General features: G+C 60.2%; 86 protein-coding genes and 4 tRNA genes (1 of these 90 running past the window's edge). 40 read left to right on the top strand and 50 right to left on the bottom strand.

All coding sequences use genetic code 11. The features are described 5' to 3' along the window. Positions 1-172: 172 nt before the first annotated feature. The 6 genes from msrQ to AC1MDC_RS13485 form a co-directional block, all read right to left on the bottom strand. Positions 173-796, bottom strand: a complete 624-nt coding sequence (gene msrQ / locus AC1MDC_RS13510; RefSeq protein WP_480393130.1) for a protein-methionine-sulfoxide reductase heme-binding subunit MsrQ — start codon at positions 794-796, stop codon at positions 173-175. Next, a complete protein-coding gene (gene msrP / locus AC1MDC_RS13505) occupies positions 796-1,809 on the bottom strand; it encodes a protein-methionine-sulfoxide reductase catalytic subunit MsrP (RefSeq protein ID WP_480393129.1) in 1,014 nt (337 codons plus the stop codon). The genes msrQ and msrP overlap by 1 nt, the downstream gene beginning before the upstream one ends. A gap of 62 nt (positions 1,810-1,871) precedes the next feature. Continuing rightward, complete coding sequence (gene pssA, locus AC1MDC_RS13500; RefSeq protein WP_127799932.1) at positions 1,872-2,729, bottom strand: CDP-diacylglycerol--serine O-phosphatidyltransferase; 858 nt, start codon at positions 2,727-2,729, stop codon at positions 1,872-1,874. 148 nt (positions 2,730-2,877) lie between these two features. Next, positions 2,878-3,894 carry a ketol-acid reductoisomerase gene (ilvC, locus tag AC1MDC_RS13495; RefSeq protein WP_007959661.1) on the bottom strand — a complete coding sequence of 339 codons (1,017 nt, stop codon included), beginning with the start codon at positions 3,892-3,894 and terminating at the stop codon, positions 2,878-2,880. Positions 3,895-3,942: 48 nt separating this feature from the next. Continuing rightward, the gene (ilvN, locus tag AC1MDC_RS13490; protein WP_003205610.1) at positions 3,943-4,434 is read right to left on the bottom strand and encodes an acetolactate synthase small subunit; all 492 of its coding nucleotides are present in this window, start codon (positions 4,432-4,434) and stop codon (positions 3,943-3,945) included. A gap of 2 nt (positions 4,435-4,436) precedes the next feature. Continuing rightward, the gene (locus AC1MDC_RS13485) at positions 4,437-6,161 is read right to left on the bottom strand and encodes an acetolactate synthase 3 large subunit (RefSeq protein WP_480393128.1); all 1,725 of its coding nucleotides are present in this window, start codon (positions 6,159-6,161) and stop codon (positions 4,437-4,439) included. A 400-nt stretch (positions 6,162-6,561) separates the two neighbouring features. On the opposite strand from AC1MDC_RS13485, the gene AC1MDC_RS13480 reads away from it, so the two are divergent. Further along, positions 6,562-6,978 (top strand): DUF4124 domain-containing protein, encoded by a 417-nt coding sequence (locus tag AC1MDC_RS13480; RefSeq protein ID WP_085697481.1) that lies wholly within the window; start codon positions 6,562-6,564, stop codon positions 6,976-6,978. A gap of 18 nt (positions 6,979-6,996) precedes the next feature. Here AC1MDC_RS13480 and AC1MDC_RS13475 read toward each other — a convergent pair whose 3' ends face one another. From AC1MDC_RS13475 to mrcB, 3 genes are read right to left on the bottom strand one after another with little or no spacing between them, the layout of a single operon-like run. Further along, positions 6,997-7,332 (bottom strand): YqcC family protein, encoded by a 336-nt coding sequence (locus AC1MDC_RS13475; RefSeq protein ID WP_085703192.1) that lies wholly within the window; start codon positions 7,330-7,332, stop codon positions 6,997-6,999. Further along, positions 7,332-8,078 (bottom strand): tetratricopeptide repeat protein, encoded by a 747-nt coding sequence (locus tag AC1MDC_RS13470; protein WP_085697483.1) that lies wholly within the window; start codon positions 8,076-8,078, stop codon positions 7,332-7,334. Before AC1MDC_RS13470 ends, AC1MDC_RS13475 begins: the two co-directional genes overlap by 1 nt. Positions 8,079-8,094: 16 nt before the next feature. Then, positions 8,095-10,419, bottom strand: coding sequence for a penicillin-binding protein 1B (gene mrcB, locus AC1MDC_RS13465; RefSeq protein ID WP_266200745.1), 2,325 nt, complete (start codon positions 10,417-10,419; stop codon positions 8,095-8,097). 118 nt (positions 10,420-10,537) lie between these two features. Between mrcB and AC1MDC_RS13460 the strand changes: the two genes are divergently transcribed. From AC1MDC_RS13460 to AC1MDC_RS13445, 4 genes are all read left to right on the top strand, one after another. Further along, positions 10,538-12,094 carry a bifunctional aminoglycoside phosphotransferase/ATP-binding protein gene (locus AC1MDC_RS13460; protein WP_480393127.1) on the top strand — a complete coding sequence of 519 codons (1,557 nt, stop codon included), beginning with the start codon at positions 10,538-10,540 and terminating at the stop codon, positions 12,092-12,094. A 91-nt stretch (positions 12,095-12,185) separates the two neighbouring features. Beyond that, entirely contained in the window at positions 12,186-12,530 is a 345-nt protein-coding gene (locus AC1MDC_RS13455; RefSeq protein WP_007959639.1) for a pentapeptide repeat-containing protein, read from the top strand. 220 nt (positions 12,531-12,750) lie between these two features. Next, complete coding sequence (locus AC1MDC_RS13450) at positions 12,751-13,023, top strand: TfoX/Sxy family protein (RefSeq protein ID WP_085697486.1); 273 nt, start codon at positions 12,751-12,753, stop codon at positions 13,021-13,023. 15 nt (positions 13,024-13,038) lie between these two features. Next, entirely contained in the window at positions 13,039-13,875 is an 837-nt protein-coding gene (locus AC1MDC_RS13445) for a Crp/Fnr family transcriptional regulator (RefSeq protein WP_480393126.1), read from the top strand. Between the two features lie 174 nt (positions 13,876-14,049). Here AC1MDC_RS13445 and AC1MDC_RS13440 read toward each other — a convergent pair whose 3' ends face one another. From AC1MDC_RS13440 to AC1MDC_RS13425, 4 genes are read right to left on the bottom strand one after another with little or no spacing between them, the layout of a single operon-like run. After that, on the bottom strand, positions 14,050-14,901 hold the full coding sequence (locus AC1MDC_RS13440; protein WP_480393125.1) for a ChaN family lipoprotein: 852 nt from the start codon (positions 14,899-14,901) through the stop codon (positions 14,050-14,052). 21 nt (positions 14,902-14,922) lie between these two features. Then, positions 14,923-15,690, bottom strand: coding sequence for a heme ABC transporter ATP-binding protein (locus tag AC1MDC_RS13435; RefSeq protein ID WP_480393124.1), 768 nt, complete (start codon positions 15,688-15,690; stop codon positions 14,923-14,925). Further along, positions 15,690-16,673 carry a FecCD family ABC transporter permease gene (locus AC1MDC_RS13430; protein WP_176247740.1) on the bottom strand — a complete coding sequence of 328 codons (984 nt, stop codon included), beginning with the start codon at positions 16,671-16,673 and terminating at the stop codon, positions 15,690-15,692. Before AC1MDC_RS13430 ends, AC1MDC_RS13435 begins: the two co-directional genes overlap by 1 nt. 50 nt (positions 16,674-16,723) lie before the next feature. After that, positions 16,724-17,596, bottom strand: a complete 873-nt coding sequence (locus AC1MDC_RS13425) for a heme/hemin ABC transporter substrate-binding protein (protein ID WP_266200738.1) — start codon at positions 17,594-17,596, stop codon at positions 16,724-16,726. A 162-nt stretch (positions 17,597-17,758) separates the two neighbouring features. Here AC1MDC_RS13425 and AC1MDC_RS13420 point away from each other — a divergent pair, with 162 nt between their 5' ends. Then, positions 17,759-18,076: a Rieske (2Fe-2S) protein gene (locus tag AC1MDC_RS13420; protein ID WP_085703186.1), complete on the top strand. Its 318-nt coding sequence runs from the start codon at positions 17,759-17,761 to the stop codon at positions 18,074-18,076. On the opposite strand, the gene sfsA is transcribed toward AC1MDC_RS13420, so the two are convergent. Further along, on the bottom strand, positions 18,073-18,786 hold the full coding sequence (sfsA, locus tag AC1MDC_RS13415; RefSeq protein ID WP_480393123.1) for a DNA/RNA nuclease SfsA: 714 nt from the start codon (positions 18,784-18,786) through the stop codon (positions 18,073-18,075). The two genes, AC1MDC_RS13420 and sfsA, sit on opposite strands and share 4 nt — an antisense overlap. Further along, positions 18,786-19,958, bottom strand: coding sequence for a pyridoxal phosphate-dependent aminotransferase (locus AC1MDC_RS13410; RefSeq protein ID WP_227233558.1), 1,173 nt, complete (start codon positions 19,956-19,958; stop codon positions 18,786-18,788). The genes sfsA and AC1MDC_RS13410 overlap by 1 nt, the downstream gene beginning before the upstream one ends. Before the next feature lie 334 nt (positions 19,959-20,292). Here AC1MDC_RS13410 and dksA point away from each other — a divergent pair, with 334 nt between their 5' ends. The 14 genes from dksA to AC1MDC_RS13340 all read left to right on the top strand — a co-directional run bounded on the left by dksA (position 20,293) and on the right by AC1MDC_RS13340 (position 39,693). Next, positions 20,293-20,736, top strand: a complete 444-nt coding sequence (gene dksA, locus AC1MDC_RS13405) for an RNA polymerase-binding protein DksA (protein ID WP_085697495.1) — start codon at positions 20,293-20,295, stop codon at positions 20,734-20,736. Positions 20,737-20,819: 83 nt separating this feature from the next. After that, entirely contained in the window at positions 20,820-21,716 is an 897-nt protein-coding gene (gluQRS, locus tag AC1MDC_RS13400; protein WP_480393122.1) for a tRNA glutamyl-Q(34) synthetase GluQRS, read from the top strand. A gap of 77 nt (positions 21,717-21,793) precedes the next feature. Continuing rightward, positions 21,794-21,970: a hypothetical protein gene (locus tag AC1MDC_RS13395; protein ID WP_003176118.1), complete on the top strand. Its 177-nt coding sequence runs from the start codon at positions 21,794-21,796 to the stop codon at positions 21,968-21,970. Continuing rightward, entirely contained in the window at positions 21,954-24,908 is a 2,955-nt protein-coding gene (locus AC1MDC_RS13390) for a sensor histidine kinase (protein WP_480393121.1), read from the top strand. The genes AC1MDC_RS13395 and AC1MDC_RS13390 overlap by 17 nt, the downstream gene beginning before the upstream one ends. Positions 24,909-24,930: 22 nt before the next feature. Beyond that, entirely contained in the window at positions 24,931-26,364 is a 1,434-nt protein-coding gene (locus AC1MDC_RS13385) for a sigma-54-dependent transcriptional regulator (protein ID WP_085697497.1), read from the top strand. A gap of 733 nt (positions 26,365-27,097) precedes the next feature. Continuing rightward, positions 27,098-28,498 (top strand): polynucleotide adenylyltransferase PcnB, encoded by a 1,401-nt coding sequence (locus AC1MDC_RS13380; protein ID WP_085697498.1) that lies wholly within the window; start codon positions 27,098-27,100, stop codon positions 28,496-28,498. 3 nt (positions 28,499-28,501) lie between these two features. Continuing rightward, the gene (gene folK / locus AC1MDC_RS13375) at positions 28,502-28,987 is read left to right on the top strand and encodes a 2-amino-4-hydroxy-6-hydroxymethyldihydropteridine diphosphokinase (RefSeq protein ID WP_480393120.1); all 486 of its coding nucleotides are present in this window, start codon (positions 28,502-28,504) and stop codon (positions 28,985-28,987) included. 378 nt (positions 28,988-29,365) lie between these two features. Then, entirely contained in the window at positions 29,366-30,166 is an 801-nt protein-coding gene (panB, locus tag AC1MDC_RS13370) for a 3-methyl-2-oxobutanoate hydroxymethyltransferase (protein WP_085697500.1), read from the top strand. Further along, on the top strand, positions 30,163-31,023 hold the full coding sequence (gene panC / locus AC1MDC_RS13365) for a pantoate--beta-alanine ligase (protein ID WP_480393119.1): 861 nt from the start codon (positions 30,163-30,165) through the stop codon (positions 31,021-31,023). Before panB ends, panC begins: the two co-directional genes overlap by 4 nt. Before the next feature lie 358 nt (positions 31,024-31,381). After that, a complete protein-coding gene (gene pgi / locus AC1MDC_RS13360) occupies positions 31,382-33,046 on the top strand; it encodes a glucose-6-phosphate isomerase (RefSeq protein ID WP_085612637.1) in 1,665 nt (554 codons plus the stop codon). 191 nt (positions 33,047-33,237) lie between these two features. Beyond that, positions 33,238-35,175: an acetate--CoA ligase gene (gene acs, locus AC1MDC_RS13355; protein ID WP_085697501.1), complete on the top strand. Its 1,938-nt coding sequence runs from the start codon at positions 33,238-33,240 to the stop codon at positions 35,173-35,175. Between the two features lie 144 nt (positions 35,176-35,319). Next, complete coding sequence (locus AC1MDC_RS13350; protein ID WP_480393118.1) at positions 35,320-36,336, top strand: class I SAM-dependent rRNA methyltransferase; 1,017 nt, start codon at positions 35,320-35,322, stop codon at positions 36,334-36,336. Between the two features lie 109 nt (positions 36,337-36,445). Beyond that, positions 36,446-39,397 carry a DUF748 domain-containing protein gene (locus AC1MDC_RS13345; RefSeq protein ID WP_480393117.1) on the top strand — a complete coding sequence of 984 codons (2,952 nt, stop codon included), beginning with the start codon at positions 36,446-36,448 and terminating at the stop codon, positions 39,395-39,397. Beyond that, positions 39,397-39,693: a DUF2845 domain-containing protein gene (locus tag AC1MDC_RS13340; protein WP_085697504.1), complete on the top strand. Its 297-nt coding sequence runs from the start codon at positions 39,397-39,399 to the stop codon at positions 39,691-39,693. Before AC1MDC_RS13345 ends, AC1MDC_RS13340 begins: the two co-directional genes overlap by 1 nt. Before the next feature lie 165 nt (positions 39,694-39,858). Here AC1MDC_RS13340 and AC1MDC_RS13335 read toward each other — a convergent pair whose 3' ends face one another. Further along, positions 39,859-40,215 carry a BON domain-containing protein gene (locus AC1MDC_RS13335; protein ID WP_085697505.1) on the bottom strand — a complete coding sequence of 119 codons (357 nt, stop codon included), beginning with the start codon at positions 40,213-40,215 and terminating at the stop codon, positions 39,859-39,861. A 305-nt stretch (positions 40,216-40,520) separates the two neighbouring features. Continuing rightward, positions 40,521-40,937 carry a pilin gene (locus tag AC1MDC_RS13330; protein WP_011335978.1) on the bottom strand — a complete coding sequence of 139 codons (417 nt, stop codon included), beginning with the start codon at positions 40,935-40,937 and terminating at the stop codon, positions 40,521-40,523. Between the two features lie 226 nt (positions 40,938-41,163). Between AC1MDC_RS13330 and pilB the strand changes: the two genes are divergently transcribed. Genes pilB through yacG form a run of 5 tightly spaced genes read left to right on the top strand, consistent with a single transcriptional unit; the run spans position 41,164 to position 45,775 of the window. Next, on the top strand, positions 41,164-42,864 hold the full coding sequence (gene pilB, locus AC1MDC_RS13325; protein ID WP_480393116.1) for a type IV-A pilus assembly ATPase PilB: 1,701 nt from the start codon (positions 41,164-41,166) through the stop codon (positions 42,862-42,864). A gap of 2 nt (positions 42,865-42,866) precedes the next feature. Next, entirely contained in the window at positions 42,867-44,084 is a 1,218-nt protein-coding gene (locus AC1MDC_RS13320) for a type II secretion system F family protein (protein WP_480393115.1), read from the top strand. A 1-nt stretch (position 44,085) separates the two neighbouring features. After that, a complete protein-coding gene (locus AC1MDC_RS13315; protein ID WP_480393114.1) occupies positions 44,086-44,958 on the top strand; it encodes a prepilin peptidase in 873 nt (290 codons plus the stop codon). Then, positions 44,955-45,578: a dephospho-CoA kinase gene (gene coaE / locus AC1MDC_RS13310; protein WP_085697510.1), complete on the top strand. Its 624-nt coding sequence runs from the start codon at positions 44,955-44,957 to the stop codon at positions 45,576-45,578. Before AC1MDC_RS13315 ends, coaE begins: the two co-directional genes overlap by 4 nt. Next, complete coding sequence (gene yacG, locus AC1MDC_RS13305; RefSeq protein WP_085703175.1) at positions 45,575-45,775, top strand: DNA gyrase inhibitor YacG; 201 nt, start codon at positions 45,575-45,577, stop codon at positions 45,773-45,775. Before coaE ends, yacG begins: the two co-directional genes overlap by 4 nt. A gap of 6 nt (positions 45,776-45,781) precedes the next feature. Here yacG and AC1MDC_RS13300 read toward each other — a convergent pair whose 3' ends face one another. From AC1MDC_RS13300 to AC1MDC_RS13290, 3 genes are all read right to left on the bottom strand, one after another. Continuing rightward, entirely contained in the window at positions 45,782-45,997 is a 216-nt protein-coding gene (locus AC1MDC_RS13300; protein ID WP_007959584.1) for a hypothetical protein, read from the bottom strand. A 65-nt stretch (positions 45,998-46,062) separates the two neighbouring features. Further along, on the bottom strand, positions 46,063-46,752 hold the full coding sequence (locus AC1MDC_RS13295; protein ID WP_085703174.1) for an energy-coupling factor ABC transporter permease: 690 nt from the start codon (positions 46,750-46,752) through the stop codon (positions 46,063-46,065). Further along, positions 46,749-47,216: an FAD/FMN-containing dehydrogenase gene (locus AC1MDC_RS13290; RefSeq protein WP_085697513.1), complete on the bottom strand. Its 468-nt coding sequence runs from the start codon at positions 47,214-47,216 to the stop codon at positions 46,749-46,751. Before AC1MDC_RS13290 ends, AC1MDC_RS13295 begins: the two co-directional genes overlap by 4 nt. 130 nt (positions 47,217-47,346) lie before the next feature. Here AC1MDC_RS13290 and AC1MDC_RS13285 point away from each other — a divergent pair, with 130 nt between their 5' ends. The 5 genes from AC1MDC_RS13285 (at position 47,347) to AC1MDC_RS13265 (ending at position 50,703) form a co-directional block, all read left to right on the top strand. Then, a complete protein-coding gene (locus tag AC1MDC_RS13285) occupies positions 47,347-47,973 on the top strand; it encodes a DUF1780 domain-containing protein (protein WP_007959580.1) in 627 nt (208 codons plus the stop codon). Continuing rightward, complete coding sequence (locus tag AC1MDC_RS13280; RefSeq protein WP_085703173.1) at positions 47,970-48,497, top strand: MOSC domain-containing protein; 528 nt, start codon at positions 47,970-47,972, stop codon at positions 48,495-48,497. Before AC1MDC_RS13285 ends, AC1MDC_RS13280 begins: the two co-directional genes overlap by 4 nt. 51 nt (positions 48,498-48,548) lie before the next feature. Further along, complete coding sequence (locus AC1MDC_RS13275) at positions 48,549-48,722, top strand: DUF3094 domain-containing protein (protein ID WP_007909875.1); 174 nt, start codon at positions 48,549-48,551, stop codon at positions 48,720-48,722. 63 nt (positions 48,723-48,785) lie between these two features. Further along, entirely contained in the window at positions 48,786-50,084 is a 1,299-nt protein-coding gene (locus AC1MDC_RS13270; RefSeq protein WP_085697515.1) for an NAD(P)/FAD-dependent oxidoreductase, read from the top strand. 211 nt (positions 50,085-50,295) lie between these two features. Then, the gene (locus AC1MDC_RS13265; protein ID WP_007959573.1) at positions 50,296-50,703 is read left to right on the top strand and encodes an HvfA family oxazolone/thioamide-modified RiPP metallophore; all 408 of its coding nucleotides are present in this window, start codon (positions 50,296-50,298) and stop codon (positions 50,701-50,703) included. A 72-nt stretch (positions 50,704-50,775) separates the two neighbouring features. Here the strand turns inward: AC1MDC_RS13265 and AC1MDC_RS13260 are convergent, their stop codons facing one another. The 8 genes from AC1MDC_RS13260 to rluD all read right to left on the bottom strand — a co-directional run bounded on the left by AC1MDC_RS13260 (position 50,776) and on the right by rluD (position 57,665). After that, positions 50,776-52,401 carry a methyl-accepting chemotaxis protein gene (locus tag AC1MDC_RS13260; protein WP_480393113.1) on the bottom strand — a complete coding sequence of 542 codons (1,626 nt, stop codon included), beginning with the start codon at positions 52,399-52,401 and terminating at the stop codon, positions 50,776-50,778. A 159-nt stretch (positions 52,402-52,560) separates the two neighbouring features. Continuing rightward, positions 52,561-52,637 (bottom strand) — tRNA-Pro (locus tag AC1MDC_RS13255). 97 nt (positions 52,638-52,734) lie between these two features. After that, positions 52,735-52,810: transfer RNA gene (locus AC1MDC_RS13250), tRNA-Lys, on the bottom strand. Positions 52,811-52,815: 5 nt separating this feature from the next. Continuing rightward, positions 52,816-52,892, bottom strand: a tRNA-Pro gene (locus AC1MDC_RS13245). Positions 52,893-52,901: 9 nt separating this feature from the next. Then, positions 52,902-52,977, bottom strand: a tRNA-Asn gene (locus tag AC1MDC_RS13240). Between the two features lie 298 nt (positions 52,978-53,275). Beyond that, positions 53,276-55,840, bottom strand: a complete 2,565-nt coding sequence (gene clpB, locus AC1MDC_RS13235; protein WP_085697517.1) for an ATP-dependent chaperone ClpB — start codon at positions 55,838-55,840, stop codon at positions 53,276-53,278. 131 nt (positions 55,841-55,971) lie between these two features. After that, positions 55,972-56,706, bottom strand: coding sequence for a peptidoglycan editing factor PgeF (gene pgeF, locus AC1MDC_RS13230; RefSeq protein WP_085703170.1), 735 nt, complete (start codon positions 56,704-56,706; stop codon positions 55,972-55,974). Next, entirely contained in the window at positions 56,703-57,665 is a 963-nt protein-coding gene (gene rluD / locus AC1MDC_RS13225; RefSeq protein WP_011335991.1) for a 23S rRNA pseudouridine(1911/1915/1917) synthase RluD, read from the bottom strand. Before rluD ends, pgeF begins: the two co-directional genes overlap by 4 nt. A gap of 152 nt (positions 57,666-57,817) precedes the next feature. On the opposite strand from rluD, the gene AC1MDC_RS13220 reads away from it, so the two are divergent. The 4 genes from AC1MDC_RS13220 (at position 57,818) to AC1MDC_RS13205 (ending at position 62,115) form a co-directional block, all read left to right on the top strand. Further along, positions 57,818-58,834, top strand: a complete 1,017-nt coding sequence (locus AC1MDC_RS13220; protein ID WP_085697519.1) for an outer membrane protein assembly factor BamD — start codon at positions 57,818-57,820, stop codon at positions 58,832-58,834. A gap of 125 nt (positions 58,835-58,959) precedes the next feature. Beyond that, positions 58,960-59,193, top strand: coding sequence for a PP0621 family protein (locus AC1MDC_RS13215; RefSeq protein ID WP_085697520.1), 234 nt, complete (start codon positions 58,960-58,962; stop codon positions 59,191-59,193). After that, positions 59,183-60,772, top strand: a complete 1,590-nt coding sequence (locus tag AC1MDC_RS13210) for an ATP-binding protein (RefSeq protein ID WP_085697521.1) — start codon at positions 59,183-59,185, stop codon at positions 60,770-60,772. The genes AC1MDC_RS13215 and AC1MDC_RS13210 overlap by 11 nt, the downstream gene beginning before the upstream one ends. Next, positions 60,769-62,115: a sigma-54-dependent transcriptional regulator gene (locus tag AC1MDC_RS13205; RefSeq protein ID WP_085697522.1), complete on the top strand. Its 1,347-nt coding sequence runs from the start codon at positions 60,769-60,771 to the stop codon at positions 62,113-62,115. The genes AC1MDC_RS13210 and AC1MDC_RS13205 overlap by 4 nt, the downstream gene beginning before the upstream one ends. A 71-nt stretch (positions 62,116-62,186) precedes the next feature. On the opposite strand, the gene thiO is transcribed toward AC1MDC_RS13205, so the two are convergent. Genes thiO through AC1MDC_RS13170 form a run of 7 tightly spaced genes read right to left on the bottom strand, consistent with a single transcriptional unit; the run spans position 62,187 to position 68,960 of the window. Then, positions 62,187-63,287, bottom strand: a complete 1,101-nt coding sequence (gene thiO / locus AC1MDC_RS13200) for a glycine oxidase ThiO (protein WP_085703166.1) — start codon at positions 63,285-63,287, stop codon at positions 62,187-62,189. A gap of 57 nt (positions 63,288-63,344) precedes the next feature. Beyond that, positions 63,345-63,746, bottom strand: coding sequence for a type IV pilin protein (locus AC1MDC_RS13195; RefSeq protein ID WP_039771691.1), 402 nt, complete (start codon positions 63,744-63,746; stop codon positions 63,345-63,347). A gap of 15 nt (positions 63,747-63,761) precedes the next feature. Beyond that, positions 63,762-66,854 (bottom strand): pilus assembly protein, encoded by a 3,093-nt coding sequence (locus AC1MDC_RS13190; RefSeq protein WP_480393112.1) that lies wholly within the window; start codon positions 66,852-66,854, stop codon positions 63,762-63,764. Further along, positions 66,841-67,320: a pilus assembly PilX family protein gene (locus tag AC1MDC_RS13185; RefSeq protein WP_085697525.1), complete on the bottom strand. Its 480-nt coding sequence runs from the start codon at positions 67,318-67,320 to the stop codon at positions 66,841-66,843. Before AC1MDC_RS13185 ends, AC1MDC_RS13190 begins: the two co-directional genes overlap by 14 nt. Positions 67,321-67,330: 10 nt before the next feature. Beyond that, positions 67,331-68,044 (bottom strand): PilW family protein, encoded by a 714-nt coding sequence (locus AC1MDC_RS13180; protein ID WP_480393111.1) that lies wholly within the window; start codon positions 68,042-68,044, stop codon positions 67,331-67,333. Then, positions 68,041-68,490: a type IV pilus modification protein PilV gene (gene pilV / locus AC1MDC_RS13175; RefSeq protein ID WP_085697527.1), complete on the bottom strand. Its 450-nt coding sequence runs from the start codon at positions 68,488-68,490 to the stop codon at positions 68,041-68,043. The genes AC1MDC_RS13180 and pilV overlap by 4 nt, the downstream gene beginning before the upstream one ends. Continuing rightward, positions 68,487-68,960 carry a GspH/FimT family pseudopilin gene (locus tag AC1MDC_RS13170; protein ID WP_085703162.1) on the bottom strand — a complete coding sequence of 158 codons (474 nt, stop codon included), beginning with the start codon at positions 68,958-68,960 and terminating at the stop codon, positions 68,487-68,489. The genes pilV and AC1MDC_RS13170 overlap by 4 nt, the downstream gene beginning before the upstream one ends. Before the next feature lie 127 nt (positions 68,961-69,087). On the opposite strand from AC1MDC_RS13170, the gene AC1MDC_RS13165 reads away from it, so the two are divergent. Continuing rightward, a complete protein-coding gene (locus AC1MDC_RS13165; protein ID WP_085703161.1) occupies positions 69,088-69,642 on the top strand; it encodes a GspH/FimT family pseudopilin in 555 nt (184 codons plus the stop codon). Here AC1MDC_RS13165 and ispH read toward each other — a convergent pair. From ispH to murJ, 6 genes are all read right to left on the bottom strand, one after another. Next, positions 69,614-70,558 (bottom strand): 4-hydroxy-3-methylbut-2-enyl diphosphate reductase, encoded by a 945-nt coding sequence (gene ispH, locus AC1MDC_RS13160; protein ID WP_007963828.1) that lies wholly within the window; start codon positions 70,556-70,558, stop codon positions 69,614-69,616. The two genes, AC1MDC_RS13165 and ispH, sit on opposite strands and share 29 nt — an antisense overlap. 166 nt (positions 70,559-70,724) lie before the next feature. After that, entirely contained in the window at positions 70,725-71,162 is a 438-nt protein-coding gene (gene fkpB / locus AC1MDC_RS13155; protein WP_236182084.1) for an FKBP-type peptidyl-prolyl cis-trans isomerase, read from the bottom strand. Between the two features lie 7 nt (positions 71,163-71,169). Next, positions 71,170-71,682 (bottom strand): signal peptidase II, encoded by a 513-nt coding sequence (lspA, locus tag AC1MDC_RS13150; RefSeq protein ID WP_085697531.1) that lies wholly within the window; start codon positions 71,680-71,682, stop codon positions 71,170-71,172. Further along, positions 71,675-74,506, bottom strand: coding sequence for an isoleucine--tRNA ligase (gene ileS, locus AC1MDC_RS13145; protein ID WP_480393110.1), 2,832 nt, complete (start codon positions 74,504-74,506; stop codon positions 71,675-71,677). Before ileS ends, lspA begins: the two co-directional genes overlap by 8 nt. A 13-nt stretch (positions 74,507-74,519) precedes the next feature. Continuing rightward, positions 74,520-75,458, bottom strand: coding sequence for a bifunctional riboflavin kinase/FAD synthetase (ribF, locus tag AC1MDC_RS13140; RefSeq protein ID WP_085697533.1), 939 nt, complete (start codon positions 75,456-75,458; stop codon positions 74,520-74,522). A 129-nt stretch (positions 75,459-75,587) separates the two neighbouring features. Next, on the bottom strand, positions 75,588-77,126 hold the full coding sequence (gene murJ, locus AC1MDC_RS13135; protein WP_480393109.1) for a murein biosynthesis integral membrane protein MurJ: 1,539 nt from the start codon (positions 77,124-77,126) through the stop codon (positions 75,588-75,590). A 252-nt stretch (positions 77,127-77,378) separates the two neighbouring features. Here murJ and rpsT point away from each other — a divergent pair, with 252 nt between their 5' ends. After that, positions 77,379-77,651: a 30S ribosomal protein S20 gene (gene rpsT, locus AC1MDC_RS13130; RefSeq protein ID WP_003228351.1), complete on the top strand. Its 273-nt coding sequence runs from the start codon at positions 77,379-77,381 to the stop codon at positions 77,649-77,651. A 123-nt stretch (positions 77,652-77,774) separates the two neighbouring features. Here the strand turns inward: rpsT and AC1MDC_RS13125 are convergent, their stop codons facing one another. The 5 genes from AC1MDC_RS13125 to rplU form a co-directional block, all read right to left on the bottom strand. Then, the gene (locus AC1MDC_RS13125; protein WP_085697535.1) at positions 77,775-78,239 is read right to left on the bottom strand and encodes a CreA family protein; all 465 of its coding nucleotides are present in this window, start codon (positions 78,237-78,239) and stop codon (positions 77,775-77,777) included. 10 nt (positions 78,240-78,249) lie between these two features. Next, entirely contained in the window at positions 78,250-79,368 is a 1,119-nt protein-coding gene (gene proB, locus AC1MDC_RS13120) for a glutamate 5-kinase (RefSeq protein ID WP_045121906.1), read from the bottom strand. Between the two features lie 137 nt (positions 79,369-79,505). Then, positions 79,506-80,729 carry an Obg family GTPase CgtA gene (cgtA, locus tag AC1MDC_RS13115; protein ID WP_085697536.1) on the bottom strand — a complete coding sequence of 408 codons (1,224 nt, stop codon included), beginning with the start codon at positions 80,727-80,729 and terminating at the stop codon, positions 79,506-79,508. Positions 80,730-80,922: 193 nt separating this feature from the next. Then, a complete protein-coding gene (gene rpmA / locus AC1MDC_RS13110) occupies positions 80,923-81,180 on the bottom strand; it encodes a 50S ribosomal protein L27 (protein ID WP_003228360.1) in 258 nt (85 codons plus the stop codon). Positions 81,181-81,214: 34 nt separating this feature from the next. Then, entirely contained in the window at positions 81,215-81,526 is a 312-nt protein-coding gene (gene rplU, locus AC1MDC_RS13105) for a 50S ribosomal protein L21 (RefSeq protein WP_003228361.1), read from the bottom strand. Between the two features lie 241 nt (positions 81,527-81,767). Here rplU and AC1MDC_RS13100 point away from each other — a divergent pair, with 241 nt between their 5' ends. The 3 genes from AC1MDC_RS13100 to AC1MDC_RS13090 all read left to right on the top strand — a co-directional run bounded on the left by AC1MDC_RS13100 (position 81,768) and on the right by AC1MDC_RS13090 (position 83,670). Next, positions 81,768-82,736, top strand: a complete 969-nt coding sequence (locus tag AC1MDC_RS13100) for a polyprenyl synthetase family protein (protein WP_007950962.1) — start codon at positions 81,768-81,770, stop codon at positions 82,734-82,736. A 125-nt stretch (positions 82,737-82,861) separates the two neighbouring features. Then, positions 82,862-83,203: a zinc ribbon domain-containing protein YjdM gene (locus AC1MDC_RS13095; RefSeq protein WP_007950963.1), complete on the top strand. Its 342-nt coding sequence runs from the start codon at positions 82,862-82,864 to the stop codon at positions 83,201-83,203. Positions 83,204-83,412: 209 nt separating this feature from the next. Beyond that, positions 83,413-83,670: a PA4570 family protein gene (locus AC1MDC_RS13090; RefSeq protein ID WP_085697537.1), complete on the top strand. Its 258-nt coding sequence runs from the start codon at positions 83,413-83,415 to the stop codon at positions 83,668-83,670. Between the two features lie 49 nt (positions 83,671-83,719). On the opposite strand, the gene bamJ is transcribed toward AC1MDC_RS13090, so the two are convergent. The 3 genes from bamJ to AC1MDC_RS13075 form a co-directional block, all read right to left on the bottom strand. Continuing rightward, the gene (gene bamJ, locus AC1MDC_RS13085; RefSeq protein WP_480393108.1) at positions 83,720-84,337 is read right to left on the bottom strand and encodes a BamJ family beta-barrel-assembly machinery protein; all 618 of its coding nucleotides are present in this window, start codon (positions 84,335-84,337) and stop codon (positions 83,720-83,722) included. Between the two features lie 126 nt (positions 84,338-84,463). Further along, positions 84,464-84,769, bottom strand: coding sequence for a DUF6482 family protein (locus AC1MDC_RS13080; protein WP_085689722.1), 306 nt, complete (start codon positions 84,767-84,769; stop codon positions 84,464-84,466). 135 nt (positions 84,770-84,904) lie between these two features. Beyond that, positions 84,905-85,393, bottom strand: a complete 489-nt coding sequence (locus AC1MDC_RS13075; protein WP_085689720.1) for a TIGR00645 family protein — start codon at positions 85,391-85,393, stop codon at positions 84,905-84,907. 163 nt (positions 85,394-85,556) lie between these two features. Between AC1MDC_RS13075 and AC1MDC_RS13070 the strand changes: the two genes are divergently transcribed. Further along, positions 85,557-87,386 (top strand): hypothetical protein, encoded by a 1,830-nt coding sequence (locus AC1MDC_RS13070; protein WP_085697538.1) that lies wholly within the window; start codon positions 85,557-85,559, stop codon positions 87,384-87,386. 19 nt (positions 87,387-87,405) lie between these two features. On the opposite strand, the gene AC1MDC_RS13065 is transcribed toward AC1MDC_RS13070, so the two are convergent. Continuing rightward, positions 87,406-87,582: the 3' portion of a PA4575 family protein gene (locus AC1MDC_RS13065; protein WP_007950969.1), read on the bottom strand. The gene runs 153 nt beyond the window's last position; the window shows 177 of its 330 coding nt (coding positions 154-330); its start codon lies beyond the right edge, outside the window — the gene reads right to left on this strand; its stop codon occupies positions 87,406-87,408.

Genomic DNA, 87,582 nt, shown 5'->3' with positions numbered 1-87,582 from the left:
AAATCGCTGAAAGCGCCCAACAAACCGGCATTTCCAACGCCTTCCAGGCTTCGATGAACTGAAGCAACCCACCTTCGAAACCTACTTAACTCATTGAATCTCAAGGAGTTTTCCGTTTCGACTGCGCCGGAAGTGGGGCGAATTATAGAGACTCAGAATCTGCCGTCAACACTTAATTTCGCTTTTCCTGAAAAACCTGCTTTTTACCCATCAAACGAGGGATCCGGCGAGTCAAAGGAGGAATACGCAGTGCCAAAAGGAAAACACCTATCAGGGCATAGATTGCCCACTCCTTAAGGTCAGCACGCACAATCCACAGCATATGCAGCAATCCCAATCCGAGAATCACGTACACCAACCGGTGCAACTTCTTCCAGCGGACACCTAAGCGGCGCTGACTATATCGATTGGAGGTAACAGCCAATACGAGCAACCCCAGAAACCCCAGAGCACCCACAATGATGTATGGACGCTTACGCAGCTCGACACCCAGTTGCGACCAGTCGAAACCGAGAATGAACGCCATATAGCTGAAGAGATGCAGAACCACATAGGCAAAACACCAGAGCCCCAACTGCCGACGCACAGTAATCCATCCGGCCCACCCCGTCAGTTTCTGCAGCGGCGTCATACTCAGCGTGATCAACAGCAATACCAATGTCCCAAGCCCCAATCGATCAACCAGGACTTTTCCCGGATCCGGCCCAAGCAGATCCGCAAAAGCCTGATAGAACCAGAACAGCGGCCAGATCGCCGCAGCCAGGAAAACGCCTACGCGCCAGATCGGATATCGCATCAGTAGTTCTTCCGCAGATCGAGCCCTGTATATAAAGAAGCGACCTCATCCGAGTAGCCGTTGAACATCTGCGTATCACGCACATTCGGCTTGAACAGGCTGTTGGGCAGTCGCCGCTCCCGGGCCTGAGTCCAACGTGGATGGTCGACTGTAGGGTTCACATTCGCATAGAACCCGTACTCATCAGACGCAATGCTCTGCCAGGTTGTCTTCGGCTGCTCACTGACCAGACTGATCCGCACGATGGATTTGACGCTCTTGAAGCCGTACTTCCATGGCACTACCAGACGCAGCGGTGCACCGTTCTGATTCGGCAATTCACGGCCATACATACCCACCGCCAGAATCGCCAACGGATTCATCGCCTCATCCAGACGCAAGCCTTCCACATAAGGCCAGTCGATCAGGGCAAATCCAGAACGCTGTCCGGGCATGGACTTGGGATCCTGCAGGGTTTCGAAGCGAATGTACTTGGCATTGGAGGTAGGCTCTACCTGCTTCAACAGTGCCGAAACAGGGAAACCGATCCAGGGAATCACCATCGACCATGCCTCGACACAACGAAGGCGATAGATGCGCTCCTCCAGCTGGTAAGGCTTCATGAAATCTTCCAGAGCATAACGCCCCGGCTTACCCACCTCCCCGTCCACCACAACACTCCAGGGTTCGGTTTTCAACGAACCGGCATTGGCCGCAGGATCCCCCTTGTCGGTGCCGAACTCATAGAAGTTGTTGTAATGGGTCGCGTCTTTGTAAGGCGTAATCGCCTCATCCTTGACGTTCACCGCCCCCCATTTGACAGAGGGCAGCTTCTCGGCAAACCAGGCGGGCGCCTTTCCGGCTTCGACATCGGCATAGCGGGCAGCCTCTTCGGCACTGGCCCAGCGCGGTAAAGTGCTCATGGCCAAGCCGGCCGCAGTCGCTCCGAGCAATTGTCGACGAGAAAGATAAATGGATTCAGGCGTGACGTCCGACTCATGGCAATCGGACACTTTAGGGACTTTGATCAACATGGCAACTCCGCAGCTTTGGAGGACAGATGCACCATAGACTGCGGAGTATGAGGGAAATTACATCACTCGGTGTGTTTGTGACGACGAAGATGCAACAAGTACTGCACCGGGCCCGAAGCGGCGTAGGCGAGGAACACCAGCAGCAGAATGCGAGGCGGATCGCTGAACACCACGGCAAACACCAGCACCACTGCAAGGATAGCCACGAAAGGCACACGCCCCTTCAGATCCAGCTCCTTGAAGCTGTTGTATTTGATATTGCTGACCATCAGCATGCCGGCGGCCGCTACCATCAACGCAACCAGGAATGACATCTTCGAACCCTGGATCCCGTAATCGCTGAACGCCCAGACAATCCCGGCAACAACACCGGCAGCAGCCGGGCTGGCCAGACCGATGAAGTAGCGTTTGTCGGCGGTCCCCACCTGAGTGTTGAAGCGCGCCAGACGCAATGCCGCACCCGCCACGTAAATGAAGGCAACCATCCAGCCGACCTTGCCCATGTCACCCAGCGCCCAGCCAAAAGCCAGCAAGGCCGGAGCGACGCCGAAGGCAACCATGTCCGACAACGAGTCGTACTCGGCACCAAACGCACTTTGGGTATTGGTCATGCGCGCCACGCGACCATCGAGACCATCGAGCACCATGGCGACGAAAATCGCGATGGCGGCAAAGGCAAAGTATTTGCTCGCATTCGCGGCATCCCCGGCGCTCAATGCAGCCTGGGCACTCATCGAGTTGATGATGGAATAGAACCCTGCGAACAAGTTCGCAGTGGTGAACAGATTCGGCAGAAGATAGATACCACGATGCCGGACTTTACGGCCTTCTGCGTCATGCCCTTCTTCGATGTGCTCATCGATGGGCAGCAGGCTTTCGGCGTCGGAAGCCTGGTTCGGCTCTTCGGGACGTTCGCTCATGGACAGTACCTTGCAACGGATTGGACATTTTCGACAGGCGCCTGGGACGACGGTTCGGCCACAAACGATGCAGCTTTATACCAGAACCGATCGCCCATACGAAAAAACGCGGCCTAGGCCGCGTTTTTTTCATACAAGGATCTACGACTTAGTTTTTGGCTTTGTCGACGATCTTGTTGGCACCGATCCACGGCATCATGGAGCGCAGTTGCTCGCCGATGATCTCGATACCGTGAGCGGCGTTGTTACGACGCTTGGCGGTCATCGAAGGGTAGCCGGTTGCGCCTTCGCTGATGAACATTTTGGCGTATTCGCCGTCCTGAATACGTTTCAGGGCGTTGCGCATGGCCTGACGGGATTCGGCGTTGATCACTTCCGGACCTGTCACGTACTCGCCGTATTCAGCGTTGTTGGAGATCGAGTAGTTCATGTTGGCGATACCGCCTTCATACATGAGGTCAACGATCAGTTTCAGTTCGTGCAGGCACTCGAAGTAGGCCATTTCCGGCGCGTAGCCAGCTTCAACCAGAGTTTCGAAACCGGCTTTTACCAGCTCAACGGTACCGCCGCACAGAACGGCTTGTTCGCCGAACAGGTCGGTTTCAGTCTCGTCCTTGAAAGTAGTTTCGATGATGCCGGTACGACCGCCACCAACACCGGCGGCGTAGGACAGTGCAACATTCTTGGCGTTGCCGGAGGCGTCCTGGTAGATCGCGATCAGGTCAGGGATACCGCCGCCTTTCACGAACTCGGAACGTACGGTGTGGCCCGGGGCTTTCGGCGCGATCATGATCACGTCGAGGTCGGCACGCGGAACAACCTGGTTGTAGTGGATCGCGAAGCCGTGGGAGAAGGCCAGGGTGGCGCCTTTCTTGATGTTCGGCTCGATTTCGTTCTTGTAAAGCTGGGACTGGAACTCGTCCGGGGTCAGGATCATGACCAGGTCGGCACCGGCAACAGCGGCCGCCACGTCGGTCACTTTCAGGCCGTGGGCTTCAGCCTTGGCAACGGTAGCCGAACCTTTACGCAGACCAACAGTAACGTCGACACCGGAGTCTTTCAGGTTGCACGCTTGAGCGTGACCCTGCGAACCGTAACCGATGATGGCAACTTTCTTGCCCTGGATGATCGACAGGTCGCAGTCTTTATCGTAGAAAACTTTCATGAATTTCCCCTTTATATCCAGGCCGCTCAGGCCATTCGCTAATTTGGTTTAGATGCTGAGTACTTTGTCGCCGCGGGCAATACCGGTGACGCCACTGCGGACAGTCTCCAGAATCGATGCGGTGCCGATGGACTGAATGAAGCTGTCGAGCTTGTCGCTGGTACCGGTCAGTTGAACGGTATAAACGCTGGCGCTGACGTCGACGATCTGTCCACGGTAAATATCGGTGGTGCGTTTGATCTCGGCGCGCTGGGCGCCAGTGGCCTTGACCTTGACCAGCATCAGTTCGCGTTCGATGTGAGCGCTTTCCGACAGGTCCACCAGCTTGACCACTTCGATCAGCTTGTTCAGGTTTTTGGTGATCTGCTCGATGATTTCATCGTGGCCGACTGTGGTCAGTGTCAGACGCGACAGGGTCGGGTCTTCGGTTGGCGCCACGGTCAGGCTTTCAATGTTGTAGTTGCGCTGCGAGAACAGGCCGACTACGCGAGACAAAGCACCAGGTTCGTTTTCCAGAAGCAAGGAAATAATGTGCCGCATGATTAGGTACGCTCCGTCTTGCTCAGCCACATATCGCGCATGGAGCCGTCTTTGATCTGCATCGGATAGACGTGCTCGCTGGTGTCGACCGAAATGTCGATCACCACCAGGCGATCTTTCATGGCGAACGCCTCTTCCATCTTCGACTTCAAATCTTTCGATTCGGTGATGCGCACGCCGACGTGGCCATAGGCTTCAGCCAGCTTGACGAAGTCAGGCAAGGATTCCATGTAGGAGTGTGAGTGACGGCTGCCGTAACTCATGTCCTGCCACTGACGAACCATGCCCAGAACACCGTTGTTCAGGATCACGATTTTGACCGGCAAACCGTATTGCAGGCAGGTCGACAGTTCCTGGATGTTCATCTGGATACTGCCTTCACCGGTGACGCACGCAACATCGGTGTCAGGAAAGCTCAGAGCGATACCCATCGCCGCCGGCAGGCCGAAGCCCATCGTGCCCAGGCCACCGGAGTTGATCCAGCGGTTCGGCTTGTTGAACTTGTAGTACTGCGCAGCAAACATCTGGTGCTGGCCCACGTCGGAGGTCACAAAGGCATCGCCCTTGGTCACTTCGCACAGGGTTTCAATCACGGTCTGTGGCTTGATCTTGCTGCCGTCGCCCTTGTCGTAAGGGAACAGGCCACGATCACCACGCCACTCGTCAACCTGCTTCCACCAGCTGGCGACCGCTTCCTTGTTCGGGGTTTCGCCGATTTCCTTGAGGATCGCGACCATTTCGGTCAGGACACTCTCCACCGGACCAACGATCGGCACGTCGGCCTTGATGGTCTTGGAAATCGAAGCCGGGTCGATGTCGATGTGAATGATCTTGGCGTTCGGGCAGAACTTCGGCGCGCCGTTGATCACGCGATCATCGAAACGCGCACCGACCGCCAGGATCACGTCGGCATGGTGCATCGCCAGGTTGGCGGTGTAGCTACCGTGCATGCCGAGCATGCCGATGAACTGACGATCAGTGCCAGGGTAGGCACCCAGCCCCATCAAGGTGTTGGTAACCGGCAGGTTAAGCATTTTTGCCAGTTCGGTCAGCGGCGCGGAGCCGTTGCCGAGGATCACGCCACCGCCGGAGTACAGCACGGGACGTTTGGCCGCCAGGAGCATTTCTGCCGCCTTGCGGATTTGCCCGGAATGACCGCGAACGGCCGGACTGTAGGAGCGCAGTTTGGCTTTCTTCGGGAAGACGTATTCGAACTTCTCGGCCGGGTTGGTCATGTCTTTCGGAATATCGACCACGACCGGGCCCGGACGACCGGATTGCGCCAGGTAGAAGGCTTTCTTCATGACTTCCGGGATTTCCGAAGCGTGCTTGATCATGAAGCTGTGCTTCACGATCGGCCGGGAGATACCGATCATGTCGGTTTCCTGGAACGCATCGGTGCCGACCATGGTGCTTGGCACCTGACCGGAAATGATCACCATTGGAATCGAGTCCATATAGGCGGTGGCGATACCGGTGATGGCGTTCGTGGCGCCTGGACCGGAAGTCACCAATACCACGCCGGCTTTACCGGTGGCACGGGCGTAACCGTCAGCCATATGGGTAGCCGCTTGTTCGTGACGAACCAGGATGTGGGTCACTTCCGGTTCTTTGAACAGGGCATCGTAAACATGAAGAAGAGCACCACCCGGGTACCCGTAGATATATTTGACGCCTTCGTCACGCAAAAAGCGGACGAGCATCTCACCGCCAGATAAAAGCTCCACGTTGTTCACCTCTAAAACGCCAGAATACCGTCCACAAAAAAGCGAACGGGTCTTAATAGGTTTACTTCTCGGCAGAGCATGAGCGACGGTGGTCGCCGACTACGTCAGCACTGACTGAGCAAGTATTGGGATCGTCCCAAGTGTTGCGGGCCTTTCCCACCCAGCGCGAGGTAACGCGTTGCGGGTGTAACAGGTCGACGCGGATATGCGCCTCATGATCTGCCGAGAGGGTCTGCTTCTGGCAGTCCCTGTACAGCGGACTTTGGATTCTTCTGTTTCGCCCTCTCCAAGTCAAGTCGTGAATGTGCTTAATTGTGGGTAAGCACATGAGAACGCAAGAAAAAACCTGGAAACCGCTACTCTGTTAGCTTCAATTGCGCAGTTTTGCCAAGGAATCAGCATGCGAACGCTTCTCCTGACTCTACTAATCAGCGCCAGCCCATGGTGCATGGCCGCTCAAATCTACAAATGGGTCGACGCCCAGGGCATTACCCATTTCGATCAGCAGCCACCACAGGGGCAACCATCCACGGCCCTGGAGACACCCTCCTCACCTCCACCAAAACCGGCGGCGTTATCCGGCAGCGGCGCGGTGGGCGATCAGAAAGCCATCGATGACAAGGTCAAGCAGCAGGTGGCCGAGCAACAAAACCAACTCAGGGCATTTTGCGAACAGGCGCGTACGAACCTCGCGCAACTGCAGAACAATCCGCGCTTGAGGGAGGAAGTGGAGGGGGAATTGCGGCGACTGAGCGACGACCAGCGCCAGCAACGTATTGCGGAGGCACAAAAACAGATTGCGGAAAACTGCCAGTAACGACTGGCAGCTCCCGGTTCAGCGCGAAGCAGTAATCAACAGGTCGAACTCTTTGAGCAACACCTGAAGCTGCCGATCCTTGCCTTGCACGCTGCGCTGAGCAAAAACCATCTCGGCCATTTCCTGAATTCCCGAGGCATTGGGCAATGGCAGATTCTGCTCGAGGATCATCTTCATCCGCGGCAGGAAGATCCATTGCAGCCACTGCTCGAACTCAAGAGTATCGACCGAAAACGGCTCGACGCTGCTCAGGGCTTCGACCGAGGGCTGGACGTCATCCCACCAGCCCTGGGCGCGCAGTTCACGTTCGATCAACAGCAATTGATCGGCGACCTTGGAGAAGCGACTGTCCATCACAGCGACACCTTGGCCTTCTGACGGGCCAGAGTGGCGCCGGCGGAATCACCTTGCTTCTCACGGGCCTGAGCGATCAATTCCCACAGGCTGGCCTGCAAGTCCGGACGACCATTGGCCATGGTCAGTGCACGACGTGCGGTCTGCTCGGCTTGCGGTGCATCGCCCTGGGCCATGCGCACCTGCGCCAGACGGTACAGCACTTGCGGCTCGCGCGGCGCTACACGCTGGGCGCGCTCCAGGCTGGAGGATGCTCCGTTGAGGTCGCCACCGGCCTGCTGCTGTTGCGCTGTGGTCAAAAGTGCGAGTACCGGGCCGTCCAGCTGTTCATCGGCAGACAGACCGCCGCCGCTGCTGGCTGAAGGAATGCCGCTCGGCGTCGAAGGCATGCTGTAGCTGCCGGAGTTGATCGGCGCCGACTCGACCGGCGAAGGGTTATATGGCCCCGGCGTGATACCGCCAGACGCCGGGCCCGGAACGATCGGCGAGGTGCTGATCGGTGTCGACGTCGCTGCGCCGCCCGGCACCATTACCACCACACCGGTATCGCCTTGCGGAATTGCCTGGGTCTGGGCCTGTGCAGGACGTTTCACCGTCGTTTGACGGAAACCGCCATTGGCCGAAATGCGCTCGCTGTTGGACACGGCGGTACCGGCATCCACGACCGGAATCGAACCACGCTGTACGGTGGAACAGCCGCTGAGCAAAGCCACGGCGGTCACCGCTGGAATCAACCACTTGTTCACTTGAAACCCTCTTCGCTTAATTCATCCAGCCCTTGACCCAATCCATCACCGACTCGCCCGATGCCGGGCTTTCGCTCGCGCAGGAGGCGCCGGGTGGCGGTTCGCTGCCGCGAATATACGGCATCTGCACGGCGCCCGGACAGTTGGCATCGGAGCCTTGACCGGTGCGCGAATCAACCCAGGCCTGCACCACGTTATCCGGCTGCGGCATGTCCAACGGCAGCGGATCGGCCTTGCGCATGAAGCTGGTCCAGACCTGCAACGCACCGGTGGCTCCGGTGAACGGGGTCTTGCCGTTGTCGTCGCGGCCGAGCCAGACCACCGCCAGCAGATCCTGGCTGAAACCGGCGAACCAGCTGTCGCGCGAATCGTTACTGGTGCCGGTCTTGCCCGCCAGTGTCAGGGTTCTTGGCAACACGTTATAAACCGAACTGCCGGTACCTTCACGCATGACCCGCTGCATGGCGTTCTGGATCAGGTAGATCGAGGCCGGATCGAAACGCTGCTCGATCTGGAACGGATAACGCTTGAGCGGCTCGCCCTCGGCAGTCAGCACGCTGCGGATCCCGCGCATCGGCGTATTGAAGCCACCGTTGGCCAGGGTCTGGTACATCGTCGCCACTTCGATCGGGGTCATGCCCCCAGCGCCAAGCAGCATCGACGGGAACGCCGGAAACTCGCGGGTCACGCCCAGTCGCGCGAGCGTTTTGAGGACATTCGGAACGCCGACCGCCAGACCCAGACGCGAGGTCGACAGGTTGTAGGAATGCGCCAGCCCCTGGTACAGGAATACCGTGCCGTGGGAGCGACGGTCATAGTTCTGCGGTTTCCAGACCTGACCGTCCGCACCTTTGATTGAAAGCGGGTCGTCCGACAGCCAACTGGTCAGCGTGTACTGGCTCGGTTTCTCCAGTGCCGTCAGATAAACCGCCGGCTTGATCAGCGAGCCGATCGGCCGAACCGCATCCAGTGCCCGGTTGAACCCGGCAAAACTCGCCTGACGGCTGCCGATCATGGCCTGGACTTCACCGGTTTCCGGATTGGTCACGACCATCGCCGCTTCCACGTCGTCGGAACCCTTGCGACCGGACAGACGCTTGAAGGTGTCGTTGACCGACGCTTCAGCTTTCATCTGCAGGATCGGATCGAAACTGGTGAAGATCCGCAGGCCTTCTTCGGTCAAGTCTTCGTCGCGATAGTCTTCACGCAACTGGCGCTTGACCAGATCGATGAAGCCCGGGAAAGAACTGTCCGCCAGCTTGCCGCGCGTGGTCACGCCAAGCGGCATTTTCTTCGCGGCGGCGACCTGTTCGGCGGAAGCGACGCCCTGTTGCTCAAGCACGTCGAGCACCAGATTGCGTCGTTCCAGCGCCCGTTCCGGGTTGCGACGCGGGTTGTAATAGGACGGGCCTTTGACCATGCCAACCAACAGCGCGACCTGGTGCAGCTTCAACTCGGACAAGGGCTGGGCGAAGAAAAACTGGCTGGCCAGACCGAAACCGTGCACCGCACGCTGACCGTCCTGACCGACAAAGACTTCGTTGAGGTAAGCCTCAAGGATTTCCTTTTTGTCGTAATGCAGCTCGAGCAGCATCGCCATCATCGCTTCGGTGAGCTTGCGGGTGAGGCTGCGTTCATTGGTGAGGTAGAAGTTCTTGACCAGTTGCTGGGTCAGCGTACTGCCGCCCTGAGTCATCTTGCCGCCCGAGGTGTTGACCCAAACGGCGCGGGCAATCGATTTCGGCGACACGCCCCAGTGGCTGTAGAAATCCCGGTCTTCGACGGCGACCAGGGTTTCCAGCAGATACGGCGGCACCTGATCGAGCTTGATCAGAATCCGGTCTTCCAGGTTTTTCGGGTAGATGCCGCCGATCATCAGCGGCTCCAGGCGCACCACGGAGAGCTTCGAACCGTTGGTCGCCGAGAGTTCGGCCACGTAATCGCCGGAGAAACGCACGCGCACCGACTGCGGTTTCTCGAGGCCTTCATAGAACTGGAAGCCGCGGGTATTCAGATCAACCGTGTTGCCATTGACCGATGCCGCGCCAGGACCGTTGCTGACGGCTTCGCGGCGATAGCCCAAGGCATCGAGCTCGGTCAGGAAATCGTCCTTGCTCAGCTTCTGTCCGACGAACAGCTCGAGCGGACGCGCGTACACCTTGGCCGGGATGGTCCAGCGCTTGCCGGAGAACTTCTCCTGCACCACGGCATCGAGGTAAACGGCGAAGCCAGCCAGCACAACAAGGCCGACCAGACTGAGTTTAAGGGCCCAGCCCAACCATGGGCGCAGGCCCCGGGAAGCTGGTTTTTTTGGGGTACGGGGGGATCGAGTACGAGTCATGGCGGCGGATTATACGCACTTTATTCATACTCAACAGGAGCGCGCCGAGGTTTGCGTCGGGCTGGCGAGCGGCCATAATGAGCGCCTTGAATTTCCCCCAGTCTCTGAAGGATCGTCCGTGAGCCAGTCCCTGATCGCTGCCCTGCAAAACCCGGCCCTCTACCCGCATCCCGTCGAAGGGTTCCAGGTCATCGAAACCCATATCTCGTGGGTGCTGCTCACCGGTCCCTACGCTTATAAAGTGAAGAAACCGGTGAATTTCGGTTTCCTCGACTTCACCAGCCTCGACTCCCGTGAGCACTTCTGCAGCGAAGAGCTGCGCCTGAACCAGCGCCTGACCGACGACTTGTATCTGGAAGTGATTCCAGTGACCGGCAGCGCCGAAGCCCCGCAACTGGGCGGCGAAGGTCCGGCCATCGAATACGTGCTGAAAATGCGCCAGTTCCCGCAAACCGGCCTGCTCAGCACCCTGCAAGCCAACGGCGAGTTGACCACCGCGCACATCGACGCGATGGCCGAGCAGATCGCCCGCTTCCACCTCAACGCGCCGAAAGTCCCGGCCGAGCACGATGCCGGCACGCCTGACAGCGTGATGGCGCCAGTGCGTCAGAACTTCGAACAGATCCTGCCATTCCTCAGCGACAAGAACGATCTGCTGCAACTCGACGCCCTGCAAGCGTGGGCTGAAAGCAGTTTCGATCGTCTGAAACCGCTGTTCGCCCAACGCAAGGCCGACGGTTTCACTCGCGAGTGCCACGGTGACATTCACTTGGGCAACGCCACGCTGATCGACGGCAAGGTCGTGATCTTCGACTGCATCGAATTCAACGAACCGTTCCGCTTCACCGACGTGTGGGCCGACACCGGCTTCCTGGCGATGGATCTGGAAGACCGTGGCCTGAAATCCTTGGCCCGTCGCTTCGTCAGCCAGTACCTGGAACTGACCGGCGACTACCAAGGCCTGGAAGTGCTGAACTTCTATAAGGCTTACCGCGCCCTGGTGCGTGCGAAAGTCGCACTGTTCAGCATGCCGGCCGATGCGACTCCGGTGCAGCGCGCCACAACCCTTCGCCAATACCGCAACTATGCCAACCTGGCGGAAAGCTACAGCACCATTCCTTCGCGCTTCATGGCAATCACCCATGGCGTTTCCGCTGTCGGCAAAAGCCATGTGGCCATGCGCCTGGTCGAAGCGCTGGGCGCGATCCGTCTGCGTTCCGATGTCGAGCGCAAACGTCTGTTCGGCGAGCAAACGGTTGCAAATGATGTTCAGGCCGGGATCTACAGCGCCGATGCCAGCGCTGCGACTTATGCTCGGCTGCATGAAATCGCCGAAGTGATCCTGCACGCCGGTTTCCCGGTGGTGATCGACGCCACTTACCTCAAGCGCGAACAACGCGACAACGCCGCCAAGGTCGCCGAAGCCACTGGTGCGCCGTTCCTGATCCTCGACTGCAACGCTCCACAGGCAGTGATCGAGAGCTGGTTGGCGATTCGCCAGGCGGACAAGAAAGATCCGTCCGACGCCACCCTCGCCGTGATCGAAGCACAACAGGCGAACCGCGAAGCCCTGACACCGGAAGAAATCCTGCGCAGCAAACGCGTGCAGACCAATGAATCCGGCACTCTGGACACCGTCGTGGCGCAAATCCGCCAGCGCCTGCCAGGTCTGTAAGAAACTATTTCGGCCGTGAAGCCCTTGCTCGCTTCACGGCCGTCAAATAGTGGCACTATACTGGCGTCATAAAACCAACAGGTGATTTGACATGAGCCAGCCGAAACTTCTCGACACCCCGCTTTATGCCTTGCTGCACAAAGACGACATCACAGGTTTCAACAATGAACGCCCGAAAGACGGCCCGATCGACATGGTTGGCGGTGATTTTCGTGGCCTCGACCTGCGTGAACTGAACGCCGATGGTGTGGATTTCCGGGACGCCTACTTCCGTTCCGCCGACCTGCGCGGCATCGACTTTCGCAATGCTTCGCTGGAAGGTGCGAGCCTGGCTCATGCGCAGATCTCCGGTGCTTACTTCCCGCCGGAGCTGAGTGCCGACGAAATCCTGATGTCGATGAATTTCGGTACGCGCCTGCGTTATCGCACTCGCTGAGTCTCGGAACTTCCAAACTCGTCCAGCGCCCCCGCCTTGCGCTGGACTGCGCGCCATTCGTAACTCTCGCTCGTCCTCCCCATCCTGACTCATCAGCAGAAACTGACGTTTCTTAGAAGCGTTTGCGTTGAATCCGACCAAACAACCACGCTTTTCCTACTGATGGCTACACTCCTCAGAAGCTCGCCCACGCACCATTCGGCCGTCGCAAGGAGGCTTGATGAATGATGAACTGCAACACCTGAAGAATCTTGGCAAGACGTCGGCGCAATGGCTGCATGCCGTGGGCATCCATAGCGCCTCGGATCTGCGCCGCCTGGGCGCTGTGGATGCCTACCGGGCCGTGCGCACTCGCGGGTTTCGGGCGTCGAAGGTGTTGTTGTACGCGATCGAAGGGGCGTTGATGGATGTGCACTGGAATGACATCCCCGCCGAACGCAAGGATGCGCTAAACCGGCAGCTGGAAGCCATTTCCTCTCGCCACAAGAACTAACCGGTATCGACCGTCATGTACTTGCTCGGGGAACAATCGGCACAGGCCGACGCATTGATCAACCGCTTGCAGAGCCTGCCTGCGCAATTGCTGGAAGGCCTCGCACCGTGTGGGCCGGCCCTGGAACTGGAAGCCACGGATGACCTATCGGCGCGCTTGCCGGACGACCAGTTGTTTTTGCTGACGGAGGGTGTCATCACCGGCCGACTCAGTGGTCGCGGCTTGTTCTACTGGCACGAAGGAGATTTGATCGGCCTGCAACAGGGGCCGGAATGGGCGGATTGCAGCTTGCGCGCGGAAAACCCGGTGACATTAATGCCTTTTCGCCGAGGCGATTTGTTTCAGCATGTGTACAGCGACTCGTCGCGCTCGGAGCAGTTTCTGCATTACCTGCTCGGGCAAATGGCACTGTTGGCTCACGCCGTTGCCGAGTTCAAGCCACGTGAGTTTCGCAGCACCAATGGTTTCAAGCGAGTCGAGGCCGGGGACGTCCTGATTCGCCAGGGCGACACCGCCGATCATGTGTTCGTAATCATCGAAGGACACGCCGAAGCGTTTGTGAACGGGCACAAGGTAGGTGACGTGCTCAAGGATGAAATATTCGGCGCAATGGCGGTGTTCACTGGCGAGCCGCGCAACGCGACGGTCATTGCCCGGGAGGCGAGCACTGTAATGCTGATTCCCGGCGATCAGTTTCTGAGCATGACCCGCACCAATCCGAAAATTGCCCACAGCCTGATCGAAAGCATGGCGCGGCGTATCGACCAGCTCAACAAACAGCTCACAGCCCAGACCTGCCCCCCATATTCAGAGAGCGTCAACGCCATTGCCGGGACAAAACGACAGAAATGAAAAAACAGCAGTTGACTTGGTAATGAGAATCGCTATGATTATCACAACTGGTCGCGAGATCAGTCGATATTCTGAAAAGCCCTTGGTTCGGACTCTCAGATTATCTCCTCATCAGGCTAATCACGGTTATTTGACCCGGTCTTTACCGGGTCTTTTTTTTTGCCTGTGGAAAAGTCACTGCTTACTGAACTGCTTACGCATTTCGGCGCAATAATCCGGTTTCGGTCTGGCCGGTGTGTACCAGACATAATCAGCCATCGCCGCTGTAACCTGACTGCCCTGCTCCGCCAGCATCAACACCGTGGGCGCTTCGGGCGCGCCCAGATCCAGCACATGCAGCGGCACGCCCACATCCTTGCGCGCGTGAAACGCACCCGCCAATAACAACGCAGGCGCGGGCGCCGCCAACAAACGCGAGGCCATGCGCCGATCCCGTTGTTGCTGAACGGCCAGCATCGCCGGCATTTGTGATGACGGCAGCAAGCCGCAGTGAGAATCGCCAATCTGCTCCAATAGCGCCTCTTTCACCGACTCGGCGTTGCTGCGTTCACCGCTCAAAACCGGAGGATCACGATAGAGCGCGCGAATTTCGATGTTATCGAGATTGGCCGCCAGCAACGGCCAGGATTGCGTCAGGGCGAATCGCACAATCGGTCCGTAGAGATTCCAGTCCCAACCGTCCTGCCAGGCCAATGCAGCAGGAAGATCGGCCGGCGGCGTTGCGGCATGCCGCACTTCATCAACCCGCGACTGTTGATCGGGCGTCAACATTTCCAGCAGGAGACTGCCCTGGGGGCGCGCTTCTTGAAGATTCTGCAGCAACCACAATTGAAGGGCATGGTGATCGGCGCTGTCATGCTGTTCGCCGATAATCATCCGCGCCGATCTGCTGAGCTGCGTCAGTAATTGCTGCGCCGTCAGACTCTCGCCGCTGCGCAAATCACGGATCTCGCCCACGACCGGCGGCGCCGCAACATGCTGGCAACCCGCAAGCCACAACACCGCCAATAGCAAAATCCCGCGCATACCCTCACCTCGATGACGAAATCAACGGGCGATGATCAGCGGATGCCCGCGCTCCGGGTGCGGCTGCACCAATACTTCCAGACCGAAAACCGCCTTCAGCGATTCCGGACGCAACACCTGTTGCGGCGTATCCAGCGCCACCGGGCGCCCGCCCTCCAGCAGCAGGATGCGATCACAATAGCGCGCCGCCAGATTCAGATCATGCAGGATCACCAGCACCGCTGCGCCACGATCGGCAAATTCGCGCACCGCCTGCAGCGTCGTGTGTTGATGTAACGGATCAAGCATCGACGTCGGCTCGTCGAGCAGCAACGTCTGCCCCGCCTGCCCCGGCCACAGTTGCGCCAGCACCCGCGCAAGATGCACCCGCTGACGCTCGCCGCCAGACAGCGCCAGATAACTGCGGCCGCTCAGATGCCCCGCATCGGCCGCCCGCAAAGCGTCAGCGACGATCTCCGCATCGCGCAAACGTCCGCTCTGATAAGGCAGCCGCCCCATGCCGACCACTTCTTCGACACGAAAAGCGAAATCCAGGGTCGATACCTGCGGCAACACCGCCAGCCGCTGGGCGCGCTGAGTGCCGCTCCAATGGCTCAATGCCTCACCGTCCAGCAACACTTCTCCGTCGTGTGCACTCAGCTCACCGCACAACGCGCCGAGCAAGGTACTTTTGCCGGCGCCATTGGGGCCCAGCACACCAAGCACCTCGCCCGGTTCGAGTTGCAGGCTGACGTCGGCCAGAACGGTCTTGCGGCCACGGCGGATATGCAGGTTGTGCGCACGCAACATCAGGCACGCCCTCGCAGTAACAGATAAAGGAAGAACGGCGCACCGATGAACGCCGTGACAATGCCGATCGGCAGTTCCGCCGGCGCCAGCGCCAGCCGCGCCACCAGATCCGCCAACAGCAACAGACTGGCCCCCGCCAGCACCGATGCCGGCAGCAATACCCGGTGATCCGGCCCCGCGAGCAAGCGCACCAGATGCGGCACCACCAATCCGACAAAACCGATCATCCCCGCCGCTGCCACTGCCGCGCCGACACCCAGCGCCGTGCAGAACACCAGCTCGCGCTTGAGCCGTTCGACATCGATCCCCAGATGCCCGGCTTCCGATTCGCCGAGCAGCAACGCATTGAGCGCCTTCGCCCGACGTGGAAGCCAAAGTGCAACACCGGCAGTGATGATCAGCAGCGGCCACAACCGCGCATAGCTCGCGCCGTTAAGGCTGCCCAGGTTCCAGAACGTCAACGTGCGCAATGTCGCGTCGTCGGCCAGATAGGTAAACAGCCCCACCGCCGAACTGGCCAAAGCCGTCAGGGCAATCCCCGCCAGCAACATGGTTGCGACATTGGTCTGCCCGTTGCGGCGGCCGAGTCTATAAACCAGCGCCGTTACCCCGAGCCCGCCAAGAAACGCGCAAACCGACAGCAGATAAGGCCCGAACCATTCGGGCAATCCACCAAAAAACGATCCACCGACAATTGCCACCGCAGCGCCTAGAGCAGCACCACTGGACACGCCAACCAAGCCGGGATCAGCCAGCGGATTGCGAAACAGCCCCTGCATCGCCACCCCGGACAGCGCCAGGACTCCACCAACGGCCAATCCGAGCAATGTACGCGGCAGACGAATCTGCCCGAGAATCAGTTCAGCCTGTTCCAGACCGTCCGGCGCCAGCGGCACCCCGATCAGGCGCAGTGCAGCGCGCAAGGTATCGAACAACGGCAGACTGACCGGCCCCAACGCCAGCGACAGCCAGATCGCCAACAGACACAACAGGATCAGGCCAATGAACAAACCACGGGGTTTGACCAGCGTGGTCATTGGCCGCTCTGGGTCGGGTAGAAACCGTCAGACAGGGTCTTCAGTGCAGCCGGCAAACGCGGCCCGAGCCCGCCTACCAGTAACGTCGGGTCCAGCTCCAGCACGCGTCCGGTCCTGGCCGCACGGCTGGAATTGAGGATCGGATTTTCCTTGAACAGCGCCACTTTCGCCGCCTCGCCAGTCAGCGCACGGTCGGCGAACACCAGCACTTCAGGATCGAGACTGGCAAGGGACTCGACGGAAAACGGCTTGTAACCGGTGTGGGTCGCAAGGTTATGCCCGCCCGCCTGTTGCAGCAGCCAGTCGGCGGCGGTGTCCTTGCCGGCGATCAGCGGTTTGCCGCCGGCATGGCCGAGCACCAACAGCACGCCCGGCGCTTTCTGCTTGGTCTGGGCTTCAGCTACACGAGTCTTTTGCGCATCGAGTTGCTGTTGATAACCTTGCAACAACTGGGCGGCCTGGCTTTCGGCGCCCAACAACTGCCCCAGATGGGTAACGTTTTTCTCCAGCGTCGGCAGATCCGGCTGAGCCGAGAACAACTCCACCTGCACCTTGGCACTGCGAACCTGCGAGATCACTGGCGGCGGGCCCATTTCCTCGGTGCCGATCAGGATGTCCGGGCGCAGGCTGAGAATGCCTTCGGCCGACAGACTGCGCTGGTATCCAATACTCGGCAGCGACTTGAGAGATTGCGGATGCTGGCTGGTGGTGTCGACGCCCACTAACCTGGACTCACCACCCAGCGCACTCACCCACTCCGACAACGCGCCGCCGGCGCTGACCCAACGTTGCGGCAACTCGGCCGCTGCAGCCTGGTGGCTGGCCAAAAGTCCGACACACAGCACGGCAACGCGGGTAGTCAGGCGCATAAACAGCTTCCTTGAAAGGTTTTCCCGGGCATCGTAACGGCAGGCCAAGTATCCTCGGCAGCGGCCACCTCGCGACGGGCGAAGGCGGCCATTTGATAATTGTTTGCATTTGAACGTCAAGCTCGGACATATCCGGACACGAGCCGACACTTGAGGATAGCCATGAAGTTTCTCTGCGCGGGCGCCGATCTGGTTGAGGGCGGCAGCCGCGGTTTCGACATCGACGGGAAAAAACTGTTTGCCGTGCGCCGCGCGGGGCAGGCCTATGTCTACCTCAATCGGTGCCCGCATCGGGGCGTTGGCCTGGAATGGCACCCCGACCAGTTTCTGGATCCGAGCAACAGCCTGATCCAGTGCGCCACCCACGGCGCACTGTTTCTGATCGAGGACGGAGAATGTGTCGCCGGTCCGTGCGCCGGGCAATCGCTGACGACCATCCCCTGCCGTGAAGACGCACAAGGGCTGTGGATCGATGTTTAACCGCCGAGCAGCACGTCCAGGCGCCGGTCGACCACCATTTCTTCATGGCTCAAACGCACGCCGTACGCCAGGACTTCGACTCCGCACGCCACAGCCTCGCGCAGCGCAGCGGCGTAGGCCGAGTCGATTTCCTCGGCCGGTCGCACTGCTTCGATACCGGTGAGATTGACGCAGTACAACTGCACCGCACGAATCCCGTCCCGGGCCAGATGCGCCAGTTCACGCAAATGCTTGGCACCGCGCTCTGTCACCGCATCGGGAAACGCCGCTACCGCCGTGCCGTCGAACCCGAGGGTGACGCTTTTCACTTCCACATACGCCGGGCCCGTCGGGTAGTCGAGGCGAAAGTCGATCCGGCTCTTTTCCTGTCCGTACGCCACTTCGCGCTTGAGCCCGGTGAACCCGTTCAATTCACTGATGACGCCGGCCTGCAAGGCCTCTTCGACCAGTGCATTGGCGCGTCCGGTGTTCACGCAAAACAGCCGGCCTTGCGGGGTTTCACCGACTTCCCAGGTGCCGGGCAGCTTGCGCTTCGGATCACTGGAACGGCTGAACCAGACCTGCCCGCCCTCAACCTGACAATTGAGCATCGAGCCGGTGTTCGGGCAATGAATGGTCAGCAACTCGCCGCCAACGGTTTCGATATCGGCGAGAAAACGCTTGTAACGACGGATCAAGTGGCCTTCTTCGAGAGGAGGATGAAAACGCATCAGCTTTGCCAGCTCTTCAAGCCACGAGCGATGCGTTCCACCGCTTCCTGTAAGCGAGGGAGGTTTTGCGTGTAGGCAAAGCGCACATGATGACCGGCCTGATAGCGACCGAAGTCCAGCCCCGGCGTAAACGCTACATGTTCGGTTTCAAGGAAATGTCGGCAGAAAGCGAAGGCATCGCCGCCGAACTGGCTGATATCGGCATACAAATAGAACGCGCCTTCCGGCTCTACGGCAATGTTGAAACCCAGTTCACGCAATGCCGGCAGCAGGAAGTCGCGACGACGGCCGAATTCGGCGCGGCGCTCTTCAAGAATCGCGATGGTGTCCGGCTCGAAACAGGCCAGCGCCGCATGCTGGGCCATGCTTGGCGCGCTGATGTAGAGGTTCTGCGCGAGCTTTTCCAGCTCACTGACCGCCGCATCTGGCGCCACCAGCCAGCCAAGACGCCATCCGGTCATGCCGAAATACTTGGAGAAACTGTTGAGGACAAATGCGCTGTCGTCCACCTCCAGAACGCTGGCCGCGTCGGTGCCATAAGTCAGGCCGTGATAGATCTCGTCCACCACCAGATGCCCGTGACGCGCCTTGATGGCTGTGGATAACCCGGCCAGTTCATCGCGGGTCAGAATCGTACCGGTCGGATTGGCCGGCGAGGCAACCAGTGCACCGACGCTGTCGTGGTCCCAGTGGCGCGCTACCAGATCCGGCGTCAGTTGATAGCGAACGTCCGGGCCCACCGGTACAAGCTGCGCCGCGCCCTCGACCAGTCGCAGAAAGTGCCGGTTGCAAGGATAGCCCGGGTCGGCCAGCAGCCAGTGTTTGCCCGGATCCACCAGCAACGCGCTGGCCAGCAGCAGCGCGCCGGAACCGCCGGGCGTGATGAGAATCCGGCGAGGATCGATGCTCAGGCCGTAGCGCGTTTGATAGAAGCCGGAAATCGCCTCGCGCAGCTCGGGAATGCCACGGGCCGCGGTGTAGCGGGTTTTGCCCGCCGTCAGGGCTTGTTGCCCGGCGCGGATGATCGGCTCGGCGGTGGTGAAGTCCGGTTCGCCGATTTCCAGGTGGATCACGTCGTGGCCGGCAGCCTGCAGTTCATTGGCCCGCGCCAGCAGCGCCATCACATGGAACGGTTCGATCGCACGACTGCGCGCACTGTAGGGCTGAGCCATTGGCCTTCCTTCAACGAGGGAAAAGAAACGATTCTACCCATCTGCCGGAACGAGCGAGAACCCGCAGCGGTCACAGCCTCAAGAACACTGGACTGTAACGACCCGAGCGTACATTCCAGGATTGACTAAAATCAGTGATTGAGCAGGTCTGCAACATTGCCCGACATGGCTTGGCAAACATTTGCAAGCCCCACCGGCCGCGCGCTCGACATCCGGGAGTAGCGCGGGCCGAATTGATCTGGTAAGTTCGCCCGCTTGCAGCCGCAGGGCCGGCAGGTGTCGGTGATGGAGCAATCCTGCGCAATGGATTACAAGAGTAGAGGCGGTCCATTTCATGCCCACCCAAGCAAAGCAACAGGCAAGTCAGACACTCAGCGGTTTCGAACCCTACGTCCCGGAAGCGGGCGAAGAGTACATGGGCGCTCCAATGCGCGCGCACTTCACCAAGATCCTGACCAAGTGGAAACTGGACTTGATGCAGGAAGTCGACCGCACTGTTGATCACATGAAAGACGAAGCGGCCAACTTTCCTGATCCGGCCGACCGTGCCAGCCAGGAAGAAGAGTTCGCCCTCGAGCTGCGCGCCCGCGATCGCGAGCGCAAACTGATCAAGAAGATCGACAAGACCCTGCAACTGATCGAAGACGAAGAGTACGGCTGGTGCGACTCTTGCGGCATCGAGATCGGCGTCAAGCGCCTTGAGGCCCGTCCGACTGCCGACATGTGCGTCGACTGCAAGAATCTGGCGGAAATCAAGGAAAAGCAGGTCGGCAAATAATCCCGGCCTGAACGAAAAACGGAGCGTGCGAACGCTCCGTTTTTGTTTCTGCTGTTTTTGGACTCTCAAGTAACATCGCCCTCATGACTGCCAACACCTCCCCCGCCTACATTGGCCGCTTCGCCCCGACCCCCAGCGGGCACCTGCACTTCGGTTCGCTGGTTGCCGCCCTGGCCTCTTATCTGGACGCACGCTCGGTGGGCGGCCGCTGGCTGGTGCGCATGGAAGACCTCGATCCGCCCCGCGAAGAGCCGGGCGCGCAAGCGGCGATTCTCAAGGCACTGGAAAGCTATGGCTTCGAATGGGACGGCGAAATGGTCCGCCAGAGCGATCGGCACGAGGCCTACGCTCAAGTGCTCGACAGCCTGTTCAATCACGGCCTGGCCTACGCCTGCACCTGTTCGCGCAAGCAACTGGAGCCGTACCACGGCATTTATCCGGGACTGTGCCGCAACGCCGGCCATGGTCAGGAAGACGCGGCGATTCGCCTGCGCGTGCCGGAGCTGGAATATCACTTCATCGACCGGGTGCAGGGCGAATACCGTCAGCACTTGGGCCGCGACGTGGGGGATTTCGTGATCCGCCGCCGCGACGGTCTTTACGCCTATCAACTGGCGGTGGTACTGGACGACGCCTGGCAGGGCATCACCGACATCGTGCGCGGTGCCGATCTGCTCGACTCCACACCGCGCCAGCTCTATCTGCAGGAATTGCTGGGCCTGCGCCAACCGCGCTATCTGCATCTGCCACTGATTACCCAGCCGGACGGCCACAAGCTCGGCAAGTCCTATCGCTCGCCACCGCTGGTAGCCGATCAGGCCACACCGCTGTTGCTGCGGGCCCTGCGTGCACTGGGGCAAAACCCTGGGCCCGAACTGGCCCACGCCTCGCCGCAGGAACTGTTGAACTGGGGCAGCGCCCACTGGGATGCCTTGAAAATCCCGCGCACACTGACCCTGCCCGAAGCGCAACTGCTGTGACGACACTTGCAGTGGCGCGCCCATCCGTTACCATCGCCGCACGTTTTCGGGCACGCGCATAAAAAAGAGAGGCCGGGATGTACATCTATCGCTTGGTCCTGCTTCTGGTCGTGGGGATCTACCTGTTTTCTCCCGCCATCATGGACTGGTGGATCGACGCTACGGGCGCCTGGTATCGCCCTTATCTGCTCTGGCTGATCCTGATTGTCGTGACCTTCATCCTGCAGAGCCAAAAAGATGCCGATGAGCTTTAGCCTGACCCAGATGCTGCTGATCAGCGCCGCCTACCTGGCCGCGCTGTTCGGCGTGGCGTGGATCAGTGAACGAGGCATGATCCCGCGGGCGATCATTCGCCATCCGTTGACCTACACCCTGTCGCTGGGGGTCTACGCCAGTGCGTGGGCGTTCTATGGCACGGTGGGGCTGGCCTATCAGTACGGCTACGGCTTCCTGTCCAGTTATCTCGGGGTATCCGGCGCGTTTTTGCTGGCGCCGGTGCTGCTGTATCCGATCCTCAAGATCACCCGCACTTATCAACTGTCGTCGCTGGCGGACCTGTTCGCCTTCCGCTTCCGCAGCACCTGGGCCGGTGCGCTGACCACGATTTTCATGCTGATCGGTGTTTTGCCGTTGCTGGCGTTGCAGATCCAGGCCGTGGCCGACTCGATCGGCATCCTCACCGGCGAGCCGGTGCAGAATCGCGTGGCCCTGGCGTTTTGTGCGCTGATCATTCTGTTCACGATTTTCTTCGGCTCCCGGCACATCGCCACCCGTGAAAAGCACGAAGGACTCGTGTTCGCGATTGCTTTCGAATCGGTGATCAAACTGGTGGCCCTTGGCGGCGTCGGCCTCTACGCGCTGTACGGCGTATTCAACGGCCCGCAACAGCTTGAACTGTGGCTGTTGCAGAACCAGACCGCACTCGCCGCCCTGCACACGCCATTGCAGGAAGGCCCGTGGCGCACGTTGCTGTTGGTGTTTTTCGCCTCGGCGATCGTGATGCCGCACATGTATCACATGACCTTCACCGAAAACCTCAACCCGCGCTCGCTGGTCAGCGCGAGCTGGGGCCTGCCGCTGTTCCTGCTGTTGATGAGCCTGGCGGTGCCGCTGATTCTCTGGGCCGGCCTGAAACTCGGCGCCACCACCAATCCGGAATACTTCACCCTCGGCATCGGCATCGCCGCCAACAGCAAATCGCTGGCATTGCTGGCGTATGTCGGCGGTCTGTCGGCGGCCAGCGGCCTGATCATCGTCACCACGCTGGCCCTGTCGGGCATGGCCCTGAACCATCTGGTGCTGCCGCTCTATCAGCCGCCGGCCGAAGGCAATATCTATCGCTGGCTGAAATGGACCCGCCGGGCGCTGATCGTCGCGATCATCATGGCCGGCTTCTGCTTCTACCTGATGCTCGGCGCCGAGCAGGACCTGGCCAACCTCGGCATCGTCGCCTTCGTAGCGACCCTGCAATTCCTGCCGGGTGTACTGTCGGTGCTGTACTGGCCGACCGCCAATCGCCGCGGCTTTATCGCCGGTCTCCTGGCGGGAATTGTGGTGTGGGTCGTGACCATGCTGTTGCCGCTGGTCGGTAATCTGCAGGGTTTCTATATTCCGCTGCTGAACATGATCTACGTGCTGGACGATACGAGCTGGCACATGGCGGCCATCGCCTCGCTGGCGGCCAACGTCCTGATGTTCACGCTGATTTCGCTGTTCACCAATGCCAGCCCGGAAGAGGCCAGCGCTGCCGAAGCCTGTGCTGTGGATAACGTGCGCCGTCCGCAGCGCCGCGAATTGCACGCCGCCTCTCCGCAGGAATTCGCCACGCAACTGGCCAAGCCGCTGGGCGCCAAGGCTGCGCAGAAAGAAGTCGAACAGGCCCTGCGCGACCTTTATCTGCCGTTCGACGAGCGCCGCCCTTACGCCCTGCGCCGCCTGCGCGACCGGATCGAAGCCAACCTCTCCGGCCTGATGGGACCAAGCGTCGCCCAGGACATGGTGGAAACCTTCCTGCCGTACAAGGCCGGCGGAGAAAACTACGTCACCGAAGACATCCACTTCATTGAAAGCCGCCTGGAGGACTACCACTCGCGCCTGACCGGTCTGGCCGCCGAACTCGATGCACTGCGCCGCTACCACCGCCAGACCCTGCAGGAATTGCCAATGGGCGTCTGCTCGCTGGCCAAGGATCAGGAGATCCTGATGTGGAACAAGGCCATGGAAGAATTGACCGGGATTGCCGCGCAACGGGTGGTCGGCTCGCGCCTGAGCACCATCGCCAATCCGTGGAAAGATCTGCTGCAAGGCTTCATTCACCTGCCCGACGAGCACTTGCACAAACAGCATCTGGCCCTCGACGGCCAGACCCGTTGGCTGAACCTGCACAAAGCCGCGATCGACGAACCGCTGGCACCGGGCAACAGCGGCCTGGTACTGCTGGTGGAAGACCTGACCGAAACCCAGATGCTCGAAGACAAGCTGGTGCACTCCGAGCGTCTGGCCAGCATTGGCCGGCTCGCGGCCGGTGTGGCCCACGAAATCGGCAACCCGATCACCGGCATCGCCTGCCTCGCACAAAACCTGCGGGAAGAGCGCGAAGAAGATGGTGAGCTGACGGAAATCAGCGGTCAGATCCTCGAACAGACCAAACGCGTGTCACGCATCGTCCAGTCGCTGATGAGTTTTGCCCATGCCGGCAGTCATCAGCACAGTGACGAGCCCGTCTGTCTGGCGGAAGTGGCTCAGGACGCCATCGGCCTGCTGGCCCTGAACCGGCGCAATTTCGAAGTCCAGTTCTACAACCTGTGCGATCCCGATCACTGGGTCGAAGGCGACCCGCAGCGGCTCGCCCAGGTGCTGATCAATCTGCTCTCCAACGCCCGTGACGCCTCGCCTGCCGGCAGTGCAGTGCGGGTCAAGAGCGAAGCCGGCGAACACACGGTCGATCTGATCGTCGAAGACGAAGGCAGCGGTATTCCGTCGAGCATCATGGACCGATTGTTCGAACCCTTCTTCACCACCAAGGATCCTGGCGAAGGCACCGGTCTGGGCCTTGCACTGGTCTATTCCATCGTTGAAGAGCATTATGGACAAATCACCATCGACAGCCCGGCTGATGTTCAGAGCCAGCGCGGCACCCGTATCCGGGTGACATTGCCGCGCCATGTCGAAGCGACGTCCGCTGTGAACTGAGACCGTCGAGAGTATCGAATCAATGCCGCACATTTTGATCGTCGAAGACGAAACCATTATCCGCTCCGCCTTGCGCCGCCTGCTGGAACGTAACCAGTACCAGGTCAGCGAAGCCGGTTCAGTGCAGGAAGCACAAGAACGCTTCAGTATTCCCACGTTCGATCTGATCGTCAGCGACCTGCGACTGCCGGGCGCTCCGGGCACCGAGCTGATCAAGCTCGGCGAGGGCACGCCGGTTTTGATCATGACCAGCTACGCCAGTCTGCGCTCGGCGGTCGACTCGATGAAGATGGGCGCGGTGGATTACATCGCCAAGCCTTTCGACCACGACGAAATGCTTCAGGCTGTCGCGCGGATCCTGCGTGATCGCCAGTCGGCGCCTGCCGCCGGCGAAGCAGCTCCCGCCAAATCGGCCAATGGCAGCGGTAAATCCGCCATCGACAACAGCAACGGCGAAATCGGCATCATCGGCTCATGTCCGCCGATGCAGGACCTTTACGGCAAGATCCGTAAAGTCGCGCCAACCGATTCCAACGTGCTGATCCAGGGCGAGTCCGGTACCGGTAAAGAACTGGTGGCCCGCGCTCTGCACAACCTGTCGAAACGCGCCAAAGCACCGATGATCTCGGTGAACTGCGCAGCCATTCCGGAAAGCCTGATCGAGTCCGAACTGTTCGGTCACGAAAAAGGCGCGTTCACCGGCGCCAGCGCGGGTCGCGCCGGTCTGGTGGAAGCGGCGGACGGCGGCACGCTGTTCCTCGACGAGATCGGCGAATTGCCACTGGAAGCCCAGGCCCGGTTGCTGCGCGTACTGCAGGAAGGCGAGATTCGCCGGGTGGGCTCGGTTCAGTCGCAGAAAGTCGATGTCCGGTTGATCGCCGCGACCCACCGGGATCTCAAGAGTCTGGCGAAAATCGGCCAGTTCCGCGAAGACTTGTACTACCGCCTCCACGTGATCGCGCTGAAACTGCCCGCCCTGCGCGAGCGCGGCGCCGACGTCAACGAAATCGCCAATGCGTTCCTCGCTCGTCAAAGCGCCCGCATCAACCGCACCGACCTGAAATTTGCCGCCGATGCCGAACAGGCAATCCGGCACTATTCCTGGCCGGGTAACGTGCGGGAGCTGGAAAACGCCGTTGAGCGCGCGGTGATTCTGAGCGAAAGCCCGGAAATCTCTGCCGACCTGCTGGGCATCGACATTGAACTGGGCGATCTGGAGGACGACGAATTCATCGGCCTGCCGGCGCAAACGCCCGGTAACGCCAGCAGCAGCCACGAGCCGACCGAAGACCTGTCGCTGGAAGACTACTTCCAGCACTTCGTGCTCGAACATCAGGACCACATGACCGAGACCGAACTGGCGCGCAAACTGGGCGTCAGCCGCAAATGCCTGTGGGAACGCCGTCAGCGTCTGGGCATTCCACGGCGCAAGACCGGGGTCGCCAGCGAGAGCTGAACGTGACCTGTCGAGTGTGCGGGTTACCGTTGAAGATGTGAAAAAACTGTTACCTCAGTCTTTTCACGTAACAGAAGCCGGGGTTATCGGTAACGAAACCCCGGCTTTTTTTCGCCCTGCGAAAACGGTTATATCGACCTAACCCCTTGTTTTATTGGGGTTCACAAAAGTTGGCACGGCACCTGCTATATGTTTGGTACAAGAACAATAACAAGCAATGCACAAGACAATAAAAATAAGACGAATCGACTCACGCACAATAAAAACAAGACGGCGAGAGGCGCAGCTAACTGATTCTTTTGGAGAGGCGTTGTATTTGGGGCCAGCCCCACGACCAGGCCGAGAACAACAAAAACTGTCTTAAGACAGAGCCTGTACTGGTTGGATCGCAAGATCACTGCAACACAGCGACCAAAGCAATCCGTTTGCTCTTGGCTCCCGATTGGGAGGGTCATGAAGAAAAAGCTTCATGGCGAGGGCACTCAACAAAAACAAAAAGCCCGAATCAATAATAAAAAGAGCACGCAACTACTTCTTGGGGAGCTTCGGCTCCCCTTGTAGTTTCTCTTTCACGGCAAATCCTCCTTCCGATACATCTCCCCCCCCTCTAGCCTGCGGCTTGCAGCGCAAATCGGCAGCGTCCTACACCATCCCTCGACTAAATGCTAGAATCCCGGCCCATCATGCGGTCATTCTCTGGTATGGCCGAACATTCCTTCAAACAGTGCATCCCATGCTGAAGAAGCTGTTCCAGTCATTCCGAACTCCCCTGCGTCGTACGCAACACATCCGTAGCACGCCTGAAGTCCTCAACAGCGGCCAACATTCGCTGCAGAAGGCGCAATTCAGCCGTTATGCGGTCAACATCGTCGAACGTCTGCAGGGCGCCGGCTACCAGGCCTACCTGGTTGGCGGTTGCGTGCGAGACATGCTGCTGGGCATCACGCCCAAAGACTTCGACGTCGCCACCAGCGCCACCCCCGAGCAGGTGCGTGCCGAATTCCGCAATGCGCGAATCATCGGTCGCCGGTTCAAGCTGGTACACATCCATTTCGGTCGCGAAATCATTGAAGTCGCGACCTTCCGCGCCAATCACCCGCAAAACGAAGACGACGAAGACAGCAACCAGTCTTCGCGCAACGAGAGCGGGCGCATTCTGCGTGACAACGTTTACGGCACCCTGGAAGAGGACGCGCAACGCCGCGACTTCACCATCAATGCTCTGTATTACGATCCGGTCAGCGAGCGCATCCTCGACTACGCCAATGGCGTGCACGACATCCGTAACCAGTTGATCCGTCTGATCGGCGATCCGACGCAGCGTTATCAGGAAGACCCGGTGCGGATGCTGCGGGCCGTGCGTTTCGCCGCCAAGCTCAATTTCGGCATCGAGAAGCACACCGTCCAGCCGATCCGCGAACTGGCGCCGATGCTGCGCGAGATCCCGTCGGCCCGCCTGTTCGAGGAAGTACTCAAGCTGTTCCTCTCCGGTCATGGCGCCATCACCTTCGAGATGCTGGTCGACCTGCAACTGTTCGCGCCGTTGTTCCCGGCCAGTGCCGATGCGCTGGAACACAACCCGGAATACACCCACACGCTGATCAGCGAAGCCCTGACCAACACCGACCTGCGGATCAAGCAGAACAAACCGGTGACCCCGGCGTTCCTGTTCGCCGCCCTGTTGTGGCCAGCCCTTCCCGCTCGCGTGTTGCGTCTGCAGGAACGTGGCATGCCACCGATTCCGGCCATGCAGGAAGCCGCTCACGAACTGATCGCCGAACAGTGCCAGCGCATCGCGATCCCAAAACGCTTCACCATGCCGATCCGCGAGATCTGGGACATGCAGGAACGCCTGCCACGCCGCAGCGGCAAACGCGCCGACCTGCTGCTGGACAATCCGCGCTTTCGCGCCGGCTACGATTTCCTGCTGCTGCGTGAGAGCGCCGGTGAGCAGACTGATGGTCTGGGCGACTGGTGGACCGATTATCAGGACGCCAACGACAGCGAACGCCGCGACATGATCCGTGACCTCAGCGGTAAGGGTGATGACGCCAGTGGTGCACCGCGCAAGCGTCGCCGCAGCAGCGGTTCCAAGCGCAAACGCGCCGGCGCACCGAGTGCTACGGGCGAATAAGCGATGGAACGCATCTACATCGGCATGGGCAGCAACCTGGCTGACCCGGCCGAACAACTGCGCAACGCGGTCGACGCGCTGGGGCAATTGCCCGACACCAAACTGGTCGGCGTGTCTGCCTTCTACCAAAGCGACTCGTTGCTGCCGGGCCAACCGCGTTACACCAACGCGGTCGCCGCACTCGACAGCGCGCTCGCCCCGCTGGATCTGCTCGATGCCTTGCAGGCGATCGAAAACGATCAAGGCCGTGAACGCCTGGAACGCTGGGGCCCGCGCACACTGGATCTGGACATTCTGCTGTTCGGTGATCGACTGATCGACGAGCCGCGCCTGAAAGTCCCGCATTACCACATGCAGGCGCGCGCGTTCGTTCTCTATCCCTTGGCCGAACTGGCTGCCGAAGATCTGCGCCTGGCCGATGGCCGCACCCTTGCCGATCTTCTCGCATCATGCCCGTTCGTCGGCCTGGAACGCATTACCTCAAACTGATACCACACCCTGTGGAGCGAGCTTGCTCGCGAAGGCAATCTAACCGTCAATATCTGCATTGGCTGACTGACCGCTTTCGCGAGCAAGCTCGCTCCCACAAGTGTTTTTGTAGGACAAAAAAGCGCGAATCTCCCGGCCCGGCCCGCTGAATCGCATCAGTAACGCAGGTAACACTCCCCTCGTAACAATGCGGTAACACACGCAATTGACTTCCTGAGGCCTCATCACGACTATAGGCGTCCCGCTGCCGCCAACCCGGCATACAAGGGCGCAATCCAGGCCTTATAAGCACGACAAAAGAGCGTGCGCCTGAATAGATGACGAATCACGCGCGTTACTCGCAGTAGTTTCCAGAGCGCCTGAACGAGGATTTCTTACATGCCAGCCATCACCCTGACCACGCTCCAGAGCCTCAAGCAGAAAGGTGAAAAGATCACCATGCTGACCTGCTATGACGCGACCTTCGCCCACGCCTGCAACGAGGCCGGTGTCGAAGTGCTGCTGGTGGGCGACTCCCTCGGCATGGTTCTGCAGGGTCATGACAGCACCCTGCCGGTGACCACCGCAGAAATGGCCTACCACGTTGCCAGCGTCAAACGCGGCAACTCTGATGCACTGATCCTGGCGGACCTGCCGTTCATGGCCAACGCCACCCTCGAGCAAACCATGGCCAACAGCGCTCTGCTGATGCAGGCCGGCGCGCACATGGTCAAGGTCGAAGGCGCCTTGTGGCTGGCGGATTCGATCCGCCTGCTGGCCGAGCGCGGTGTGCCGGTCTGCGCCCACATGGGCCTGACCCCGCAAGCCGTGAACATTCTTGGTGGCTATAAAGTGCAAGGTCGCAACGAGAACCAGGCACGCCAGATGCGCGCCGACGCGATCTCCCTGGAGCAGGCCGGTGCAGCCATGCTGTTGCTCGAATGCGTGCCGAGCGAACTGGCGGCTGAAATCAGCCAGGCGGTGAAGATTCCGGTGATCGGCATTGGTGCCGGCAACGCCACCGACGGTCAGGTGCTGGTACTGCACGACATGCTCGGCCTGTCGATCAGCGGCCGTGTGCCGAAGTTCGTGAAGAACTTCATGCAGGGTCAGGACAGCATCCAGTCCGCGCTGAAGGCTTACGTCAGTGAAGTCAAAGCCACCACTTTCCCCGGAATCGAACACGGATTCTCTGCATGAACACCGTCAAAACCGTACGTGAACTGCGCGCCGCCGTGGCGCGCGCCCGCAGCGAAGGCAAACGCATCGGCTTCGTGCCGACCATGGGCAACCTGCACAGCGGCCATATTGCCCTGATCACCAAGGCCACCCAGCGCGTGGACTTCGTGGTCGCAAGCATTTTCGTCAACCCGCTGCAGTTCGGTGCCGGCGAAGACCTCGACAAGTACCCACGCACCCTGGCGGCGGATCAGGAAAAACTGCTGGAAGCCGGATGCGATCTGCTGTTCGCCCCGACCGTCGAAGAGATGTACCCCGACGGCATGGCCGGTCAGACCCGGGTCAGCGTGCCGCAACTTTCCGAAGGCCTTTGCGGCGCCAGCCGTCCGGGGCACTTCGAAGGCGTGGCGACGGTGGTCAGCAAGCTGTTCAACATGGTCCAGCCGGACCTGGCGATCTTCGGCCAGAAAGACTTCCAGCAACTGGCGGTGATCCGCGCACTCGTGCATGACCTGAACATGCCGATCCAGATCATCGGCGAGCCGACCGTACGCGCCGCCGACGGCCTGGCGCTGTCCTCGCGCAACGGCTTCCTCAGTGAAGAGCAACGCTCCGTGGCGCCGGTGGTCTATCGCACCCTGAGCAGCATTGCCGAGTCGATCAAGCAGGGTGAACGCGACTTCCCTGCCCTGATTCAGGCGCAACGCCAGCAACTGGAAGCCGCCGGCCTGCGTCCGGATTACCTGGAAATCCGCCACGCCCTGACCCTGCGTCCGGCCACGGCGGAAGATCGTGATCTGGTGATTCTGGTTGCAGCATTCCTCGGCACCACCCGGTTGATCGACAACCTGCACCTGAACCTCGATACCCCCGCCTGAATACTGCAACAGCAGCATGTGGGAGCGCGCCTGTTCGCTCCCACATTCGTGCCAACTCCCCTTCCTGATCGCATTGCTGAGCACCTGACCATCGGGCAAACTGCCCGCCGGTCCACTGCGCGCGAACGCAGGAACTTGCTCGCATGACTTGCCGTCCGTCGGCCCCCGTCTGTTATCAATGTTAAAAAAGTACCGAAAACAGGTCAGACAAAGCCAAGACAGATCGCGGCGCTGGGTTTACTGTATTCGCCCTGCGCCAAAGTAATCGTGTCGACGCAGTTGCCCCCTCGCCCAAACCTGGCGGGGAGGTCTTTTCAGTGTTCAAAAGGCCGTTCAAGTAAAAAGGAAAACCGCAGCGATGGCGTACTACCGCACTCCTCATGACGTTACCGCTCTGCCTGCCTGGCAAGCGTTGAAAGATCACCGCCAAGCCATGCAGGATTTCAGCATGCGCGAAGCCTTCAACGCCGATCCGCAGCGCTTCAATCAGTTCACTCTCAGCAGCTGCGGACTGTTTCTCGACTATTCGAAGAATCTGATCAACGCCGAGACCCGTAACCTGCTGGTGGGTCTGGCCAATGAAGTCGATCTCAAGGGCGCGATCAAGGCGCTGTTCGACGGCGAAATCGTCAATTCCTCCGAAGGCCGCCCGGCGCTGCACACCGCCCTGCGTCGCCCGGTCGGCGACAAGCTGTCGGTCAACGGCGTCAACGTGATGCCTGAAGTACACAAGGTGCTGAACCAGATCACCGATCTGGTGGGCCGCATCCACGACGGTCTGTGGCGTGGTTACACCGAGAAGCCGATCACTGACGTTGTGAATATCGGCATCGGTGGCTCGTTCCTCGGCCCCGAGCTGGTCTCCGAAGCCCTGCTGTCCTACGCCCAGAAAGGCGTGCGTTGCCACTATCTGGCGAACATCGACGGCAGCGAGTTCCACGAGCTGACGCAAAAACTGCGCGCCGAGACCACGCTGTTCATCGTGTCGTCGAAGTCGTTCAACACCCTCGAAACCCTGAAAAACGCCCAGGCCGCCCGTGCCTGGTACCTGGCCCAGGGTGGTTCGGAAGCCGAGCTGTATCGCCACTTCATCGCCGTATCGAGCAACAACGCGGCAGCCGTGGCCTTCGGTATCCGCGAAGAAAACATCTTCCCGATGTGGGACTGGGTCGGCGGTCGTTACTCGCTGTGGTCGGCCATCGGCCTGCCAATTGCGCTGGCCATCGGCATGTCCAACTTCAAGGAACTGCTGTCCGGTGCGTACACCATGGACCAGCATTTCCAGAGCGCGCCGTTCGAACAGAACATGCCGGTGCTGCTGGCCCTGCTCGGCGTGTGGTACGGCAACTTCTGGGGCGCGCAAAGCCACGCGATCCTGCCGTACGACCACTACCTGCGTAACATCACCAAGCACTTGCAACAGCTGGACATGGAATCCAACGGCAAGAGCGTGCGTCAGGACGGCACCGCCGTGTCGACCGACACTGGCCCGGTGATCTGGGGTGGCGTCGGCTGCAACGGTCAGCACGCTTACCACCAGTTGCTGCATCAGGGCACCCAACTGATTCCGGCCGACTTCATCGTGCCGATCGTCAGCTTCAACCCGGTCTCCGACCACCATCAGTGGCTGTACGCCAACTGCCTGTCGCAGAGCCAGGCACTGATGCTCGGCAAGACCCTGCCGGAAGCCGAAGCGGAACTGCGCGACAAGGGCATGAGCGAAGACCAGGTGCAGAAACTCGCGCCGCACAAGGTGATCCCGGGCAACCGTCCGAGCAACACCCTGGTGGTCGAGCGCATCAGCCCGCGTCGTCTCGGCGCACTGGTGGCGATGTACGAACACAAAGTCTTCGTGCAAAGCGTGGTCTGGGGCATCAACGCCTTCGACCAGTGGGGCGTGGAGCTGGGCAAGGAACTGGGCAAAGGCGTCTACAACCGCCTGGTCGGCAGCGAGGAAACCGCCGCCGAAGATGCATCCACCCAAGGCCTGATCAACTACTTCCGCGGCCGTCACCGCGGCTGATTTGATCGCTCTGCAGTCACCCTGTGGGAGCGAGCTTGCTCGCGATTGCGGTTATTCACTCAACATCCACGTTGACTGACATTCCGCCTTCGCGAGCAAGCTCGTTCCCACAGTCGTTTGTGGATGACTTGAACCTGTTGGACTCTCGGCGCATCTTTATCCTTGTCGCACAACAAGAATAAGGAACCGTCATGTTCGATATCAGCACGTTCCCCAAAGCCGATGCCGTCCGCCGGGCTGCACAGTTGAGTCAGGACGACTACCAGCGCCTGTACCGCGAATCCATTGAACACCCCGGCACCTTCTGGGCCGAACAGGCCACCCGCTTCCTCGACTGGAGCACACCGTGGCAGACCGTCCAGCGCTATGACCTGAAGACCGGTGAAGCCGCCTGGTTTGCCGGCGGCAAGCTGAACGTCAGCTACAACTGCATCGACCGCCATCTGGAAACGCGCGGCGATCAGACCGCCATCCTCTGGGAAGGCGACGACCCTGCCGAATCGACGCAAATCACCTACAGCAAACTCCATCACCACGTCTGCCGCCTGGCCAACGTGCTGAAAAGCCGTGGCGTGAAGAAAGGCGACCGAGTGTGCATCTACATGCCGATGATCCCCGAAGCGGCCTACGCCATGCTCGCCTGCGCGCGGATCGGCGCGATTCATTCGGTGGTGTTTGGTGGTTTCTCCCCGGACTCCCTGCGCGACCGCATTCTCGATGCCGACTGCCGCACCGTGATCACCGCCGACGAAGGCGTGCGCGGTGGCAAGTTCGTGCCGCTGAAACAGAACGTCGACAAGGCCCTGCAGAGCTGCCCGAATGTCAGCACCGTCGTGGTGGTCGAGCGCACTCAGAACAAAGTTGACTGGGTCGAAGGCCGCGACCTCTGGTATCACCAGGCCGTGCGTGATGTCAGCGACGATTGCCCGCCGGAACCGATGGACGCCGAAGACCCGCTGTTCATCCTCTACACCTCCGGCAGCACCGGCAAACCCAAGGGCGTGCTCCACACCACCGGCGGTTACCTGTTGCAAGCGGCGATGACCTTCAAGTACGTGCTCGACTACCGCGACGGCGAAGTGTTCTGGTGCACCGCCGACGTCGGCTGGGTCACCGGCCACAGTTACATCGTCTACGGCCCGCTGGCCAACGGCGCAACCACGCTGATCTTCGAAGGCGTACCGAGTTACCCGAGCACTTCGCGATTCTGGCAGGTGATCGACAAACACAAGGTCAACATCTTCTACACCGCGCCGACAGCATTGAGGGCGTTGATGCGTGAAGGCGCCGGCCCCTTGCAGGAAACGTCACGCGAAAGCCTCAGATTGCTCGGCAGCGTCGGTGAGCCGATCAACCCGGAAGCGTGGGAATGGTATTTCAACGTGGTCGGCGAACAGCGCTGCCCGATCGTCGATACGTGGTGGCAGACCGAAACCGGCGGCATCATGCTCAGCCCGCTGGTCAGCGCCCAGCGAATCAAACCGGGCTGCGCCACCCAACCGATGTTCGGCGTGCAACCGGTGCTGCTCGATGAACACGGCAAGGAAATCAAGGGCGCCGGCAGCGGCGTATTGGCGATCAAGTCGAGCTGGCCGGCGCAGATCCGCAGCGTCTACGGCGATCCGCAGCGCATGGTCGACACCTACTTCAAGCCCTACCCCGGTTACTACTTCACCGGCGACGGCGCCCGCCGCGACGAGGATGGCGATTACTGGATCACCGGGCGCATCGATGACGTAATCAACGTTTCCGGCCATCGCATCGGCACCGCCGAGGTGGAAAGTGCGCTGGTGCTGCACGACAGCATCGCCGAGGCCGCCGTGGTCGGTTATCCCCACGACGTCAAAGGCCAGGGGATCTACGCGTTCGTTACACCGATGAACGGCACCGAGCCCACCGATGAACTGAAGAAAGAACTGCTGGCCCACGTCAGCAAGGAAATCGGCAGCTTCGCCAAACCGGACCTGATCCAGTGGGCCCCGGCCCTGCCGAAGACCCGCTCGGGCAAGATCATGCGGCGGATCCTGCGCAAGATCGCCTGCAACGAACTCGACAGCCTCGGCGACACCTCGACGCTGGCGGATCCGAGCGTGGTGCAGGGCTTGATCGATAAACGCTTGAACCGGTAAGGGCGCAAAAGCATCGCGAGCAAGCTTGCTCCCACCAGGACTTTTGATCGTCTGCGGGAGCGAGTCTGCTCGCGATGGCTACCCTCGACTGCCTGCCAAACTGCTAAACTCCCGCGCCCCGATTCCCTCCAGCAAGGCGCCCGCATGTCTTCCTTGAACCTGGCGCTGCGCGCCGCACTCGATCAACGCCAGGATCTGCTCGCCGAGCTGCACCGCCAGGGCACCGACTGCTATCGGCTGTTCCACGGCAGCCAGGAAGGCGCCGGCGGCCTGACCATCGATCGCTACGGCCCGCAACTGATGGTGCAAAGTTTCCACCAGACGCTGGCGCGCGAAGACCTGCTGCAACTGCACGCCATGGTCAACCAGACCCTGGGACTGGAAACGCTGCTGGTCTACAACGACCGCTCCCGTGGCAACTCGCGGATCGACCGTGAAGACAGCGTCTACCGCGCCGAAGACGCGGCGCTGGTCGATCTGGTCGGCCACGAATGGGGCCTGAACTATCGTGTACGCGGACGCCATGCCGGGCAGGATCCGCTGCTGTTCCTCGACCTGCGCAACACCCGCGGCTGGGTCAAGGATCACGCCAAGGGCAAAAGCGTGCTCAACCTGTTCGCCTACACCTGCGGCGTCGGTCTCAGCGCTGCGGCCGGCGGCGCGCGCGAGGTGTGCAACCTGGATTTCGCCGAGGGCAATCTGGCGGTCGGCCGCGAGAACGGTCAGCTCAACCCGCACCTGCCGACCATGGAATTCATCCAGTCCGACTACTTCCCGGCGATCCGCCAACTGGCCGGCCTGCCGATCAGCCAGCGTCGCGGGCAGAAACTGCCGAGCTATCAACGCCTGGAACAGCGCCAGTACGATCTGGTGCTCCTCGACCCGCCCGCGTGGGCCAAGAGTGCGTTCGGCACCGTCGACCTGCTGCGTGATTATCAAAGCCTGCTCAAGCCCGCCCTGCTGACCACCGCCGAGAATGGCGTGCTGATCTGCTGCAACAATCTGGCGAAAGTCAGCATGGACGACTGGCGCGAACAAGTGCTGCGCTGCGCTGAAAAAACCGGGCGGCCGGTGCGTGAATGGAGCGTGATGACCCCGGGCCGGGACTTCCCGTCGATGGATCAGCAGCCACCGCTGAAGACCCTGATTCTTCAGCTCTGATTGCTGCGAAGGAAATTTCCCACGGAAAAATCTGAACAATCCTGAGCATGGGCATTTGCTTCGGAACCGGAATCGCGTGCCATACTCCAAGGCACTCCGATTCAGACAGATGAAGCCGCACATGCCCAAAGGATTGATTCGCGCGATTGGCGCCCTGTTGACTGCTCTGGCCCTCTACAGCCTGCTGGGATTCCTGATTTTGCCGGGCATTGCGCTCAGGGTGGTGAATCAGCAACTGGCCAACTACGCCACGGTGCCCGCGCATCTGCAGCGCATCGAACTCAACCCGTTCAGTCTTGAGCTCACGCTATGGGGCCTGGTGATCGGCGAGCCGGGCAAGGAACAGGTCGGATTCGAACGTCTGTACGCCAACCTGCAACTCGACAGCCTGTGGACCAAAGCCCTGCATCTGTCGGACATCGAACTGGAAAAATCCAAGACCGAGATCCTGTTCGCCAAGGACGGCCAGCTCAATCTGCTGGGCCTGTTCAAGCTCCCGGCCAGCGAACCCACCCCGGCCGATCCGGACGCCAAACCATTTCCGCTGCGCATCGACCGGATCCAGTTGGCCGGTGGCAACCTGCATTTCGTGGATGCACGCCCCAGCGAGCCGATCGAATTTCTATACGACAAACTCGATTTCGAACTGAAAAACCTCAGCACCCTGCCCGAAGACAACGCCGACATGACCCTCGTCGCGATCGGCCCGGCCGGTGGGCAGATCGACTGGAAAGGCAACTTCAGCCTGGTTCCGATCGCCTCTGAAGGCACTCTCAAGATCACCGACGGCCAGATGAAAGCGTTCTGGCCTTACGTGCGCGACGCCGTGCCACTGGTGCTGGAAAACGGAGTGGTCAGCCTGAGCACCGATTACAAGCTCAACCTGTCCAAGGAAACCGAACTGCTGCTGAGCAACGTGGCGGTCAACATCGCGCCGTTCGCCATCAAGGCGCCGGACGGGCGTCAACTGGCGAAACTCGAGCGCCTCGACGTCAGCGACACCACCGTGGATCTGGCCAAACAGCAAGTGGTGGTCGGCAAGATCCGCAGTCAGAAACTGGAGACCTGGGCAGCGCTGGAAGCGGACGGACAGCTGGACTGGCAAAAACTGTTCGCCAGCCAGCCATCGAAACCCGCCGCCAAAGCTGCGGCGGAACCGAAAAGCGCTCCAGCGGCCGCCGACTCGCCGAAACCCGAGCCGACCGCGCCGAGCAAACCGTGGCAAGTGCTGCTCAAGGACGTGCAACTGCGTGACTATAAAGTACATCTGGCCGATCGCTCGGCGAAGCCGGAAGTGACTCTGGATGTCACCCCGCTGAACGTCGATCTGCAGAATTTCGACAGCCTCAACGGCTCGCCCTTCAACCTCAGGCTCGACACCGGGCTGGGCAAGCAAGGCAAGATCAGCGCCGACGGCGTGGTCAATCTGGCCCCGGTCACCGCGCAGCTCAACGTGAAAACCCAGGACATCGACTTGCGGGTCGCGCAGTCCTACATCAACCCGTTCATTCGCCTCGAACTGCGCAGCGGCATGCTCGGCAGCGACCTGAAAGTGAACCTGAAAAGCACCGCCCCCCTGGCCCTCAGCGTCACCGGTCGCGCTCAGGTCGATCAGTTGCACACCCTCGACACCCTGAAAACCCGCGACTTCCTCAAGTGGCAGCAAGTAGTGGTCGAAGGTCTCAACTATCAGCACGGCGACAGCCTGTCGATCGACAGGATCAACCTGTTCCAGCCGTATGCACGGTTCATGATCAACGATGACCGCACCACCAACATCGACGACCTGCTGATCCCGCAGCCAGCCGATTCCGGGGCGAAGACCGCTGCGGCGAAACCGGCGAGCAATGACAAACCTCTGGGCATTCACATTGGTGGCATCGCGATCAATGACGGCTCGGCCAACTTCGCCGACTTCAGCCTGACCCCGAACTTTGCCACCGCAATCCAGCAGCTCAACGGCCAGATCGGCACCATCGACAGCCGTCAGGCGAAACCGGCCAGCGTCGACGTCAAGGGCAAGGTCGACCGCTATGCGCCGGTAACCATCAAGGGCGCGGTCAATCCGTTCGACCCGATGGCCAGCCTCGACATCGCCACCAGTTTCAAACGCGTCGAACTGACCACCCTGACCCCCTACTCCGGCAAGTTCGCCGGCTACCGGATCCGCAAGGGCCGGCTCAACCTCGACCTGCATTACCTGATCACCAAAGGCCAGCTCAAGGCCGAGAACAAAGTGGTGGTCGAGCAACTGCAACTGGGTGAGAAGGTCGACAGCCCGGATGCCGTGAGCCTGCCGCTGAAACTGGCGATCGCGCTGCTCAAGGATGTCGACGGCAAGATTTCCATCGAGCTGCCGGTGACCGGCGACCTGAACAATCCGCAATTCAGCGTGATGCCGATTGTCTGGCAGACACTGCGCAACCTGATCGTCAAAGCCGCCGCCGCACCGTTCAAGCTGATTGGCGGTCTGGTCAGCGGTGGTGGTTCCGAAGACCTCGGCACCGTGTCCTTCGCACCGGGTTCCAGCGACCTGAGCAAAGACGCCGAAGCGGCGCTGGTGAAGCTGTCGCAAGCGCTGAAGGAACGTCCGGCCCTGCGTCTGGAAATCGAAGGCACTGCTGCGAAAAGCAGTGACGGCCCGTTACTTGCCGAACAGCGTCTGGAACGTGAATACCAGTACAACTACTACAAGATGCTCCAGCGCAGGGGCGACAAGGTGCCGGCTCAGGCTTCGCTGATCCAGGTACCGGAGAACGAAAAAGGCCCGCTGCTCGAGGGCATCTACCGTACCCGTCTGAAAACCCAGCCACCGGCCGAATGGAAGGATCTTGGCAAGGAAGAACGCACGGCGAAAATGCGCGCCGACGTGATCAAGTTCTGGAGTTCCAGCGACGTGCTGTTGCGCCAGCTCGGTCAGGACCGGGCCAGCAGCATCAAGGATTACCTGGTGGACAAGGGCCAACTGGCCGACGACCGCGTGTACTTCATCGACGCCAATCTCGGCGAAGCGGAGAGCGACGGCCGCGTGGTGACACAAATGCATCTGGATGCCGAGTGATGAACGGCAAATGGTTGACGGCACTGGGGCTGGCGTTGATCGCCAGCCAGGCTGCGGCGTCCGATACCTTGCGCTGCGGCAGCCAGCTGGTAAGCCTCGGCGACCGCGCCAGCGAGGTGCTGCAAAAATGTGGAGAGCCGGTCAGTCGCGATCTGCTCGGCTACAAGCGCAGCGCCAACCGCCGGGAAGAGTTTCAGGTCGAGGAATGGACCTATGGCCCGAGCAACGGCATGTATCAGTACCTGCGCTTTGAAGGCAATCGCCTGAAACAGATCAACAGCAAACGCGGCAACTGACCTTCCACTTTTTCTGCCCCTGAAATAGAACAGGCCCCGACATGAATGCCGGGGCCTGTAATGGCCACAATCCGTGTGGCCGTTCGCATGAACTCTAAAGTGCGGCAGACGTATTGCTCGGCCCGCCTGTCGCGTCTTCTCCCGGTCCAGGCGAGAAGTCTTGCCTTACTCGGCTTTCAGGCCGTCAGCGGAGACCGCTTTAACGCCTTTGATTTTCTTGGCGATGGCAACGGCCATTTCTTTTTGCGAGTCGGTCACGGCAACCGTGGAGGACAGCGACACGACGCCTTTGTTGGTTTCAACTTTGATATCAGTGCCTGGAATACCTTTTTCGGTGACCAGATCCGCTTTTACTTTGGTCGTGATCCAGGTATCGGAAGTAGCTTCTTTCGCTTTGGTGACTTCACCGGCAGCCAGGGTCATCGGCGCCTGAGTGGTTTGAGTCGATTGAGCAAATGCACCGGAAGCCATGGTCAGGGTCAGCGCGGTAGCAGCAGCGGCAGTGATAGCGAACTTCTTCATACGAGTAACTCCTGTTTTTTCTGGAAAGTCTGCTGGTTGTCTTGTCAGCAGGGTTACTGGAGATATTGCGAACGCTGTGCCAACTTTTAAAAAATCAATAAATCTTTATAAATCAATATGTTATGAACAATGAAAATTTCCGGAATCATGCAATTTGCATGACCTAATGCAAAAAGACATGCAAGTTGCGGCTTTTCTGAAAGTTCCTAACTCGCTGAAATTATTGAAGCTTTTATCAAACACAAAGCCATAAAAAATGCCCCGCGGTGCGGGGCATTCTGGCAGAGAGCCTGGGCTGAGTTGAATCAGACGCCTGGGCAACTGGTGGTCGAATAGTCTTTCGAACCCGAGAACTTGCACGACCAACCTGCTGCCGCCGTACGGGTCAGGGTGACGGTTTGCCCCAACACAGGCGCCGGAGCGTTGAGCAAGGTGCAGGTGATGGTCCCTGTGCCGTCGGCAACTTTACCGCTCGCCGCCAGCGTGCAATTTTGTGTCGCAGTCGTACCCGCATTGACGTTAGTAATGCTCGGATCAGTAGAGCCGGCATTGATGACATCTTCAAAGTTGACCTTCAGCGCCGACGCTTCGGCAATCCCCGCCGTGACCTTGGCCCGCGCCTGATATTTGGAGTACTGCGGCAAGGCAATCGTCGCCAGAATCCCGATGATCGCCACAACGATCAGCAGCTCGATCAGAGTGAAACCTTGTTGTTTCTTCATAGACACGCTCCATGCATGAGTCGGAATCTCATGATCTGAACAGGACTCAGCACAGCCCGTGCCAAGCGCTCGCAGCCCCCGCCCACGGGGCGCCATCCGGCTGACGTGCCGATTCCTACAACCCGAAACCGCACTATCTGACACTTTTTGTCACCTGCACCCCGCGTGTTTGGCGCTGTCACTTGACTAGGCTATAAGTCATGAACGGCAAGCACGTGGAAACCCCATGAATGACATCGCTCTGAGCGGTCTGGCCAAACAGCTGGTCAAGGCCGAATTGCTCACGGAAAAGAGTGCCCAGCAAGCCTGGCAACAGGCGCAGCGCAATCGGCTGTCGCTGGTCAGTTACCTGGTGCAGAACAAACTGGTGAAGAGCTGGCAGGTCGCCGAGATTGCCTCGGAGCATTTCGGCATGGCATTTCTCGACCTCAATTGCCTCGACAAGGAAACCCAGCCCAAGGGCCTGGTCAGTGAAAAACTGGTGCGCCAGCACCACGCCCTGCCCCTCTGGCGGCGCGGCAACAAACTGTTCGTGGGGATTTCCGACCCGAGCAATCATCAGGCGATCAATGACATTCAGTTCAGCACCGGGCTGAGCACCGAAGCCATTCTGGTCGAGGACGACAAGCTCACCGACGCTATCGAAAAGTTCTTCGACACCCACGCCACCGGCCTGGAGGAGATGGCCGATGTCGATCTCGACGGGCTGGACATCGAGTCGGTCGACGACAGCAAGCAGGACACGCTCGGCGGAATCGACGCGGACGATGCCCCGGTGGTGCGCTTCGTTCACAAGATGCTGCTCGATGCGATCAAGAGCGGCTCTTCCGACCTGCACTTCGAGCCTTACGAAAAGAACTACCGCGTGCGGGTGCGCACCGACGGCATTCTGCGGGAGGTGGCCAAGCCGCCGATTCAACTGGCCGGGCGCATTGCCGCACGCCTGAAAGTCATGGCCAGCCTGGACATTTCGGAACGGCGCAAACCTCAGGACGGGCGGATCAAGATGCGTCTGTCGAAGAGCAAATCGATCGATTTCCGGGTCAACACCCTGCCCACCCTCTGGGGCGAGAAAGTGGTGATGCGGATCCTCGACCCGTCCAGCGCCAAGATCGGCATCGATGCCCTCGGCTACGAGCCGGAGCAGAAAGACCTGTACATGGCCGCCCTCAAGCAGCCGCAAGGCATGATTCTGGTGACCGGCCCCACGGGTTCGGGCAAGACCGTTTCGCTGTACACCGGGCTGAATATCCTCAATACCGTCGACATCAACATCTCCACCGCTGAAGACCCGGTGGAGATCAACATGGAAGGCATCAACCAGGTCAACGTCAATCCACGTCAGGGGATGGACTTTGCCCAAGCCCTGCGCTCGTTCCTGCGCCAGGACCCGGACGTGATCATGGTCGGCGAGATCCGCGACCTCGAGACCGCCGAAATTGCGATCAAGGCTGCCCAGACCGGGCACCTCGTGTTGTCCACCCTGCACACCAACAGCGCGGCGGAAACGCTGACCCGCCTGCACAACATGGGCATTCCCGGCTTCAACATCGCAACGTCGGTGAGCCTGATCATTGCCCAGCGGCTGGCGCGAAAACTCTGCAGCCATTGCAAGAAACCCATCGAGATCCCCCGCGAGACACTGATCAAGGAAGGCTTCCCCGAGGAACGCGTCGGCCATTTCACGATCTATGAGCCCTCCGGTTGCGATCACTGCAACGGCGGGTACAAGGGTCGCGTGGGGATTTATGAAGTGGTGAAGAACACTCCCGAGCTGCAACGGCTGATCATGGCCGAAGGCAACTCACTGGAAATCGATACCCAGATGCGCCGGGACGGCTTCAACGACCTGCGCACCTCGGGCCTGATCAAGGCCATGCAAGGCATTACCAGCCTTGAAGAAATCAACCGGGTCACCAAGGACTGAACATGGCGGTCAAGGCAGCGAAAATCAGCGTCTACGCCTGGGAAGGCACGGACCGCAAAGGCAGCAAGGTGACCGGCGAGTTGAGCGGCCAGAACCCCGCACTGGTCAAGGCCCAATTGCGCAAGCAGGGCATCAACCCCGGCAAGGTGCGCAAGAAATCCGCCTCGCTGCTGAGCTTCGGCAAACGCATCAAGGCCCAGGACATTGCCCTGTTCACCCGGCAGATGGCGACCATGATGAAGGCCGGCGTACCACTGTTGCAGTCGTTCGACATCATTGGCGAAGGCTTCGAAAACCCGGCCATGCGCAAACTGGTGGACGAGGTGAAACAGGAGGTCGCCGCCGGTAACAGTTTTGCCGCCGCACTGCGCAGGAAGCCGCAACATTTCGACGAGTTGTACTGCAACCTGGTGGATGCCGGCGAGCAGTCCGGCGCCCTCGACACCCTGCTGGAACGGGTTGCGACCTACAAGGAAAAGAGCGAAAGCCTCAAGGCCAAGATCAAGAAGGCCATGACCTACCCCACGGCCGTAGTGCTGGTGGCGGCGGTGGTCACCGGGATTCTGCTGATCAAGGTGGTGCCTCAGTTTCAGTCGGTGTTCTCCGGCTTCGGTGCCGAACTGCCGGCGTTCACGCTGATGGTCATCAGCCTGTCCGAATTCATGCAGCAATGGTGGTGGGCGATTCTCGGTGCGCTGGTGGCCGCGTTTTTCGGCACCCGCCATGCCCTGAAAAAATCCCAGGCCTTGCGCGACCGGCGCGACGGCTGGTTTCTCAAGCTGCCGCTGGTGGGCACGCTGATGTACAAGTCCGCCGTGGCGCGGTTCGCCCGGACCCTGTCGACCACCTTCGCGGCCGGCGTGCCGTTGGTGGAGGCGCTGGATTCGGTGGCCGGGGCCACCGGCAACGTGGTGTTCAAGCGCGCCGTGCTGCGCATCCGCCAGGACGTTTCCACCGGCATGCAACTGAATTTCTCGATGCGCGCCACCGGCATCTTTCCGAACATGGCGGTGCAGATGACCGCCATCGGCGAGGAATCCGGCGCACTGGACGAGATGCTCGACAAGGTCGCGGGTTTCTATGAGGACGAAGTGGACAATATGGTCGACAACCTCACCAGCCTGATGGAGCCCTTCATCATGGTGGTGCTGGGGGTGATCGTCGGCGGTCTGGTGGTGGCAATGTACCTGCCGATCTTCCAACTCGGCTCAGCGATCTGACATGCCTATCGACGAACTCTTCAGTCTGTATCCGCTGGCCTTTGTTTTCACCGCCTTGCTGCTCGGGCTGGTGGTCGGCAGTTTTCTCAACGTGTTGGTCTGGCGCCTGCCAAAAATGCTCGAACGCGAATGGCGCCAGCAGGCTCACGATGTTCTGGGACTGCCCGGTGAAACGTCGTTGCCCACCTACAATCTGATGCTGCCGCACTCGCAATGCCCCCATTGCGGCCACCGGATCCGCGCATGGGAAAACATTCCTGTATTGAGTTACGTGTTCCTGCGCGGGCGCTGCTCGAGTTGCAGCACACCGATCAGCAAGCGTTACCCGCTGACCGAACTGGCCTGCGGCCTGCTCTCGGCATTTATCGCCTGGCACCTGGGTTTCGGCTGGCCGGCGTGCCTGCTGATCGTGCTGACCTGGGGCCTGTTGGCCATGAGCCTGATCGATATCGAGCACCAGTTGCTGCCTGACGTACTGGTGCTGCCGCTGCTGTGGCTGGGGCTGATCGTCAACAGCTTCGAGCTGTTCGTATCGCTGCACGACGCACTCTGGGGGGCGGTGCTGGGCTATATGGCGCTGTGGTCGGTGTTCTGGCTGTTCAAGCTGATTACCGGCAAGGACGGCATCGGCCACGGCGATTTCAAGTTGCTGGCACTGCTCGGAGCGTGGGGCGGCTGGCAGATTCTGCCGCTGACCATCCTCCTGTCCTCACTAGTGGGCGCCGTGCTCGGGGTGATTTTGCTCAAACTGCGCGACCAGAAAACCTCGACCCCGATCCCCTTCGGCCCGTATCTGGCAATTGCCGGCTGGATTGCCTTGCTCTGGGGTGGTCAAATAACCGGCTTCTATTGGCAGTTTGTCGGTTTGAAATGAATAGCCCTGTGGAAAAACCCTGGATTCTCGGCCTGACCGGTGGCATCGGCAGCGGCAAAAGCGCCGCCGCCCAGCACTTCATCGATCTTGGTGTTCACGTGGTGGACGCCGATCACGCGGCGCGCTGGGTGGTCGAACCGGGCCGCCCGGCGTTGGCGAAGATCGCCGAGCACTTCGGCCCGGAGGTGTTGCAGGCCGACGGCACGCTGGATCGTGCGGCCCTGCGCAAATTGATTTTTGAAGTGCCGGAGCAACGACGCTGGCTCGAAGCCCTGCTGCATCCGCTGATCGCCGAGGAAATCGCCCATCATCTGGCGCAGGCACAATCGCCTTACGCGATTCTGGTCTCGCCGCTGCTGATCGAATCCGGGCAATACGCGATGACCCAGCGAATCCTGGTCATCGACGCCCCGCAACAATTGCAGATCGAACGGACCTTGCAGCGTGACCAGACCAGCGAACAGCAGGTCCAGGCGATCCTCAAGGCCCAATTAAGCCGCGAAGACCGCGTCAGCCGTGCCGATGACGTGGTGGTCAACGACCGCGACCTCGCCTGGCTGCACAGCGAGGTCGAGCGCCTGCATCACTTTTACCTGACTTTATCCGGAGGCCAATCATGAGCCAGACCCCAACCGTCAACTGCCCGACTTGCGGCGCGCCCGTGGAATTCACCCCGCAAAACCAATACCGTCCGTTCTGCTCGGACCGCTGCAAGCTGATCGACCTCGGCGCCTGGGCGTCGGAAGAACACAAGATTCCGGTGGCCCCGGATGCCGAGGACGAACTGTTTTCCGGCGATTTCGACCCGCGTCACTGATCCCGTTCAGGGCCGCATGAAGCCATAGTCCTGATCGTCGTCGAGGTTTTCCGCCAGAAAACGCAACTCGTCGGCCAGGTCTTCGGCGTTACGCACCGCCTTGCTCTGCTGCACCACCGCACTGAGCAAGGCGCGCAGGCTCAGGCCCGGATCGAACCCCACCTCCTGCGCCATCTCCAGACTCTGCCGGGTTTCCTGCCTCGCCCACTCGTACACGCTCATGCCGCTGCTCCTGAAGGAATTTGGCCGAGCATGAAATGCCGCGCACCGGGTGGATTTGATGTGGATCAAGACTTGGGATCGTCGTCCTTCCAGGGCGCCGAAAGGTAGCGGGTGCGGTTGAAGGTCTCCAGCCATTCCGGGCAGAACACCACCAGCGCGCTGACCACCATGCCGTTGATGAAGGCTTCGGGAAAAATCAGCAACCACAGGTAACCGATGAAGTCTTCCAGCCATTCGGGCATCGCAAACAGGCCGTCGTACCAGAGCAGCGTCAGGCTCAGCGACAGACAGAACAACGCTGACAGCGCGGCGGCGAAAAAGCCGGAACAAAAGATGTACACGAACGGATTGCGCGGCTGGGCGCGCTCGACCAGGATCGCCACGCATTCGGTAATCAACACCGGGAGCAGGATCAGCAAGGCACCGTTGACCCCGACGGCCACCAGATCCTGACGCCCCAACAGCACCAGCCCCAGCTGCGCCACCAGTGCGCCGACGATTGCCAGCGGCCAGTCCAGCAGCAGCGTCACTGCCGTCATGCCAATGAAGTGGTAAGACACGCCGGTATCGAAATCCCTGCGCACCAGCCACAGCAGAAACAACGCGAACACCGTACCGAACAGCAAATGCTGACGTCGGTTGTCACTGAACAACTCGACCCAAGGTGCGCGTGCAATCGCCCAGAGCAGCACCGGCAGGTAAATCAGCCATCCCAGCAGCAGGCTCGCAGACGACAGCAGCTCGGCGCCGATCATGGGCGAGCCTGCTCCAGTGCCTCACGCAGTTCAGCCGCCTGGGTGTATTCATGCCGGGCCAGCAAGCGTCCGTCCTTGAGTTGCAACCAGAGCACCGCGCCTTCAGCCCCGGGGTAGCGCGAGGCCACGCGACTTTCGCGATCAAGCAACACTCGATAGCTGTAGTCGCGCATGGCCGGAACGGCGAACATCTTCGCGATCAGCGCCGGCATGCGCTGGATATCGGCGACAAACACCGCATGCCGCGCTTCCAGATAGCCCTTGGGCTGATCGGCCATGGCTTGCTTGAGCAGTTTCGCGCCGTCCATGTCCCGCGCCACCAACAGCGTCGTAGTGCGGTTATCGAGAGTAAACGGCTGATCGTACTGATCCAGCAACGTCCAGGGTGCCAGTCGCTCACCGATTTCCAGCGCATGGGCCCACAACGGAACGACAGCGAACAACAACAGCCAGCGAAATTTCACATTCAGCCCCTTTCATTCGACGTTGATAAACGGAGCCATCAGTCTACACCGCCCCTACCGAGTGCCCACTGATGCACTTTGCTGCGCGAACGCTTTCTGCTTGTCGCAATTGAACGCTAAGCTTGGGCCTATGGATGACTCAGATTATTTACGCCTGCTGACCATCGCGGCCGAGCAAGCCAACGCTTTCCTGTCCAATGCCCGCAAATGGGAGCGTGAGCGTTGGGTCTGCCAGCGCCTGCTGCAAGGCTTGAACATTCCCTATCGCGCAGACGAGTTCGCGCCTGCCGGGGAACCGCCGGACGTTTTGTTTCGCGACGCCAACTTCGAGGTATTTTTCGTCCTCGACGAGGGCCGTCGGCTCAACGACGAATGGCGCGATGAGCTGCAACGTCGGCGCAGTGCGTTTTCCCTCAGCCAACTGGTGCGGCGTGAAGCCAAGCCGCGGCGGATTCCGGCCAATGAATTTCTGCTGAGACTGGCGCCGACCTTGCGCAAGAAAGCGCACAACTACAAGGAACGCGGCATGGACCTGGGCGAGCTGGACATCATTGCCTTCGCCAGCCTCAAACGCGAAGTGCTCGACCTGAACAGCCACTTTCCGCCGCCCACCGAATATTTGCGTCAGGGCTGGCGCTCGCTGTCGCTGGTCGGGCCGACATTTGCCCGGGTGCTGTTCGCCCACCCCGATGCCCCGGATTTTCTGCGCGGTAACCTAGGGCGCAGCATCGTGTTCGATGTCGGGATCAGCCTGTGACGCCACTTCAACAATTGATTGCCGATGTCCCGCAGACCGGTTGCGTGCGCTGGATTGGCGTGCGCCCCGAGTCACGGGGGCCGATGCTCGCACTCGATGCGGTGGAGGCGCGGCTTGAAGCCGGGCTCACTGGCGATCACGCTCGTCCCGGGGTGCGCAATGCGCGGCAGGTGACGCTGATTCAGTGGGAGCATCTGGCCGTGATCAGCGCCCTGATGGGCCGGTCGGCCGAACAACCGGTCACGCCTGAAGATCTGCGGCGCAATCTCGTTATAAGCGGGATCAACCTGTTCAGCCTCAAGGGGCGGCGCTTTCGCATCGGTCAGGCGATTTTCGAAACCACGGGCTGGTGCCAGCCGTGCGCGCGCCTGCAGAACAACCTCGGCCCGGGGACGTTCCAGGCCGTGCGCGGGCATGGCGGAATCACCGCGCGAGTGTTACAAAGCGGGATCATTCGCCTCGGGGACGGTGTGTCTGTCGAACCGGTTCCGGACAGTGGCTATGCTGCGTTCAATCCCGGTTGAAAACCGCTGTAGCGTGTTCTCATTCAGTAACGTCTACCTGACGAGGCCTTTATGACCAGCCGCCTGAACCCCGAAGACCAGAAGCATGTCGAAGAGTACCTGCAGTTGTCCCAACACCGTGTCGAGCGCCGGCCATTCCGGCCATGGATGCTCCTGGTGCTGGTGCTGGCAGTGACCATTGGTCTGGGCCTGTTGAGCCGATTTATCAGTTACCTGACGCTATGAGCAGCATCGCGCTCGCTCGGGTAACCGCACCGATTTCCTTTAAAAACCTTGCGAGCTATCCCCATGTCCCATCGTATTGTCATTGTCGGCGGCGGCGCCGGCGGTCTGGAGTTGGCTACCCGTCTGGGTAAGACTCTGGGCAAACGCGGCACTGCCAGCATCATGCTGGTCGACGCGAACCTCACGCACATCTGGAAACCGCTGCTGCACGAAGTGGCCGCCGGATCGCTGAACTCTTCCGAAGACGAACTCAACTATGTCGCCCAGGCCAAATGGAACCACTTCGAGTTCCAGCTGGGGCGCATGAGCGGGCTTGACCGTGAACTGAAGAAGATCCAGCTCGCTGCCACGTACGACGAAAATGGCGTGGAACTGGTACCGGCGCGGGAAGTGCCGTATGACTCGCTGGTGATTTCGGTCGGCAGCACCACCAACGATTTCGGCACCCAGGGCGCTGCGCAGCACTGCCTGTTCCTCGACACCCGCAAACAGGCCGAGCGTTTCCATCAGCAACTGCTCAATCACTATCTGCGTGCCCACGCCGGGCAGACCGATACGGTCCAGCAGATCAGCGTGGCCATCGTCGGCGCGGGCGCCACGGGCGTCGAACTGGCGGCCGAACTGCACAACGCTGCCCATGAACTGGCGGCTTATGGTCTTGACCGGATCAAACCGGAAAACATGCACATCACCCTGATCGAAGCCGGGCCGCGGGTGCTGCCAGCGTTGCCGGAGCGCATCAGCGGGCCGGTGCACAAGACTCTGGAGAAACTCGGGGTCAACGTGATGACCAACGCTTCGGTCAGCCAGGTCACTGCCGACAGCCTGATCACCGCCGATGGCAACGAGATCAAGGCGAGCCTGAAAGTCTGGGCCGCCGGGATCCGCGCACCGGGTTTCCTCAAGGACATCGACGGCCTGGAAACCAACCGCATCAATCAGCTGCAAGTGCTGCCGACACTGCAAACCACCCGTGACGAAAACATTTTCGCCTTCGGTGACTGCGCCGCCTGTCCGCAACCAGGCTCGGATCGCAACGTTCCGCCACGGGCCCAGGCTGCGCATCAACAGGCGTCGCTGTTGGCCAAATCGCTGAAACTGCGCATCGAAGGCAAGACCCTGCCGGAGTATAAGTACACCGACTACGGCTCGCTGATTTCGCTGTCGCGTTTTTCGGCTGTGGGTAACTTGATGGGCAACCTGACCGGCAGCGTAATGCTCGAAGGCTGGCTGGCGCGGATGTTTTACGTGTCGCTGTACCGCATGCACCAGATGGCGCTGTACGGGCCGTTCCGCACGGCGATGCTGATGCTGGGCAGCAAGATCGGACGCGGCACCGAGCCGCGCCTGAAGCTGCACTGATGTAAAAACACCGCGGGGGCTGACTCGCTCCCGCGGTGTTTTGTCTTTTACTGTATCTGCCCCCCGCTTTCCCCACCTTCGCTTACAAACGCACCGCTCCTCGACACAGACGCGATACACCGCCATCGCCTAATGGCCACACCCGAGCACACCTGCTCCGGCTTGATCGCCCTTAACGTGTGGTTGCGCTGTGCAACCGAAGGAGAATGCAATGTCCCGTACTTCGAAAATCGGCAAAAACTCCCTTGGCCTGGTCGGTGCCGTACTGGCCGGCGGCCTGATGCTGTCCGGCTCGGTGTTCGCTGCGCAACCGCTGGCTCAGGGCTACATGGTCGCCTCGGCCGAGACCTCGGTGAAAACCCCGGAAGGCAAATGCGGTGAAGGCAAATGCGGCGATGCGTCGATGGCCAAGACCGACACCGATGGCGACGGCAAGGTTTCGCGCGCCGAGTTCCTGAAAGTCGCGCCGAAGTCCGACTTCGACAAGATCGACACCAACCACGACGGCTTCATCGACGAGCAAGAGGCGTACAACAACGTCAAAGCCAACTTCGAAGCCAATGGCAAGAAAATGCCGAAAGGTCTGTTCGAACATCTGAAAGACCAGGACGGTGCCTGATTTTTCAAGCGCCCGACCAATCAAAGCCGCGCTTTCTCTGACGAGAAGCGCGGCTTTTTCACACCTGCATGATTACAACTGGAAGCGTCGCACCATGCCCTGCAACGCATTGGCCAGTTGCGACAGCTCATGGCTCGACGCGTTGGTTTGATCGGCGCCAGCCGCCGAACGCACCGACAGATCGCGAATGTTCACCAGATTGCGGTCCACTTCCCGCGCCACCTGCGCCTGTTCTTCAGCGGCGCTGGCGATCACCAGATTGCGCTCGTGGATTTCGTGTACCGAGGCGGTGATCGTCTGCAACGCTTGACCGGCCCGCTCGGCCAGCACCAGCGTGGTGGCAGCGCGCGAGGCACTGGCCTGCATTGACTCCAGCGCCAGGCTCGAGCCATTGCGCATGCCCTGCACCATCTGCTCGATTTCCTGGGTCGATTGCTGAGTGCGATAAGCCAGCGCCCGGACTTCGTCGGCGACCACCGCAAACCCCCGCCCGCTCTCCCCGGCCCGCGCTGCTTCGATGGCGGCGTTGAGCGCCAGCAGGTTGGTCTGTTCGGCGATCGCCCGGATCACGTCCAGCACTTTGCCGATGTCCTGAGACTGATTGGCCAGTGATTGCACCAGCTCGCCAGTGTGTTCGACTTCGCTGGCCAAGGCGTTGATGGCGCCAGCAGTTTCACTGACCCGCTCCTGACCCAACTGCGCCGATTCGCTGGACTGACGGGTGGCGTCGGAGGTCGACACCGCATTGCGGGCAACTTCCTCGACCGCCGTGGTCATCTCGTTGACGGCGGTGGCGGCCTGTTCGATTTCGTTGTTCTGCTGTTGCAACCCTTGCGTGCTGTCATGGGTGACCGCGCTCAGTTCGTCGGAAGCTGTCGCCAATTGCGTGGCCGAACCGCTGATGCCCTGCAGGGTTTCGCGCAGGTTCTGCTGCATGGTCGCCAACGCCTTAAGCAGACGGCTGACTTCATCGTTACCGTGGGTTTCGATCGGACGGGTCAGATCGCCTCTGGCGACGTGTTCAGCAGCGTCGACAGCGGAGCTCAGGGGGCGAACGATACTGCGGGTGAGCAACATGGCCAGGGCGACGGTGGCCAATGCCGCCAGAGCGATGAATAAGCTCACGATGGTGCGCGAGGTTTCGTAGTGGACGGCAGAGTTCTGGCTTTCGGCAGCGACCTGCCGGGTGAACAGGTCTGCCAGGTCATTAAGTTGTTTGCCAGAGCCGTCGACCACGGTTTTCATGTCGACCAGCAGCAACTTGGTCAGCTCATCGCGCTTGCCTTGCTCGGCCAGCGTGAACGACTGGGCGATCCCGGTGCGGTAGGCGGCGAAGGTTTTCTTGAACTGATCGTATAACTGCTGGCCTTCCGGAGTAGTCACCAGTCGGTCGTAAGCGGCGATTTTCTCGCTCAGTTCCTTGTCGCGGGTGTCCATCTGGCTGCGGTACGTGGCGATGTTGGCCGGATCCTGATCCAGCGCCATGCGCAGAGAAATGGTGCGAATGCGCAACATGATCTCGCGAATCTCGTCGCCCCCACGAATGCTCGGCAGCCACTGCGTCTCCACTGCCACTTCGCTGTCGCGGATGCTCGACATCTGCCCCAGCGCAAACACCCCGAGCAACGCCACCAGCACCGCGATCAGGGCAAAGCCCAGGGCGGCACGGGGAGCAATATTCAACTGACGAAGCAACATGACGAACGCCCTTTTTCTTGTATTGGCCGGATTCAAGGGGCGATCAATGGCAGCCCCCTTTTGTTAGCGGGCTATCGGCAAGTTGTACGATGACTTGAATGAAACATTTCCGGAGGCCAAAAAAAATCCCCGTATCTTTCGATACGAGGATTTTCAATATGGTCGGGGTAGGGGGATTCGAACTCCCGACATCCTGCTCCCAAAGCAGGCGCGCTACCGGACTGCGCTATACCCCGGTAAAAAAAAGGCGACCTTTCAAAGATCGCCTTCTTCGATCAGCGCTTTTGGCCTCTGATCTTAAGATTCGATCCCAGCGCAAACTGGTTTCAAAAATGGTGGGTCGTGTGGGATTCGAACCTACGACCAATTGGTTAAAAGCCAACTGCTCTACCAACTGAGCTAACGACCCAAAAATGGTCGGGGTAAGGGGATTCGAACTCCTGACATCCTGCTCCCAAAGCAGGCGCGCTACCGGACTGCGCTATACCCCGGTTTGAAATTGGCTCCGTGACCAGGACTCGAACCTGGGACCCAATGATTAACAGTCATTTGCTCTACCGACTGAGCTATCACGGAACAACATATTTCAATTTACAACGGTGAAACTTGCAGCTTCTCGACATCGTTTTCGCATCGCTGCGTTCGTGTGTCTGAGGCGCGCTATTCTACAACCTAGAACACCTCTGTCAACCCCCTAAATTGCTTTCAAGTTAATGATTTGCAACTTATTTCAGATTTCTGCCCAGTGAGCTGAAACCGTGTTGGTGACTGACTGCGGGGCGCACTTTACAAGCCTTTTCCTTTGAGTTCAACAGCCTGGCGAAAAAAAAGGCCTCGCAGTGCGAGGCCTTACTTACTTCACCACCGGCAGGTGTCAGTTGAACGTGATCTCGTCGTTCTCCACGACGCCGGTCGCGGTCTCCCCTGGCATGAAGCGTCCCGACAGAATCAACTGCGCCAACGGGTTCTCGATCCAGCGCTGGATCGCCCGCTTCAGCGGCCGTGCGCCATAGACCGGGTCGTAACCGACCGCAATCAGCTTGTCCATCGCTTCGGGGCTCAGCTCCAGCTTCAGCTCGCGCTCGGCCAGACGACTGCGCAGACGGCCCAGCTGGATCTCGGTAATGCCCGCGATCTGATCCCGCGCCAATGGCTCGAAGATCACCACTTCGTCGACCCGGTTGATGAACTCCGGACGGAAGTGGGTGGAAATCGCATCCATCACTGCTGCCCGTTGTGCTTCACGATCGCCGACCAGTTCCTGAATCTGCATCGAACCGAGGTTGGAGGTCATGACGATCACGGTATTGCGGAAATCCACCGTACGACCGTGACTGTCGGTCAGACGACCATCCTCCAGCACTTGCAGCAGGATGTTGAACACATCCGGGTGCGCCTTCTCGACTTCGTCCAGCAGGATCACCGAGTAAGGCTTGCGCCGTACCGCTTCGGTCAGGTAACCGCCCTCTTCATAACCGACGTAGCCCGGTGGTGCACCGATCAGCCGTGCCACGGAATGTTTCTCCATGAACTCGGACATATCGATCCGCACCATCGCCTCTTCAGTATCGAAGAGGAATTCGGCCAGCGCCTTGCACAGCTCGGTTTTACCGACACCGGTCGGGCCGAGGAACATGAACGAGCCGCTCGGGCGGTTCGGGTCGGACAACCCGGCACGGGAACGCCGCACCGCGTTGGCCACCGCAACCACCGCTTCGTCCTGGCCGATCACGCGTTGGTGCAACAGGCTTTCCATCTTCATCAGCTTGTCGCGCTCGCCTTCGAGCATTTTCGAAACGGGAATGCCGGTCCACTTCGAAACGACTTCGGCGATTTCCTCTTCGGTCACCTTGCTGCGCAGCAACTGGTTCTCGCTCTTGCCGTGCTGGTCGACCATCTGCAGGCTGCGTTCCAGATCCGGGATCACCCCGTACTGCAACTCCGCCATGCGGTTCAGGTCGCCTTTGCGGCGCGCGGCTTCCAGTTCCTGACGGGCCTGTTCGATCTTCTGCTGAATCTGTGCAGAACCTTGTACCTCGGCTTTTTCCGAGTTCCAGATTTCTTCCAGATCCGAGTACTCACGCTCGTGGCGATCGATTTCTTCCTGAAGTTTCTCCAGACGTTTCTTCGCCGCGTCGTCGCTTTCTTTCTTCAGGGCCTGGGATTCCACCTTCAGCTGAATCAGGCGCCGCTCCAGACGATCCAGCACTTCCGGCTTGGAGTCGATCTCCATGCGGATGCGGCTGGCCGCTTCGTCGATCAGGTCGATCGCCTTGTCCGGCAACTGCCGGTCCGTGATGTAGCGATGGCTGAGCCTGGCTGCAGCAATGATCGCACCGTCGGTGATCGCCACTTTGTGGTGAACCTCGTAACGCTCCTTGAGGCCACGCAGGATCGCGATGGTGTCTTCTTCGCTCGGCTCGTCCACCAGCACTTTCTGGAAGCGTCGTTCGAGGGCTGCGTCCTTCTCTATATATTGGCGGTACTCGTTGAGCGTGGTCGCGCCGACGCAATGCAGCTCGCCACGGGCCAGGGCCGGTTTGAGCATATTGCCGGCATCCATCGAGCCTTCGCCCTTGCCGGCGCCGACCATGGTGTGCAGTTCGTCGATGAACAGAATGATCTGCCCTTCCTGCTTCGACAGCTCGTTGAGCAGCGCTTTCAGGCGTTCTTCAAACTCGCCGCGATACTTGGCACCGGCAATCAGCGCCCCCATATCCAGGGACAGCAGACGCTTGCCGCGCAGACCATCCGGCACTTCGCCGTTGATGATGCGCTGGGCCAGACCTTCGGCAATCGCGGTTTTACCCACGCCAGGTTCGCCGATCAGCACCGGGTTGTTCTTGGTGCGGCGTTGCAGAACCTGAATGGTGCGGCGGATCTCGTCGTCACGGCCGATCACCGGGTCAAGCTTGCCTTCCTCGGCGCGCTTGGTCAGGTCGACGGTGTACTTGTCCAGCGCCTGACGCGACTCTTCGTGGTTGGCGTCATTGACCGCCTCGCCACCGCGCAGGTTGTTGATTGCATTCTCCAGCGCTTTTTTGCTCACGCCCTGGCCGAGCAGCAACTTGCCGAGCTTGCTGTTCTCGTCCATCGCGGCGAGCAGCACCAGCTCGCTGGAAATGAACTGGTCGCCCTTCTGCTGAGCCAGGCGATCGGCCTGGTTGAGCAGGCGCGCCAAGTCCTGCGACATGTTGACGTCGCCGGTCGGATTCTGGATTTTCGGTAATTGATCGAGCTCTTTGGTCAGCTCTTTACGCAAGCTGTTGACGTCGAAGCCCACCTGCATCAACAGGGGTTTGATCGAACCACCCTGCTGTTCCAGCATCGCTTGCATCAAATGTGTCGGCTCAATGGCCGGATGATCGTGGCCGACAGCCAGGGATTGGGCATCGGACAACGCCAACTGTAACTTGCTGGTTAAACGGTCTATACGCATGGGTCACCTTCCTTTTGAGCAGGCCGGACCTAAAAAACCATCCTGAATAAAGAAACCTGCCAGATACCGCTATAGATGCGGTCGATTCTGGAAGATTCAAGCGCCAGGGAGTTGATGCAGATCAGACAAGCTTAGCGGGCGTCGGGCGACTCGAGCCAAACGAGGGAGGCGAAGCGACCAGTGCGCGATGCACGGCGATAAGAGAAGAAGCGCGGATCGGTCACGGTACAGAAACCGCCGCCATAAACAGCAGTGACACCGCGAACCGCCAGACGCAGCCGCGCCAGCTTATAGATGTCAGCCATGAACTTGCCGGCGTTGTGGCTCGGGACAAAGGCTGTCTCGGCTTCAGGCAATTGATTGATGAAGACTTCCCGGACTTCCGGGCCGACTTCGAAGGCTTGCGGGCCGATGGCCGGGCCGAGCCAGACCAGAATGTCCTCAGCGGCAACATCCAGACTGTCCAGTGTGGCTTCCAGCACGCCAGCCGCCAAACCACGCCAGCCCGCGTGCGCCGCCGCCACGCGAGTACCGGCACGATTGCAGAAAAGCGCCGGCAGGCAATCGGCAGTCATCGCTGCACAAGCGATGCCGGGTGTTGCGGTCCAGCTGGCATCCGCCGTGGCCACCACGGACGGGTCCGCATGCGCCACGACAATCCCGTGCACTTGCTGCAACCAGGCAGGTTTTATGGAGAAGTGTTCGGTCAGGCGCCGACGGTTTTCGGCGACGGCCTCCGGGCGGTCATCGACGTGATCGCCCAAGTTGAGGCTGTCGAACGGCGCCTCGCTGACGCCGCCCTCGCGGGTGGTGACACAGGCCTTGACGCTGGCCGGCGCGGGCCAGTCCGGCGTCAGCCAGTTCATCCGACGAATGCCTCGCGATCCTGCTTGAGCAGGGTCAGCAACCACACCAGATCTTCCGGAAGCGGCGATTCCCAGCTCATGCGTTCGCCGGTGGTCGGGTGATCCAGCTCGAGGAACCGCGCGTGCAGGGCCTGACGCGGGAAGTGCTTTAGGGATTCGACCATGGTCTGGCTCGCAGCCGGCGGAATGCGGAAACGACCGCCGTACGCCGGGTCACCGACCAACGGGAAGTTGATGTGTGCCATATGTACGCGAATCTGGTGAGTACGACCGGTTTCCAGCTTCACCCGTACATGAGTGTGGGAACGGAAGCGCTCCAGCACGCGGTAGTGGCTGACGGCAGGCTTGCCGCCTTCCATCACCGCCATGCGCTGACGCTGCTGGCCGTGACGGCCGATCGGGGCATTGATCTTGCCGCCGGCGGTGACCACGCCGATCACGATGCACTCGTAGATCCGGCTGACGCTGCGGCTTTGCAGCTGGGCGACCAGTTTGGTCTGCGCCTGAATGGTCTTGGCCACCACCATCAGACCGGTGGTGTCCTTGTCCAGACGATGCACGATACCGGCGCGCGGGACATTGATGATGTCCGGCACGTGGTGCAGCAAGGCGTTGAGCAAGGTGCCATCAGCGTGACCGGCGGCAGGGTGCACCACCAGGCCGGCAGGCTTGTTGATCACCAGAATGTCGTCGTCTTCATAGACGATGTCGAGTTCGATGTCCTGAGCGACCCATTCACCCTGGGCCTCCTGCTCGGCAGTCAGCTCAAGGATGGCACCGCCATGAACGATGTCGCGCGGGCGGATGACCGCCCCGTCCACAGTCAGGCGACCTTCTTTGATCCAGGCGGAAAGGCGCGAGCGCGAGTGCTCGGCGAAGAGTTGGGCGGCGACTTGATCGAGGCGTTGGCCGCCCAATTCGGACGGCACCTCTGCGCGAAGTTCAATTTTATCGGACATGCTCGGACTGGGCGTCGGCTACAGCCTTTGGTTTCGGCTGCGCGCTTGTGGTTAAATACGGCGTCTTTTGCCCCGGGGCTTTTCAACGGGGCGCTCATCATAACAGGACGGCCCCGCCCAAGACAGCGGCCGTCATAGGGACGCAAGCCGCCATGCAAGTGAAACACCTGCTGCTGATCGCCATCCTCGCATTGACCGCTGCTTGCTCATCGAAGGAAGTCGTAGACGAAAACCTGAGTGAAGCCGAGCTGTACCAGCAGGCTCAACAGGACCTGGATAACAACAGCTACACCAGCGCCACAGCCAAGCTGAAGGCCCTGGAGTCGCGTTATCCGTTCGGTCGCTATGCCGATCAGGCGCAGTTGGAGCTGATCTACGCCAACTACAAGAACGCCGAGCCGGAAGCTGCAAAGTCCGCTGCCGAGCGTTTCATTCGTCTGCATCCGCAGCACCCGAACGTGGATTACGCCTACTACCTGAAGGGCCTGACTTCGTTCGACCAGGACGTCGGCCTGCTGGCGCGCTTCCTGCCGCTGGACATGACCAAGCGTGACCCGGGTGCCGCTCGTGACTCCTACAACGAGTTCGCCCAGCTGACCAGCCGCTACCCGAACAGCCGCTACGCGCCGGACGCCAAGCAGCGCATGATCTACCTGCGCAACCTGCTGGCCGCCTACGAAATCCATGTGGCCGACTACTACCTGACCCGTCAGGCTTATGTCGCCGCTGCCAACCGTGGTCGTTATGTAGTGGAAAACTTCCAGGAAACCCCATCGGTCGGTGACGGCCTGGCGGTGATGACCGAAGCCTATCAGCGTCTGCATCTGGACGAACTGGCGGCCACCAGCCTGGAAACCCTGAAGCTCAACTACCCGAACCATCCGAGCCTGCAGGACGGCCAGTTCGTACCTCGCGTTGCCGAAGCAGACAACCGCTCGTTCCTGAGCAAGGCCACGCTGGGCCTGATCGAATCCCGTCCGCCGCTGCCGCCGGGAGAAACCCGCGCCAACCAGGACGTGCAGAAACAGTTCCAGGATGCGAAAGACGCGATCCCGAACGAGCTCAAGCCGAAAGACGAAAACGGCGACGTGATCGAAGAGCCGGAACCGGAGTCGAGCGACAGCGATCGTTCCATCTTCAGCTACCTGACCTTCGGTCTGTTCGACTGATCACGTCGGTGATGCCAAAAAGGGAGATCTTCGGATCTCCCTTTTTATTGCGGCGTGTGATTGGGCTGTGCGCTCGTCGGGTCCTTGGCTAAACTGCCGAATCATTAGCCGAAAAGCCGCCCATCATGCTTCGTTTACTGTTCTGGATTGCCTTGATCGCCGCCGCTGTCTGGTTGTGGCGCAAATTCAATTCCCCCGCCTCGTCCGCCCGATCACCTCGCGAACAGGATGCCGCGCCGATGGTGCGTTGCGCCCATTGCGGCGTGCACCTGCCCCGCGACCGCGCGCTGAATCTTCAACAACAGTGGTATTGCAGCCAGGCTCACCTTGAGCAAGGCCCAGGCTCCAGTGAGCGCTGAGGCCGACAACGCCGACAGCAAACAGGCCCAGCGACTGCTGCGCCTCTATCATCTGTACCGTTTGAGTGTCGGCATCACCCTGGTGTTGCTGATCTCCAGCAACATGGACAACCGCCTGCTGAACTCGACCAACGACGAGTGGCTGCGCAATGGCAGCTGGTTGTACCTGGTGCTGAACATCCTGCTGGTGGTGTTCCTCGAGAACATCCGCCGCCCCGCCCAGTTGTTCGGCCTGGCACTGGTCGACATCCTGCTGCTGTGTGGCGTGTTCTATGCGGCCGGCGGCGTGGCCAGCGCGATCGGCAACCTGCTGATCGTCTCGGTGGCCATCAGCAACACCTTGCTGCGACGACGTATCGGTTTGCTGATCGCCGCCATCGCCACCCTCGGCATCGTCGGGCTCAGCTTTCTGCTGAGTTTCAGCCATCCCCTGAGCGCCAACGATTATCTCCAGGCCGGCACACTCGGCGCCCTGTGCTTCGCAGCGTCATTGCTGGTGCAAGGATTGATGCGCCGTCTGGAGGTCAGCGAGAACCTGGCCGAGCAGCGCGCCAGCGAAGTCGTTGGGCTCGAAACCCTCAACGCGCTGATCCTGCAACGCATGCGCACCGGCATTCTGGTGCTCGACGAACAGCGCCGGGTGCAACTGGCCAACCACAGCGCCAAGACCCTGCTGGGCCAGACACACCTTGAAGGCGAGTTGATCGACGAGCACTCGAGCGCATTGGTCGAGCGCCTGCAACTGTGGCTGAACAACCCGACGCTGCGCCCGCAAAGCCTGAAGATCGGCGGCAACGGTGTGGAGCTGCAACCGAGCTTCATTGCCCTGGAACAGAGTCCGAACCGCCAGACCCTGGTATTTCTCGAAGACCTCGCACAGATCGCCCAGCAGGCCCAGCAATTGAAACTCGCCGCGCTGGGCCGGCTGACCGCCGGTATCGCCCATGAAATCCGCAATCCGCTGGGGGCCATCAGTCATGCCGCGCAGCTGTTGCGGGAGTCCGAGGAACTCGACGGCGCGGATCGGCGTCTGACGCAGATCATTCAAGACCACTCCCAACGCATGAACCGAGTCATCGAAAACGTCCTGCAACTGTCCCGCCGCCAGCAGAGCGCACCGCAACGGCTGGATCTCAAGCCGTGGCTGGAGCAGTTCGTCAACGAGAGCCGCGAACAGGCCGGCGAGCGCCAGCACATTCACCTGCACATCGGTCCGGGGGACTTTCGCACGCTGATGGATCCTGGCCAGCTCACACAGATTCTCGACAATCTGTTACGCAACGGCTGGCGCCATAGCGCCCTTTTGCACGATCCGGCCGAGGTCTGGCTGACGCTGCTGATCGACCCCGAAAGCACGCTGGCCGTGCTCGAGGTGCAGGACAATGGCCCTGGCGTGCCGCTGGATCAGCAGGCTCACCTGTTCGAACCGTTTTTTACCACCAGCAGCCAGGGCACCGGCCTTGGGCTTTATCTGTCCCGTGAGCTGTGCGAAAGCAATCAAGCGCGCCTAGACTTCAAATCACGCCAAGGCGGCGGCTGCTTTCGCATCACCTTTGCTCACGGACGGAAACAAAGTTGAACACGAGCCCACGGCAAAAAATCCTCATCGTCGACGACGAGCCGGATATCCGCGAACTCCTGGAAATCACCCTGGGACGGATGAAACTCGACACCTTCAGCGCACGCAATCTCGCAGAAGCTCAGGCGCTGCTGCATCGCGAAACCTTCGCTCTGTGCCTGACCGACATGCGCCTGCCCGACGGCACCGGCCTGGAGCTGGTGCAGCACATTCAGCAACGTTATCCACAACTGCCGGTCGCGATGATCACCGCCTACGGCAGCCTGGAAACGGCGATCAACGCTCTGAAGGCCGGGGCCTTCGACTTCCTGACCAAACCGGTGGACCTGACGCGCCTGCGCGAGCTGGTCGGCTCGGCGTTGCGCATGCCGGCGCCGGGCAATGTCTGCACTTCGATCGACCGGCGGTTGCTTGGCGACTCACCGCCGATGCGCAACTTGCGCAAACAGATCGACAAACTGGCCCGCAGCCAGGCACCGGTCTATATCAGCGGCGAGTCCGGCAGCGGCAAGGAGCTGGTGGCCCGTCTGATTCATGAACAGGGCCCGCGCGCCAGCCAGCCGTTTGTGCCGGTGAACTGTGGGGCGATTCCTTCAGAGTTGATGGAAAGCGAATTTTTCGGCCATCGCAAAGGCAGTTTCAGCGGCGCAGTGGAGGATAAACCGGGGCTGTTCCAGGCGGCCCATGGCGGCACGCTGTTTCTCGATGAAGTGGCGGATCTGCCGCTGCCGATGCAGGTCAAGCTGCTGCGGGCGATCCAGGAAAAAGCCGTGCGCAGCGTCGGCGGCCAGCAGGAAACCGTGGTCGATGTGCGCATCCTCTGTGCGACGCACAAGGACCTCGACGCGGAAGTGGCTGCCGAGCGTTTTCGTCAGGACCTGTATTACCGGCTGAACGTGATCGAGTTGCGTGTACCGTCTCTGCGCGAGCGTCGCGAGGACATCGAAGCGCTGGCCGGCCATATGCTCAAGCGCCTGGCCAGTGGCACCGGGCAACCGGCGGCACGGCTCCATCCTCATGCCCTTGAAGCGCTGAAAAACTACCGTTTCCCTGGCAACGTGAGGGAACTGGAGAACGTGCTTGAGCGGGCGCACACCCTGTGTGAAAACCGCATGATCGAGGCCGAAGATCTACGTCTGATCGAAGGCAACGGCACCGCCGAAGGCGGTATTGCCGATCTCACCCAGATCGACAACCTCGAAGACTATCTTGAGAGCGTAGAGCGCAAACTGATTTTGCAGGCGCTGGAGGAAACCCGCTGGAATCGCACGGCGGCGGCGCAGCGGTTGAGTCTGTCGTTTCGGTCGATGCGCTACAGGCTCAAGAAGCTGGGCCTGGACTGAAGCCCGCTCCCACAGGTGTGGGAGCGGGTTTGCCCGCGAAGGCGATTATCAGTCGCCGGAAGAAAAACCGACTAGATCCGTCCGGCCGGTGCATACGGCGCTGGATCAATGATCGGCGCACGGCCCAGCATTACGTCGGCAAACAACTGACAGGACGCCGGCGCCAGCACCAGCCCATTGCGGTAATGCCCGCAGTTCAGCCACAGACCGTCAAACCCCGGAACCCGGCCAATGTATGGAATCCCTTCGGGTGAACCCGGTCGCAGCCCGGCCCAATGCCCCACCACTTCAGCCTCCACCAGCGCCGGCAACAACTCGACTGCCGATGCCTTTAGGCTTTCCAGCGCGTTGTCAGTCGGGGTCTTGTCGAAGCCTTCGTGCTCCAGCGTGCTGCCGATCAGAATGTGTCCGTCACGGCGCGGAATCGCGTAGCGCCCCTTGGCCAGCACCATGCTCGGCAGGAAATCCGCCGCACACTTGTAGAGAATCATCTGGCCCTTGACCGGCTCCACTGGCAGCGAAAGATTCAGAGTCTTGAGCAATTCGCCGCTCCACGCGCCCGCCGTCAACACGATCTGATCGCCAGCGATCACACCGGTGGAAGTCTGCACGCCCACCACCCGCTCGCCTTCACGGACAAACCCGCTGACTTCGCACTGCTCGTGAATCGTTACATTCGGCAGCGCCTGCAACGCCGCTTTCAAAGACTTCACCAGTCGTGGATTGCGCACGTTGGCCACATCGGCCATATAGATCGCCCGGGAAAAACCACCACCGAGCACCGGCACCGCATCATGCGCCGCCGAGATATCCACAGCCCGCAACGGGCGGTTTTCCCGCGCAGCCCACGCCAACGCTTCGGCTTCGTCATCCAGATCCAGCCAGTACAGGCCGGTGGTGTGCACTTCGGGATCGACCCCGGTATCAGCAAAAAGGCGCTCGCCCAGCTGTGGATAAAAATCCTGCGACCAGTGCGCCAGTGCGGTGACGGCCGGGCTGTAGCGCCACGGGTACAGCGGAGACACGATACCGCCGCCGGCCCAGGACGATTCCTGGCCGACGTTCGAACGATCCAGCAGCACCACGCTGCCGACCTCGGAGGCGAGGTTGTACGCAGTGAGCAGGCCAATCACCCCGCCACCGACAATCACCACTTGCTGTTGCCTGGTCATGTTTGATCCAACCGTAAAAAAGACAGTGGGCGCAAAAGGCGCCCGAAATAATGCGGCTCAGCGGCCCCAGCAATCCTTGGTGGTCAGCCCGGTGGTCGCGTTGTTCATGCTTCTGACACCGGTGTTGGTGAGGGTGAAATCCCCGCACTTGTCAGTGGCCATCGCCGTGCCGGTCTTGCGGGTCGCCGTCAGCAGGAAGGTCTGATCGGTGATCGTCGGCGTGATGGTGTAGAAATCGTTGCCGGTGCTCAACCCGGTGACACCGGTGTAGACGTTGTTCTTCGAATAGAAGCGCTCAAGGATCTGTGCCTGTTCCGACAAGTTGCTGACCACGTCGGCGCGGCGGCCCTTCTTCACATATTCGGTGAGGCTCGGATAGCCGATGGTGATGACGATACCGATGATCGCAATCACGATCATGATTTCGATCAGGGTGAAACCTCGGTTGGATCTGCGCATGCCTCGAACTCTCACTTACTGTATTTGTCGCCACATTATGCGACGGCTGCCGCCGCCGCCCTTTTCCACCAGGGTGGTGATGCCGCCACTGGAGTCGGTCTCGATCTTGCGTGTTGCACCGTTGACGATGGCGTTCAGGGTCGGGATACCGCCGGTGAACACCACGCCACTGGAGATCGTGTCGTTGCTGTCGACCACGCCATCGGCGTTGGTGTCGAGCACGGCGTAGTTGAGCATCTTACCGCTGAACGCATCGAGTTCGATCAGTTTGCCGGTACCGAAACTGGAACACGGGTCAGTGGTATCGACACTGGCCGTGGTGAACACAATACGCCCAAGCACCAGACTGGCCTGATTGATCACCCGTTCGCCGGTCAATGCGTTGTTGTACACCAGTGGCAGGTACCAGCCCTTCTCCGCCGGATAAGTCGTGTCGTTCTGGCTGGTAGTGACAAACTGCCCGGAACTGCCGGAGAACACGCCGGTAATCGCCTGAGCCTGCAAACTGCTGACCGTGATCTGGCCCGATCCGCCATCGGCATCCCACACCGAATAGAACGCCTGCAAATCCTTGTTGGTCTTGTCGGCGGTTTCGTTGAATTTACCGGTGCCGACGAAAATCTGTTTGCCGCCGAGCGAATTGTCCGCCAACAAAGGTTGCGCCGTAATCGGCTGTGTCGCCCCACCCGCCGTGGTGAACAACGGCTTGCCGGCAAACGCAACACCCCAGCTGTCACTCGACGTGGCGCTCAGATCAAACTTCCACAAGCGCCCCTTCAAGTCGCCACCATAAGCAGCCTGCACCACATTCTGCGAGTTGACCTTGAGCTTCACCGACGACAAGCCGTTGGTGGTTTCGCTGCTGTCGATCACGATCTTCCTGATCAGCGAACCATCGCGAACATCCAGCACATACAGCGCCGCCACCCCGGAGTTGCTGCCGTAACCGTTGGCAATGAACGCCGCCCAGCGACCATCGGCCAAGCGTGCCACTTCCGGACGGGCATAGGCGTAACCCAGATCATTGAAAGCGTTGGAAGTGCTGGCGGCTGCCGGCGCGCTGACCTCCCACAAGGCGCGGATCACGTTGCCCGCCGAGGCGTCGAACAGCTGAAGCCCGTAGAAAGTCTTGCCACCGGCACCCGTACCGCCTATGGCCAGGGTTTTCCAGACCGTGCCGAATTGGGCATCGAATACACCGAGCTGACCATCCACCAGAAACTTGTGGCTGACGCCGTTGACGTAGTTCGGATCGGCAATCAGACGCAACGAGGGCAATACGCTGGACGGCATGTAGGCATAGCGCCGGGTACCGTTGGCCGAGTTGATGACGCTGACAAAACCGTCGTTGGCGTTCACCACCAGGCTGGCGTTCATGTTCGCAGCCTTGGTGGTCAGATAGGTGCTGTAGGTGGTGTCGCCGGCCAGATCGGAAGCGGTTTTTTCCGTGGGCGAAGCCAGTACAAGTGGCGAGTTGATGATGTCCCCAAGCAACACACTGCGCACTTTGAGCCCGGTCTTGTTGGTGCCCTTGCTCCATTCGACCAGGTCGATACCGCTGATGCCGGTGGGCAAACCCTGACTGAGAACAGTCTGCTGGGCCGGGGAGAAGTTGCCATAGGCCAGCGTTATCGCCGTGTTGCTCAGGGAATTCCACGACTGGTAGGTCGGCGCGGTGGCGCCAGGCACGATGGCGGTATCGGTGGTCCACTGCACGGCCGAGGTATTGACCGCCCCGGCGGAGGTAAAGCCAAACGACTTGATCGTGCCGCGCCAATCCTTCGGGTCATAGGTGGTCTGGTAAAAACTGCTGCTACTGGTCAGCGTGGTGCCGCTGGTCACACCCGCACCACCGGAACCCGCCTTGGAGGTGATATCACTCAACGCCGAAGACAATGCGGCATTCAAACCGGCGCTGTCGGTCGCCTGGTAGTAGCGGCCCTGTCCGTAATCGGCGGCGTCCGAGAGCATGTCGTTGGAAGCGGTAAAACCCACGGTGTAGGTATTCATGTACTGCCGGGGAAAATCCACCGCATTCCAGCTCTTGCCCGCCGCGTCGGTTCCGGAGAAACGCATATCGATGTCGAAGGCGAACTTGGCGATATCGTCCAGATACAGCGTATCGCCCTCCCCGTCCCCGTTCAGATTGTTCCCGTCATTGTTGATGCCGTCCCAGTTCGGCAGGCGACTGCCGCCGAGCGGGTCGTTGCTCGGAAAGGTGCGGTCGTAAGTCGGCAGGCCGTCGGTGATAACCACCCCGTAGTTTTTCTGGCAGCGGTACTGGATCGGGCTGGTGTAAGTGCTCGGCGTGCTGTTGTAGTACGGCGCCATCCCGCGCATGTAGCGGGTGATTTCGTAATAGGTCTCGGCCAGAGGCGTGTTGGCCACCGCGTTCAGGCCGTTGATCGAGGAAATCAGTGCGTTGTAGTTGGTGTCAGCCTGAGCCTGGGTCACGCTGCCGCTGACCGGTGACAGGTCGCTGATGGAGCGCGCAATGAAACCACCATTGCCGGGGTTGTTGCTGGTGGCCGGGTTGAAGGTCGCCAGCCCCATGCGCAGGTTGCGGTTGCTGGTGACCAGTGCAGTGGAAACGTTGCGCGCCACGTTGATCCGGTAATCGTTGGGAATCGCCCCGGTGGTGAAGTCGCGCGTGCCGTTGCTGTTCGCCAGCCCGACCACATAGGAAATGTAATCGGCCGAATAGCGGGTGTTGCCGCTGCCTACCGGATCCGGCAATTTCAGGCAGAGTGGCGTCAGGCTGTTGTTGTAGAAGGCATAGGCGCCGCCGGAGCAGCCGGAGGTCGGCAGGCTCGACAGGAAGATCGTATCGCCGGTGATGGCAGTTGAGCTCAGGCACAGGCCGATGACCGCGTTGCACTGCCGGGCTGCCGTGCGATCCACGGTCGGATCAAAACCCGTCGCATAGATGATGCTGTTCATGCTGCCCGAGTCGTCGATCATCAACATCACGTTCGGCGGCACAGCCGCCGCGCTCAACAGCGGCGAATCGGACGGTGTAAAGGCATACGCCGGTGCAGTCAGATAAAGCCCGGTCAGCATGCCGAGCAACAGCGACAGCCATTTGAAGCGTCGCTCAGTACTTCGCATAGACACTCTCCACCACACTGCGCGAAGTGCCGGCGATGCCGACGGCCGTGACCCGGTACAAGGTCGCCGAAGTATTGCTCGGCACGTTTACCGCCGTCAGGGTCGTGCCGATGTTCTGTACTCCGTAAAACCCGCTGCCGGCGGCGATCCAGGTCACGCCCGACGTGGAGTTGAGCCCCGCCGCACTGACCACCGAGGATTCCGCCGGTGGCGCACATTGGGTGGTGCTGGCGCACACTGCCAGCGTGTAGCCGTCCAGTTGCACCGCACTTTCGCCGATGCGCAGCGCCGCCTCGGCAGTCTGGAACGATTGATTGCGCAGGCTTACGCTGCCGGCCATTTTTTCCTGCAGGTTGGCACTCTGCATCGATGACAGGCCGATCACCGTCAGGAGCAGCAGAAACACTAGGCTGACCAGCAACACCATGCCGTCCTGGGACCGTCGCCGATGGAGAGAAACGTTCATCGCTCGCCCCTCACTGCAACCGGTTGCGCAAGGCGGCAACCACGTTGAAGGTTTGATTGCGGACCCGATTGTTCGGATCAGTGAGGGTCAGGCTCAGGCGCACGCTGCGGATCCGCGCCGGATCACCGGGGTTGGCACTGTAGGTGGATGCCGCGACATCGGTTGCGGAACTCGCCAGACCGAACATCACAGTGAACGCACTGACGTTATTCACCAGCACTTGCTGGGCCGGATTGCCGCTGCCGGTGCCCATAAGAATCTGGTTGTTGCTGAAGCTGTAGATCAACCGACGGATCGGAAACGCGATCTGCCCCGTCGCCGCAGCCCGTGCGCCGGTATAAGCGGTGGCGCTGTTACGGCAATCGGACACCACGGTCCAGGTCGGCGTCCCGCCTGCACTGCCGACATCAGCCGTGACCAGGGTCAGCTTGAGATTGGCGTTGTCCCAGCTGATCGGCGCAATCTGGGCTGCCGTGAAATCCCCCGCCGAGCTGGAATCGGTAATCGTGCCCAGGCAACCGAACATGCCCACCATGCGCAGTTCCTGAATCATCTTGCTCAGCACGAACCGCGCATCTTCCTGCATGGCGGCCGCGCTGTTCTGGCTGACGTAGGTGTTTTTCGCCGTCAGAAAGATCTGCACCACGCCGAGCACCACGATCAGCCCCAGCGCCAGGGCCACCAGCATTTCGATCAGACCGAAACCCAGATTATGACGTTTCATGGCGCGCCCACCGGATCTACCGCGGCGCGACTGGTCAGGACAAAGCTGCGGGGCGCACTGGAAGTATTGGCGGCGCGCGCGTCATTCCAGGTGATGGTGATGGTGTACACACGTTGATTGAGGGTGATGCTGCCGGTGGCGGTCGGGCCGCCGAAATTGACGATGTTGGTGGTGAAGTCGTAGAGATCCTGATCCCGGGCGACACTCAGGTTGCCCGTGGTGGGGGGTGTGACGGTGTAGTCGGCGCCCGAGTTGGCGCGGATCCGATCCATCATGTCGTAGGCGATGAAACTCGCCTGGCTGGTCATCCGCGAGCTGTCGGTATACTTCAGCGCATTGAGCTGAACCGCTGCCGCGCCCAGCAAACCGACCGTCAGAATCAACAACGCGACCAGCACTTCGATCAGCGTCATGCCCTCCTGTGCGTGCTTGCTCCCTGCCCTCATCCGCAACTTCCACCCAATTGAATTCTTCCGTTCAGACACACGTTCAGCGTCCTGCTTTGCGTTCCCAGCACGTAACTGATGAGCACCGCCGTGGACGGCGCCGCCAGCCCGCCCAGATTGTTGAAATCCAGCGCGGTCACTCCAGAGGGTAGCGTCAGAGTCGCGCCGCTGCTCATCGCTGGAACAACCCGCAATACATTGGCCGAAGTGCCAGTACTGTCGTAGACCGCCAGCTCGCCGGTCCAGACGTTGCCGCCGGCACTCGGTCGCAAGCGGGTGGTGGTACCCCGGTTGATCGCCTCGAGCCTCGCGTAATTGAGGGCCCGTTGCAGGTCGCCGACTTCGGTGTCGGCCTTGCTGCCCTGCACCGAACGGGTGAACGCCGGCACCGCCATCGTGATCAGGATTACAAACACCGCGAGCGCCACCAGCAGCTCGATCAGCGTGAAACCTTTTGTACGATGATCCATCGATGCCCTCCGTTGCCGTCGGCTATACCTGTACAAACCTAGAACATTCGACCGGCATGCGCCGGTTGATTTACCGCGAACGGCGCACGGATTGCGTCGCTGTGCACAATCCAGGGAGGACGCGCACATGCCGCAACAGGGGTTCAGTCTGGTCGAACTGCTTATGGGACTGGCGATCGGCGCAATTGTTCTGTCGCTGGTCGGTCCGGCGCTGGCGGACTTCACCGAATCAAACCGGCGCCAGCAGGCCGCACAGTCTTTGCTCGACGGCATCCGTAATGCCCGGACAATGGCCATCACGCGCAATCAGAGTGTGGTGATTCACGGCATCAACGGTGATTGGGGCCAGGGCTGGCGGATCATTCTGGATATCAGCGGAAAGGGAGCCGAGGACACCGATAATCCATTGCTGATCGAGCAGGCGAGTGATGGAAAGATACCGATTGTCGGCAACTGGCTGGTGAGCCGGTACATACGTTTCAGTAGCCTGGGCCAGCCACTGGTGCCGGACCGGAAGTTTCAGGCGGGGACATTGCACCTGTGCTCGGCTCGCGAGCCGGTCAGCCAGCTCCAGGTGGTGCTGGCGGCAACCGGTCGCGTTCGTCTGACCAGCCAAAAGGCCGAACAGGCGCTGTGCCGAAAGGATAAAGCGATCAGATCGAGCGAACGCGCAGCTCTTTAGGCATCGAGAACGTGATGTTCTCCTCACGCCCGGCCAGCTCGTCGGCACCGGTGGCGCCCCAGGCCTGCAACTGCTGGATCACGCCACGCACCAGGACTTCCGGGGCAGAGGCGCCGGCGGTGATGCCGATGCGCTCGACACCGTCGAACCAGCTCTTTTGCAGGTCTTCGGCGCCATCGATCAGATAGGCCGGAGTGGCCATGCGTTCGGCCAGCTCACGCAGGCGGTTGGAGTTGGAGCTGTTCGGGCTGCCCACGACCAACACCACGTCGCATTCGTCAGCCAGTTGCTTGACTGCATCCTGACGGTTTTGAGTGGCGTAGCAGATATCGTCCTTGCGCGGCCCGCCAATGGCAGGGAAACGCGTACGCAATGCGTCGATCACTCGGCTGGTGTCATCCATGGACAGCGTGGTCTGGGTGACAAAGGCGAGTTTTTCGGGATTGCGCACCTGCAATTCGGCGACATCCTTTTCGTCTTCAACGAGGTAGATCGCGCCGCCATTGCTGGCGTCGTACTGGCCCATGGTGCCTTCGACTTCCGGGTGACCGGCGTGGCCGATCAGGATGCATTCACGGCCGTCGCGGCTGTATTTCGCGACTTCGATGTGCACCTTGGTCACCAGCGGACAGGTGGCGTCGAACACTTTCAGGCCACGGCCGGCGGCTTCGCTACGCACGGCTTGCGAGACGCCGTGGGCACTGAAGATCACGATGACGTCGTCCGGTACCTGATCCAGTTCCTCGACGAAGATCGCGCCACGACTGCGCAGGTCCTCGACCACAAACTTGTTGTGCACCACTTCATGACGCACATAGATCGGCGGCCCGAAAACCTCAAGGGCGCGGTTGACGATTTCGATCGCCCGGTCCACGCCGGCGCAGAAGCCACGGGGGTTGGCGAGTTTGATTTGCATGCTGTGCCTCGTGTCTTGCGCGCAAGAAATAGCGAAAACGTTGAAAAGCTAATGGGGTAGCGACGATTCGATTTGCTCGCGAAAGCGGTGTTTCAGACAACGTTTATGTTGAATGTCAGTCAGCATTCGCGAGCAAGCCGGCCCCACAGGGATTCTGCTGTGTGACTCAGAGCGCTTTGACGTTGATGATCTCGACGTCAAAGGTCAGCGTCTTGCCAGCCAGCGGATGATTGAAGTCAACGGTCACTTGCGCGTCGTCGAACTCTTTCACCACACCCGGCAGCTCAGTATTGGCCGCATCGTTGAAGATCACCAGCAGCCCCGGCGACAGCTCCATGTCCACGAACTGCGAACGCGGGATGATCTGTACGTTTTGCGGGTTCGGCTGGCCGAAGGCGTTTTCCGGCTCGACGGTCAGCGTACGCTTGTCGCCGGCCTTGAAACCGAACAGCGCCGCCTCGAAGCCCGGCAGCAGGTTGCCATCGCCGACCTTGAAGGTCGCCGGAGCCTTGTCGAAGGTGCTGTCGACCGTGTCGCCGTTCTCCAGGCGCAATGCAAAGTGCAAAGTGACTTCCGTGTTCTGGCCGATGCGTTGCTCAGCCAATACCTGTTCAGTCATGAACGGCTTCTCCGGTTTTTTTACTTTTGAACATGTCCAGTGCCAGCATCACCGCGCCAACGGTAATCGCGCTGTCGGCGAAGTTGAACGCCGGGAAGTACCAGCGGTTCTGCCAATGCACCAGAATGAAGTCGATCACATGGCCCAGGGCAATGCGGTCATACAGGTTGCCCAGTGCGCCGCCCAGCACCAGCGCCAGCGCAATGGCCAGCCAGGTTTCGTTGCGGCCCAGGCGCTTGAGCCAGACCACCAGCACCGCACTGACCACCACCGCGATCAGGGCAAACAACCAGCGCTGCCAGCCGGAGCTGTCAGCCAGAAAGCTGAACGCAGCGCCGGTGTTGTAGGCCAGTGTCCAGCTGAAGTAATCAGGGATGATCACGATCTGCTGGAACATCTCGAGCTTGCCTTCGAAGTAAAACTTGCTGGCCTGGTCGATGACCAGAACCAGCAAGCTCAACCAGAGCCAGCTCAGCCGTCCGAAACGGCCAACGGCATTAGGCATAGTGACGAACCTCGCCGGCGCCATCGATGTTGTCCACGCAACGGCCGCAGATTTCCGGATGCTCCGGGTTCACGCCGACATCTTCACGGCAGTGCCAGCATCGGGCGCATTTCGGGAAGGCGGATTTGACGATCTTCAGCTTCAGGCCGCTGACTTCGGTGGCCACAGCATCGGCCGGAGCCTGCACGAACGGCGCGACAGTGGCCGTCGAGGTGATCAGGACAAAGCGCAGCTCGTTGCTCAGCTTGGCCAGGTCGGCGGTCAGCGCGTCTTCGGCGAACAGCGTCACTTCGGCTTGCAGGTTGCCACCGACGGCCTTGGCCGCGCGCTGGATTTCCATCTCTTTGTTGACCGCCACCTTCACTTCCATGATGCGATCCCAGTACTCGCGACCCAGCTCGAAGCCTTCCGGCAGCTCGGTCAGGCCTTCGTACCAGGTGTTGAGCATCACCGACTCGTTGCGCTCGCCCGGCAGGTATTGCCACAGCTCGTCGGCGGTGAACGCCAGGATCGGCGCGATCCAGCGCACCAGCGCTTCGGAGATGTGGAACAGCGCGGTCTGGCACGAGCGACGGGCCTTGCTGTCGGCGCCGGTGGTGTACTGGCGGTCCTTGATGATATCCAGATAGAAACCACCCAGCTCCTGCACGCAGAAGTTGTGGATCTTCGAGTAGACGTTCCAGAAACGGTATTCGCCGTAGTGCTCTTGCAGCTCGCGCTGCAGTAGCAGGGTACGGTCCACGGCCCAGCGATCCAGTGCCAGCATGTCTTCTGCCGGCAGCAGGTCAGTGGCCGGGTTGAAACCGGTCAGGTTGGAAAGCAGGAAACGCGCGGTGTTACGGATACGACGATAGGCGTCCGCGCTGCGCTGCAGGATCTGCTCGGACACGGCCATTTCGCCCGAGTAATCGGTCGAAGCGACCCACAGACGCATGATGTCGGCGCCCAGGGTGTCGTTGACTTTCTGCGGCGCGATCACGTTGCCCAGGGACTTGGACATCTTGCGACCGGACTCGTCCACGGTGAAGCCGTGGGTCAGCAGCTCGCGATACGGCGCGTGGTTGTCGATGGCGCAACCGGTCAGCAGGGACGAGTGGAACCAGCCACGGTGCTGGTCCGAACCTTCCAGATACAGGTCGGCACGCGGGCCGGTCTCGTGGCCCATCGGGTGTGAACCGCGCAGGACGTGCCAGTGCGTGGTGCCCGAGTCGAACCAGACGTCGAGGGTGTCGCTGATCTTGTCGTACTGCGGCGCTTCATCGCCCAGCAGTTCGGCAGCGTCGAGTTTGAACCAGGCTTCGATGCCTTCGACTTCAACGCGCTTGGCGACCTCTTCCATCAGTTCGACGGTGCGTGGGTGCAGCTCGCCGCTTTCCTTGTTCAGGAAGAACGGGATCGGCACGCCCCAGTTACGCTGACGGGAGATGCACCAGTCCGGACGGTTGGCGATCATCGAGTGCAGGCGCGCCTGGCCCCAGGCCGGTACGAACTTGGTGTCTTCGATGGCTTTGAGCGAGCGCTGGCGCAGGGTGTCGCCGGACACCGGCTCCTTGTCCATGCCGATGAACCACTGCGCGGTGGCGCGGTAGATCAGCGGGGTCTTGTGGCGCCAGCAGTGCATGTAGCTGTGTTCGATGACGGTGGTGTGCATCAGCGCACCGACTTCGGTCAGTTTGTCGACGATGGCCGGGTTGGCCTTCCAGATGAACTGACCGCCGAAGAACTCCAGCGACGGCACGTAAACGCCGTTGCTCTGGACCGGGTTGAGGATTTCGTCGTTGACCATGCCGTATTTCTTGCAAGTCACGAAGTCGTCCACACCGTAAGCCGGGGCGGAGTGAACCACGCCGGTGCCGGCGCCCAGTTCCACGTAGTCGGCCAGATACACTGGCGACAGACGGTCGTAGAACGGGTGACGGAAGTTGATCAGTTCCAGCGCCGAACCCGGCGCAGTGGCCAGAATGGTGCCTTCGACGCCGTAACGGGTCAGACAGGACTCGACCAGCTCTTCAGCCAGCACCAGCAGCTTGTCGCCGATGTCGACCAGCGCGTAGGTGAATTCCGGGTGGACGTTGAGTGCCTGGTTGGCCGGGATGGTCCACGGGGTGGTGGTCCAGATCACGATCGAGGCAGGTTTGCTCAGCGATGGCAGACCGAACGCGGCGGCCAGTTTGGCTTCGTCAGCGATCGGGAACGCCACGTCGATGGTCGAGGATTTCTTGTTCTCGTACTCGACTTCCGCTTCGGCCAGGGCCGATCCGCAATCGAAGCACCAGTTCACCGGCTTCAGACCCTTGAACACGAAACCGCCCTTGACGATTTCGGCGAGGGAGCGGATTTCACCGGCCTCGTTCTTGAAGTCCATGGTCTTGTACGGGTTGGCGAAGTCGCCCAGCACGCCGAGACGGATGAATTCGGACTTTTGCCCTTCGATCTGCTCGGTGGCATAGGCACGGCACAGTTCGCGGGTCTTGTCCGCGCCCAGGTTCTTGCCGTGGGTCACTTCAACCTTGTGCTCGATCGGCAGGCCATGGCAGTCCCAGCCAGGGACATACGGCGCATCGAAGCCCGACAGGGTCTTCGAGCGGATGATCATGTCCTTGAGAATCTTGTTCAGTGCGTGACCGATATGGATCGTACCGTTGGCGTACGGAGGGCCGTCGTGCAGGACGAACTTCGGACGATCCTTGCCAATCTCGCGCAACTTTCCGTACAGGCCAATACTGTCCCAGCGCTGCAGGATCTGCGGTTCGCGCTGTGGCAGGCCGGCCTTCATTGGGAAGGCGGTGTCCGGAAGGTTTAACGTGGCTTTATAGTCGGTCATTTAAGGCTCTTCATTAGCGATGGGCGCTAGGTGCGGCTAGTGCACGGGCGGCGGCGACATCCGCGCTGATCGCCGTTTTCAATGCCTCCAGGGAGGCGAAACGCTGCTCTTCACGCAGCTTCTGGTGGAAAACCACCGTCAGACGCCGGTCATACAGATCGCCGGCAAAATCTAAAAGATGGACTTCAAGGTGGGCCTTGCCATCACCTTGCACCGTGGGCCGTACGCCGATATTGGCGACGCCGGGCCAGGTCTTGCCGTCGATATCCACATCGACCAGGTAAACCCCTGTGATCGGCACGCGACGGCGTTTCAGTTGAATGTTCGCCGTGGGCGTACCCAACTGGCGGGCCAGTTTCTGGCCATGCAGCACGCGACCGGCAATCCGGTACGGGCGGCCAAGCAAGCGTTCGGCCAGAGCAAAATCGGCGGCGGCCAACGCGTTGCGCACCTGGGTGCTGCTGACACGAATCCCGTCCAGCTCGACGGTTTGCGCGGCTTCCACGGTAAAACCGTGAACCTGCCCGGCCTGCAGCAGAAAATCGAAATCGCCGAGGCGGTCGCAACCGAAGCGGAAATCGTCGCCGACTTCCAGATGCTGCACGCCGAGACCATCAACGAGGATGGTGTCGACGAATTCACTGGCGCTGAGTTTGCTCAAGCGCTGGTTGAAAGCCAGGCACAAGACCCGGTCGACACCCTCGGCGGCCAGCAATTGCAGCTTGTCGCGCAACCGGGCCAGACGCGCCGGCGCGGTCTCCGGAGCAAAGAATTCCCGTGGCTGCGGCTCGAAAATCACCACGCAGCTGGGCACGCCCAACTCAAGCGCACGCTCACGCAGTCGGGCCAGAATGGCCTGGTGACCACGGTGAACACCGTCAAAGTTGCCAATAGTGGCGACGCAGCCCCGATGCTGGGGGCGCAGATTGTGGAGGCCTCGAACCAGCTGCATAACGCGCTTCTTGCTCATAAAGTGGCCGATTATAACCACACCCGACGGCCGACGACAGGCAACACCGTAACCCAAAGTGATCGAGCCGACAAAACTGCCGGCTCACGCCCGTCTTTCAAGGGTGCAACCTCAACTCAACGCCTTGCGATTGAAGTCGCGCAGGCGGAAACCGAGCAGCAGCAACATGCCGAAATAAGCCACCACACCGGCAACCACCAAGGCACCCAGGCGCAGAAAGCGCTCCAGCATGTGGCCCTGATCCCACGCAGGCATGAAATGCATGCCGATCAACAGCACCACCGACATCACTGCCACCGCGACCAACAGCTTGAAACCGAATTTCAGCCAGCCCGGTTGCGGTAGATACATCTGCTGCTTGCGCAGTTGATAGAACAGCAGCCCGGCGTTCAGGCAGGCACCGGCGCTGATCGCCAGTGCCAGACCGGCATGGGCCAGCGGACCGATCAGCACCAGGTTAAACAGTTGAGTAACGACCAGGGTGAAGATTGCGATTTTTACCGGGGTACGGATGTTCTGTTGCGCATAAAAGCCCGGCGCCAGAACTTTGATCACGATAATCCCCAACAGACCGACAGAATAGGCAATCAGCGCCCGCTGGGTCATCTCCGCGTCAAACCCGCTGAACTGGCCGTACTGGAACAGCGAAACGGTCAACGGCTCGGCCAGAATCCCCAGCGCCAGCGCGCAAGGCAGCACCAGCACGAAGCACAGGCGCAGGCCCCAGTCGAGAATCCGCGAATATTCGTGGCGATCCTTGCTGGCGTAGGTCTTGGCCAGTGTCGGCAGCAGGATCGTGCCCAGCGCCACACCGAGCACACCGGACGGCAATTCCATCAAACGGTCGGCGTAATACATCCACGATACCGAGCCGGCTACCAGGAACGAGGCGAAGATGGTGTTGATGATCAGTGAAATCTGGCTGACCGAGACGCCGATGATCGCCGGCAACATCTGTTTCATCACCCGCCAGACGCCGGTATCACGCAGGTTCAGGCGCGGCAGCACCAACATGCCGATCTTTTTCAGATGCGGCAGTTGATAGAGCAACTGCGCCAGACCACCGACCAGCACCGCCCAGCCAAGGGCCATGACCGGCGGATCGAAATAAGGTGTCAGAAACAGCGAAAACACGATCATGCTGACGTTGAGCAGGGTCGGCACGAACGCCGGCACCGAGAAACGGTTCCAGGTATTGAGGATCGCCCCCGCCAGCGAAGACAGGGAGATCAGCAATATATAAGGGAAGGTCACTCGCAGCAGGTCGGAGGTCAGCTGGAATTTCTCCGGCGTATCGGTGAAACCCGGCGCCGTGGCCCAGATCACCCAGGGCGCGGCAATCATGCCCAGCGCGGTGACCAGCGCCAGTACGAGTGTCAGCAGGCCGGAAACGTAAGCAACAAAGGTGCGGGTCGCCTCTTCGCCCTTCTGGCTTTTGTATTCGGCCAGGATCGGCACAAAAGCTTGGGAAAACGCCCCCTCGGCGAAGATCCTGCGCAGCAGATTGGGCAGTTTGAAGGCGATGAAGAAGGCATCGGTCGCCATTCCGGCGCCGAACGTGCGGGCGATGAGCGTGTCGCGAACAAACCCGAGAATCCGGGAAAGCATCGTGATAGAGCTGACGGCGGCCAACGATTTGAGCAGATTCATTGAAGGAATGTGTGCCTGTCGATAAACAGCAGGCGAATAACGCGCCCACTTGTGCGATACTCCGCGCCGCAACAGCACAGAGCCAAAGCTCGCGAGTTTACAGGTCACACGCCGGAAAGAAATATCCCGTCGCACCACGCCTACCACTTAGCGGAACGTTTCAAGCGCCCTTGACAAGACTTCAACTCATCGGCATGATTCGCGGCCTATTTTGTTTGCTATTTCCTAAAAAGTCTTTCGAGGAGCTCGACGGTGGCCAACTCACCTTCCGCCAAAAAACGTGCAAAACAGGCTGAGAAGCGTCGCAGCCACAACGCCAGCCTGCGTTCCATGGTTCGTACCTACATCAAGAATGTAGTTAAAGCCATCGACGCAAAAGACGCTGAAAAAGCTCAAGCTGCATACGTTCTGGCTGTGCCAGTTATCGACCGCATGGCCGATAAAGGCATCATCCACAAGAACAAGGCTGCTCGTCATAAGAGCCGTCTGAATGGCCACGTCAAGGCACTGAAAGAAGCTGCCTAAGCGACGTAGTCATTAAAAAACCGACCTCAGGGTCGGTTTTTTATTGCCTGCGATTTGCCCCCACTCCAGCAAAACACAGGCAAAAAAAGAGGAGCCAGCCGGCTCCTCTTTGTTTACGCGCGATTAATGAGCCGCCGCCCACGGCAGAATCGGGATCGCCGTCACCGCATTCTGCGGACTGCCTTCGATCAGACGATCGCTGTAGACCAGATACACCAGCGTGTTGCGCTTCTTGTCGAGGAAACGCACCACCTGCATGGTCTTGAACACCAGCGAAGTGCGCTCCTTGAACACCTCTTCACCATCCTTCAACTCACCCTTGAAGTTGATCGGACCGACCTGACGGCAGGCAATGGACGCCTCGGCACGATCCTCGGCCAGACCCAACCCACCCTTCACGCCACCTGTCTTGGCGCGCGACAGGTAGCAGGTCACACCCTCAACCTTCGGATCATCGAATGCCTCGACCACGATCCGGTCGTTCGGGCCGACAAATTTGAACACCGTCGACACCTGACCGATTTCCTCGGCCGAGGCCAGCAATGGCAGCGCCATCAACAAGCCCAACAATCCTTTTGCCATGCGCATCGCGTTTTCCTTACACCAGAATCAGATTGTCACGGTGAACCAGTTCCGGCTCAGCCATGTAACCCAGCAAACCGACAATCGCATCCGACGACTGACCGATGATTTTTTGTGCTTCCAGCGCGCTGTAGTTGGCCAGGCCACGGGCAATCTCACGCCCGTCCGGCGCCACGCAAACCACCATTTCGCCACGACGGAAGCTGCCCTGAACCAGCTTGACACCGACCGGCAGCAAACTTTTATTGCCTTGGGACAATGCGGAAACCGCGCCATCATCCAACACCAGCGTGCCGCGGGTTTGCAGATGACCGGCCAGCCACTGCTTGCGCGCCGCGAGCATGCCGCGCTCGGGCGACAGCAACGTACCAATCCGCTCACCCGCCTTCAGACGGTCAAGCACACGCTCCAGACGCCCGCCAACAATGATGGTGTGCGCCCCGGAACGCGCCGCCAGCCGCGCCGCACGCAGCTTGGTCTGCATGCCGCCACGACCCAGCGCACCGCCAGTGCCGCCCGCCACTGCATCCAGCGTCGGATCATCGGCGCGCGCTTCGTAGATCAGCTGGGCGTCCGGATTATTGCGCGGATCGGCGTCAAACATGCCGTCGCGATCCGTCAGGATCACCAGCAGATCAGCCTCGACCAGGTTTGCCACCAGCGCTGCGAGCGTGTCGTTATCACCGAAGCGAATTTCATCGGTAACCACGGTGTCGTTCTCGTTGATCACCGGAATGACTTTCAGCTCGACCAGCGCACGCAAGGTGCTGCGGGCGTTCAGGTAGCGCTTGCGATCGGACAGGTCGTCGTGAGTCAGGAGAATCTGCGCAGTGTGCCGACCATGCTCGGCAAAGCTCGACTCCCAGGCCTGCACCAGACCCATCTGACCGATGGCTGCAGCAGCCTGGAGCTCGTGCATCGCACTGGGTCGAGCGGTCCAGCCGAGGCGACTCATGCCCGCCGCCACTGCCCCGGAGGACACCAGCACCAGTTCGACGCCAGCCTCATGCAGAGCCACCATCTGCTCGACCCAGACACCCATTGCTGCGCGATCCAGCCCCTTGCCATCCGCCGTCAGCAAAGCGCTGCCGATCTTCACGACCCAACGCTGCGCACCTGTCACCTTGCTCCGCATCATCTTCAACCTTAGCTTGAGGGCAGCGCGACCTGACACTGCCCGTAACGTTATTCGTGGTTCTTCGTGACCAACAATCGATTTCCGGATACTAAAACGCCGCTCGATTGAGCGGCGCTTAAGTTTACTGCAACGAATCAGTCACGCACGTAAATGATTTCCGGACCGTCTTCGTCATCCACATCTTCTTCGTCCCAATCATCCTCGCCGATGTCATGGACCGACTTCACGCCGCTGCGACGCAGGGCACGCTTGTCATCCAGCGCCTGCAACTGGGCACGGGCTTCATCTTCGATGCGCTGATCGAGATCAGCCAGTTCTTCCTTGTAGGCCGGGTCATTGGCCAGGCGATCGGCACGATCTTCCAGGTAACGCATGATGTCGCGCGTCAGGCGCTCGGTGCCTTCTTTGGCGATGGCCGAGATCACGTAGACCGGACCTTCCCATTGCAGGCGCTCAACGATTTCCTTGACGCGCTCTTCGTGCTCCTCCTCGAGGATCTGGTCGCACTTGTTCAGCACCAGCCAGCGATCACGCTCCGCCAGGGACGGGCTGAACTTGATCAGCTCGTTGACGATCACTTCAGCAGCGTCCGGCGCACTGCTTTCATCCAGCGGCGCCATGTCCACGAGATGCAGCAACAGACGGGTACGCGCCAGGTGCTTGAGGAAACGGATCCCCAGGCCGGCACCATCGGAAGCGCCTTCGATCAGACCCGGGATGTCGGCGATGACGAAGCTTTTCCAGCGATCGACACTGACCACACCCAGGTTTGGCACCAGCGTAGTGAACGGGTAATCGGCAACTTTCGGCTTGGCAGCCGAAACCGAACGGATAAAGGTACTTTTACCGGCATTCGGCAGACCCAGCAGGCCGACGTCAGCCAGAACTTTCATTTCCAGTTTCAGGTCGCGCTGCTCGCCCGGCTTGCCCGGGGTCGTCTGACGCGGCGCACGGTTGGTACTGGATTTGAAACGGGTATTGCCCAGACCGTGCCAGCCACCCTGAACCACCATCAGCTTCTGACCGGATTTGGTCAGGTCGCCGATGACTTCCTGGGTAGCCGAGTCGATGATCGTGGTGCCAACCGGCACGCGCAGGATCAGGTCTTCGCCCTTCTTGCCGGTGCAGTCGGTGCTGCCACCGTTGGAACCGCGCTCAGCCTCGAAGTGACGGGTGTAACGGTAATCCACCAAGGTGTTGAGGTTTTCGTCGGCCATCATGAAGATGGAACCGCCGTCGCCACCGTCACCACCGTTCGGGCCACCATTTTCAATGAATTTTTCCCGACGGAAACTCATGCAACCATTGCCGCCGTCGCCAGCCTTTACGCGGATCGATACTTCATCAACAAACTTCATAACCAACGCCTCTCGCCGTACGGACGAGCCGAAAAACAATCAAGACATAAGACTCTTGCAAAAATGAGCGCAGCGACCCCAAACCACGACCTGCATCGCACGCCGGCAGCCCATACAAACAGCTTTGCAAGAGACTCACCCCACAAACGAAAAAGCCCCGTCGCAAGACAGGGCTTCTCCAGCACTCTCGCAGTTAGGCTGCGACAACGCTCACGTAACGACGACCGAAGGCGCCTTTTACTTCAAACTTGATCACGCCTTCGATTTTCGCGAAGAGGGTGTGATCTTTACCCATGCCAACGCCGTAGCCAGCGTGGAATTGGGTGCCGCGCTGACGCACGATGATGTTGCCGGCCTTGATGACCTGGCCGCCATACATCTTCACGCCAAGGCGTTTGGCTTCTGAGTCGCGACCGTTACGGGTACTACCACCAGCTTTTTTGTGTGCCATGAGTTCAATTCTCCTAGTGAGGAATTAGGCTGTATTAAGCCTGAATACCGGTGATTTTGATCTCGGTGAACCACTGGCGGTGGCCCATACGCTTCATGTGGTGCTTACGGCGACGGAACTTGATGATGCGGACTTTATCGTGACGACCTTGGGAGATCACTTCAGCCTTGACGGTTGCGCCAGCAACAACAGGTGCGCCGATGTTCACGTCGTCGCCATTGGCGACCAACAGAACGCGGTCAAAAGTCACGGATTCGCCAGTAGCGACTTCCAGTTTTTCGATCTTCAGGTATTCACCTTCAGCGACCTTGTATTGCTTACCGCCGGTAACGATTACTGCGTACATGGTATTTCTCCGATAATCCTGCTCACCCAGCTCTTTATAAGAAGAGGTATTGGCTGGCATGGCTGCATGGGGCTGGAACGGCCCAAGTGCAATTGCGTAAGGCAGGTGCTGCCCAGGAAGTTCAGGGTGCGCGATTGTACGCAAGCCTTCGAAGTCATGCAAGGGGCCGTCCATCGCGCCTTGACAGGCCCGGACGTGGGTCCTAGCATGCCGCGCAACCCTTCTGGAGCACCTGTCGCTGATGCAACCCCAAGCTTTCTACCGCGCGGTGGCGGACGATTTTAGCGCCGTCGACGGCATCATCAAGAAGCAGCTGACTTCCCGAGTGCCGCTGGTATCGAAAATCGGCGATTACATCACGTCGGCCGGCGGCAAACGCCTGCGTCCTTTATTGGTGCTGCTGTGTGGCAAGGCCCTGGGTCGCGAAGGCGACGACATGCGCCTGCTGGCTGCCACCATTGAATTCCTGCACACCGCCACCCTGCTGCATGACGACGTGGTCGACATGTCCGGCATGCGCCGTGGCCGCTCCACCGCCAACGCCATGTGGGGCAACGCCCCGAGCGTACTGGTCGGCGACTTCCTGTACTCGCGCTCGTTCGAAATGATGGTCGAACTGGGCTCGATGCCGGTGATGAAGATCCTGTCCCAGGCCACGCGCATCATCGCCGAAGGCGAAGTGCTGCAGCTGTCCAAGGTTCGCGATGCCAGCACCACCGAAGAAACCTACATGGAAGTCATCCGCGGCAAGACCGCGATGCTCTTCGAGGCTTCGACACACAGCGCCGCGGCACTGGCTGGCGCGACCGCCGAGCAGAGCGAAGCCCTGCGCACCTTCGGCGATCACCTGGGCGTGGCGTTCCAGCTGGTAGATGACCTGCTCGACTACAAGGGCGACGCCGAAACCCTGGGCAAGAACGTCGGTGACGATCTGGCGGAAGGCAAACCGACCCTGCCGCTGATCTACACCATGCGCGAAGGCACGCCAGAGCAAGCCGCACTGGTACGCCAGGCGATCCAGAAAGGTGGGATCGAAGACCTGGAAAGCATCCGCATCGCCGTGGAAGCGTCCGGTTCGCTGGAATACACCGCGCAACTGGCCCGCGATTACGTGGCCCGGGCGATCAAGTGCCTCGACGCGCTGCCGGCCAGCGAATACCGCGATGCACTGGTTGAACTGAGCGAGTTCGCGGTCGCCCGCACGCACTGATCAGCATCGCGTCATCAAAAAACCGCAGCCTCCGATGGAGCCTGCGGTTTTTTGTTGCCTGCCATCGGCGGCTAAAACCCTATACAATGTGCGACTTTTAGCGATCCCCTCTCCAAGGAGCCTTAGTGAGCACGTTGCCACCCTGCCCGAAATGCAATTCCGAATACACCTACGAAGACGGCACCCAACTGGTGTGCCCGGAGTGCGCCCACGAGTGGTCTGCCGGCGGTGAAGCCGAAGTGGCGTCCGATGATGCCGTGAAGAAAGATTCGGTCGGTAACGTCCTGCAGGACGGCGACACCATCACCGTGATCAAGGACCTGAAGGTCAAGGGCACCTCCCTGGTGGTCAAGGTCGGCACCAAGGTCAAGAACATCCGCCTGTGCGATGGCGATCACGACATCGACTGCAAGATCGACGGCATCGGCCCGATGAAACTCAAATCCGAGTTTGTCAGAAAAGTCTGAGTTTGCTGTCTTCCATCCCGCGCCCGCCGTGGGATGGAGCTTCACCCTCCCCCCCCACGATCCCCAACAAATCCTCGCAATAGCCAAACGCCAGCCGTTTTGACCTTACGCAATCTTTACCCGCAAAAAATCACAAACCGCCAATAGGCACTTGCTATTTGACGAATAAGAATTATTCTCATTGAAACCTTTCAATGGAGATGAGACCCATGACTTATTTGATCGACGCCTGGCTGGATCGCCCGCACCCGTACCTCAGGATCCTGCATAGGGAAACCGGTGAGGTCTGCGCCGTACTGGAAGAAGAAGCCCTGCACGAATTGCAGGATCAAGGGGATCTGGACGTCAACGGCCTGAGTTCCAGCGAGCCATTGGTGCTCAAGGAGCTGGTGCGCAATCTGTTCCTGTTCTGCTATGCCCGGGCCTTGCGCCCGACCAGTGAACTGCACAACAAGATCGAAGTATGAGAACGGCGAAGAAACCCTGCACAAGCCACGCTTGTGCAGGGTAACGGGGTTACAGAACGTCGAGCAACTCGACGTCGAACACCAGAACGCTGTGCGCCGGGATGCTGCCAACGCCTTGAGCGCCGTAAGCCAGTTCGCTCGGCACGTACAGACGCCATTTGCTGCCGGCATTCATCAGTTGCAGGGCTTCGGTCCAGCCAGCGATAACGCCACCCACCGGAAATTCAGCCGGCTGGCCACGCTCGTAGGAGCTGTCGAATACAGTGCCGTCGATCAGCGTGCCGTGGTAGTGAGTACGTACGGTGTCTTCACGGGATGGCTTGGCGCCTTCGCCCTGAGTCAGCACTTCGAATTGCAGACCGGAAGCCAGCGTGGTGATGCCGTCTTTCTTGGCGTTTTCAGCCAGGAACGCACGGCCTTCACCAGCGGCGGCTTCAGCCTTGGCAGCGGCTTCGGCTTGCATGATCTCGCGGATCACTTTGAAGCTGGCGGACAGCTCTTCCTGACCCACGCGGCTTGGCTTGCCGGCGAATGCGTCAGTCAGACCGGCCAGGATGGCGTCCAGGCTGACACCCGGTGGCGGGTTGTCGCGCAGCTGGTCACCCAGTTGACGGCCGATGCCGTAGCTGACGCGGGTTTCGTCGGTGGACAGATTTACTTCGGACATGACACTGCTCCGCTGTGCGGACGGCCTCAGGACATGCCGTGCGTACACAGCGCGTCCCGGCGCGCCCGGAACCAAAAGGGCGAGCAGACTAGCACAGATGTTCCGGCATTGATCAGGCCCCAGGGCCTACAGCGCGGATCGCCAGGCCAGCGGCACCTTCAGGCTTTCTTCGGCACTGGCGCCAAGACCGCACATTTCATCGTGCACCGAGGTGTGCACCAGGTTGAACGGCAGCACCGGCAAGTCATGCAGCACATCCCGGGCATGCTCGACCGAACGCAGCGTCAGCATTTTCCCCTGTGCATCGCTCAGCGGGTACGCCGCGCCATGCATCCGGGCTTCGAGCAGATAGATTCCGCCTTCCATGGAGATCAGATTCAGTTCGTCGACCTTTCTGGCGACGGCAAACGCATTCAACTCTTGCAGGTTCATGAACGCACCTCATGCGGTGGCGAGCCTTGAGACCTACAGGGATATGCCTCGGCGCCACAAAGCACAAGCCACAAACGACACCGCCCGTCTGTTTCGCAACAAACGGGCGGTTTTGTTACAGCAATCGTCAGCTCATCAGTGCTTGGTGAGCTTGTCCAGGTAACCCATGGCAAACGCCGAGACCACGAAGGTCATGTGGATGATCACGTACCACATCAGGTGCTCGGGATCGACGTTCTTGGCGTCCATGAAGATCCGCAGCAGGTGGATCGAGGAGATTGCCACGATCGACGCCGCCACTTTCATCTTCAGCGACGAGGAGTCCATGGTGCCCAGCCAGCTGAGCTTCTCTTTGCCTTCATCGATGTTCAGTTCGGACACGAAGTTCTCGTAGCCGGAAATCATCACCATCACCAGCAAGCCGCCGACCAGCGCCATGTCGATCAACGACAGCAGCACCAGAATCAGCTCGGACTCGGCCATGGAGAAAACGTTGGGAATGACATGAAACACTTCCTGGAAGAATTTCAATGCCAGCGCCAGCAGCCCGAGGGACAGCCCGATGTAGATCGGCGCCAGCAGCCAGCGCGTGGCGTACATTGCATTTTCGATAAAGCGTTCCATTGACTCTCACACAAGAAGGGTTGAAATCGGCGGCGAGTATACCAGCCGCCCATGACAGCCAGAAACCGCCCGGAAATCCGCCACCTGCGTGTGTGTGTCAAAGTTTTTCTGCTAGTGTCCAAACCATTGACAGCCCAGCGACAGTGGACAGGACGACTGGAAAATGGATGTGCGATTGCCGATAACGACTGCCGGAATTTGCTTCGCCCTGTGGCTTGGCGGATGTTCGCCCGGCGATGAAAAGCATGCCGTCAGCCTTGAAGAAAAGACCGCCCAGTTCGAGCAATCGCTGGACGCCATCACCGATCCGAAACTCAAGGACGCCGTGACCGAACTCGGCGGTTCGCTGTTGCTGCTCGAACGCGCACAACAGAAGCTCGACAACAAACCGCCCCGGACCGAATACGGCGAAGACGCCCTCGGCGTACTCCGGCACTACCCGACACCCCAGGCACTGGTCGACACGTTCATCAATGGCCTGTTTGTGTTGCACAAGGATTCCAGCTCCGATTACCTCACCGATCTGCAACCGGTGTTCCCTTTCGTGCTCAACATCCCCGGCGGCTTTCTGTTCCCCCATGGCGTGGAATGGCAATCGGTAACCCTGAGCAACAAACGGGTCATTGCCTATCAGCCGGAATGGTCGGAAACCGATCCTGGCATTCAGCTGAGCCCATCCAGCTCCAACGTCACCAACCCCGATGACCTGACCGTTACCTACCCGTTTATCGAAGGGTTGAATGTCGACAAGAAGAATCTGCCGCGCCCGGTCAGCCTGCAAGGCCAGGTGGAAGTCATCGCCCCGAAACGCCTGCACAGTTTCAATCTGGATAAAAAGGACGTCGGCCAGACCCGCTCCGACGGCAACCTCAGCGTGACCTTGCTGAAACTGGACACGCACTACGCCGAACTGGAGTTCAGCAACCAATTGCCGCTCGCCCCGGAAGTCGCCAACACCCGGCTCAATCCGTTGATCGTCCAGGCCCGCGACTCGACGGGCCAGTATCTGGTGCGTGCCGGCGCCATCAACGAAAACCCCGAACAGGTGGCGTTCTACCAAAAGCAGCTGGCTTATCTGCAACAGCAGAAAGCCTGGAGCGAGGCGCTGGAAAAAAAACTGGACGATGAACAACGGGCCTTTGAGCAACAGCACCCGCGCCACTACAACAAGGTGTACTTCAACGGCCCGATCGACACCCTTGAAGTCAGCCTGCTGGATTTTTCCGAAGCGACCGTCACCCGCAAGGCGCTGGATCTGCCCGTGCGCGAGTTCGATCCGCACACCACGGAAAAAACCGTGCAGCCACTAGACCTGCCGATCACCGTCTACGACGACCAGGCGCCCGACTGGCTCAAGGGCGCATCCCTGACAGAAGAACAGCTGAAAAGCGGCGTTCATATCCGCCAATCGGTCGAAGAACCAAGCGCCGCGCGCATCGAGTTCGACCACCGCAAAACCTTCAATGATGAAATGCTCGGCGACGACTTCAGCCCCGGCGAAAGCCCGGTGACGTTTTTCACTGAAAAACACAACGGCAAACTCGACGAGCCCATCGAACTGCCGCCCGAGGCATACCAGGTCGATCCGCTACAGGCGACCATCACCTACGACCTGAATCTGTTCCCGGAAACCCCGGCGATTGCCGTCGGCTCGATGCCGTTGTTCTTGGCCACAGTGGACAAAAAGGCTTATGAAGCCAAGGCCCTGCCCAAAGGTCTGGAAATCAGGAACAACGCCTTGGTGGTGGATTTGAAGCGATTCCCCGCCAACGAATGGCGATTCTTCGTCAAGGACGACAGTGGTCATTACCTGAAGCAGATTCTGTCGGTCAGTCACGACGCGAGCGCGGAAGGGCCGGCGTTATTCGGCGTGCATTATTTCTACGGCCATCCGACGCACGTGGAAACCTACCAGCGAACCGACCTCACCACCGTGCAATACGGCTTCGAGGTCAAACTCGACAAAGCGCAGACCCAGGGCGCAGCGCCCTGATCGGCACCGTTGATCGACGCTAATGGTCGAAAGTGCCGATGCTGCGTCCGCGTCCACCATTGATCTGTCGCAACTGCGCCTGCAGATGCAACGACCAGATCTGTGGATCATTGGCCAGTTCATAGCCGTGCATCGTCAGGCTTTCAACGATGGTGTCGAGAATCGACTCGGCGGCGATCGGCCCGTGAAACGGGCC

Source organism: Pseudomonas sp. 1, from assembly GCF_056626735.1.
This window is presented reverse-complemented; position numbering and strand designations above follow the sequence as displayed.

Bases quoted from the DNA above. Each gene is read 5' to 3' on its own strand.
- AC1MDC_RS13080 (WP_085689722.1), bottom strand. From the start codon at position 84,769: ATGAACCTGCAAGAGTTGAATGCGTTTGCCGTCGCCAGAAAGGTCGAC.
- yacG (WP_085703175.1), top strand. From the start codon at position 45,575: ATGAGCCAGACCCCAACCGTCAACTGCCCGACTTGCGGCGCGCCCGTG.
- AC1MDC_RS13295 (WP_085703174.1), bottom strand. From the start codon at position 46,752: ATGATCGGCGCCGAGCTGCTGTCGTCTGCGAGCCTGCTGCTGGGATGG.
- rluD (WP_011335991.1), bottom strand. From the start codon at position 57,665: ATGTCCGATAAAATTGAACTTCGCGCAGAGGTGCCGTCCGAATTGGGC.
- bamJ (WP_480393108.1), bottom strand. From the start codon at position 84,337: ATGTCCGAAGTAAATCTGTCCACCGACGAAACCCGCGTCAGCTACGGC.
- clpB (WP_085697517.1), bottom strand. From the start codon at position 55,840: ATGCGTATAGACCGTTTAACCAGCAAGTTACAGTTGGCGTTGTCCGAT.
- AC1MDC_RS13445 (WP_480393126.1), top strand. From the start codon at position 13,039: ATGTACTTGCTCGGGGAACAATCGGCACAGGCCGACGCATTGATCAAC.
- AC1MDC_RS13270 (WP_085697515.1), top strand. From the start codon at position 48,786: ATGTCCCATCGTATTGTCATTGTCGGCGGCGGCGCCGGCGGTCTGGAG.
- AC1MDC_RS13480 (WP_085697481.1), top strand. From the start codon at position 6,562: ATGCGAACGCTTCTCCTGACTCTACTAATCAGCGCCAGCCCATGGTGC.
- AC1MDC_RS13165 (WP_085703161.1), top strand. From the start codon at position 69,088: ATGCCGCAACAGGGGTTCAGTCTGGTCGAACTGCTTATGGGACTGGCG.
- AC1MDC_RS13380 (WP_085697498.1), top strand. From the start codon at position 27,098: ATGCTGAAGAAGCTGTTCCAGTCATTCCGAACTCCCCTGCGTCGTACG.
- thiO (WP_085703166.1), bottom strand. From the start codon at position 63,287: ATGACCAGGCAACAGCAAGTGGTGATTGTCGGTGGCGGGGTGATTGGC.
- sfsA (WP_480393123.1), bottom strand. From the start codon at position 18,786: ATGCGTTTTCATCCTCCTCTCGAAGAAGGCCACTTGATCCGTCGTTAC.
- dksA (WP_085697495.1), top strand. From the start codon at position 20,293: ATGCCCACCCAAGCAAAGCAACAGGCAAGTCAGACACTCAGCGGTTTC.
- AC1MDC_RS13215 (WP_085697520.1), top strand. From the start codon at position 58,960: ATGCTTCGTTTACTGTTCTGGATTGCCTTGATCGCCGCCGCTGTCTGG.
- AC1MDC_RS13390 (WP_480393121.1), top strand. From the start codon at position 21,954: ATGCCGATGAGCTTTAGCCTGACCCAGATGCTGCTGATCAGCGCCGCC.
- ispH (WP_007963828.1), bottom strand. From the start codon at position 70,558: ATGCAAATCAAACTCGCCAACCCCCGTGGCTTCTGCGCCGGCGTGGAC.
- gluQRS (WP_480393122.1), top strand. From the start codon at position 20,820: ATGACTGCCAACACCTCCCCCGCCTACATTGGCCGCTTCGCCCCGACC.
- folK (WP_480393120.1), top strand. From the start codon at position 28,502: ATGGAACGCATCTACATCGGCATGGGCAGCAACCTGGCTGACCCGGCC.
- AC1MDC_RS13315 (WP_480393114.1), top strand. From the start codon at position 44,086: ATGCCTATCGACGAACTCTTCAGTCTGTATCCGCTGGCCTTTGTTTTC.
- mrcB (WP_266200745.1), bottom strand. From the start codon at position 10,419: ATGACTCGTACTCGATCCCCCCGTACCCCAAAAAAACCAGCTTCCCGG.
- pgi (WP_085612637.1), top strand. From the start codon at position 31,382: ATGGCGTACTACCGCACTCCTCATGACGTTACCGCTCTGCCTGCCTGG.
- AC1MDC_RS13265 (WP_007959573.1), top strand. From the start codon at position 50,296: ATGTCCCGTACTTCGAAAATCGGCAAAAACTCCCTTGGCCTGGTCGGT.
- ileS (WP_480393110.1), bottom strand. From the start codon at position 74,506: ATGACCGACTATAAAGCCACGTTAAACCTTCCGGACACCGCCTTCCCA.
- AC1MDC_RS13395 (WP_003176118.1), top strand. From the start codon at position 21,794: ATGTACATCTATCGCTTGGTCCTGCTTCTGGTCGTGGGGATCTACCTG.
- AC1MDC_RS13350 (WP_480393118.1), top strand. From the start codon at position 35,320: ATGTCTTCCTTGAACCTGGCGCTGCGCGCCGCACTCGATCAACGCCAG.
- AC1MDC_RS13180 (WP_480393111.1), bottom strand. From the start codon at position 68,044: ATGAAACGTCATAATCTGGGTTTCGGTCTGATCGAAATGCTGGTGGCC.
- msrQ (WP_480393130.1), bottom strand. From the start codon at position 796: ATGCGATATCCGATCTGGCGCGTAGGCGTTTTCCTGGCTGCGGCGATC.
- AC1MDC_RS13450 (WP_085697486.1), top strand. From the start codon at position 12,751: ATGAATGATGAACTGCAACACCTGAAGAATCTTGGCAAGACGTCGGCG.
- rpmA (WP_003228360.1), bottom strand. From the start codon at position 81,180: ATGGCACACAAAAAAGCTGGTGGTAGTACCCGTAACGGTCGCGACTCA.
- AC1MDC_RS13420 (WP_085703186.1), top strand. From the start codon at position 17,759: ATGAAGTTTCTCTGCGCGGGCGCCGATCTGGTTGAGGGCGGCAGCCGC.
- AC1MDC_RS13425 (WP_266200738.1), bottom strand. From the start codon at position 17,596: ATGCGCCTGACTACCCGCGTTGCCGTGCTGTGTGTCGGACTTTTGGCC.
- AC1MDC_RS13410 (WP_227233558.1), bottom strand. From the start codon at position 19,958: ATGGCTCAGCCCTACAGTGCGCGCAGTCGTGCGATCGAACCGTTCCAT.
- AC1MDC_RS13220 (WP_085697519.1), top strand. From the start codon at position 57,818: ATGCAAGTGAAACACCTGCTGCTGATCGCCATCCTCGCATTGACCGCT.
- AC1MDC_RS13345 (WP_480393117.1), top strand. From the start codon at position 36,446: ATGAAGCCGCACATGCCCAAAGGATTGATTCGCGCGATTGGCGCCCTG.
- pilB (WP_480393116.1), top strand. From the start codon at position 41,164: ATGAATGACATCGCTCTGAGCGGTCTGGCCAAACAGCTGGTCAAGGCC.
- msrP (WP_480393129.1), bottom strand. From the start codon at position 1,809: ATGTTGATCAAAGTCCCTAAAGTGTCCGATTGCCATGAGTCGGACGTC.
- AC1MDC_RS13300 (WP_007959584.1), bottom strand. From the start codon at position 45,997: ATGAGCGTGTACGAGTGGGCGAGGCAGGAAACCCGGCAGAGTCTGGAG.
- panC (WP_480393119.1), top strand. From the start codon at position 30,163: ATGAACACCGTCAAAACCGTACGTGAACTGCGCGCCGCCGTGGCGCGC.
- AC1MDC_RS13070 (WP_085697538.1), top strand. From the start codon at position 85,557: ATGGATGTGCGATTGCCGATAACGACTGCCGGAATTTGCTTCGCCCTG.
- AC1MDC_RS13090 (WP_085697537.1), top strand. From the start codon at position 83,413: ATGACTTATTTGATCGACGCCTGGCTGGATCGCCCGCACCCGTACCTC.
- AC1MDC_RS13195 (WP_039771691.1), bottom strand. From the start codon at position 63,746: ATGCGCAGATCCAACCGAGGTTTCACCCTGATCGAAATCATGATCGTG.
- AC1MDC_RS13275 (WP_007909875.1), top strand. From the start codon at position 48,549: ATGACCAGCCGCCTGAACCCCGAAGACCAGAAGCATGTCGAAGAGTAC.
- AC1MDC_RS13475 (WP_085703192.1), bottom strand. From the start codon at position 7,332: ATGGACAGTCGCTTCTCCAAGGTCGCCGATCAATTGCTGTTGATCGAA.
- AC1MDC_RS13330 (WP_011335978.1), bottom strand. From the start codon at position 40,937: ATGAAGAAACAACAAGGTTTCACTCTGATCGAGCTGCTGATCGTTGTG.
- coaE (WP_085697510.1), top strand. From the start codon at position 44,955: ATGAATAGCCCTGTGGAAAAACCCTGGATTCTCGGCCTGACCGGTGGC.
- AC1MDC_RS13440 (WP_480393125.1), bottom strand. From the start codon at position 14,901: ATGCGCGGGATTTTGCTATTGGCGGTGTTGTGGCTTGCGGGTTGCCAG.
- AC1MDC_RS13435 (WP_480393124.1), bottom strand. From the start codon at position 15,690: ATGTTGCGTGCGCACAACCTGCATATCCGCCGTGGCCGCAAGACCGTT.
- ribF (WP_085697533.1), bottom strand. From the start codon at position 75,458: ATGCAGCTGGTTCGAGGCCTCCACAATCTGCGCCCCCAGCATCGGGGC.
- proB (WP_045121906.1), bottom strand. From the start codon at position 79,368: ATGCGGAGCAAGGTGACAGGTGCGCAGCGTTGGGTCGTGAAGATCGGC.
- AC1MDC_RS13340 (WP_085697504.1), top strand. From the start codon at position 39,397: ATGAACGGCAAATGGTTGACGGCACTGGGGCTGGCGTTGATCGCCAGC.
- AC1MDC_RS13320 (WP_480393115.1), top strand. From the start codon at position 42,867: ATGGCGGTCAAGGCAGCGAAAATCAGCGTCTACGCCTGGGAAGGCACG.
- murJ (WP_480393109.1), bottom strand. From the start codon at position 77,126: ATGAATCTGCTCAAATCGTTGGCCGCCGTCAGCTCTATCACGATGCTT.
- AC1MDC_RS13190 (WP_480393112.1), bottom strand. From the start codon at position 66,854: ATGCGAAGTACTGAGCGACGCTTCAAATGGCTGTCGCTGTTGCTCGGC.
- lspA (WP_085697531.1), bottom strand. From the start codon at position 71,682: ATGCCTAATGCCGTTGGCCGTTTCGGACGGCTGAGCTGGCTCTGGTTG.
- pilV (WP_085697527.1), bottom strand. From the start codon at position 68,490: ATGAGGGCAGGGAGCAAGCACGCACAGGAGGGCATGACGCTGATCGAA.
- AC1MDC_RS13075 (WP_085689720.1), bottom strand. From the start codon at position 85,393: ATGGAACGCTTTATCGAAAATGCAATGTACGCCACGCGCTGGCTGCTG.
- AC1MDC_RS13170 (WP_085703162.1), bottom strand. From the start codon at position 68,960: ATGGATCATCGTACAAAAGGTTTCACGCTGATCGAGCTGCTGGTGGCG.
- ilvN (WP_003205610.1), bottom strand. From the start codon at position 4,434: ATGCGGCACATTATTTCCTTGCTTCTGGAAAACGAACCTGGTGCTTTG.
- acs (WP_085697501.1), top strand. From the start codon at position 33,238: ATGTTCGATATCAGCACGTTCCCCAAAGCCGATGCCGTCCGCCGGGCT.
- ilvC (WP_007959661.1), bottom strand. From the start codon at position 3,894: ATGAAAGTTTTCTACGATAAAGACTGCGACCTGTCGATCATCCAGGGC.
- pgeF (WP_085703170.1), bottom strand. From the start codon at position 56,706: ATGAACTGGCTGACGCCGGACTGGCCCGCGCCGGCCAGCGTCAAGGCC.
- AC1MDC_RS13385 (WP_085697497.1), top strand. From the start codon at position 24,931: ATGCCGCACATTTTGATCGTCGAAGACGAAACCATTATCCGCTCCGCC.
- AC1MDC_RS13100 (WP_007950962.1), top strand. From the start codon at position 81,768: ATGCAACCCCAAGCTTTCTACCGCGCGGTGGCGGACGATTTTAGCGCC.
- AC1MDC_RS13335 (WP_085697505.1), bottom strand. From the start codon at position 40,215: ATGAAGAAGTTCGCTATCACTGCCGCTGCTGCTACCGCGCTGACCCTG.
- pssA (WP_127799932.1), bottom strand. From the start codon at position 2,729: ATGAGCGAACGTCCCGAAGAGCCGAACCAGGCTTCCGACGCCGAAAGC.
- AC1MDC_RS13260 (WP_480393113.1), bottom strand. From the start codon at position 52,401: ATGTTGCTTCGTCAGTTGAATATTGCTCCCCGTGCCGCCCTGGGCTTT.
- AC1MDC_RS13125 (WP_085697535.1), bottom strand. From the start codon at position 78,239: ATGCGCATGGCAAAAGGATTGTTGGGCTTGTTGATGGCGCTGCCATTG.
- panB (WP_085697500.1), top strand. From the start codon at position 29,366: ATGCCAGCCATCACCCTGACCACGCTCCAGAGCCTCAAGCAGAAAGGT.
- cgtA (WP_085697536.1), bottom strand. From the start codon at position 80,729: ATGAAGTTTGTTGATGAAGTATCGATCCGCGTAAAGGCTGGCGACGGC.
- rplU (WP_003228361.1), bottom strand. From the start codon at position 81,526: ATGTACGCAGTAATCGTTACCGGCGGTAAGCAATACAAGGTCGCTGAA.
- AC1MDC_RS13455 (WP_007959639.1), top strand. From the start codon at position 12,186: ATGAGCCAGCCGAAACTTCTCGACACCCCGCTTTATGCCTTGCTGCAC.
- AC1MDC_RS13185 (WP_085697525.1), bottom strand. From the start codon at position 67,320: ATGAACGTTTCTCTCCATCGGCGACGGTCCCAGGACGGCATGGTGTTG.
- AC1MDC_RS13285 (WP_007959580.1), top strand. From the start codon at position 47,347: ATGGATGACTCAGATTATTTACGCCTGCTGACCATCGCGGCCGAGCAA.